The following is a 115343-nucleotide window of genomic DNA, read 5'->3' on the forward strand; positions in this document are numbered from 1 at the left end:
ACTCCGCGCCAAGGAAATCTTGGCCGAGAAGTACAACATCGGCGCGAACATCTTCTCCGTCACCTCTTGGGTTGAGCTAGCCCGCGAGGGCCGCGCCAAGGAGCTGCAGAAGCTGCGTACTCCAGGTGAGCAGGTTGACGAGGCTTTCGCCACGAAGCAGTTGAAGAAGGGATCTGGCCCATACGTTGCAGTGTCCGATTTCGCTTCTGACCTGCAGGAGCAGATCCGCCGTTTCGTTCCGGGAGACTACACCACTCTTGGTGCAGACGGCTTCGGATTCTCCGACACCCGCCCAGCAGCACGCCGCTACTTCAATATCGATGCTGAATCCGTTGTTGTAGCTGCGCTCAATGCACTGGTCCGTGAGGGCAAGATTGACAGCTTCGTTGCAGAACAAGCAGCAGCTGAATTGAATATCACTGACCCCACCAAGGCTTAAACCTTAAAGCCCACTAAGTGGTCTCTTTCCCGTCATGATTGGGAAAGAGACCACTTTTTTAAACCCGTGTCTCACTCTCCCGTTTTCCGTCACCCGGACGGTGGCTATCCTGAATTCACTCAAGAAACCTAGGTCGCTCCCACACACCTCAAACTGACGCTGCCTCAGACTGGCATTGTCAGCACCCCTACTTCTTACCTGTAATCGGATGAGGGACTATGTTTCCTAGGGCCAGCGCACACGCATGAAGCACTCAAGGGCAATTAAAGAGCGTAGAACTCGGTGACATTAAGCCGCCCCAAGGGGCCAAGATATTTAGCCGGTGTACCCAGAAACTACTCTGGGTACACCGGCTGCTTCCATTTGCGATCCTACTGCCCGGTCTTTACACCAAAGGCGTCACGTGGAGATCGATCGTTCATAGCCACTGCGCGCGGTTCCCCTGCCATCGGCGTAGCTACTCCCACGGGATTTGTGCCTGATTGCTGAGCAGCCTCAGTGGAATTCTTGCAATCTCCGCCGATGCTACGGGCGATGAGTTCGTCCACTGCCTTATCAATTATCCAAGGAGTTTCAAGCGGGACCATATGGTCAGCGCCTGGAACAACTTGCAGGCCGGCGTCCTCCCAGATGCTGACAATTCGTTCTGATTGTTCTAACGGAGTTACTTTGTCACCATCACCCACAATCACAACTCCAGGAATTCCTATGAGTGCCTTGACGCCATCGTGCTCGTTGTGGTGCTGGAGATCGTCCAAGTATCCCATCAAAGTCTTCAACGGAGTTTTGTTGATGAGCTCTGCGTGGAACTCGACGATTTGTTTGGGAGTGCCAAAGCGGAACATTGTTGTCGCAAGAAATGGGGCGACAATGTTAGCCAAAGATTGCTTGAAGTTAGCGGCACCTTCAGGTGAGGCCTCCACCAATTCGTAGACCTTATTGACTATTGGAGAGGCTAGGATTTGTGGCATGCCTTGGGTGGTAAAGGAATCCACAGCGGTGGAAACAACCACCACCCCCTTGAGATCTTTCTTCAGCTCAGGGTAGCGGCGTACTAGGTTGAACGTCACCATTCCGCCTAGCGAGTGCCCTACCAAGATAATCGGGCCGCTGACTTTCGCGTCTTGGATAACCGCCCATACATCATCCGCAGCTCCGTCAATAGAGCATTCCTCAGAGCGGAAGTCACTAGCGTTTCCGTGGCCACGATAATCCATCATGATGCATCGGGCATGCTCATGAATGTGCCCAACCTGCATATGCCACGCTTTAGCGGCCAAGGTGTATCCATGAATAAAGATGACAGTGATGGGCGCATCGACGGGACCATCAACGTAGTAACAAATCTTGCCCACATGATGAACTTCGTCGAAGTAATCATTCTCAGATTGTTCGAAACGCTGCGCCATTCGGTGCGCATACTTTCTACTGGATTTGAGGGTGAAACTTGGGCGTTGCATGGAAACAGAATACGCTGAATCTAAGGCATACGAAAAACTTGAAAATCAAACGCTAAAGTACTGCCAGCAGAAGGAGAAGTAAACATGTCCAGTTTGCAGGAACAGCTGGCTAAGCTACAGGCCCCCGTAGAAGATCCCGCCACGGAAAACGATGACAGCGTCTTTTCACGAGTGAAAGAAATCCTCGTCAAAGTAACCGCCGCGGATCCAGAATCCATTAGCCCGTCGACGTCGTTGCGCGACGAACTTTCCGTCTCATCGCTCGACGTTATCGAGATCGCAGTCCGCACTGAGACTACCTTTGGAATTCGAGTGGATCATACCTCTGGTTTTCAGGACTTTTCCACAGTGGCAGACATCGTTAAATTCGTTGAAGATGGTGGCACCAACAGCCGTTAACGCACGACATCCACACACGCTTCACACTCGTTAGCTTCAGCAATCATCTGTAGCTGACTACGCAAAAGCTCAAGTTCATCGTCCGATCCATTAATGACTTCGCGACAATCTATGCGGCCGGATCTGTCGCTCGATTTGCGCCATCGCGTACAAGCAGCAAGATCAAACACGTCAGTGCCCTCGATAGCCATAAAAGGCTCCGACTTCACTACTGCAACGAGCAAACTCTCTACCTTGGCACGCAGGCGTGCCGGGAGCCCGCAAACACGCATCACAGCAATGCGTTGGTTTTCCATGTGCTTCCTCCAGCAAAGCATCAGCACCGCCCAAGCATGGCGATACAAGACGAGAGGTTCGTCTTCCCCAACGTGCCTCTGCGGAGACGGCTCAACGAGTGTTACGTCTCTTCTTTTCTGAAAGGAATCCTCACCTACTGGGGACAAGGCATCGCGACATGCCTTCAACCCCACGTTTCAGTTGCCTTTAGCCCGCCCTACTACCGCGACGTAGTAGGTCATTGCTAGCGGTGAGTCACTGGTGGTGACACTGCATGAGTTGGGAAAGTGTCACCCCATCACTTACGGATTCTCATGCAACACTGTTCACTGCTTCAACTCTCAATAACTGCTTTATCCCCCATTTACTCAAGCTCTACCTGAACTTGAGGGCAACGGTAGAACCTGCTTTGTGGCGGGGCCAGTGAGACAGCTCTTTTCGCGGATAACGTCCCATGGGGTCGCTACATGTAGCAGCTACACCGCAACGAGCAGTGCACACCGTGTGGCGGAGCTGTCGGATGGCAGCGGAAACGAGTACACATGAACGAACGGAGCAATAGAAGCCTATGTGCCTACCCCGCCCCGCTCGGCAGTGACACCGCAGTGCTGAGAGCAGGTCGTCGAGCCGCAGACGCACGCGTATAGGGATCGTTTTGGCGCCTTCTAGGTAAAAGCGCGGTGAGCAGGTGTAGGCAAAGGGTTACTAAGGGATGTGGGGCGGGGCCCAAAAGAAGCGGCGATTCTCGCGCTCCACAATGTCACCGCGAACACCTAGCCGAGGAGCCGGGCACCCTACGTGTCAGCGCCTGCTCCTGACACAATCGGGTTTTAAAACGACGCAACCAAAGGCGCTCTACCAACACAGTAGATGCGTCGAAGAAACGTTACGTTGTGAGCCGATCAAAGATCGCCTCGTTGGATTCTGCCCACAACGGCTTTGCCCAGTCCCCAAAAGGTTCGTCCGTAAGAGCAATTACTGCAGTTTTAGTTGCAGGGTGCAGCCACAGATACGTCCCAGATTGTCCAAAGTGCCCTACCGTATCCTGAGGCATATTAGCCCCTGTCCAGTGAGGGGATTTATCGCCCTTGATCTCGAAACCTAATCCCCACGGGCATGGTTTTTGGTTGCCATACCCTGGAACGATGCCGTTCAGTTCAGGGAATTGGACAGTAAAGGCTTCCTCCAATGTGGATGGGTGAAGAAGCTGTGGATTCATGAGTTCGCGCACAAAGGCTACGAGGTCCTTCACGGTGGATCGAGCCTCATGCCCAGGAGAGCCCCACAATATGGTGTCTCCCATTCCCAACGGGGCGAACACAGCTTCCTTGAGATACTGGCCAAAACCCATTCCAGTCTCGGCCTCGACCGCTTCCGCCAAGATTTCGAAACCGTAAGACGAGTACACCCGCTTTTCTTCTACAGCCTTGTGCTTATCACCCTGCTTGAATCCCACACCAGATGCGTGGGCTAGCAAGTGCCGAACGGTTGATTCCTCGGGTCCGCATGGGGAATCAAGCTCAAAAACTCCCTCTTCTACAGCTACCAAGAAGCCGTACGCCGCCAGCAGCTTTGTCACACTAGCCAACTCATACACATAGGCATCGTCGCCCACGAATTCAACATCCTCAGATGTGATGACCGCTGCCGATACGTTGCTTACGGGCCAGGATTCAAAGATAGAAGAAAAAGCCATGACACCCATACTAGATGCCATGGCTTAACCCGTGCGCTGATTGTTGCTAGAACTCACCTTCCAGAGGCTCGACGGACTTTCGTCCTTCCTTCCAGCCCTTGCGTTCCGACCTCCTAATGACGGCACGCAGCTGCGCTGCCGTCATATTGATCGGGGCCCAGTTTGCTGGGCGGAACAAAACCCAGCCGCGCCAGTACGCCACTATGGCGAAACCTGCGCCGACAATAGGCGCCACAATCATGCCGATGGCGTCGTGCCCAACCATATGGAAGATAACCATCATCGTGGCTGCGGTGAAGGCTGGGATGGCGTAGAGAGTGCCACCACCGAAGATGGCCGGTATCTGCCCCATCGCAATATCGCGAATCATACCGCCGCCCACAGCGGTGAGGACTCCCATCAATACCGCCGACGGTAGCGGCATGTCGTAAGTCAACGCCTTCACACACCCGGTCACTGCCCACACACCAAGAATCACAGCATCGCCATGGACCTTGAAAAGCTCCCACGCCTTACCTTTGAGGTCAATCAACAGAGCAATGAGCGCTCCAGCCACGGCAAGCAACAAGTACGTAGGGTTGGCGATCGCAGCCGCCGTTCCCCTTTGCATGAGGACGTCACGAAGCATGCCTCCACCTAGCGCGGAGAAGAGCGCAAGGAAAGCAAAACCTACGAAGTCGAAGTTTCGTTGCCGAGCAATGGTGCCCCCAATAATTCCGTTGAGAACGACACCAATGAGGTCAAATACCGTGTACAGGGTCAAAATTGTTGGATCAACATCAGCCACGAGCCACATCTTAACGGGCGATCGCCCCAGAAGAACTCACTTTCACATCTTGTCTAGTTATTCGAGCATTCCGCTTACGTTAAGCGAGCTGAAAAACACCCACTGACCTGCCGACTTTTGTTCTTGCAATGTTTCCATGTATAGTTTTCATCGCACCAAGGGAACGCGGTCCTCACGGAAAGCAGAAACCTTGATGTTGATAATCCGCCATAGCTCAGTTGGCAGAGCATTCGACTGTTAATCGAAGGGTCACTGGTTCGAGCCCAGTTGGCGGAGCAGATAATACCCAGTCCTTAACGGACTGGGTTTTTTCGTTTTTTGTAAAAACCACCGGTGTTCAAATTTCGTCTACAGTGGGACACGATAGATGTCCCCGTAATGAGGTTTAGGTTCCAGTGATTCAATTTGTTGTAGGCGCAGCAGCAGGCTACGTGTTTGGCACTAAGGCAGGCAGAAAGCGCTACGATCAAATCAAAAAGGGCTACCAGGCAGTTAAGGGATCCCCTGTTACCAAGCAAGTAGTCAACACCACTCGTCGTACCATCGCGAACAAGCTTGACCCGCAGCCGCGCATGAAGGAAGTTAAGAACGTTAAGCAGGCTGATGGCTCCATCGTTCTCGAACCTGATCACGACTAAACCACAGCCAGCGTTAGCAAAAATAGCTGAATTGCCCCTATAACTAGGAACTTTGTCGCTATTTGCCGTATGCTCTTTTGAGAAGGAATGAAAAATTTCACGAAAAGGAACATGCCTTATGATGCTTCGTAAGCCACTCGCAGCTACCGCAATCGCAGCTCTCGCCGGCCTAGCACTGGCTGGTTGCACTCCTCCAAACCAGAAGGACTCTGACCTGAAGGTAGACACCGCTACCTCCGTAGAGGCACCAGCACCTGCTACCTCTTCTGCAGCTACAGAGGCCCCAGTTGAGACCGCGGTGGCTCCAGCAGAAGCACCAGCTTCCTAAACAATCTTTATAAGAGAAACTGGGCACTCACCTTTCGAGGTGTGTGCCCAGTTTTTTAAAATTCTGGTGTAACCCTGAACGCTCGATTAAGCAGTTCACGCCGAGATTGCTCCAGAGCCACCAAATCTGCGAACAAAGCGTTATACGTGCGCTCATCGTCTGACGGGCGCATTCGCTGCAGCTTGGACTTCAGCACCGCAATCTGGTTACCCACCTGCTGCTCTTGCAGGCGTGACAGAGTTGAGTCAGCGTAGGCTGATAGTTTCCCTTCCGGAGCCAGGATGTCCTCCACTGCGAGCTCAGATACCAAGGACTTGCCTACTAAGTCCTGCACCTTGTCCGTAACAGCAGATAGCCAGTCCACGCCCTCACTGTGCGAAGCGACGCCTCCCACAGCCTCAATGGCATCTCGGATGGCTCGGTACGCTTCATGAGAAAAGGATTCCGCCTGCAAGCCATCGAAGTAGTCAGCCACTACCCCGGGGTGTTGAAGGGCGAGCTTCAAACTCTCGCGCTCCGGCCACAAGCGGGGGTCCTTGCGGTTAGGCATGGGCAGCATGGCCTGCGGAGCGTTGACGGGCACCGCCTTGTAGTCGTCGGCACGCCTTGCGGGCCGACGTTGCTGAGGGCGCGAGGGGTTGCGGGCCTCCTCGCGCACCTGCTGAAGGACTTCGGCTGGGTTGGGCCATCCAATCCAGCCCGCCAAAAGGCGGGCGTACTCGCTTTGGAGCGCCTTGTCATGGATCCCCGCCACCACCGGAACGGTTCGGCGCAGCGCCTGCAGGCGCCCCTCCACGGAGTCCAACGCGTAATCGGCGATCATTGTGCGGATCACGAACTCGAACATCGGCATGCGATCAGCCACCAGATCACGCACCGCCGCATCGCCCTTGTGCAGGCGCAAATCGCACGGATCCATGCCATCTGGCGCCACGGATACAAAACTCTGCCCCGTGAACTTCTGATCGCCCTCAAAGGCCTTCAACGCTGCCTTCTGCCCCGCCTCGTCACCGTCGAAGGTATAAATCAGCTCACCGCGGAAATAGCTATCGTCCAGCATCAGACGACGGATCATTTGGAGGTGCTCCTCACCGAATGCCGTACCACAGGAGGCAACGGCCGTATCCACGCCTGCGGCGTGCATGGCCATCACATCTGTGTAGCCCTCCACGACCACTGTCTGGTGCTTGCGGGCAATATTGCGCTTAGCCATGTCAAGGCCGAAAAGCACCTTGGACTTCTTGTACAACATGGTTTCCGGCGTATTCATGTACTTGCCCAAGTTGTCATCATCAAATAGCTTGCGGGCGCCAAAACCAATCACGTCACCGGAAAGATTCTTAATAGGCCACAGCAAGCGGCGATGGAAACGGTCAATCGGGCCACGCCGACCCATTGTGGATAAGCCTGCGCCCTCCAGCTCCTTGAAATCGAAACCCTTGCGCAACAAATGCTTGGTCATCGTATCCCAACCATCTGGGGCATAACCGCACTCAAATTTCATGATGATTTCTTTAGAAAAGCCACGTTCAAGCAGGAAATTGCGTGCCGGAGCTGCCTCCGCCGTCAACAGCTGCTCTTGATAAAACTGGTGCGCGGCACGGTTAGCCTCGATCAAGCGTTTACGCGTGCCAGGCTCATGAGTCCTACCACCAGTGGTGCCACCCTGGTAGTTGATGTGGTAACCGATTTTCTCCGCGCAGTATTCAACCGCCTCCGGAAAGCTTAAGTGCTCAACCTCCATGAGGAACTTAAACACGTCACCGCCCACGCCGGTGGAAAAGCAGTGGAAGTAACCATGGTTTGGGCGCACATGAAATGACGGTGTCTTCTCATCCTTGAAGGGGCTCAAACCCTTGAGGGAATCAACACCCGCAGGCTTAAGCTGGACATATTCACCAATGATCTCTTCAATCGCCGTACGTTCGCGAATTGCCTCGATATCTTGCTTGGGAATGATGCCTTTTGCCATGGAACTTAGACTACCGCAAAGCTCCCCGCGCACGCGCACCCCAAGTAGCCTCAGCGCACAGTGGATAACGGCCACGTAAACAAAAGCACCTCATCCTCGCAGCGGGAGCGAGCATGAGGTGCTTAAGCGGTAACGCCGCCTACTACTCTACGGTGACGGACTTAGCTAGGTTGCGAGGCTGGTCAACGTCATAGCCCTTCGCAGTGGCTACGGCGCACGCGAAGATCTGCAGCGGAACAGTAGCAACCAGCGGCTGCAGGAGGGTTGGGCATTGTGGAATCCGGATCACATGGTTTGCGAACTGCTCCACGGCCTCGTCACCGTCTTCCGCAATAACGATGGTAACCGCACCGCGGGCGCGGATTTCCTGAATGTTGGACACGACCTTGGAGTGCAGGGAATCACGGCCGCGAGGAGAAGGAACAATCACGAAGACCGGCTGTCCCTCCTCTACAAGAGCGATCGGGCCATGCTTAAGCTCACCAGCTGCAAAGCCTTCAGCATGCAGATACGCAATCTCCTTTAGCTTCAGCGCACCCTCGAGAGCAACGGGGAAGCCAACGTGACGCCCCAAGAACAGAACGCTCTTAGCGTCCTTCATGTCAGCGCCCAGTTTCTTGGTCTGCTCCTCGTGATCAATGACGGCCTGAATCTTGTCCGGCATGGCGTTGAGCTCTTTGATAATCATCCCGATCTCATCAGCAAACATGTTGCCGCGCAACTGAGCCAGGTACAGTCCAAGCAGGTAAGACGCGGTGATCTGCGCCAAGAAGGCCTTAGTCGATGCCACGGAGATTTCTGGACCGGCATGAGTGTAGAGGTTAGCGTCCGCCTCACGAGGAATAGACGACCCCTGGGTGTTACAGATAGCAACAACCTTGGCACCCTGCTCGCGTGCATGGCGAACAGCCATCAACGTATCCATGGTCTCACCGGACTGAGACAATGCAACCACGAGTGTCTTCTCGTCCACAATCGGATCGCGGTAACGGAACTCGTGAGCCAGTTCCACCTCAGTAGGGATACGGCACCAGTGTTCAATTGCGTAACGGGCAACCTGACCCGCGTACGCAGCAGTTCCACATGCGATGACGATGATCTTGTCTACGGTGCGCAGAACAGTCTCATCAATGTTTACCTCATCCAAGGTCAAACGGCCGTTTTCGTCAAAGCGACTCATCAAGGTGTCACGTACAGCAGCAGGCTGGTCGTGGATTTCTTTGTCCATGAAGGACTCAAAACCACCCTTTTCCGCGGCAGCAGCATCCCACTCAATTGGGAACGGCTTACCCTGAGCCTCATTGCCCTCGAAATCGATGATCTCGTACCCATCAGCAGTCAAAGTAATGATCTGCTTGTCACCAATCTCAACAGCATTACGGGTGTGGTTAATAAAGCCCGCAACGTCAGAGGAAAGGAAGTTCTCATCCTCCCCCACACCCAAGACCAGTGGTGAGTTGCAGCGGGCCGCAACAATACGATCCGGCGCCTCAGGAGTAATTGCCAGCAATGCGAACGCGCCCTCCATCCGGTTAGCCGCGATCTGCATTGCCTTGGTTAAATCACCTTCAGCTTCAGTGGTCAGAATGTCGAACAGCAGGGTGCCCGCAACCTCGGTGTCCGTCTCAGACACGAAGTGGTAGCCCTTGCCCACAAGAGCCTTCTTCAGATCAGAAAAATTCTCAATGATGCCATTGTGTACAACAGCCAGCTTGCCGCCACCGACCACGTGCGGGTGCGCATTCACATCAGTAGGTCCGCCATGGGTTGCCCATCGGGAATGCCCAATTCCTACTACGGACTCCGGCAATGGCGCATCTTCAATAGCATCCACTACTGCCTGTACTTTGCCCGCCTTCTTGCGATGGTGGATTGCACCATCCGCAACAACGGCGACACCAGCGGAGTCATATCCGCGGTACTCGAGGCGACGAAGGCCTTCGATCACGACATCGGTGGCGTCATGATCGCGGCCAGCAACCCCGAGAGTTCCTACATATCCAACGATTCCACACATGCTTGCATCGTACCTTAACGACCTTTGCGGTTTGCGTATTGGCCGGTCACAGCGTTGCACCTAGCGCGGCGGTTGCGGTAAAAACGGCTATTCCGGTGGCTGGAGTGCCATTTGTGTGCCATCGAATTGCAGAGGCGGGTTTTATCAGGTGATCCACACCACCGCATTTTATGCACCTATTGACAATAATTCCCGAAGGAACAGCATCTATCTCGAGCCGACCGCCCGACGGCGAATAAATCGTTTTTCCGACTTGACACTATGCAGCGTTACGAGTGCCGTAGCAGAAAGGAGGTGAAACAATGAACGATATAATCAAGTGATCACGCAATCACCGGCCTACTCCTCGCAATCAGCAAGATTGGGCTCGACTGGAAGCAAGAACTAACCCCCAAGAAAATGAAATAGGAAAGTTCCCCGCTACACCAACTGGCGGGGAACTCCCCTCCCCATAGTATCCAAGGAACAATCATGGAAAAAACAATGACCTACGCCTTCGCTGGAATGTTCGCAGCATTCATCCTCAGCGCGCCAATCATCCCAAACTGGCTACTCGTAATCCCAGCAGGCGTTGTAATCTCCGAAATCGCACTCGCTTCTCGACAAAACAAACAATCATGACAACCCCACTCACCGTCCTCCACACCGCAACTGGAGAAGAACTATGGGCAGCATCCGCCGTCACCGAATATTTAGGTATCGGCAAGTCCACGTTCACAAGCTGCGTCTCAAAAGGAATCGCACCCACTCCCAAATGCAGCATCGAACGCACGAAACTCTGGGACGCAAGCGAAATCCGACATTGGCACTCAAACCGCCCAGGCTCACCCGTCACCAACCACCCCACCGCCAAAAAGGCATAGATAAAACCCGAATTCTTTAGATAATCCAAAGAGTTAGGGCGTCTTGTCACAATGTTTTCAAGTCATCCTCGATCTCCGGTGCGACAGTTACGGGACTATCAGGATGCGCTTCACGAAACCGATGCACCGTGTTCAACGCAGCTGGGTACTTCACATTCTTAATCGGCAGGATCTCCGCTAACTACTTCTTCAGCGACTCCACCTCATAGGCGAGCAGAGCTACCGCAGGACCCAAATTCACCGAGGCACGCACCGCGCCCTCCACCGTCTGGGACTTCAATAAACCGCAGCCAAGGCAGGGTGTTCTTGCTCATTTGGTGTTCTCCTTTTCAGCGGTTTTCCACCCATTTCAGGCATGACAAACCCCCACCGAAAACAACGTCCCTGTGGGGTTCGTCCGGCCGCCTGGACCCGAACCAGAATTCCTACCGACTAGGCGGCGCTAAAATCACCTACCAAAATGGAGGTGACGGCATTGATTCATTTCATCGTTTCATCAGGCCTTATCCGAGTAAGCCATCGAGTCGGCGAACCTGAAGCTTCAACAGCCCAATTGGTTCGTTGTCTCTTAGCCACTCTTCCACTGCCGCTCGCTGCTCCGCCTTAGGTTTGCCTTTCACTCCTAGATCGTCAAGTAGTGCGGGCAGGTTGGTTGGATGCCCTCCCAGCTTGCGAATTCCCAAATTATCCCAGAGTCGTTCCTGGTAAACCCTGAAAGCTGATTGCTGCTCTGGTTTATTCATAAAACAACTCCACATGGACGATGGGCAGGTTGCCCTTTTCTACACCCATTACCTTCCTGCTTGCATCGTACCTTAACGACCTTTGTGGTTTGCGTATTGGCCGGTCACCGCTCTACGGCAATTTCGGCGCCTGCAGCTAATTAGGTCAATTCGGTGGCTAGTGCGATATCCACGTGAGACGGAGAACAGAAATCTAGGAAACCGCTTCTTCCGATGCCTCTGCCTCACAAAACATACCCCCAAACGCCGAGCTAGTTTAGCTCTCGAGTCGAGCTCATTTCTGGTTTGGTGGTTAATCGGGCACATGGGATCATTGAAAACATGAGCTCTAAGGGAACCCGCAAATCATGGCCCACGGCAATTGGTGGTGCCATTGTTGCCATCGTCGCAGCGTACTTTGGTTTGGATTTAGGTGGAGGAGATTCCGGCACCGGCAACGGATCTGGCACCGACACCACGACGCAGGCTGAGCAACAGCGGGACGAATCCACGAGTAGCAGTGGGCTACCGACATGCGAGGTAGCTTCCCTCCCCGACCAAGCGGACATGGTGGTCGATGACATTCTGGCAGGTGGCCCCTTCGAATATCCTGATCGCGACGGCACACGGTTTGGAAACTACGAGGGCATACTGCCCCAAGAATCTGGCAATTACTACCGCGAATACACGGTGGAAACGCCAGGTCTAAACCATCGCGGTGAGCGCCGCATTGTGACGGGCGGTGGTTCCAAAACTGATCCGGATGTGTGGTTCTACACCGATGACCATTATGAGAGCTTCTGCGAAATCCCAGATGCAGAAAACTAAGATCTTTGACTCAAGGCACAATTATCAATGACTACTCCACAGCCGAACATTTCTCTGGGACGTGTAGAAACCCTATCCGACTTCTATTCCCAAATCTCGTCACAGCTCTTTGACGGCAGCCGAAAAATTGGCAATGCCGATGCGCTGGCTGACCTGTTGCAGGAAGCCAAAATTGAGAAAGTAAGCGTCTCACAGTGGGACATTCCGCTGGAGAATTCGCTCATCATCTTCCGTATCTTTGCGGACCTTAAGATCACACTAGAGATTGCGCCTTAGCACACTAGTCCATGAATCCGGAGAGATCTGAGATCTCCTTAGCCAACCTCTCCAGCCGGGATTCTGTCATGGAAGCAATCTGGTCAATGATCACTCGTTCGCGCTCGTGATCCGTATTCGCCTGTTCCCACCACAGTAGAAACATGGGATCCAACGATCCCGGCGCGCCAGCTTTGAGATAGTCATAGACGCGGTAGATGCGTTCACGCTGGCGATCTTGGCGTGCCAGGTGGCCTGGCAGGTCCATGACGTATAGGACAGCAATGGCTTTGAGGAGGGTGACCTCCGCCCAGACTTGATCTGGGATGATGAGATTACCTGTGGTTCGCCCCAGTTTGCCTGATGCGTGCAGCGCTGCGTTATCTGGGTGTGACTTGGTCGCTTGGGTTACTGCACCGACGTAGCGGCCCACCAGATGCGAGGTCATGGCTTTGAGGTTGGTGTATCCGCGGAGGGAACCATCAAAGTCTGCGGCAGCGGAGACTACGTCGAGTTCTCTTAGTCCATCGGCAGCGGCGATGAGCTGGTCTGGCGTACCTCCAAACGCGCGAGAGCCCTTCTCTGCCAGAGCTGCCAGTTCCACAAAGTCCCACAGCACGCCTAAGTTGATGCGGCCCGAGATAATGCCGTCTTCCACATCATGAACGGAGTAGGCGATGTCATCAGAAAAGTCCATGGTTTGGGCTTCCATGGACGGCCTGCCATCTGTGTGCCCCTGCCGAATCCAGTGCAGGATCGCCGCGTCTTCGTCATAACAGCCGTACTTGCGGTTGGTACTGCCGTCGGGATTGGTTTTCGTTGTGGGGTATTTGCACGCCGCGTCTAGGGCGGCACGGGTGAGATTGAGCCCATAAGACTGGCCACTGCTGGCGAGGACCTTTGGCTCAAGCCGAGTGAGGATTCGAAGTGTTTGGGCATTACCCTCAAACCCTCCACAGCCTGCGGCAACCTTGTCCAGCGCAACCTCCCCGTTATGCCCATAAGGCGGGTGGCCGATGTCATGGGTCAAGCCCGCCATCTCGCACAGGTCTGGGTTCAACCCCAGCCCGCCCCCTATCCCACGAGCGATTTGGGCGACCTCAAGGGAGTGGGTCAGTCTAGTGCGAGGCGTGTCACCATCACGAGGACCAACCACTTGGGTTTTGTCTGCCAGCCGGCGGAGGCCGGCTGAGTGCAGCACGCGGGCGCGATCGCGGGCAAACGGCCCGCGATCATCTTCGTAGGCGACCAGCTGACTGCCTTTGGTGCCTTCGTCGAAAAGCCGCGAAGCGTCAGCCTCTGAGTAGACGTACCGTCCCATGAATTTTATGATGCTTCTTTCTGTTCCTTGAGCACATCGTGGCGGGCCTTGCGGGATGGAATGAAAGTGGACTGGACGTCACGCAAAGAGCCCTCCAGAGCATTTGCTACCTGCGATCCTGCCACCATTCTGGTCAGCACCACGAGCAACCCGCCGGTTTCATGTACCAGAGCGCGCCACCACTTCCGCGACGGGAACGATGTTGGACTATGCGGCGTACCAGATGCCCACGCCTTGAACCCCACGTGACGGGCAATCAGTTCTGCCCTCAACACATGATTTGGGTCCGTGATCACAAGAAACGGCTCTTTTACCCGCAACTGACCGGACTCAATGGCCCTCTTCATCGCCTTAAAAGAGCTAAGGGTGTCATTTCCTTCCGCCACCTCGTGGAGGAGGTCCGTATCAATGTGCGTGGTCAGCAAGTAATCTCGGCCGACCTCTGCCTCTGTGTAGCGATCGCCGGGGAGCTTACCACCAAGCGTGACCACATCCTGCTGACGATTATCCGCCCACAGATGTGCTGCCCACTGCAGTCGCGCAGCGAACTGCCTCGACGGAACCCCGTCATACTGCGCGGTTCCCAACACCACAATGGTGGGGAATTTGAGGCGCCCTTTGGACCTTCCGTTACTCGGCCGGACACCGCCCCTCACGGCCACTGCGAGCGGCGGGATGAGAGCTGCGGCAGCTGCCATCGCCGAGATTTTCATTAATCGTGCGCTGGTATTTTCAGGCTGAGCTTGCTGTTTCATGTTTCCAGTCTGCCAGAAGTTACACATAGGAGGTCTGACGTTAACGCAAAATTAAACGATGGTTACCCCATGGGGTGTGCAGTGCTGCACCCCACATGATGAAGATAGCGCAGTTCAACGCGTGGATAACCGATCACAGCCCAAAAGGCCTAGCCACTATCCACCACCAGCTAACCAAGGACAACACGGCGGAGTTTCACCCCAATAGTGAGCACCATGGACGGGCATTGACGGCTATTGTGGTGTACATGAAAAAGCCAGCTCCTAATTCAACTCTCTCCAAGACTGTGCGCCTACGCAAGCCGCTCGCCATCGCACTAGCAGCAGGCGCCACCGCGATGATGCCATTCGCAGCATCTGCTTCTTTAGGACTCACCGCTCCCGCACTCGCTGCAGAAACGCACGTGCTCGCAGAAGCTCCCGAGCTGTACACCTCACCTGTAACGGACACCTCAGGTGCGCTCAGCAATAACGAGATTAGAGAGATTGAATCAGCTGTGCGTCAAGCAGAGCAGGCTCACCGGACCAAGCTTTACATAGTTCTCGTAGATACTTTTGATGGACAGTCCTCAGATGTATGGTCATCCCAAGCGTTAGACGCAAACGGCGGCAGTGCATCAAACGCCGGCATCTACGCAATGGCAATAGAAGACCGCTTGTTTGCGGTACAGTTGGGCGACCAGTGGCCTGCGGGCGCACTGGACGAAATGTACAACGCCGCTTACGACAAGCTTTCTTCTGGTTCCGAGCCTGACTGGGCTGGCTCCGCCCTCGCATTAGCGGAGGCAGCCTCTCAGTCGAGCTTCTCCGGTGGTTCTAACTCCGGCGGCCTGACAACCTCTACCGACGGAGAATCCGCCGCCTGGTTGGGAGCTGGTGCAGGTGCAGTTGCCCTAGCCGGCGGTGGCGTATGGGCGTACTCGCGACGCAAAAAGAAGAACGAAACTCAGGCATCACTCGAATCCGCGCGTGCCATCGAGCCATCCAACACCTCCGACCTTATGAATCAGCCGATGGAAGTTTTGGAGCGCCTGGCGGAGGAAGAACTGGTCTCCACAGACGAGGCCATCCGTAACTCGCGCGAAGAACTAGACATCGCAGTAGCCGAATTCGGTGCCGAACGCACTCGCAGCTTCACCCGCGCGATGAACCACTCCACCACCACGTTGCAGAAAGCCTTCGCCACCAATCAACGCCTCAACTCCGGCGCCGTGCGCGATGAGTATGAAAAGCGCGCCCTGCTTGTCGAAATCATCTCATCCTGTGGTGTCGCTGACGACGCACTCGAAGCTGAAGCCCAGAACTTTGCCGAGATGCGCTCCCTGCTTTTGAACGCAGGACCCGCGCTGGACAACGTCACCCAATCCACCATCGATTTGCGAGCGCGCATCCCAGAGGCAGAATCCCAGCTGGAGCACCTGAAAACTCAATACTCCAGTGCGATGTTGTCCTCCATCGTGGACAACATTTCCATGGCCAAAGTCAGCCTCGAGGAGGCAGAGCGCAACCTGAATCTCGGCCGCACGATCTCCACCAAACCTGCAGGCCAGCAGGGTGGCCTAGTAGACGCCGTGCGCCAGGCAGAAGAAGCCGCAGTAAACGCTGACAAGCTACTCAAGGGCATTGAAAACGCGCAATCCGACATCACTGCCGCCAAAGCAGGCCTCCCATCCCTCATCAAGGAAATCCAAGACGAGATTGAAGAAGCAACCCAGCTACGTTCCCAAGGCCAGTCCCAAGGAACTCACGCTGACTGGCAAGGACTTGATGCAGTAGTAGCCAAGGCTAAAACTCAACTCGCGGAGGCGCACACCGTAGCCCAGACAAACCCACTGGGAACCTGGCACCTGCTCACCGAAGTGGACTCAAAACTCGACGCACAGCTCGACGCAGTACGAACCACCACAGCAGACCACAACCGCCAGCTTCAAATCTTTGACAAGCAAATGGCAGCCGCCCAAGCAGCGATCACTGCCGCCGAGGACTTCATCAAAACCCGCGGACGCCTTGTGAAGTCAGATGCCCGCACCCACCTGGCAAACGCCCAACGCCTGTTCGCCGAGGCACACCAAGGGCGGAACTCAAACACCCGGCAGGCAACTGAACTAGCACGCCAAGCAGCGCGCGCCGCAAAGATGGCGTCACAGTCTGCGCAGCACGACGTGGACGACTACAACCGCAGGCAACAGCGCTACAATTCATCCAACACCGGTGGCATCATCGCAGGCATGGTGATCAACGAAATCCTCAACGGATCCTCCCGCGGTGGCGGATTCGGCGGCGGATTTGGTGGCGGTTTCGGCGGCGGATTTGGTGGCGGATTCGGCGGCGGAGGCTTTAGCGGCGGTGGAGGCGGTGGCTTCCGCGGCGGCCGATTCTAAATAAGCTGATGAGACAAAAGACCGACTCTGAGCAAAACTTGTAATTTTGCTCAGAGTCGGCTTTGTTTTTGCGCGAGGTAAAAGGGACAAGTACAAAAAACTAAACTTTGCGCCGTTTTTCACGAGAAAACACCGGAAATTCCCCACAAAGTTTAGAAAATTGGTCCCCCGCTCCCCTGCTGGCCTTAATAACGCATGTTGCGCGTAGGAACATCCACAAGAAGCAACCCGAAAGCCATGAAAACGAAATCTTCAGTAGGAATGTCCTCTATCAGATCCAGAACAAGGCGACCACCAACAAGTGAACGCGAGGTAGCAACCTCCCTACCCGAAGCATCCCTAATGGACCGGCGCTTACGCCACGGATTCATACGATCGAGCGCGTACTTTCGCCCCTGACAGTCCGCCTCAATCTTAGCCACCGTCATCGACGCCTTACGCATAGTAAAGACACTGCCATCGGCCCCTGTCGCCCGAACACGAAAGCTCAGGGCAGTACCCAAAGAAGACTCCACCAGCAATCGTTGATCACCAAACTCCAGGATGTCGGCGCTGACCTCGGCAAGAACGATCTTCCCATTAGTGGTCATGAGCTGATCCCCCACCCACGTCAACGTGATCGGCTTCTTCATGCTCTAGGCCCCTTTCGTGTGCAGTGATAGATCCAAGAGTACTTACTTCAAACCAAAAAGCCGCTGCAGACGACACAAGGTCATCGCAGCGGCTTTAAAGCAACGTTGCGTTGCTTTAAGCAAATCCGATTCCCAAGAGCACTAGGATCGGCGCCAAAATTAGCAAGCTGAGTGTTAGAACCCACATGCCTGAGCTCATCTTGGCCTCTAGCTGCTGGCGGGTCACGAATGACAGGAAGATCTTGTCATCTTCAGTCAGGGTGTTGCCTGGTTCGAATTCAGTGATGGAACGGCGCACTCCGTTGTTACCGCCGGAGAACTGGCCGAGCTTGTCTTCAGCCTCGTCAGCTGTGACGTACACCCAGTCGCTCTTTGATTCGTTGATCGCACGAATTTGGCTGTCGGCGGTGATGGTCAGAAGCTTGGATCGGCCAAACTTTTTCTCTCCTGCATCACAGACGAACTTTTTGCCGGTGTCGGTTTTCGCCTCCACGGTGGTGTCAGTGCGACGCACGCTCCACGTGGACCCGTGCACATCAACGGTGGTGTCTTCTTCTTGGAAATCCACTGGAGTGGTTGCGATGACGTCACCGGAATCGTTGAGTAGATCAACGTGCATATCGCCGTTTATTTTTCGGCGGTTGTCCCAACTCGTGTACTTCATTGTTAGCAGCCCAACAGACGGGTAGCTAGGTAGTCGCGCAGATCCTCGATCTTGACGCGCTCCTGCTCCATGGTGTCACGTTCGCGGACAGTTACTGCGCCGTCTTCCAAGGTGTCGAAGTCTACCGTGACGCAGAACGGAGTACCGATCTCATCTTGGCGACGGTAACGACGGCCGATTGCACCGGAGGTGTCGTAGTCTACGTTCCAGAACTGGCGCAGCTCATCTGCCAGCTCCTGTGCCTTAGACGCCAGTGGCTCCTTCTTGGACAGTGGAAGTACAGCTACCTTTACTGGCGCCAAGCGGCGATCCAGCTTCAGAACTACACGCTTGTCCACGCCACCCTTGGCATTAGGTGCCTCGTCCTCAGTGTAGGCATCCACGAGGAATGCCATCATGGAGCGACCAAGTCCTGCTGCAGGTTCGATAACGTAAGGGATCCAGCGCTCGCCGGTCTCCTGATCGAAGTAAGAGAGGTCTTCGCCGGAGCCTTCAGAGTGAACGCGCAAATCGTAATCAGTACGGTTTGCAACGCCTTCCAGCTCGCCCCACTTGGAGCCGGTAAAACCGAATGCGTACTCCACGTCAACGGTGCGCTTGGAGTAGTGGGAAAGCTTCTCCTTAGGGTGCTCGTACAGACGCAGGTTGTCTGGGTTGACGCCCAAGTCTACGTACCACTGGTAGCGAGCATCAATCCAGTACTGGTGCCACTCTTCGTCCTCACCTGGCTTAACGAAGAATTCCATCTCCATCTGCTCGAACTCGCGAGTACGGAAGATGAAGTTACCTGGGGTGATCTCGTTACGGAAAGACTTACCAATGTTCGCGATACCGAATGGTGGCTTCATACGAGCGGAAGTCATCACATTCTTGAAGTTAACGAAGATGCCCTGTGCAGTCTCAGGACGCAGGTAGTGCAGGCCTTCCTCGTCATCAACGGGGCCGAGGAAGGTCTTGAGCAGACCGGAAAAGGCCTTTGGCTCAGTCCATTTACCAGGCTGGCCGGTTTCAGGATCGTTAATATCAGCCAAGCCGTTTTCTGGCTCGTGGCCGTGCTTTTCTTCGTATGCCTCGATGAGGTGGTCAGCGCGGTAGCGCTTACCGGTGTGCAGGGACTGCACCAGAGGGTCAGTGAACACCTCAACGTGACCGGAGGATACCCATGTTTGACGTGGGAGAATGACGGAGGTGTCAACACCAACGACATCTGGACGCGAGGTCACCATGGAACGCCACCACTGGCGCTTAATGTTTTCCTTCAACTCGACGCCCAGCGGACCGTAGTCCCATGCGGAGCGAGTACCACCGTAGATCTCGCCACATGGGTAAACCAAGCCGCGGCGCTTACATAGATTTACGACAGCATCGATGACGTTGTTCGAAGCCATAAGGTTAGGACAACTCCTTAAATATTTTCTGTGTCTGACGTACCGCTGGTTGCGGCACCCAAAGGCCAAGAGCATGCACCACCCCATCCCTGAACTGCTAGCAAACCTAGACAGTAGATACGGGTAAACGCTAAGCGCACGCTTGCTACCCATTGTCGCGGACTTGGATCCAAGAGCACACGAGTGTGGGGCAGCCCCAAGGGACTCAGCCTTTCGTGTCAGTCTAGCTGGCAAACACCCCACCTTCCATTTTGGCCAGTCCCGAGTCAAGAAAGAATGCCCCTGCAGCTCTCATGACGCATCGCTTGCGTACTATTTTGTGCGATTAATCGGCGCTCTTTAATGAAAGAACTTCATCTTTAGATTGCGCGCATCCCCCAGTGAGCTGGAGTGATTTAAGTCACTTTTGGGAGTCGAGCATAAATGCGTCACGATGAGCGCGTCTGCATGAGAGTTCATGACCGAAAAGAACCTAGTTTTGTAGACCTAAAAGTTAGGCGACCGCAAATTCCTCGCCACAGATTGACCAGCTCAAGCAACAATTTTACGGTCACGCTACGCGAATAAAAGCACCCCTGGCAAGGCTTTTCCAAAGCCGTGACACCTAGGCGTCACGCATAACGCAATTTGCGGATAATCATATGATTAGTAAACTATTGATTGATCAATCTAACGAAAGTTCCTAGCTTTCCATAGGATTCGCCAGTTCATGGCACACTCACCCATTTTCTCTACGCCGACCGTGGCCATCACTGACTAGGAATCCATTGCCCACAAGGCAGTCGGTAGAGCGCAATGTAAATTTAAGCCCTCCAGGGCCGCAACTAACCACGCCCTGATGAGGACCAAAAGGAGAACACCCATAATGGATAACAAAGCCTCTGAGAGCAAGGCATACAGCTTTTACGATCTCGAGCGTGACTACCGCGAGCCTGCTTACGTTTTCCGCGCCCTCAACTCCCCGCTCCGTCTGAAGATCCTGAGCCTACTCAATGAGCGCGATCACTACGTATTCGAGCTCGTGGATGAGCTCAAGTCCAGCCAGCCCCTCATTAGCCAGCACCTTCGCGTTCTAAAGCAGTCTGACCTTATCGATTGCGAACGTGTAGGCCGTCAGATGATCTACCGCCTGACCGAGCCACGAGTACTCGAGCTGATGAAGATTGGCTTCGACATCGTAGACGAGTAGGACCAGCCCAACTACGCCGCTTTCATCCCGCCGCGCCCCACGGCGGGATACTTTCTTTTCACCCAACCTCCCCTGCCTGACCGGTAATCGAGACCATTTTTTGGTCCGGCTTCACCCCAGCTACCGCATGGGATGTTAGCGGCCTCCAGCCTAGACTTTGCACACTGGATTGCATTATCATTAAGGACGTTGTTGACACATCAATAGAATGTCAGATCATGGTGATTGCCGGCATCGTCTTTGATTATTGACCGAGGCCAAACGGTGCAGCGACTGGGAAAATGAGGCGGAATTGTTGTAATTCGCCTCCGCTGGAACACCGTGGCTACAGTTCACATTCACGCGATAGTAAAAGACTAGATCCAAAATCATTATGTAATAGAAAGCTTTCTTCTCTATCGAGTTGCTTTCCACCTTCTTTCAGAAAGGACCATCCTCATGGCTACTGCGGCTGACAATAAGATGCCAAAGCTCGGTGTTCGTAACACTCGACAGCGCTCTGCAGTTGTAGGAGTATTGCGTGACCTCGATAACTTCGCTTCCGCCAAGACCATCCACGCGGAGCTCACCAAGCGCGACCTTCGAGTTGGTCTTACCACTGTGTACCGCACTCTCCAGTCCTTGTCTGAAATCGACGCCGTAGACGCCCTCCACATGCCCAATGGTGAGACTCTCTACCGCCACTGCCTCAGCGACGAGCATCACCACCACCTGGTATGCACCATGTGCGGAAAGACAGTTGAGATCGATGGAGGCCCAGTTGAGAAGTGGGCACAGGAAGTAGCTTCCAAGAACGGATTCTCTATTACAGGCCACGACGCTGAAATCTATGGCTTGTGTGCACAGTGCTCCAAGTAACGCTGTAAAAGCGGACGGGTGTATCAGAAAAAGCTGATACACCCGCCCGCTTTCGTATGAAAGATAGCCCGCCCTACGCCATCAGGCGGCCACCCCAAACAGCGCTCCCAGCGCGTAGGTAATACCGGCAGCGCCAATGCCAATTGCTAACTGGCGCAAAGCTCGTTTCATGGGTGCTTTGCCTGAGAGAACACCGGTGATTCCTCCCGTGATCATGAGCGCTCCACCGACCAACACTAGAGCAATGATTCCGGCGAGCGAGGTACTGATGGGGAAGATGAACGGCACGATCGGGATGAGAGCACCAGTTGCGAAACAGAAGAAGCTGAAAATAGCGGCGCTCCACGCACCACCCAGGCCAGCTACCTCTCCATGATGAACCATGCCGACGACGTGGGCATCCTCGCCTTTTTCGTGCGCGGCCTTGGCCGCGGTGATATTTGCGGCGGCCTTTGCCTCGGCCGCCGCCTCATCCATGCCCCGGGCACGGTACACCAAGGCCAGCTCGTTCTCGTCGACGTCGAGAAGAGGCACCGCAGCATGGGCTTTCTCATCAGGGCGGGAAGCCTCTAACAACTCATTTTGGCTCTTGACCGAAATATACTCTCCGGCCCCCATGCTCAGCGCACCTGCAAGCAGGCCAGAAACACCCGTGATCAACACAATGCGAGGATCCACACCGGATGCCATAACGCCTAACACCAGCGCGAGGTTAGACACTAGGCCGTCATTCATGCCGAAAACTGCAGCGCGGAAATTGCCCGATATTTTCTCCCGCCCGCGAGCCGCAAGCCCCCGAACAACCTCCGCGTGAATAGCCTCGTCTGCTTTCATCTGCTCCGTGGCGTCTTCATCGTCCTCGTAGGGAGAACGAGTTTCTGCAGTCTGCATCATCGCCAACGCAAAAACGCTGCCAAAGCGCCGGGCAAGGAACCCCATCAAGCGGGTATTGAAATCCGGGGTGCGAGGCATTCCAACGTGATCTCCTAAAAGGGCACGCCAATGCTGCTCATGACGAGCCTCCGCGTCAGCGACGGCGAGGAGAATCTCGCGCTCTTCACCCTCTTTTCGGCGAGCTAGCTCGCGATAGACTGCTGCCTCTGCGCGCTCATTTGCAAGGTGCTGCTGCCAACGACGAATCTGCTTAGGCGTTGGAGCAGGACGTGCGTCCCGGAAATCCTGGATAGCGTTCATCGCAGGTTGCCTCTTTCAAAAGTGGGGAATGAAACTGATTGATCGTAGACCGTGCTACTTCGTTCCACCAAAACGGCGGTCGCGACGGGCGTACTCCTCGACCGCGTCGAAAAGATCCTGTGGAGTGTAGTCAGGGAACAACTTGTTCTGATACACCATCTCCGCGTAAGCCGACTGCCAGAGCAAGAAGTTAGAGGTGCGCTGCTCACCGGAAGGACGCAAGAAGAGGTCCACGTCCGGCATGCGCGGATCATACAAGAAGCTGGAGAAGTTCTTTTCCGTGATATCTTCCGGGTTCAGTTCACCACGCTGAATCTTCTTGCCTATTTCGCGCACCGAGTCAACGATCTCTGCACGCCCACCGTAATTAACGCACATGACCAGAGTCATCTTGGTGTTGTTCTTGGTCAGCTCCTCGGTTTCCTTCAGCTCCCTGATGACGCTGCGCCACAGGCGCGGGCGACGGCCCGCCCAGACCACGCGGACTCCCCATTTGTGCAGCGTGTCACGCTGACGGTGGATGACGTCGCGGTTGAAGCCCATGAGGAAACGGACCTCTTCGGCGCTTCGGCGCCAATTCTCCGTAGAAAATGCATACGCCGACAGGTACGGAACCCCCATGGCCAGGCAGGCCTGGACCATGTCGAGAAGCACTGCCTCACCAACCTTGTGGCCTTCGGTGCGCTTGAGGCCGCGCTGCTGTGCCCAGCGGCCATTGCCGTCCATGACCAGCGCAATGTGCTTAGGGAGAAATTCTGCGGGAATGTTCGGTGGAGTCAAGTTCGTCACAAACACCAATTCTGCCACGGGCACACGAAAACGTGCACTTCCCTGTGATCATTTTCTTTTTGACGTCAGGCACTAGAGCTCAACCACATCCTGCACATCCCAGTCTTCCTATGCCTGATCCAAGACGTTGAGGCTGGCCAGCGATTTCTCCAAATGCCACTGAAGGTGATTCCGAGTGAGCTTATGCACCGCGTTGGCACGCGAGTCATTGAGCAATTCATAGGCCTTATTCTGGTAGCCCTGGCTCAGCAGCCACATGATGTGCAGGACCTCTTCCTCAACTTCCACCGACCCCTGCGGGCGGCACAACACGCACACCGCCCCGCCAGGCGACGGATGGAAAGCGTGGTGCGGGCCAGCCGCACCGCACTGGGCGCACGCAAACAACGACGGTGACCAGCCGGCGATTTCCATGCCTTGCAGCAGGAAGGCGTCCAGCTCTACCATCGGATGCTCACAATGCTGGAGGTTGCTAATGGTACGAGCCGTGAGATCAAAGAGGACCTCCTCCTCGCCGTAGCTGGCCAGCGACAGCCGCTCCACGGCCTCCAACACGGTAGACGCCGCCGTGTAGCGGGCGAAGTCCTCGATAATGCCAGAGGCGTAATAATTCACCGTATCCGCGCCGGTGATGGAGGCCAGGTTCCTGCCTTCATACAACTGAACATCCAGTTCCACAAACGGCTGCAGCCGAGACCCAAAACGGGACTTAGACCTGCGAACACCCTTGGCTACTCCACGTACCAGCCCGCGCGTTTTGGTCAGCAGAACGATGATGCGATCCGCCTCGCCAAAATCGTACGTACGCACCACGAAAGCGCGCTCACGGAAGGATTCCCTACGCATGGTATACGTGCCTTCTTAACGCCCTGTGTCGAACGACCCAGCGCCAGGCTAGAAGCCTAGACGGCCCAAGCTCTTAGGATCAGACTGCCAGTTCTTGAGCACCTTAATTCGCAGGTCAAGGTAGACATTCTTACCTAGCAGCTCAATGATGCCGGGGCGAGAGTTGTGGATAATGCGCCCTAAACGACGACCATCCTTGCCAATGATGATGTCTTTCTGTCCCGGGCGCTCCACATACAACACGGCATGGACGTCCAACACATTGTCGCGCTCCTGATTAGGCAGGATCTCATCGACCTCAACGGCCACCGAGTGCGGTAGCTCGTCCTTCAGACCCTTGAGAGCGGCCTCGCGGATGAGCTCAGAAATTCGCTTGTTGGTGTCATCATCAGTGATGTGATCATCCGGGTAGAACTTAGGCCCCTCCGGCAGAAGGGATGTGATCACGTCAAGAAGAACCTCACGCTGCTCCCCCGTCACTGCTGATACAGGGACAACCTCGCTCTTTCCTCCCAAGAGCTCGTGCAGCGCTACCAACTGCTCGGCCACTCGATCGCGGGATACCTTATCTACCTTTGTGACGATGCCCAAGACCGGGGTTTTCGGCGCAACCTTCTTCACCGCATCCAAAATCCAGCGATCGCCAGGGCCGATCTTCTCATCAGCAGGAATGGTGATACCAATCAGATCCATATCCGCGTAGGTATCTTTGACGACCTCGTTCAGGCGCTCGCCCAACAACGTACGCGGCCGGTGCAGGCCCGGCGTGTCCACCACGATAATCTGGGCATCATCACGGTGCACAATGCCACGGATGGGGTGGCGCGTAGTTTCCGGCTGGTCAGCCGTAATGGCAATCTTCTCCCCCACCAGCGCGTTAGTCAGAGTGGACTTGCCAGTATTGGGACGACCCACAAAAGAGATGAAGCCCGAGCGGAAACCATCAGGCGTATCGGTGTAAGACAAAAAGTCTCCTAAGAAAAATCGAGGGCAGTCACGTAATAGCCCCTGTGCGGCGCCCCTGCCCTACCTTGATACGACACCGCCAGAAACACTTACTCAGTGTAATGCACACCCGCAGCCAGCACACCCCAGCGCCTTCGAGGCTTCCTACTACACGCCAACGTTGCTTACTGGTAGTTCTGCTTTTGGTACCCGTTTGTACGAAAAGGGGTGAGAAGCTGAACAGACTGCCGTAGTGAGCAACTCTTAGGGTGCGCGGGTGGTGCAGCGACACTTTACCCAGCTGGCCTCGCAGACCGCCCAGCACTGTTTCCAACCCTTGTTTTACACACCCCAAAAGAGGGCAAGGAACCTTCATTTGGGCATCTTTGCCAATTTATTCAGGGATGACATCATTCATCATACAATTGCCCGCTCAGAAGCAATTTTTTCCGGCTGCAAATGTATACAAAGTGTGTTCGAAATCGTTTGCATTAGCCTTTTAGTGCCCTTGACATGTTGTTTTAGGCACCGTAGCTTCGGCAATAGTAGCCAAAAAGAAAAATCCGGCTACACCGGCCATGCCTGAGAACGTTGGAAAAGCGCACGGAGCGCAGGATTGTTGACCATCTGGTTCAGGCTTCGACCCGACAGAAACGGTAACAATGAGCGCCCTGCACATCAACGAGGCTGAGGTACTGACCATCGCTCACGGCGACTACAGCGCCGAGATCGCCACCTTCGGTGGAGGCATCAAAGCACTGACCTACCAAGGCCGGGCACTGGTAGAAACATACGGTGACAAGCAATTCCCGCCGCTGGCGGCGGGAGTCATCTTAGCGCCATGGCCAAACCGCACCGAAGACGGCCTGTTCACCGTCGACGGGATCGAACACCAACTAGCAATTACAGAACCCGAGCGAAATCACGCCATCCACGGACTCGTTCATGAGAGCGTGTGGGATGTCCTCACCCACGAGGCATCCCACTGCATACTCACCACAACCATCCATCCACAGCAAGGCTGGCCGTGGGAAATCACCATTCAAGCGCACTACCAGCTGGGCGACAACGGTCTTAGCGCCCAATTCAAAGCGCACACTGACAGCAGTGCATCAACCGTCCCCTTTGGTTTTGGATGGCACACCTACCTCAGTGCCCAAGGCGCCGACGTAGATACCACCACCCTGACCGTCAACGTTGACAAGCAGCAACAGCTATCAGCCGACCGCCTCATTCCCATCGGTGAACCTGAACAAACCACCACCTCCCGCCAACTCAGCGAGGGTTTACCCATGGCCGATGTCCAGCTCGATGACTGCTTCCTCAGCAGCTCAGCACACCCCATGGTCACAACCTTGGTGAATAACACGGGCACCGGCGTAAAGATGGTCTGCGACGAGACATTGAAGTGGCACCAAATCTTTACCCCAGACCCAGCAACGGGAACTGGATACCCCGGCCGAGGGCGCACCGTGGCAGTCGAACCGATGACCTGCCCGCCAAACGCATTGCGCACTGGGACCGACATCATCAATTTGTCCCCGATGGAAGGGGAAGGACTAACTCTCTCAGTCCTGATCCACGCTATCGGCACCACAACTTCATAACCCACTGCCTCGGTTCACAACACGGCCACTGAGGTAGCACACCTAACAGAGCCATCCGAACTGCGGCGACAGATTCTTTCCACAATTACAACCAATTGGAGTTCTCATGGAATCCGCTCTGAGACTCGATGCGAGCTTTGTAGACTACGCTCTCATCGCCCTGTACTTCGTATTCGTCCTAGGAATTGGCTGGGCTGCAAAGGCCAAAGTCTCATCCTCTATTGACTTCTTCCTATCCGGCCGCGGTCTACCAGCATGGGTAACCGGCCTAGCATTCGTCTCCGCCAACCTCGGCGCCGTTGAAATCATCGGTATGTCCGCCAACGGCGTGCAGTACGGTTTCCAAACCATGCACTACTTCTGGATCGGCGCCGTACCTGCCATGGTGTTCTTGGGCATTGTCATGATGCCGTTCTACTACGGCTCCAAGGTTCGATCCGTTCCAGAGTTCATGCGCCGCCGATTCGGCACCGGCGCACACCTAGTCAACGCTATCTCCTTTGCCCTAGCACAGCTCCTCATTGCAGGTGTCAACCTCCTGCTTCTGGCCAAGATCGTCAACGCACTCCTCGGATGGCCTCTCTGGGTCACCCTGCTCGTCGCCGCCATCATCGTCCTCTCCTACATCACCTTGGGCGGTCTATCCGCAGCCATCTACAACGAGGTACTGCAGTTCTTCGTCATCCTCGCTGCACTCCTCCCACTGACCCTGATCGGCCTCAACCGCGTTGGTGGCTGGAACGGACTCAAGGAACAAGTCTCTAACGCATCCCACTTCCACACCTGGCCAGGCGTAGAAATCTCCGGATTCGACAACCCAATCGTCTCCGCCATCGGCATCACCTTCGGCCTAGGCTTCGTCCTCTCCTTCGGCTACTGGACCACCAACTTCGTCGAGGTTCAGCGCGCCATGGCATCCGAATCCCTATCAGCGGCCCGGAAGACACCAATCATCGGCGCATTCCCAAAGATGTTCATTCCATTCCTGGTTGTTGTACCAGGCATGATCGCATCCGTGCTCGTAGCTGAACTCATGGGCCCAGAGCCAACCGCACAGCCAAACGACGCAGTCCTGCTGCTCATGCGCGACCTGCTGCCAAACGGCCTCCTCGGCGTCGCAATCGCAGGTCTACTCGCATCCTTCATGGCAGGCATGGCAGCCAACATCTCCGCATTCAACACCGTCATTTCCTACGACATCTGGCAAACCTACGTAGTCAAGGACCGCGAAGACAGCTACTACCTAAAGTTCGGCCGAATCGCGACCGTAGTTGCAACACTGATCGCAGTATTCACCGCACTGCTGGCAACCAACTTCGGCAACGTCATGGACTACCTCCAGACACTATTCGGCTTCTTCAACGCACCACTGTTCGCAACCTTCATCCTCGGTATGTTCTGGAAGCGCATGACCCCAACCGCCGGCTGGGTAGGCCTCATCACCGGTACCGTATCCGCAGTCATCTACTGGTACATCTCCACCTTCACCGACGCAGCAGCAGGCATCTTCAACCTGCCAGGCCAAGGCACCGCATTCGTCGCCGCAGGCATCGCATTCGTCATGGACATCGTGGTATCCATCATCGTCTCCCTCGCCACCACACCAAAGCCAGACCACGAACTGGTTGGCTTCGTCAAATCGGTCACACCAAAGGAAAACCTCGTGGACGCATCCGAAGAAACGCTTCCTTGGTACCGCCGGACCGTGCCGCTGGGCATGCTCTGCATGATCCTCGTCATCGCACTGAATGTGATATTTGCTTAAAGTAACGCAACGTTGCTTTAAAGTCAGCCAAAACCTGTAAGGAAAGACCGCAATGAGTAATCAACCTCAAGCAAGTAGCCAGCACTTCGCCGGCGCATTCGATATCCGCAACGTGATCGGCGCGCTGATAGGTATCTACGGCATCGTCCTCATCATCTGCAGCTTCGTCCTAGATCCTGGCGTTAACCCTGACACCGGTATAGCTAAGGAGTCTGCAGACAACCTCTGGGCAGGCATTGCCATGCTCGTAGTGGGCGTTGCTTTTGCTGCGTGGGCAAAGATTCGACCAATCGTTGTCGAAGAGCACAACGAGTAGGAGCGCACACCCATGACGTCAAAGATCACTGTCACTGCGTCCACATTGGCAGACGGTCGCGAAATCATCTACTTCGATGACTCTGAACACCCCGATCGCGTACTCGAGGACTCCCGCGACCTGCCTCAAGCACACAGCCTGAGCGAAATTAGGTTGGATCCTCTCACGAACACGTGGACCGCCTTTGCCGCACACCGCATGAATCGCACGTTCATGCCGCCTGCTAATGAGAATCCGCTGGCGCCAACCACGCCTGGTAACTTGCCAACGGAGATTCCTAGCCCCAGCTACGACGTAGTTGTCTTTGAAAACCGGTTCCCGAGCTTCGCCATGTCGGCCGCCGACTTGGTACAAGATCCTCACTGGACCGACTACGTCGATGGGATAGAACTCTACCCGCGTAAACCCGCAGCAGCTCGCTGTGAAGTAGTCTGCTTCACCGAACATGTAGACCAGTCCTTTAAGGACCTAGCGGTCTCTCGAATTCGTACTGTTATTGAAGCGTGGTCCCACCGAACTGCTGCGCTGTCAGCGCTTCCAGGGATTAAGCAGGTATTTCCGTTCGAGAATCGTGGTGAGGAAATTGGCGTAACCCTCCAACACCCGCATGGTCAGATTTACTCCTACCCGTTCCTGTCCCCTCGAGCTCAAGCAATTGTGGACGCTTGTAAAGCCTACGAGTCTAACAAGGGTAAAGGCGCTGATCTGTTTGCGGATTTGTTGGACGCCGAGGTTTCTGCGGGCACCCGCGTTATCGAGCAAACCGATTATTTCACCGTGTTCGTACCAGCTGCGGCAAAGTGGCCCTTGGAAGTCATGGTCTGGCCAAACCGTAAGGTTGCAGACTTCAGCGAGCTCACCGACGACGAAAAGGATGATCTCGCCATTGTGCTCAAGCAACTCTACACCGCAGTAGATAAGTTCTTTGAAGGCGTAGAAAAAACACCGTACATTGCCGGATGGAACCAAGCACCTGTCGAGGAAGATCTGCGACCATATGGCCGTCTTCATCTCCAGTTGTTTAGCCTGATGCGCTCCCCCAACCGCATGAAGTACCTAGCTGGCTCTGAATCTTCTCAAGCCGTCTGGATCAATGACACAACCCCTGAGAAGATCGCCCAGCGCATGAAAGAGATCTGGTGAACGACATGACTACATGGATTCACACCCGAACGCCAGAACAGCTTGCTGCCGACGCCATAAATCTGTTCAAGGCAACCTTCAATGGAACGCCCTCCGGTGTGTGGGGAGCCCCTGGTCGCGTGAATGTCATAGGTGACCACGTTGATTATGCCGGCGGCGTCTCAATACCCTTCGCACTGCAGCAACTCACGGCAGTAGCCATGTCTCCGCGCAGGGACGGAATCTACTCCGTCACATCTATAGCGCCGGGCAAGTCTGCCGAGGAAGCAATGCAATTCCGGATCCCAGTAACGCAAGTGGGACCGCTTAGCCCCAACAACTGGGCTGGGTACATTGTGGGAACAATTTGGGCAATGGAAGAAGCTGGGATCATCAACCACGTCCAAGGTTTCGATATCGCAGTTGTGTCCGACGTTCCTCTAGGCTCTGGACTTAGTTCTTCCGCCGCACTGGAATGCTCAACGGCCGTGGGTGCGTTTGAGATCTTGAACAAGCGTGCGCCATCTGAGGACGAGCTTGCTGGCATCGTTGAAGCGTGCATGCGGGCGGAAAATGATGTCGTAGGGGCAAGCACTGGCGGTCTCGATCAGCGCGCAAGCATCTACGGTAAGTCGGGCCAGGCTCTCGTTATTGACTTCCACGCCGATACTTGTACCCACGTGCCATTTGATCTAGCGAAGGAAAAGCTTGCCCTTCTGATTGCCGACACCAACGCACCACACGCACTCAACGACGGCCAGTACGCATCTCGCAGGGGTCTTATTGATGAAGTCACCAAGGCACTAGGCGGTGAAGACTCAACTCTTCGTGATATTGATGACGCGGTGCGCAAGACGAATCAGTGGGCCAAAGACACTCACCATGATGTTGATGAAGCCACTAAGCGAGTAAAGCATGTGGTGGAAGAAACCAACCGTACTCTTAGCGCAGCTCACAGCCTCGAGCAAGGCGACTTCCACGCTTTCTCACAGTTCATGGCTGACTCCCACGAGTCCCTGCGCGATCAGTATGAAGTAGTAACTCCTGAGCTGGAATCTGCGTTCCAAGCTGCTGGTGCCTTTGGTGCTCGCATGACTGGCGGTGGATTCGGTGGCAGCGTCATCACGCTCGTGCCAGAAGACAAGGTCGAGGAAACTGCTCGACGTATCGATACCGCGGCATCAGAAAAGGGATTCCCAAGCCCAACTTTCCTTGTTGCTACACCTGGCGATGGCGCACGACGCCTTGCGTAAATAGAGCCTGCGTCAGCTGGTGAGGGGTCGACTCCTCATCTGTATCTCACGTCCTGTTGGTAGGACAAGTGGAAAGAAAAGCCTTTCCTCCGTCGTGGTTATAAGCCACGACGGAGGAAAGGTTTAGCTGATTCTGGTGTACTTATCCCAAGAAATGGGCTCCCTATCAGTGTCGCGCGATGCCAATAAGTTGCCAGTTCTGCTGCAGTAGAGAATTCAGCTCCAGCACGCGAAGCCTAGAGTCCCGTACATTTGAATGCCGCTGCAAGGCAAATCTTGCCGCTGCTGCCGGTGTCTCACGCGACTGATTGGTTAGGTGCTGCCCCAGAGCTTCGAATTCCAAAGATCTGGACTAAGCGCCTTCAAAGAACAAGATTCGCCTCAGCTTGCAGGTCCGCGGTTTCTAGAAAAATGACCTTACTGGGCCTTAATAGATCTGGGGTATGCCGTCATCAAAGATGGCATACCCCAGAGCGTTCATCACAGACCGCTTATCTAAGCGATCTTCTCAACGTCAAACTCAAGCCGTGGATGAGCGTAAGCCTCTTGTGCTTCAATGACGCACAGTTCACGTGAATCAGCGCGGAAAGTCGTCTCAATGAGCTGGAATACGCTGCTGGCAGTTTTGGCCAGAGAGTCCCCCGCATCATGGCTTCGAATGTAGTGCCCGGTGAACAGCGCCGCGGTGACATCACCCGAACCATTACGTTTGAAATCAATGAAAGGTGTCTGAACCTTCCAAGCACCTTCGTCATTGACCGCAATCATTTCAATGGTGTCTTCGCGGCGATCAGGACGCAGAACTGACGTTACAAGAATGGTACTTGGACCCATGGCACGGGCAGCCTCGCAAGCTTTGAGAGTTGACGATATATCCGAGGCCTCGATACCGGTGAGATAGCCCAATTCGAACTGATTAGGCGTAATGATGTCTGCTACAGGCACCACCTTGTCCCTCAACAACGGTGGAATTAAATCTGATACGTGGCATCCAGACTTAGCATTACCCATTACTGGGTCACATGCATAGAGAGCCTTGGGGTTTGCATCCTTTACTTGAGCTACCGTTTCAATGATCACATCAGCAATATCTGATCCGCCTTGATATCCGGACAACACAGCATCAACCTCGGGGAATGCTCCACGAGCCTTGATTCCGGAAATGACATCGCGTACTTGATCCGCGGGAATGAGCTCTCCCCCGAACTCGCCGTACCCTGTGTGATTGGAAAAGTTAACCGTATGAACTGGCCATACTTCGTGACCAATGCGCTGCAGAGGAAAGACGGCGGCAGAATTGCCTACGTGGCCGTAACTCACGTGTGACTGAATTGAAAGAATGCTCATGCGACAATCATGCTCCCCTGCTTCTGCGAATTCCAAGGTATTAGGCAAACAATTTAGCTGGGTGCCCAAAAGGTAAGGTGAAAACCATCTTTAGATGAATTAAATTGAATACAACCGCACATGTCTTATTGAAAAAATGTGGTCCTGCCACCAGTGAGCAGCAGGACCACATCTAAAACTACCCAGCGGGTTGTGAATCTTCCTCATCGAAGTTGTAGTCCGGTTCTTGAAGTCTTACGACAACCGAAGTCACCCGAATACGACCACGACGGTCTTGCCCGCCTTCAGCCCTCAATCGAAGCCCGGAACTTGAGACTTCCGTACCAGGAAGAGGGACTCGCCCAACCTCGTAAGCAAGCAAACCGCCTACGGTTTCCACTTGATCCAGAATTTCTTCGGAGAATTCCAAGTCCACATCGTGGTCTTCCTTCACCTGATCGGCCAAGTCCTCCAGCGTCAAGCGCGCAAGCACGCGGTAAGAACGACGGTCATCTTCGAACTGTTCAATCGGAGCTACCTCGCGATCATCGTACTCATCGGCAATTTCACCGACTACTTCCTCGATGATGTCTTCGATTGTGAGCAAGCCCGCCACACCACCATATTCATCAACCAGAATTGCCATGTGGTTTCGTTCCGCCTGCATCTCGTTCAAGAGTGCATCGAGGTTCTTGGTATCGGGAACGAACGCTACTGGGCGCATAACCTCATCAACGGTGACGCTACGCCCGCCGTCAGTAGAGTAATAGGTTCGTTGGACCAGATCCTTGAGGTAAACAATTCCGATAACGTCATCGACGCTGTCACCAATTACCGGGATACGCGACAGTCCGCTCCTCACGCACAGGCTCGTAGCTTGGCCGGCTGATTTTCCGGACTCGATCCACACCATCTCAGTTCGCGGAACCATCACGGAACGGGCGGTGGATGACGCCAGATCAAAAACAGATTGGATCATACGCCGTTCTTCGACCTCAACGACGCCGTGTTCCTGAGCTATATCGACCATCTCAAGGAGTTCAACTTCGGTGCTGTATGGGCCGTCTCTGAACCCTGGTCCCGGAGCAACGATGTTACCTACCCAAATCAGCAACCTAGCGAACGGGCCGAGAATCTTTACCGTTGCAAACATGAATGGGGCCGTTGCCAATGAAATACTGTAAGGGTTCTTTTTACCCGATGTCCGGGCAAAGACGCCGATGATAGCGAAGCTAATGATCGCGGTTCCCGCAATGGCAGCTACCAACGCCCAAACATCATTTGAAATGTAGTTCATTGCAACAACTGCTGCGAAAGCAGCGGCTGTAGCATCAAGCAACGTCCGCACAAGGACGAGCAGATTGATGTGGTCTGCTTTACGTTCAGCAACCCGCAGCAGCGTTCTGGCAGAAGGATGCGTCTCCTCCTTGACCATGGCCTCAACTCGAGCACGCGAGACGGAGGAAAGAGCTGCTTCCATCGTTCCCGTCAGGCCAGACAGAAACAGTGCTGCGAGAACGACGATACTCGCGATTATTGGGCTCACTAGCGGACATCCCTTTCCGTACTGCTGTCCGCATGTGGATCGCGCTGGATATACGTGGTTTGAATATCATCTTGGGGTTCCGCGATAACTGGAATCCGGTTCTCCACCGGTGTTCCGCCTCCAGGAACCAGCTTGTCTAGTTCTGCACGGTCTGCAGCAGATGGGAATGCCCCTGCCCCAGTGGGCTTCGGTTGGTACTCAATTCCACGCCGCTTAGTGTCTTCATACCAGTCACGCAAAAGCTCGTTCTGCAGGGAGAACATCTCTTTTTCCTCTGCAGGAGTTTGATGGTCGTAACCCAACAGATGAAGACATCCGTGTGTGGTGAGCAACGCAAGCTCGTGCCCTAAATCGTGCCCGGCCTTTTCTGCTTGACGCTTGGCAAACTCGGGACACAAGATGATGTCGCCTAGAATTGCGGGTCCTTGAGGCGCCGCATCAGGACGGCCCATCCCCGGTGTCAATTCATCCATGGGGAAACTCATGACGTCAGTTGGGCCTTCCAAGTCCATCCACCTGACGTGCAGATCGCTCATCGTATCTAGGTCCACAATGGAAATAGTGGCTTCCGCACCGGGATTAATATCCATCTCGCCTAAAACGAAAGTAGCTACGTCAATTAGCGACTCTTCGTTTACCCCTGGATAACCAGATTCATTGACTACTTCAATGCTCACACTATTGCCCTCAAACTAAACGGAATGATAAAAGCTGAATTACAGGAAGATCCTAGTTGTTTTCCTGCTCGTTAGGAATCGTCTCTCGCTTGGCTTTGCGTTCGGCAGCGCGGGCTTCCTCGCGCTCCTCAAAATCGTCATAAGCCTCGACAATTCTTCCCACCAATTGGTGACGCACCACATCGTGGCTTGATAGCTCGGAGAAATGAACCCCCTCAACTCCACGGAGAATGTGTCGTACTAAGCGGAGTCCAGATTTCTGGCCGCCGGGAAGATCAACCTGAGTAATGTCACCCGTCACAACCATTTTTGATCCAAACCCTAATCGGGTCAGGAACATCTTCATCTGAGCCGCGGTGGTGTTCTGTGCTTCATCCAAAATCACAAAAGCATCATTGAGCGTACGCCCGCGCATATAGGCCAGAGGCGCAACCTCCACGATTCCCGCCTCCATGAGCTTTGGAATTACTTCCGGTTCGACCATATCGCGCAAGGCATCGTGGAGTGGACGCAAGTACGGATCAATCTTGTCATTCAAGGTTCCTGGCAGAAATCCCAGTTTCTCACCAGCCTCGACCGCCGGCCGGGTCAGAATAATCCTGTGTACTTGCTTTGACTGGAGCGCTTGAACCGCCTTGGCCATGGCTAAGTAGGTTTTACCGGAACCGGCAGGCCCAAGACCAAATGTGATTGTGTTTTCATCAATTGCGTCAACGTACTCTTTTTGGCCGTACGTTTTCGGTCGCACTGCTTTTCCACGGCGCACGACGATATCGCTTGCCAAAGCTTTGGACACACTCATCGGTGCTTCCACAGTCACGATCGAGACAGCATGCTTTACCGAATCAGGACTAATTATGTGTCCTCGCCGAGCAAGTGATTGCAGCTCTTTCAGCACCTTTACTGCGCGAGCTACTTCGTATTCGTCACCCTTAATCGTGATTTGGTCACCACGAACAAAAAGGTCCGCGTCGAGCTGGTTCTCAAGCACCTTTAAGTTCTCATCATTGATGCCAAGAATAGTTTGCGAATGTGCCGGATCCAGCTCAATGATACGAGTGGTTGGTACAGGAGCGTTGTTTATTTTTCTTCACTACTTTCAACAAAGCACACGGTACGAAATCCGTGCTTCCGGAATGTCATTCTTCGAGTTTAACAGCGTTTTTCGCTCAAACTACCAGCGCCCGGTAGAAATTCCGATCGCTGCGAGGGCGGCTAGCCCGGCGCTTGCGGTGCGCAGCACCTCCGGACCTAGTTTCACTGCCAAGGCACCGGCTTCGCGGAACTGCCGTGCCTCGTCGTCGGAAATGCCGCCCTCAGGGCCAATAATGAGCAGGATCTTTTGAGCGGAGGCAATCCCAGCCTGCTCCATAGCGTCCTTGAAAGGGGATGCAGCGGCTTCATGCAGTACAAAGACAGAGTCAAATTCGTTAACGAGCTCAACTAGCTCAGCTGTCCCATGTGGATTACGGATCGCAGGGATCGTTGCTCGGCGTGACTGCTTTGCAGCAGCAGTTGCTGCTTGGCGCCATTTTTGCACGCCTTTTGAACGCTTGCTGCCCTGCCACTTGGATACGCACCGTGCGGCTTCCCACGGAATGATGCAGTCCGCTCCGCCTTGTGTGAGCAGATCGACCGCGAGCTCACTGCGCTCTGACTTTGGGATTGCCTGGGCAACCGTAACGGTCGGTTGCGGTTCTTGCGCTACGACGACTTCATCTACGGTGCCGGTCAGCGTGTCTTTGCCCGCCACTGAGGTGACTGTGACGAGGGCCTTGGCCCCTCGTGTATCCATGAGCTCAATTTGTTCCCCCACGCCAATGCGTTTAACGCTCACAGCATGGCGGCCCTCAGGACCACGAAGGGTCACGTTTTCGCCTTCACGAGGAAGAACTACTGCTTGTCCTTCTAAGTAGGATTCAAGGTCATAAACGAACACCGGCAAAGACACAGCTGATCAACCTTTAGCGACGGAAGCGATTACGGATTCGGCCGAACAGGGACTCATCGGCAGCAGCACCTTCGTGCACCTTCGTCTTGTCACCTACGTACCCGCCGAACTCCTCCAGCAACGTGCGCTGCTTGTCGTTCAAGTCCGTCGGCACCTTGACCTCTACGTGGGCGAACAGGTTACCAAAGCCCTGCTTCCTCAGATGAGGCATACCCTTGCCTTCAACGGTAACGATCTCATTTGGCTGAGTTCCAGCTGGAATGGAGACACTGAGTTCCTCACCATCTAACGTGCTTACGCTGAAATCAACGCCCAGTGCGGCTTCTACCATAGGAACGGAAACAGCTAGATGGAGGTCATCGCCTTCGCGAGTGAAGATCGGATGCGGATCAACACTCACCTCTACGTAAAGATCGCCTGCAGGGCCACCTCCGTGGCCTACTTCACCCTGGCCAGCCATACGGATTCGCATGCCGTCGCCGATGCCGGCGGGGATGTTAACTACCAGGTCACGGCGCTTAGCTACACGACCATCGCCGCCACAATTGCCACACGGATCTGGGATAACTTCACCTGTTCCGTCACAGGTTGGGCACGGCATTGTCGTCATCACGTTGCCGAGGAAAGATCGCTGCATCTGCTGGATTCCACCAGTACCGTGGCACTGGCCGCATATATTTGGCTTCGACTTAGTTTTGGAACCCGTGCCCTCGCACTGATCACACAACACAGCGGTATCGATGGTGACCTCTTTTTTAGCACCTTTAAACGCATCTTCGAGCGAAATGCGGGTTCGCAATAAAGCGTCATTACCCTGCTGCACGCGCGAACGCGGTCCCGCTCCCCCGGAACCACCGCCGAAGAAGGCTTCAAAGAAGTCACCAAAACCACCAGAAGCGCCAAATCCGCTAGCACCTCCGCCACCCTGTTCCATAGGGTCGCCGCCGGCGTCGACGATCTGTCGCTTTTGCGGATCGAGAAGAACCTCTTGCGCCAGTGAGATTTCGCTAAACTTCTCCGCAGCTTCAGCGGTATCGTTCACATCTGGGTGATACTTACGCGCAAGTTTGCGGTATGCCTTCTTGATCTCATTGTCGCTAGCGCCACGCTCGACGCCGAGGATTCCATAGTAATCACGAGCCACGGTTTTAAGTCAGCCTTCTTTTTCTTTTAAATTTGTCTATTCTTTGGTTAAAGCTACATAGCCACTAACGCTAAGTGAACCGCTAATGTTCCGCGGTTCACGGCGAATCGAACAAGCGATTATCTTACTCATTATCGTTTATTTAGTCTTATTGACATCGATTAGCATCACAGGCAGCGGTTCACACCCCACACGGCACACAAAAGTGGCCACTACGAAACGCTTATCGTAGTGGCCACTTTTAAGGCTGCCTGAAGTGACTAAATCTCTTCCGGCACCATGCTAATTGCGCCGCACGGGCATTCCTCCGCGCATACGCCGCAACCTTTGCAGTAATCCAAGTTGATGTCATACTTTCCGGATTCAATCTTGATAACCGCATTGTCTGGGCAAACGCCGAAGCAGTTGTCACAACCGAAACAGTTACCGCACGACATGCATCGCCGAGCTTCTAGCAAAGCAGACTCTTCATCCAGGCCAACTACGACCTCGTCGAACGTGGACGACCGGCGCGCACCCTCGAGTTTTGCACGTACTTGATGCGGCGCATCTGAGTAATACCACGTCTCCATGCGGTCGAGGGTGGCATCTCCATGCTTGGGCGCAGGCTGGTACCTACTGGAGTTCAACCACGCGTCGATGTTGCGTGCTGCTTTCTTACCGTGGCCAATGGCTACCGTTACATTCTTCTCGGATGGAACCATATCTCCACCTGCAAAAATGCCATCGCGGCCGGTCATCATTTGATCGTCTACGCCAACTACGCCATCTCGAATCTCTACGCCTTGGACGTTTTCCAATAGTCCGAGGTCAGATTCTTGGCCCAGCGCCATGACCAAGGAATCGGCTTCCAGATCCTCAAACTCACCAGTAGGCTGAGGGAATCCATTCTCATCCAGAACCATTTTCTCAATCTTGATGGTTCCACCATCAACGTGGTTGACCGTTGACAACCAGCGCATGGTGATGCCCTCTTCCTCTGCCTCAATGATCTCAGAGTCGTGCGCTGGCGCACGATCGCGTGTTCGGCGATAAAGGATGACTGATTCCGTAGCTCCCAGCCTCTTTGCAGTTCGAGCAGCATCCACAGCTGTGTTTCCGCCACCGTAGACAACAACTCGTCGGCCAAGCAATGGGGCGTCACCCAGTCCGTCCGACGCATCCTCAACCTGGCGAAGCACATCGACTGCATTTTTAATATTCGCAGCTTCACCAGCAGGAACATTGACTTGGCGCCCAATCTGGGCACCTACCGCAGTGAACACTGCATCAAACTCTTGGAGCGCATCCTCCACTGATTCAACCTTGGTGTTCTGTTCGAAACGGACACCCAGCTTGGCAATACGGTCAATTTCCGCATCCAGAATGTGCCGTGGCAAGCGGTAGGCGGGGATACCGTAACGCATCATGCCACCTGGCTTAGCGCCTTGATCGCGCACAGTTACTTGGTGGCCAGCAAGTGCGAGATGATAGGCCGCAGATAGACCCGAGGGGCCTGATCCAATAATAAGAACTGTTTTGCCACTAGGTTCATTGAGTGGCTCTACGCTCCACCCTTCCTCAATAGCTTTGTCACCAAGGAATCGCTCAATTGCGTTGATACCTACAGCTTCATCTACCTGGGCACGGTTACATGCTGTCTGACAGTTGTGGTAGCAAACTCGCCCCATGACCGCTGGAAGAGGATTGTTTCGCATGATCTCACGCCACGCGCTTTCATAGTCACCCTCCTCCGCGTGGAAAAGCCACTGTTGGATATTCTCGCCCGCAGGGCAAGCCTTGTTGCACGGCGGGAGCATATTCACATACTGAGGTCGCTCAGTACGCCACGATCCAGTCTTGTTAGCTGCCGACGATCCTACGTTCAGAGTAATTGCAAAAGGCAACTGGGTGCGATTGCCCACTGCATGCGGATCATTATCGATGTTTGCCATGATCAATTCTCCTCAAGCTTTGGGTTATCAGACTTAATAAACTCATCAAGCCCTTCAGCATCAATAAGGTTGTAACGGGCGATATTTCTATCCGCCAGCGCCTGAAGGCGAGTAATAACTTCCGGATCCGCTCCCTTTTTGAATAGATGCGCGAACCGGCGTTGTGGCCTGAGATAGTTCTCTACAGGCTGCGGCCGTCTGATCTTAGCCACAGAGGTGACGTCTCCATATTCCGCCTCGAATACTGGGAACAAACCAGTTTGCGTAGCCAAGCGTGCCATCTTGATGGTTTGGTTGGAAACAGTTCCCCAACCCAATGGGCACGGAACTAGTACGTGAATGTACCGTGCCCCTCTGAATTGCATTGCCTTGGTGACTTTGTACTCCAAGTCACGAAGATCGGCTACCGTTGCGGTTGCCACGTAAGGGATCTCGTGTGCCATAGCAATGCGAGGCAAGAACTTGCCCTGACCAAAGGTGTTACCAGGTTTTTCACCTACCGGCTGTGTTGTTGCTGTACGAGCAGCCGGTGGGGTCGCACCGGAGCGTTGAACACCCGTGTTCATGTACGCCTCATTGTCGTAGCAAATATAGAGCACATCATCGTTACGCTCGAACATTCCGGAGAGGGCTCCGAATCCGATGTCAACGGTGCCTCCATCACCACCTTGAGCCACTACCCTGATGTCTTCGCGACCCTTCGCTTTCATCGCTGCGGCAACGCCTGTAGCAACTGCCGGAGCATTGCCAAACAGAGAGTGAATCCAGGGCAGATTCCACGAGGTTTCAGGATACGGCGTGGAGAACACTTCCAGACATCCAGTTGCATTACAAGCAATAAGCTTGTTGTCACTGGCAGCCACGGCGGCATCGAGTGCGTACCGTGCACCCAACGCTTCACCACACCCTTGGCAAGCTCTATGCCCGGAGGTCAACGAGTTAAATCGCTCATTTCCAGACTGCACGGAACGCAGTTTCTCATCAACGAGCCTGTTACCGACAGCGAAGCTACCAACTTGATAAAACTTTGCTTCCTCGCGGCCAGGGATCTCGGTTGCGGGGAACTGCGGGTTTGGTAGTGGAACTGTAGTCATTATCCTTTACCTTCCTGCTTCCGCTGGATTAGAGGGTGCGCGTAGATCATGGCGATTTACTCGTGCTTGGATATCTCGGAGAAGATTTTCCGGCACAGCGCCAGAATTCCTGTTTTGTTCCTCACGACTCAGCTCAGCGTTAACCAAGTCTTCGTCGAGATCAAGGAACGTAGTGTCTGCAACTTGATCTTGGATAGCCTTATCCAGATAGTCATGCAGCGATGCCTTCGTGATGTCGCGACCACCAAGGCCGGCAATCAATTCATGGCAGATGAATTTCCTACCGCGCATGGCAGCGCGGATATGGGAAGACACAATTCCACCGATTCCAACGGAAAAGGCCTTCTCAAGCACAATGAAACGCTTGCAGTTTTTGAGCGCTTCGCGCACGGCAACGGTTGGGAAAGGCCTGAAGGCTACTAATGAAAGAACACCAATCTTTTCGCCCTTTTCACGCCGCTCATCAATGACATCCCGCAACGTACCCGTTACTGATCCCAAGCAGACGACAATCGTTTCTGCATCTTCGGTCCGATACTCATGGAGTAAGCCACCGGATTCTCGCCCAAAGACCTCCTGAAATTCTTTCTGCACTCTAGGGATAACATCTAGAGCCTGCAGTTGCTTGTGATGCGCCAAGTAGCGAACTTCCGTAAAGGCCTCTGGACCGACCATTGCGCCGATGGAAATAGGATTGGCAGGGTCTAGGACCTGCCTAGGCTCATACGGTGGCAAGAATGCATCAACGTCTTCTTTGTCCGGTACATCAACCTGCTCCATGGCATGGGTCAAGATAAAGCCGTCCATGCACACCATGACCGGAAGGGAAAGTTCCTCGGCAATTTTGAAAGCTTGCACGTGGAGGTCGGCAGCTTCTTGATTGTCTACCGCATAAAGCTGCAACCACCCAGAATCTCGCTGACTCATTGAGTCTGATTGGTCGTTCCAAATGTTGATTGGTGAGCCAAGTGCACGGTTAGCCACGGTCATCACAATTGGCAATCCCAATCCTGAGGCGTTGTAGACGGCTTCCACCATGTACAACAATCCTTGGGACGCCGTTGCAGTATATGCTCGAGCGCCCGCCGCGGAAGCACCAATACAGGCGCTCATCGCAGAGAATTCACTCTCCACATTCACGTATTCACCATTGTCTAGTTCGCCTTTCTTGTACATCTGGGAAAGAGCTTCGACAATGTGGGTCTGCGGTGAGATTGGGTAAGCGCAAACGACGTCAGGACGGCAAGCCGCGACGGCTTGGGCAATCGCTTGTGAGCCTTCGATTTGCTTCAGCATTAGTGGGCAGCCTCCCTTTTCTTGGTATTTACTAGGTCAAAAGCAGCTTGTGCTGCGGCTACATTCATTTGCCCCACCTTGCCTGGGAAACGCTGCATGATGGCTTCTTCAACGGATTTCATTTGGTAGAGACCCGTGAGCGCAGCGACACCACCTAGAAGCACTGCGTTAGGAACAGTGCGCCCCGTGTGCTGGCGAGCAATATCTGTAGCCGGAATAGTCATGAAGTGCCCCGCGGGCTGCTTGCTCTGGAGTTCCGCGAGGCCAAGCTCAGCGCTTCTCTTCGACGAGTTGATCAGGGCGTATCCGCTGTCCGACAAGCCTGAGAACACATCTAGGATCGGGAGCAAAGTGGGGTCCTGAACAATCACCAGATCAGGAAGCAGAACAGGTTCGCGAGATCGAATCTGCTTATCGGATATTCGGCAATAAGCAACAACTGGGGCTCCCGTTCTTTCGGAGCCAAAGGAAGGGAATGCCTGAGCATGCTTGCCTTCCGCGAATGCGGCCATTGCAATCAGATCGGAAGCGGTGACAACACCTTGGCCACCACGTCCGTGAATTCGGACTTCAACCATGTTCTCAGATTATCCGTCATTCACATGATATTGGGCGCTTCGAGGCATCATTTCCCCATCCCCACTAAAGTCTGACGTCAGAACTCCAGAAAAATGGCCCTCTACCTTTGCTTTTAGCTACTTTTTCACCACATGTTCCAAGTGAGTATTTGGTCACCAATAGGCAAAAACTGCATAATAACCCACGCCAGCCGCCGCTGTGACTACCCATCAATGGATGTGCGGCAATAAATGCCCAAGCCCCACCATCGTCTCTGCCCACGCAGGAGCGAAAAAGCTAGTAGTGGAGGAAATGGACAAGGAGTCAGTGAAGCTTATGGAGCTAAAAAGCACCAACTAACTGAAGCAAAGATAACGCCCTGCGGCATTCAAGATGTGGCCGCTGAAGTTAAAACTCTGATCTCTACTGCCCACTAAGGACGCGAGAAACATATTGCGCTACTGCGTGTACTTTGCTCATGGTTCCTGAGTAGTCCATGAACGTTGGGCCAACAACACCCAAACCGCCCAAGGTCTCTCCTTGCGCCCCATAACCCGTTGCCACTACCGAGGCCTGGCGAAGTTGATCATCTTCATTCTCATCTCCGATAAGAACACTGACATGATCCAAGTCAGTTACGTTCGCGAGGAGTTTAAGGACGACAACCTGTTCTTCCAAGGCTTCCAGAATCGGTGGCAGTCCCTTTGGGAAGTCCCGAGCAACCCTAGACAGGTTGGACGCGCCAGCTAGAATTAGTCGATCGTTTGGTTGCTGCACCAACGTCTCAATCAGGACGGTGGCAGCACGCAATACATGGCTCTGGATTTCAGGATCTACAGGACGTACCGAGTTCGTAGGATCCGCGAGCTCAGCCAATGCTACAGAAGCGTCCGTCAAGGTCTTGTTATCTAAGACCGAATTCAAAACGTCTCGGAGTTTGTGCACATGCTCTGGTTCACAAATCTCATTGAGTTCGACGTTTCTCTGGTCAACACGCCCAGAGTCAGTAATCAAAACGAGGAGGAGACGGACAGGAGAAAGCGCAACCACCTCAACGTGTTTGACGCGCGTGACATTGAGATTTGGCATCTGCACTACCGCCGCCTGTCTCGTGATTTGAGAAAGCAGCTGAACGCTACGCCTTAATACATCCTCTAGGTCCACGCCGCCTTCCAGAAATCGGAGTATTCCCGTTCGCTCAGCTTTCGAAAGCGGTTTGACCTCATTAAGGGAATCCACCATGGCTCGGTAAGCCTTGTGTGTAGGGATTCGCCCAGAACTAGCGTGCTGGGAAACAATGTATCCCTCTTTTTCCAGCGCCGCCATGTCATTGCGGATCGTAGCTGATGAAACGTTGAGATTGTGACGCTCTAGTAGTGCCTTGGAGCCAACTGGTTCTTGGGAGGCAATGTAGTCTGCGACGATAGCGCGCAAAACCTCTTGACGCCTTCGATCAGTCGAGTTAGCCATTGGGCTGTCACCTTCCTTCGTCAAAATCCCTTGTGCTCTAGATTAGCCATTTCAGCCGAACAGGATGTCAGCGATCATGCCGTCAGCCAGTAAGCGCCCCTTGTCTGTCAGCAGAATACGGTCTCCAACGTCCATGAGCCCCTTTTGTTCAAATTTCCTTGCTCTTTCTACTTCACCAGGGCGTAGTTGAGAAGTTCGGAGCCCCTCTTTAAGCCTTAGCCCCAACATTAGGAGTTCCTCATGCCTTTCCTGATCCGTGAGAGTCTCAGTTTCCTTGATCGGCAATTCTTGACGCCCGAGGATGTTGGCGTAAGTAGAAGGGTGCTTGACATTGAAAAAGCGTCGGTTTCCAATATGGGAATGAGCCCCCGGGCCTGCACCCCACCAATCACCGTCTCTCCAGTAGCCGAGGTTGTGCAAGCATTCTCCGCCTGGCTTAGACCAGTTGGAGACCTCATACCATTCGTAACCATTTTCACGGAGAGCCTTGTCAATCATCCAATAACGGTCGGCGTAAACATCTTCTTCCGGCTCGGGCAGTTCTCCCTTGCGGACTTTTCGTGCCATGCGAGTCCCGTCTTCCACGATGAGGGAGTAGGCGGAGACGTGATCGACACCGGTTTCAAGAACGCTGTCCAAAGTTAGCAACACATCTGCGTCAGTCTCAGTTGGGGTTCCGTAAATCATGTCTAGGTTCACATGATCAAAGCCGGATGCTTTTGCTTCTCTTGCCGCATCGAACGCGCGTCCAGGCGTGTGGGCCCTTTCTAGGATCCTCAAAACTGCGGACGAGGCTGACTGCATTCCCAGTGAAACTCGGTTGAATCCGCCGGAGAGGAGTTCATCAAAGAATTCTGGACTCGTAGATTCCGGATTGGATTCCGTGGTGATTTCTGCCCCATCTTTGATTCCGATGGTGTTGCGGATAGCGCGCAAGATTCGATTCAGGCCTGCAGCACCAAGCATTGATGGTGTACCACCGCCAATAAAAACAGTGTTCGCAGGTCGGGTGTCGCCGGTCGCTGCAGCAAGTTCGAGTTCCACCTCTAGCGCGTCTAGGTAGGTTGCCGGTGAGGCTGAGGTTCCTAGTTCGCCAGGCGTGTAGGTGTTGAAGTCACAGTAACCGCAACGCGAAGAACAAAATGGGACATGGATGTAGACGCCAAAAACGTCAGCGTTGGGTTTGAAAGACATGACACAAAGCTTAAAACACGAGCTTGGTACCAAGCTAATAATTAGGATGCGTCAGCTGCCTCGCGCTGTTCGCGTTTCTTAGCCGCAACCCGGGCCACGATCTCATCGATACGAGCTCGTTCATTGAGAAAGGTAGGAGGATTAGTTCCGCGCATCATGCGCGCGTACGCTGGGTGCTCTGTCGCTACTGATTCGATCCATGCGTTAGCTGCCGCCACCACAGCATCAGAGGTACGACTGTACAGAAGCGGCAGATTAACGGCATCAGTGTCTCTTGCCCCACGCTCCGTTTCTGCGAGTTCCCACTCGACAATGTGGGCCAGATACTGACCTACCAAGTCTGTGCGCGCATCCAATGCTTGGGTGAGCTCGCCCACCATGACAGGAGAGCGCTGGATAGGAAAACGTTCGTCAAGATCGGCGCATGAGATAACTACCGGACGGGCAACTTCTTTACACCTCGGTGCAACAATGGAAACAGTTCCCGAGCGCAGACCTGACGTTAGCGCTTGCCGTACGCCAATGAGCTCTGCAACTACCGCGCGCGAATCGGCTTTCGCATCCGCGATGATTTCTTCAAACTCAGCGAGGCAGTCTTCTACCAGCTCAGCATCCCAATCGGCTACAGCCTCAGCAATATTCTCAATGTAGGAAGCCACTTCATCACCTATGTTGAAGATTTCTTGGGTAAGTTCACGGTGACGCATGGTTGCATCTTGAAACTGCATCGCTTCCCGTCCCATCTTCAATCGTGGTTAAAGTGTCCTTACGAGCGAAACCAACATGGTTTCTTTGTCACGAGTCAAAACTCTAAATGAGTTATTGAAACTTGTCGCGTTGGCTCGCCGTAAGCGGCGGAAGCAATCCCATAAAGCTCCCCCGCTACACCGGCCCTAGAGACCCAAGCAGCATTTCCCCAGCAGTTTGCTGTGCCAAGAAAGCCCCTTGCTATCCCCCTTACCCCCGCCCCGTCCCACTGGAGATAGAAGAAGGAGCACTCCGCCTTGGCGAAGTGCTCCTTACTAACCTTTTCTACTTACGCTTGTAAATATGGTCGATAGCGTCGGCGTAGCGACGTGTAACAACGTTTCGCTTCACCTTCATCGTAGGCGTCAGCTCGTCCGCCTCCTCGGTGAGATCCTGATCGAGAATGTAGAACTTCTTGATGCCCTCAGCGGAGGAAACCGTCGAGTTCACTTCGTTGATCGCATCCTGAATCTCCGCGCGGAGCACTGGATCGTGCGCCAATTCCTTCACATCTCGAGACTCTGGGATGTTGCGGTTGAGCTTCCAACGCGTCAGTGCCTCATCATCGAGCGTGATGAGAACGCCAACGAATGGCTTGCCGTCGCCAACAACCATCGCCTGCGAAATCATTGGGTGTCCACGCAGCATGTCTTCCATTGGGCCAGGCGATACATTCTTGCCACCGGCGGTAACGATGAGATCCTTCTTACGGCCGGTAATCACCAAGTGACCGGAGTCCAAGATTTCGCCCAAGTCGCCGGTGTTGAACCAACCGTCCTCGTCGAATGCCTCGGCAGTGGCTTCAGGGTTGTTCCAGTAACCGTCGAACACGGTGAGGCCCTTCACCATAATTTCGCCGTCTTCGTTAATCCGAACAGCATCTCCACCAACTGGGCGACCAACGGTACCAATACGCTGATCTTCGAAGTCAACGGTGCACGCCGCAGCAGTTTCGGTCAGGCCATAGCCCTCGTAGACCGGTGCGCCGATGCCACGGTAGAAGTGAAGTAGATCGTGGCCAATTGCAGATCCACCAGAGATTGCGTACTTAACTGCATCTCCCATTCCGGCGCGAATCTTTGAGTAAACCAGCTTGTCAAAGGTAGCGTGCTTGAGCTTCAGTGCACGTGAAGGACCTTCCGCAGTATCCAATGCGCGTGAGTATTCCTGCGCCACTTTTTCTGCCTGAAGGAACAGCTTTTCCTTAATTGGCGAGCCTTCGGAGGCGCTGGCTGCCGCGGAGTTGCGCACCTTTTCAAATACTCGTGGGACGCCCAAAATCACGTTTGGCCTAGTTCGCTGGAATTCAATTCCCAAAGATGAGAAGTCAGCCCAGTGCGACTGGGTTGCTCCACCGATAGCAACAGCCAAGGAAACTGCGCGTGCGAGAACGTGCGCCAATGGCAGGAAGGTCAGTACTCGTGCTCCAGGTACCGCAAAGGAACCAATTGGGTTTGTCAGAAGGCCACGCACCTCTGCGAGCCAATTCGCATGGGTAAGGCGGCAGCCCTTTGGCCGACCCGTGGTACCGGAGGTGTAAACCAGGGATGCGAGATCCGATGACTTGGTTGCCTTAATTCGCTCTTCAACTGCAGAATCTGGGATTCCGCGACCCTCGAACTCGAGGGTTTCAATTGCAGAAGAGTTGAGCTCCAGAATTCGGCGAAGCTTGGAAGGCGAGCCGTGAATACCAGGCTGACCATCTTCACCGATGACGAGGTGCTTCATCAGATCGGTGTGATCGCGGGTTTCAGTAATAGCGAAGACAGCACCGGAATCCTCAATAATCCACTCAATCTGGCGAATGGAGGAAGAACCGTAAATCGGCACGGACACCGCACCGGCCGCCATGATTGCGAAGTCAAGCAAAGACCATTCGTAACGCGTTTCAGATAGCAGAACAACGCGGTCGCCCTGTTCCACTCCTGCATTGATTAATCCCTTAGCCACCGCGAAAACTTCATCAATGAACTCTTTCGCGGTGACGTTTACCCATTCGTAGTTCTTTGGGCGAGTGTAGAGAACGCCATATGGGCGTGCATGAACAGTGGCCAGCAGTGCAGTGAGGCACGTGTCATTTTCACCAATCGTGTACAGCGGCTCAGCGGATACTTCTTGCATTGCGATGCAACTCCTTAAGCTAGTGTGCTTTTGTAATCACCCTGATTCAGCGGGTGTATGCGCTGTAGTTAAGACTGCCACAAAATGTGATCTAATGCGCAAAGTCGCGCCATTTTAGTAACCAGTTCTTGCAAAGCTAACCCTTAAACAAGTGCACTTAATTAGCGCTGAACTGCATATATTAGATAAATAGTCTTATTTTTACCCTTAAAATAAAATTAACATTTTTTAACCCCATTTCCCCCTAAAAGCACTCGAATGCAAGTGACCTGTGTCATAAAAATACGAATTTTGGATCCATTTCACTTCACATCGTGGCTCTAAGGGTAAGGCCCCAGCAACCCCCGCGCTCAGTTACCCTGACCCAGGGTGAGGTGCGAAGCCACGGATCTCTAGGTCTCATTTCTGATGACGAACTCCCATTCGCTCCCATGGCACAAGCCTCTCAATCAAATAAACGCAGAATTCGCCTCCAATCGAGACCGCGGTTACTTTTCCACACCCCGGCCTCGCCCTGATTCTCATCCACCCGACCGTTTTGCCTCCGTTAGGTACCGGAGCCACGTCATGCACCGCGCGAGATACAGTACGTTTTCCTCTTTATATTTTCCCACCTATGTTTTAAGCCCTGACGTGTCGCCAGACGCTAGAAAATATGAAGCCCTGACCACTAGGCCTCCCCTTTCATTGTCCTTCCCTTTCTAACTTTGGCACAATGGCCACGTGGGTTATTCAGATACATTGCGTGAGCTTGCCTCCGCACACTCAATTTCAACTGGTTACAACGGCTTCGGCGGCGAATACGTCAATGTCTCCGATGACACGTTGGTGAAGATTCTGCGCGCGTACGGTGTTTACCTAGGGCAGGAAGACATGCCGGATGAGGAGCTGATCCGGCAGAAGATCCAGCAGCGCCAAGACGAGCTGTTTTCTCGCCCTCTTCCTGCCACGATCGTTGCTACTGAAGGTGACCCGTACGTTTTTAATGTTCACGTGCACGATGGGCTGCCAGCTGATGTTCAAATCACGCTCGAAGATGGCTCGGTACGCGTACCTGAGCAGATCGAAAACTGGACACCACCTCGGACAATTGATGGCGTTGCATGGGGAGAAGCCAGCTTCCGTCTACCAACAGACCTTCCACAGGGCTGGCATACGATTACTCTGAGGTCTGATGATCTACAGTCATCAGCTTTCCTGATCGTCACCCCGCAGCGTCTTTCCACCACTAACGCGCTGATTGAAAAGCCTACTCATGGCGTCATGGCGCAGTTGTACTCTGTTCGGAGCGAAAAGTCCTGGGGTATGGGCGACTTCCACGATTTGGGCGAAGTCGCTGAAACACTGGCTCGTGAGGCCGGCGCAGACTTCTTGCTGATTAACCCTCTCCACGCAGCTGAGCCTCTTCCTCCAGTTGAAGATTCACCTTATCTTCCAACCACCCGCCGGTTCATTAACCCGATTTACATCCACGTCGAGGACATTCCTGAGCTACTTGATCTGCCTGAAGATATTCAGGAGGAAGTAAAGGAGATCGCCTCCGAGTTCCGCTCACTCAATTTCTCTTCTGAGATCATCGAGCGCTCTCCTATTTATTTTGCCAAGCTCCAGGTCTTGCGCGAGATTTTCAACTCCGGTCGTCATGCCGCCCGCGAGCAAGAATTCCAAGAGTACATCAACCGCGAGGGCCAGGGCCTCTATGACTTCGCACGATGGTGCGCTAAGCAAGAGATTAAGGAAACCGCCAACGAGCGCCCCGCCCACTCCACCCCTATCGATGAAGATGAGGTGGCCTTGTTCTACATGTGGTTGCAGTGGATCTGCGATCAGCAGCTAGCAACCGCACAGTCCAAAGCAATCGAAGCTGGTATGAGCATTGGCATCATGGCTGACTTGGCCGTGGGCGTGCACCCTGGAGGAGCCGACGCGGAAAACTTGGCGGATGTGCTGGCACCCAAAGCCTCAGTGGGAGCTCCGCCTGATAATTACAATCAGCAGGGCCAGGACTGGTCCCAGCCGCCATGGCACCCTGAGCGCATGGCCGAACAAGGTTACATCGCGTGGCGTGACTTGCTGCGTACCGTGCTGCGTCACTCTGGTGGCATTCGTGTCGACCACATCCTCGGTTTGTTCCGTTTGTTCTGGATTCCGCGCATGCAGGCACCAACCACTGGCACCTATGTCAACTACGATTTCAATGCTTTTGTTGGCATTTTGGCCCTAGAGGCTGAACGCGCGGGCGCTGTGGTTATCGGTGAAGACTTGGGCACTTTTGAGCCTTGGGTTCAGGAGGTGCTGGCCACCCGTGGCATCATGGGTACCTCTATTCTGTGGTTCGAGTCCCAGCCCGAAGGCGGGCCACGGTATAAGGAAGGTTACCGTCAGGCAGCGCTTTCCAGTGTAGGTACTCATGATTTGCCACCTACCGCTGGCTACCTTGAGGGCGAGCACATCAAGTTGCGAGAGCAGCTAGGAATTCTGGTCACGGACGTTGATCAGGAGGAACGCGAAGACCTCTCGTGGCAGGGACAAATCCTCAACCGTGTGAAGGAACAGGGTTGCTTCCATGGTTTGGACGTCAATCTCAGTGATTTCACAACCCGCCAGCGTGATGAACGCGGAGACACAGTGGATCTCCTGGTTGCCCTTCACCGTTTCATTGCCTCTACCCCGTCTGCATTAACATGCACCTCCTTGGTAGATATGGTTGCGGATAAGCGCGCGCAGAATCAGCCTGGAACGGTAAGGGAGCAATACCCTAACTGGTGTGTACCGCTGTGTGACAGCGATGGCGAAGCCGTGACCATCGAGCAGTTGGCAGAAAACACAACGTTTAAGCGGGTGGCAGAGGCCTCGAAGCGCCACCACCGTTAAGCACTTCACACCCCACCAGCACAGCGTGCAAAATGGGTGGGTGCTCAGGAGCATTCCTGCGCACCCACCCATTTTTGGTTTTTAGAACAGCGATACCAGCCACGCCACGGCTACAAGGATGAGAAGAAAATATAGCGCTTGGGTAACTCGCGATTGCGGATACTTGCGCTTTTGCCTTGGCAGTTGCTGATCAAGCTTGCGCAATTCTTCTGGATTTGCCATGTTGTTGCTTGCTTTCTAGTCAAATTCGCCAGTTATAACCCGCTGACGTGGATGATCTTTTGACGCGTGGTGAGTTTTGGGACCGTGAGTGGTCTTCGGTCTGCGGTTTCGAGATACCAAAGCTCCGAAGAAGTCAATGATTCTCAGCCAGATCACAGCCAATACCGCACACAAGGGTATCACTACTGCCATCACGAGTGGAGCTTGGATCCACAACGGTGCCGTTGATAGGAACTGGCTTAAGGAATCACCAAGGGAGGTTACCCAGCCAGCGAAAGCGGTCATGGTGTGCCTCCCTTAAGTGTGAAACGGTTGTATCGGATCCTTATACCCTACTCCTTAGTGGCTGTTATGCGGCACCCGCAAGGCCTCGGCGGCGCAGGAGTGGGGCAACGTCTTTTGCACGACCGCGCAGAGTCTCAAATGCCTGGGTGTAGTCATCTGCACCACCGCGAGAGAGGATGAGGTCTCGGAATCGCTGGCCTGCTTCTCGCGCCTTGTCGTCTGATTCATCAGCGCCGGCTGCGCCGACCTCCTCAAACCAGTCAAAACCGTCGGCGTCCAGTGCTTCTGCCCACAGGTAGGAGTAGTATCCCGCGGAGTAGCCACCTGCGAAGATGTGGTTGAAGTAGGTGGAGCGGTAGCGCGGTGCCAAGCCGTGCACGTCAATGCCCGCCTCTTCTAGGGCCTTTGCCTCGAATGCGTCAATCTGATCTGGGGTGATCTCTGCTGCTTGTTCAGGGGTAAGAGAGTGCCATGCGAGGTCAATGATCGATGATGCTAGGTATTCGGTGGTTCCGAAGCCCTGCCCGAACTGGCTAGCCGCTTGCACTGCCTTGAGCATGTCATCTGGGATGAGTTCACCAGTGTCCACGTGGCGGGCGTAATTGCTCACCACCGCAGGATCGAATGCCCAGTTCTCATTGATTTGGGAAGGAAACTCCACGTAGTCGCGCGGAACGTTGGTGCCGGAGAAGCTTGGGTACCGTACCTTGGACAGCAGGCCGTGGAGGCCATGTCCGAATTCGTGGAAGATCGTGCGCAGGGAGTCTATGGACAATAGTGCATCGGAGCCGTCTGCCGGCTTGGTGATTCCCATGACGTTCACGATGACTGGCTTTGTACCCAGCAGTTCAGACTGGTTAACAAAGGAGCTCATCCACGCTCCACCACGCTTGGAGGGACGGCCGTAGTAGTCAGTGATGAACAGGCCAATTCCTTCGCCGTTTTCATCTTTGACCTCCCATACGTCTACGCCGTCTGCGTAACCGTTAAGATCATCACGCTTTTCTACGTCAATACCGTAGAGGCGCTTGGCGGCGAAAAATACGCCGTCCTCTAGCACCTGGGTTAGTGGGAAGTACTTGGAAAGTTCACCCTCATCAAGGCTGTAGTCGCGTACCCGCACCTTGGATTCCCAGTAAGGCCAGTCTGCACCGCTGATCTCACCATCCGCGGCTTCTGCAAGGAGCTTTCGCTCGTGGTGCGCGTTGGTTGCTGCGGCTGGCGCTAGATCGAACAGGAGGTCCCTGGCAGCTTGGGCGCTGCCGGCCGTCTCTTCTGCGATGACGTACTCAGCGTGGTTGTCGTAGCCCAACAGCTGTGCTTTGCGTGCACGCAGTTGGACGGATTCAATCACCAGCGGCGCGTTGGCCTCGGCGCCGCGCTGCAACGACGCCTGGTAGAGCTTTTCGCGCGCCTCTGCGCGCTCCAGGTTGGCCTGCTCTGCCTGGACGCTCGGTAGCTCCAGCGGAATGACGTACTTTTCTTCCCGTCCCAGCGCCTGGGCGTCCGCGGCAGCGGACGCGAGGCGCTTCTCGCTGAAGCCTTCGAGCTCTTCAGCGGAGTTGAAGCCCACCGCGAGGCGCTTGGTATCGGCGAGCAAGTTGCGCCCGAATTCGTCGGAAAGCACGGACAAGCGAGCGTTAATCTGCTTGAGCTCTTCCATCTGGGCGTCATCCAACCCAGCGCCCTTGCGTTTGAACCTGCGGGTCAAGTGCTCGAGGAGGCGCTGGGACTCAGGATCGTCCGGCGCTTCAACTGCGCTGATACGGCCGAACAGGACGGGGTTGAGGTAAATGGAATCCTCATGAGCCGCCAGCTTAGGCGCAACCGAAGATGCGATGGCGTTCATGTCATCGTCTGCATCCGTGTTGTACAGGTTGAAGAAAACGCTGGCTACGCGCTCGAGATCTTGGCCGGATCGTTCGAAGGCCTCCACCGTATTTTCCCACGTTGGGGGCTGCTCATTACTGCAGATTTCTTCGATTTCCGCCTGGTGGCGCCTGAAGGCCTCCTCGAATGCCGGCTCGTAGTGCTCAGTTGTGATGGCCTCAAAATCCGGCAGTTGATACGGGAGGGTGGACGTGATCAGCAATGGGTTTTCTCGAGTCATAACGCCCCATAATAACGCCTCGGGTGCACCAGTGTGGCGCACGCAACTATCCGCTGCTGTTAGAGTTTTGGTATGTCTACGCCCGATCACAATTCTTCCCACCGCGCGGATCATGAATTTTCGCGTTCGGCAACCAGCGCCAGCGGCAACTTCATTGGACAGTTTGTGCCGTTTCCGCCCACGGCAACGGTGGCAGCTACCGTAGCCGCCGATGCGGCCGCCCAGTCCTCAACGAAGCGAACCTTAGCTACCGGAATGGTTCACTTCCCTTTTGTGACCTACGCTCGCTTTGAAACGCCTCTAGCCCCTAGTTATAAGGTGATTCGTGGCCACCGCGAGGTAGTAGACACCACTGTCGAGCCAGAGGGCGACGAGGCAGACACCACGGTGCAGCTGTCCATCACGGTGCCCAATACCGCGAAGGCTAATTCCGATCTTCCCGTGGTTGTCATGATTCACGGCGGCGCCTACCAGTTCGGTAGCCGCACTGAGCCGTGGTTTTCTGGTTCAGGTTTTGCTCGACATGACATTATTACCGTCACCGTGAGCTACCGTCTCGGAATCCAGGGATTCGTGCCCTTTGCTAATGAAGATCCGCATCACTACAGGGGTATTGATGACTGCCAGAATGCGCTGGAGTGGATCCAAAAACACATTGAGGAATTTGGTGGTGACCCCACCAACGTCACCTTGATGGGCCAGTCTGCCGGGGCAGGCATCGCACTGTGGTTGGCACGCCGGGACCACTATCGTGGCACGTTCAGGCGTGTATGGGCCATGTCACCGGGATTCCCGCGCAAGAGCTTTTCCCAGCGTCGCGGGCGTTTGCGGTCCATTCTTTCCACCCCTATTACCAAGTCCCGCTTGGAAGCGCTTAGTCCATCAAAGCTGAAGAAGGGCGAGAAGAAGTACGCGAAGACGATATGGAACGACCTTGCCTTTGGCCCCGCGCCGTATGACGCTACTGAGCTGACCGCAGTGCCCATTGTTATTTCCGCAACGCGGGAGGAATTCTTCAATTTCGGCCCCGCCGTGAAGCTGGATTCGGCCTCGTGGTCTGGGCCGTTGCGCAGGAGTTTCCTGCGGACCCTGGGCGGCAAGAAGTATGAACCCGTAGGGGCTGAGGATTCCTCCGGTGAGCGTTATTTTGGCCAGCTCATTACGGATAACTTCTTCCGCCGCTTGGTGGAGCAGACCGCTCGGTTGTCCGATGGGCGTGTGTGGGTCATTGAATACGCCGGCACTGTGCATAGGCCCGTCTATCACTGCGCCGATATTCCGTGGGTTATGGGGTGCACGGAGGAAATTGCGGGGACTTCGTGGGAGGTATTCAAGGATGCGAGTGAAGCAGTGCGGGCTGAGGTCCATTCCCATGCCGTGAACTTCGCTCGTGGCGCCAAGCCGACGTGGAAAAATTACGCTCAACAGCAATCTGTGCTCACGCTCTTTCCTGCGGGTGAGGTTACAAGCGCTGTGCGAAACGGCGATGGTTCTGAACCCGAAAAACTCAGTGAACATGCCTTGCTTGTCCACGATCCGTTCAAGAATGTTCGCGAGGCGTTCCCTATCAAGAAATACTAGGAGGCGTGCCGACGTCCACAGCGTGCGCATCACTCCAGGCTCCGCGCACGCTGTGAGGCCACACGCGGTGTGGCCTCCCGCTTCCGCGGGCGCTTTAGGCTGATCGTTCGCGGAGAATATCCTTCAACTCGGAGTGGCTGAGCTGTTCCCGCATCCAATCTGAGAACGCGTAGGGCGCTGCCTCCACTGCGGAAATCAATTCATCAGCGGTGGTCCAGGCCAGCTGCTCGACTTCATCGTCGCGGGGATTGATCTCAACACCCGGTTTGAGCGTGGCCACAAATACCGGGCAAATCTCCCACTCCACGATTCCGCGGGAGTCCACAGCGCGGTAGCTGAAGTCCGGCAAAGCACAAACGATGTTGTCCAATGCCCCTTGCGGGACACCAATCTCATAGGGAACTCGGCGCTCCACGGCTTCGCGGGCAGACTCCCCCGGCGCCAGGTGCCCACAGGCAGAATTTGTCCAGATTCCGGGCCACGTCTTCTTGCTCAGTGCACGGCGGGTGACGAGGAATTCTCCCTTTTGGTTAAACACGTAGCAAGAGAAAGCCAGGTGGAGAGGGGTCTCGGTGGTGTGCACTTCTGACTTGAGGGCGGTGCCCACTGGGGTGCCGTCTTCGCTGCAAAGCACAACCATCTCGTGTGAAATCATGCCCTCCACCCTACTTGGTTTGAGCGCAACCTTTAAGTTGGGGCTGTAGGTGGCGATCGCAGGCACACCAACGCACAGGCTGCCAGGCTCAATGAGCCTGGCAGCCTGGGTGCTTTAGGTAATTAGGAGTTGTTGATGTCACCCTTGAACGTGACGTTACCGATGGTGAATTCGCCGGCGTAGAAGTTGTCATAGGCGGCGTTGAAGGCGAAGGCCAGATTGGTTGACGCCCCGGCACCTAGGTCATAGTCGAGTTTGATGGAGCCTTCTTCCACGAATTCAAACTCTGTACCGTTGGACGTAAACTGTGGCGTTCCCAGCGCATCCTTGGGCAGTGGCACGTCATTCAGGTTCTTGACAAGTACGAAGACCACGGTGCCCGGACCCAACGTGTTAGAAGCAGTGGACTGCAGCTCGTAGGAGACGTTGTACTTGTTATCCACTACGGTCTCAGACACGAGCTGATCACGCTGCGGTTCTGCGTCTTTTTCTTCGAAGGCAGGCGCAGCCTCGGTGGTAGGTGAGACGGTGAGGTCATCAACGACGGTGGCGTCACCCTCAGCGCTATCATCACCGCAGGCAGTCAGCAACAGCGTCGAGGTGGAAAGCGCAACAATGCTCGCTGCAATCTTTCTAGTAATGGTGAAGCCAGAAACCGCCATTGATATCCCTTTGGTGAAGTAGTGATGTGGCCTTTATCGCTCAGGCCAGCCCGTACAAGTAACGGCTAAATTCTACCCCGCTTGCACTAAAAGTCACGCTAAGGCGCTCGCCTTAGGCGGAGGTTGAGGCTTTGTGTCCTCTACGTGCTACTACTAAGCTGCTTGCGTGCGATCCATTGCTAAGATTTTGTCCTCTGCTTCCAGTTTGTGGCCTTACTACTTGGGTGTGATCATCCAAGCCATTGTGTTGAGCTTGCTTGCACTGGCCACACCGTTCATTTTGAAGGATGCGACTGACACCATCGTGAACGTTGTCTCCGGAGACGGAGACCTTGGCGCCGCTACTACCCGGATCATGTGGCTTGCGGCGATCGTCCTGGTTGCCCAGCTGGCCAACACTATCCTGCGCAATATCGGCGGATACGTTGGTGACGTACTTGCTGCACGCCTGCGCCAGATCCTTTCCACCCGCTACTACGCCCAGCTACTGGGCATGCCTCAGCGCTACTTTGATAATCAAGTCACCGGCGCCATCATCGCGCGCCTTGATCGCTCGATCACCTCCATTACTCAGACGCTGCAGTCCATGAGTAATAATTTCTTCCCCATGATCATCACGTTGCTCGCGGTTTTGGGCATCTCTGCGTGGTACTACTGGCCGCTTGCGGTGTTGTTGGCCGTGGTGATCCCTATTTATATGTGGCTGACAGCGCTGACCAGTAAGAAGTGGCAGAAGATCGAGGCTGCAAAGAATGAGCAGATTGACTTGGCCGGTGGCCGCTTCGCGGAGGTTGTTTCCCAGGTCAAGGTAGTGAAGTCTTTTGTCACTGAGCTGCGAGAGCTGGCTATGTTTAGCCGTCGCTTTGGCAAGACCATTGACCACACTCGAGATCAGTCCAAGTGGTGGCACCTGATGGACACGCTCCGCGGCGGTGTGATGGACGTGGTGTTCTTTGGAATCTACCTACTGTTGTTCTATCGGACGCTGCACGGTCACTTCTCCTTGGGCGATATGGTGTTGCTGCTTCAGTTGGTGAACATGGCTCGGCAGCCGATGACCATGATGAGCTGGCTGGTGGACCAACTCCAGCGCGCGATTGCCGGTTCCAAGGACTACTTCGAGGTCATGGAGAAGCCTCTCGAGGCAACCGTAAACAAGCAAATTGTGGCAGCAACCACGTCGACCGATGTCCCGGACTTGGATGAGGACGCCGTCTTGCCATTGGAGGTCCCTTCCCACGCCGAGGGCTCTCGCGTGCCGATGATTCGATTCAACAACGTGGACTTCTCTTACGAAGCCGGCGAACCGGTGCTGAAGAACTTGAGCTTCGACGCCTTTGCTGGGCAGAAAGTGGCTCTGGTGAGTGAATCGGGTGGCGGAAAATCTACCATTGTTAATCTCCTGCTCGGCCTCTACGCCCCGCAGTCGGGATCGCTCACAGTGGCTGGCCACGAGGTGGCCGAGCTCAGTGCGGAGAAACTGCGCGCTTCCGTGGGCGTCGTGTTCCAGGAGCCTGCGCTGTTCTCCGGCACCATCCGGGAAAACATTGCCTACGCTCGCCCTGATGCGTCTGACGAGGAGATCATTGCGGTAACGAAGAGGGCGAATGCGCATGACTTCATCATGGCCTTCCCCGATGGCTACGACACCATCATTGGTGAGAAGGGACTGAGGCTATCTGGCGGACAGAAACAGCGTGTTGCCGTAGCCCGCGCCATGCTCAAGGACGCCCCGGTTCTAATTTTGGATGAAGCTACCTCCGCATTGGACACCAAGAGTGAGATAGCCGTGCAGTCCGGTTTGGAGCAGCTCATGGTTGGCCGTACGACGTTGATCATCGCGCACCGTCTGTCCACCATCGCGGACGTGGACACCATTGTCACGCTGAAGAACGGCGAAGTTGATGAGATTGGCTCACCCGCGCAGCTGGCCCATTCGGGCGGCATCTATGATGAGCTGCTGTCCCTCACACGCACGTGGAATGAAGCCGATCCGGATTCTGTAGAAGCCCACAAGGAGCAGCTGAAGAAGTACGGATTCTCCTCCATTTAAAAAGTAGACCCCTCGGTCTAGTGCGCGCCTAAGGGCGCGCATTTTTATTCACCAACCCCCTGCCCGCACCGAGGCCGAAAAAGGCGCAGGTAGCGTTGGGATCGGTGGGGCGTCGGAAAGCATGATCAATCCATTGCCTTCGGCGCCGGAAACTCACGGTAGTAGTGTCTTAATCCATGAGCCTAACTTTCCCTTCTTACGAACAACTACAAGCACGTCACACCATGAAATGGACGCGCTACCCGCAGGACGTTATCCCGCTGTGGGTGGCGGAATCAGACTTTGCTACCTGTCCGCCGGTGAAAGAGGCACTTGCCAAAGCCGTTGAAAACGAAACCTTTGGTTACCAGCCGGATAACCCCGGCTTGCCTTCCGCCACCGCGGATTTTTACCAGTCTAGGTATGGCTTCGACGCGAACCCAGAGTGGATCTTCGCCGTGCCGGATGTGGTACGCGCCCTCGAACTGGCCGTCACCTGGTTTACCAAGCCTGACTCCAAGGTCATTGTCCCCATCCCCGCCTACCCACCATTTGTGAACCTTTTGGCCGCAACCCGGCGCGAAGGAATCTTCATCGACGCCACCGGCGGCTTAGATTTGGACGCCGTGGAGCAGGGATTCAAGGACGGCGCTGGGTCCATCATCCTGTGTAACCCGTTCAACCCGTTGGGTTACACCTTTGACGAGGACTTCCTGGTGCAGCTGTGTGACCTCGCAGCTCGATACGATGCCCGCGTGCTTGTCGACGAGATCCACGCACCGCTGGTGTACTCCGGCAAGCACACCGTCACCGCCGGTGTCTCCGACACCGCCGCCAAGGTCTGCATCACAGCAACCGCCACCTCCAAAGCATGGAACACCGCCGGATTGAAGTGCGCGCAGATTATTTTCTCTAACGAAACCGATGTCAAGCACTGGAAGTCACTGTCCCCCGTGGCTAAAGATGGCGTATCCACCATCGGCCTTATCGCTGCGGAGACCGCCTACCGCGAAGGCGTAGAGTTCCTGGAGGAAGAGATCGCGTATCTCAAGTCCAACTACGAGTACCTAGCCAAGGCCCTGCCGGAAGCTCTGCCAGGAATCAAGGTTCCGCCCATGGACGCCACCTACCTGCTGTGGCTGGATTGCCGCGAGGTGGCGCTGCCGGGTGGTGCTACCAACCCAAGCCAGTTCTTCCTCGACAACGCCAAGGTCATGATGAATGATGGCGCGTGGTTTGGCGAGCAGTTCGCTGGTTTCGTTCGCTTGAACTTTGCCACCAGCCGCGAGATCCTCGAACGCGCCGTCTCCCAGCTTGCTGAATCTATTAAGTAACGAAGCCTTTTACCGCCCGTAGCGTGAACTGCCTGCTTGGCTGGAGCAGCGACGGGCGGTTTCTTCATTTTTATTACAAAAGCACCTGCTCACAACCATTTTTAGCGGTGCATACATTTGTGGCACAATGACCCTCATCGAGCTTGGTGAACTTCTCCCATGCGCACACCGAACGCGCGGCCTAGGGCTTCACTGAGTAGAACCCACAACTTACGTTCACAAGGAATTATGAAAACCACATACACCCGTGGCACGCGTATCACTAAGACAGCGATAGTCCCCGCGAGCGCCATCGTCGCGATCTCGCTGATGCTGTTCTCCATGTTCTTCGGCGCCGGCAACCTCATCTTCCCACCAGTAGTAGCAGCGTTGGCCGGAAGCCACTTCCCACAAGCGATTACCGGTTTCCTATTGGGCGCCGTAATTTTGCCCGTGGTATCCATCATTGCCGTTGCGCTCTCTGGCCGCGATGCGCGTTCGCTAGGTAGCCGCGGCGGCACGATTTTTGCTGTCGGCTTTCCCGTTGCCATCTACCTTGCCATTGGCGCAATGTACGCCATTCCGCGCACGGGCGCGGTAAGCTTCTCCACCGCCGTTTCCCCTGTGTTCGGGTGGGAGTCTACCTTTGCCTCCATCGTCTTCAACGTACTGTTCTTTGGCCTATCCATGGCTTTGGCGCTTAACCCCTCCAACCTGATTAATAACCTAGGCAAGGTTCTCACCCCAGCGCTGCTCGTCCTCTTGGCGCTGATGATTACGTTGGCTATCTTCATGCTCTCCGGTGCTGAGATGACCCCCATGGAGCCATACACTGAGTCCCCTCTGGTCTTCGGCCTGCTTGATGGCTACATGACCATGGACTCTCTGGCCGCCCTAGCATTTGGCACCCTGGTGATCTCATCGCTTCGCCATGAGGCTGTTTCCTACGCGATCAGCAACGGCATGAACGAGAACGAGGCACGGCAGCTGAAGATTCCTTCCGGCACCGTGATCAAGATGACCACCGCGTCTGCACTTATTGCCGGCGGCCTTCTCGCCGTCATCTACGTTGGTCTGGGCTACATCGGCTACACCATTGAGGGCGGCCAGAACTTCCCTGACGGCGCCGCACTGCTATCGACCGCAGCCCAAGACATGATGGGCAAGCCGGGGCAGGTTGCCTTCGGCCTCATCGTGCTCCTTGCCTGCCTAACCACCTCAGTTGGTTTGCTCGCTGCCTGCAGTGAGTTCTTCAACCGCCTCATGCCTAAGGTCCCCTACAAGATCTGGCTCGTTGTGTTCACCGTTGTTTCCTTCGGTGTAGCCAGCCTTGGCCTGCAGACGGTCCTGGACATTGCCAGCCCAATCATTGGCTTCCTGTACCCGATCGCCATCACCGTGGTGGCAGCCACCTTGGTGGATGTTCTCATTCAGAAGATCACCGGCAACGAATCCTTCGTCATCTACGGCTTCCGCCTAGCAGCGTGGGTGTCCGTAATCTTCTCTGCACTGATGGTGATCGCGCCATCTGTGGTGGAGTGGGCACCGCTGTCCGGCTTTGACCTCGGATGGACACTGCCTGTCGCCGTGGCCTACGTCATCGGCCTGATCATTGACGTCACCGCGTCCAAAAAAGACGCCACCGTGCGCGAGATATAAGAGCTTCACCAGTTCTACCTCCCCGTGAGACCAGTCTTCGGGGAGGTTTTTCGTTGTTGGAATTTACGCCTGTGCTTGTTTGTTGAAGCAACCAGAATCTATTAGCTATGTAAGGAACCCATGTCGAAACTACCGCTTTCAGTTCTTGACTTTGCCACCATCTACAAAGGGGAAGACGCAGCCACCAGTTTCAAACGCAGCGTCCAGCTTGCGCAACAGGCTGAGGCACGAGGTTACCTGCGCATGTGGTACGCCGAGCACCACAACATGCCTACCATCTCCTCGTCCTCACCAGCTGTGCTCATCTCCCATGTGGGTGCCCACACCAAGCACATCCGCCTTGGCGCTGGCGGCATCATGTTGCCCAACCACTCCCCTTACGTGATCGCAGAGCAGTTTGGTACCCTGGCCCACCTCTACCCTGGCCGCATTGACTTGGGCCTAGGCCGCGCTCCCGGAACTGACCAAATGACTCTTGGGCGTGCGCTTCGCCGCAGCCCACACGCCGCAGCTTCCTTCCCCGATGATGTAGTGGAGCTGGAGCACTACCTCGCGCAGGACGATTCGCTTATCGACGGCGTCCAGGCCGTACCCGGCAACGGCACCTTCGTGCCGCTGTACATCTTGGGCTCATCCATGTTCGGCGCTGAGCTGGCGGCAAAGCTGGGCCTTCCTTACGCCTTTGCATCACACTTTGCGCCGCAGATGCTCACGCAGGCAGTGTCGTACTACCGCGAGAACTTCCAACCAAGCGCGGCCCACCCAGAGCCATACGTTATTGCGGCGGTCAACGTCACCGGAGCTCACACCCAGCAGGAGGCGCACGACCGCTTCGCGGAAGTAGGCCGCGAGTGGGTTCGCCGCATGGCAAGCCGCGGACAGGATCTAACCGAGGAGCAGCTGGACCAGGTCATGGCATCCGCCGCCGGTGCACAGTTGTTGGACATGATGCGCTACACCGCGGTAGGAACGGGGACTGAAATCAAGGAGTACCTAGATAAGTTCGCGGCGCACGCACAAGCTGATGAGCTTATGATCTCCTTCCGCACTCCTACCTTCGACCAGACCTTGGAAACCATGGACATCCTGGCTGATGCGTGGGACCTGGAAGCCACGGACCAGTAGAAGATAAAAAAATTCCACCATCTCCTGCGGATTTCGCCGTAGGTGATGGTGGATTTTTTCTACCAACTAGCTTCTATTAGCTAGTTCCAGGAGTCACGATCCTTTGGTGCAGACTGTTCGATGACTTTGTGGCCTTGCTGAGCATGAGGTTCCTCAGGGTCATCTACTACGTCACCTTCAACGGAGATGTCGCCCGCGATGACGACGTTGCCAGGAATGACAATGTTGCCATCCTCATCGTGCTCGAGGGTGACCAGTGGCAACGCATTGCCGTCCTCGTCATAACCCGGCGCGGCCTTGGCCTCGTGCTTCTCCAGCTTCTCTGCAGTGTCCGTCTTCTTCCACTGCCTGGTAACCACTCGTTGCTCAGCGGCGGAGTCATCACTCATGCCCTTCAGCAAGGAGTACATCATGATGAACTGGATGAGGAAGAACGGGAACGCCACGATGATGACGGTTTCTTGGAGCGTAGCAATGCCGGTGTCTGGGGAGATCAGCAGCAGCGCGCCAGCAACCAAGCCAATGGAAACGGCCCACATGATGCGGTAGATCACTGGGGTCTTGTCTTCTTCGCCGGAAGCGAACATGTCATTGACCATGCCGGCGGAGTCAATCGAGGTAACAAAGAACAGGACCACGATGATCAGCGCCAGGATGGAGGTTGCCAGCGTCCATGGGAAGTACTCCAGGAAGCCAAACAGTGAGAATGGCACGTTACCGTCGCGAACGACCGGATCGGACAACACGCCTGGGTTATTGCTCTCGATCTCAATGCCTGCGCGTCCCAAGATGGAGTACCAGATGACGCAGAACAGGGTAGGCAGGAGAAGAACGCCACCAATGTATTCGCGAACGGTGCGACCACGCGAGATTCGGGCAACGAACATACCTACATACGGAGACCAGCAGACGGTCCATGCCCAGTAGAAGACTGTCCACTTGCCCTGCCAGCCAGGGTTGTTATTGAAGGAGTCCGCCCAGAACATCATCTCTGGCAGCGCACCCGCATAAATGCCGAAAGCCTCAGTGGTGAAGCGCAGAAGCGTCAGGGTTGGGCCAGTAAGCAAGATGAAGATCATCAGTACAACCGCGAGGCCAATGTTGAGGTTGGAGAGGAACTTAACGCCCTTTTCCAAGCCCGTTGCCACGGATACTGCCGCAACTGCGGTGATCAGGGTGATGATGATCAGCTGCGCCCAAGAGATTTCTGGAACGCCCCACAGGTGTTTCAGGCCTGCGTTGATCTGCAGGACGCCGAGGCCGACAGAAACGGCGATACCAAAGGTGGTTGCCAAGATGGACAGAACGTCAATCAGCTTGCCGGGTGTTCCGTAGATCTTGGCACCGAGGATGGGCGCGAAGATGGACGACACACGTGGCGGCATCTTGCGCTTGTAAATGAAGTAGCCGAGGGCCAAACCTGGCATGGCAATGATGGCCCACATGTGGAGGCCGAAGTGGTAGAAGGTGAACGCGAATGCCTGATGAATGGCATCTTCGCTCATGGATTCCGCATTAGCCATGGGGACATTTACTGCGTGGTTGAGTGGTTCAGCCACACCCCAGAACATGAGCACGGCGCCTACGCCACCGGCGAAGAGCATGCAGAACCATGCAATCAGGGAGTGCTCCGGTTCGTCGTCATCATCACCCAGACGAATCCGGCCGTACTTAGACATGAAAATGCCGATCAGGAACAGGAAGATGACGGAGGCACCACCGATGTAGAGCCAGCCAAAGTTCTCCAGAAGCCAGCCGGCAACTGAGGTAAAGGACTCGGTCGCGGAATCACCGGCAATGATGGTGATGACAACGAAGGCAAGGATGAAGCCGAGCGCGCCGAAAAAGATGAATGGATCGGACTTGGCGCTCTTGGAGCGCTCCGAACGCGACGTGGACTCACCGCGCGACTGCGGTTCCACATCAATACGATTGATCTTTGAGGACATTTTGTTCTTTCACGTAGAAATAGACAACCCTTGAGAGGTTATTGGAATTCACGTAGCACCAAAGTCATTTTCGTGAGGGGCAGATACCCCACTGGCGGGCCAGTTATACGGTGTAACCTCGGAAAACTTGTGACACGTCTAGTAGGGCGCGCGGGCATAGTTACAAAGACGAGTCCTAACCGTAATATTGGGGAGACATGTTCGTTACCATTTTGTAACACGAAAGTATTAGTATTTGCGCACTACTTCCGCCATGCTCAGCCCACTCATCACTGCGCTGGCAGGCTACTGAGGCATCTCATTGTTAAGAGTTTTTAGGCAGTGCTTCCAGTCACAGGGCAGCAAAGGCCACACCCACGCGTTCCATACCCCGTGGCAACCCCACCCAGTGTGCATACCTGGCCACCGGCGAAGCGCATCAACCCCAAGCCCCCACCCGCTCCATTCATGAAGTGCGCCCTGAGTTTCCTAATGCCGAACTTTGGTCTTACCATTTGTGACTATGTTGAATTCAGGGGTTGGATCCCGAGCGACTCAAGGTTTCACGAGCCGCCGCATTGTCGCTACCGCATTGGCAGTGGTAGGCCTAACACTTACTGCATGTTCCGCGGGCCACACCGCTGTGGGCAGTTTTGAAGATGAAACCGTCACGGACGGTTCCCAAAGCACGAACACCTTGATCGTGGGCGCCACATCACCCCCAGCCAGCCTCGACTTCACCACCACCTCGGGCGCAGCAATCCCGCAAGCGATGATGGGCAACATCTACGAGGGCTTGGTACGCATCAACCAGGATGGCGAAATAGAACCGCTCTTGGCCACAAGCTGGGACCAAAGTGCAGACGGAAAGGAATACGTCTTCCATCTCCGAGAGAACGTGACCTTCTCCAACGGGGAGCCTTTTAACGCTGAAAGCGCCAAGTTCTCCATCGAACGCGTTCAGTCCGATGCGTGGACCAACGGGCTCAAAGCCCCCATGAGCAAGGTGACGGACGTTGAAGCGGTGGATGAATACACCCTGAAAGTAACCTTGGCGGAGCGATCCAACACGTGGCTGTGGAACATGGGCACGCTCATCGGCGCGATGATGACGCCAGGTGGCGTGGATGAACTCGCCACAAACCCAGTGGGCACTGGCCCCTACGTTCTGGACAAGTGGGCTGTGGGCACGGCACTGAGCTTTAAGGCGAACACCAACTACTGGGGTGAGGCGCCGAAAAATGCTAAAGCAATGCTGCGTTACTTTAACGACGCCATCTCTCTCACGAATGCTGTCCGCACTGGTGATGTGGATGCTGCGATTGGTCTGCAGAACCCTGAGCTCATTGACGTCCTCAACGCCCAGGATGACCTCACCACTGAGGTGGGCACCACCAACGGTGAGGTGGTGCTGAGCATGAACAACAACCGTGCCCCGTTTGATGACGTGCGGGTGCGCCAAGCGGTGATGTACGGCGTGGACCGCCAGGCGATCATCGACGCCGCCTGGGACGGCTACGGCACGGACACCGGCGGCGAGCCGGTGCCACCGACCGACCCGTGGTACACCGGTGCGTCCCAGTACGATTTTGACCCAGACAAGGCGCGAGCCCTGATGGAGGAGGCAGGCGCCGTGGGTAAGCACATCACGATCTCCGTGCCGAGCCTGCCCTACGCGCAAGCCTCGAGCGAGATGCTGTATTCCCAGCTCACGGAGATCGGATTCGAAGTAGCAATCGAATCGAACGAGTTCCCCGCCGTGTGGCTGGCAAAGGTGATGCAGGGCAAGGACTATGACATGTCCTTGATCGCCCACGTTGAGGCCCGCGACATCCCGGCCTTGTTTGGCAACCCTGACTACTACTTGGGCTTCGACTCCGAGCGCGTTCGCGCGTTGCTTGCTGACGCCGACAGGGCCCCAGAAGATCAGTACCCAACTTTGATGAAGGAGGCGGTGGCCGAGATCATGGACGAGGCCGCAGCCAACACCCTGTTCAACTTCCCCAACATTGTGGTCACGCGCCGCGGTGTAGAGGGCATGCCGGTCAACACCGTCACTGACGAGCTCAGGCTCGCTGGCATCTCGAAAGGCGGCAACTAAATGAGCGCCAACACAGCTACCCATAAAGCCCCCAGCTTCGCCGCGGTGGTGGCGAGACAACTAGGGCGCTACCTGCTTACGTTGTTCATTGCCTCCGTAGTCATCTTCATCGCATTGCGCATTGTGCCAGGTAATCCAGCCGAAATTGCGCTGGGTGTCAATGCCACGGATGAGGCCATCGCGGATCTGGAATCCAGCATGGGTATCGACCGGCCGCTGCACGAGCAGTACCTTTCCTGGATCGGTGGCCTTGTCACCGGGAACTTCGGTACGTCGCTGACGTCCGGCACAGACATCTCCCCCATGGTTACTGACCGGTTGCAGGTAAGCCTGATCTTGGTGGGCACAGGCATGGCGCTCGCACTGCTGGTGGCACTGCCACTGGGCATGTGGGCAGCCCGGCGCGCCAAGTTCGCCGATGGCGTAGCCATTACGGCTCTCTCCCAGGTGGGTATTGCGATCCCGAGCTTCCTCGCCGGCATTTTGTTGGTGGCACTGTTTGCTATTCAGCTTGGTTGGCTGCCCTCCGGCGGCTGGGTGGTACCCGAGGATGATGTCCTGGGCTTCGTGTCCCGGTTGATTCTTCCGGCCTGTGCGTTGGGGTTGGTGCAGGGCGCCATCATGACCCGCTACGTTCGTTCCGCCGTGCTCGATGTGATGAATGAGGACTTTATGCGCACCGCCCGCGCGAAGGGCCTGAGCGTATGGGGCGCATTGAAGAACCATGGTCTGCGCAACGCAGCGCTACCCGTGCTGACGGTGACCGGTTTGCAGCTGACCTCCCTGCTTGTCGGCGCCGTTGTCATTGAGAAGGTTTTTGTCATTCCAGGGTTGGGCTCCATGTTGCTGACAGCTGTCACTACACGAGACCTACCCACTGTTCAGACGATCGTGATGGTGTTGGTTCTGTTTGCCGTGATCGTCAATGCGATTGTGGACCTAAGCTACCAGATTGTTGACCCACGTACTCGAGGAGAGGCACGCTAATGAGTACCCAAATTTCTCAGCCCTCGAAGCTGCGTGGCGCCCTTGCCGGCATGGGAGCAACCGGTGTGATTGGGCTGGTCATCGTTGCTGCCGTGTCCATCATGGCACTCGTATCTATGGTGTGGACACCCCACGACCCGCTATTTACTGACGCTGCAATTCGCCTGCAGGGACCGAGCTTAGAGCACCTCATGGGCACGGACCGGTACGGCCGCGATGTGTTCAGCCAGATCATGGTGGGTGCCCGTATCACGTTGCTCGTGGGTGTGGTTGCCGTGGCAGTGGCCGCACTGATTGGCACGCCACTGGGCATGTGGGCTGGTATGAAGCGTGGCTTCGCGGAGACCCTCACCATGCGTGGCGCTGACTTGCTGCTGGCCTTCCCCGCACTGCTGATGGCTATTGTTTTTACCGCAATCTTTGGCGCCACAACGCTGACCGCCATGGTGGCCATTGGTGTAGCCAGCGTGCCAGCGTTTGCCCGTGTGGCGCGCGCCGCTACCCTATCGATCATGGCGCGCGACTACATCGACGCGGCACGCCTGTCCGGCAAGTCCCCGTGGTTCATTGCGATGAAGCACGTCCTACCCAACATTGCCACCGTCATCATCGTGCAGGCTTCCGTATCCTTCGCGCTCGCGATTCTGGCGGAGGCTGGGCTGTCCTTCTTGGGTCTTGGCACCCCGCCTCCTGATCCAAGCTGGGGTCGCATGTTGCAGTCTGCTCAGTCCTCGCTGGCCACAGCACCGCAGCTAGCACTGTGGCCGGGCTTGGCTATCGCCATCACGGTATTGGGATTTAACTTGCTGGGCGACGGCCTGCGCGATCTGGGCGATCCCCGCATGCGCGGCATTACCCAGCGCGTTGAGACCGGCACGGATGCTTAAGGAGTACATCTCATGAACACTGTTACCCTGTCCGGCGTCAACGTTGCTGGGGTGGTCAAGGACGTCTCCTTCTCCATCGCCCCCGGTGAGCGCGTAGGACTTATTGGCGAATCCGGCTCCGGCAAGACGCTAACAGCGCTGTCGATCATGCAGCTCATTAACTCAACTGGTGACATCACCCTGGGTGACGTTAACTTGGCGACAGCCAGCGAGAAACAGCTGTGTCGGATCCGCGGAAAACGCATTGCCATGGTCTTCCAAGAACCCATGACGGCGCTGGACCCGCTGATGACCGCTGGCAAACAAATAGTGGAAGCTATCCGCATCCATGCCAAGGTCTCGCGCGCGGCTGCAAAAAAGCAGGCTTTCCAGCTACTTGCCAAGGTGGAGCTCCCTGAGGATGTGGCCGCGCGGTATCCCCACGAGCTGTCCGGCGGCCAGCGCCAGCGCGTCATCATTGCCATGGCGCTCGCTCACTCCCCGGAACTACTCATCTGCGATGAGCCCACCACCGCGCTCGACGTCACCAGCCAAAAGGCAATCGTGGAGCTGATCCTCAAGCTGGTCCGCGAGGAAAACATGGGGCTATTGTTTATCACTCACGACTTAGGCTTGGTGGCCCGCACCTGTGAGCGCGTCATGGTGATGAAGCAAGGCCGCATTGTGGAGTCCGGATCCATCATGGACGTTCTCAGCTCGCCCGAGCACGAGTACACCGCCTCACTGATCGAGGCCGCACGACTTCCCGAACCGCAACCATCCACGCGCTCCGATGAGATTGCCGTGCGCGTAACAAATGTGCACAAGCAGTTCAAGAAGGTGGTGGCAGTGGATGACGTCACTCTCACTGTGCACAAGGGGCAGCGTCTCGGCATTGTGGGCGGGTCTGGTTCCGGTAAGACCACCGTATTGAAGATGATCGCAGGACTTGAGCACCCCACGTCCGGTGAGATCACCGCTAACGGTCGGATGCAGATGGTATTCCAAGACCCAATGGGCTCCTTGAATCCCCGCATGACTATTGAGGACATCATCGCGGAAGCCCTGCCCTCCGGCCTACCAGAATCCGAGGCCAGCCAACGCATTGATGAAGTTTTGACCGACGTAGGTCTGGAACCGTCCATGCGCCACCGTCTGCCGCACGAATTCTCCGGCGGCCAGCGTCAGCGCATCTCCATTGCCCGCGCGCTGGCACCGCGGCCAGAAATCCTGCTCGCCGACGAACCCGTGTCCGCACTGGACGTCAGCGTGCGCAAGAAGGTGCTGGCACTGCTGGACCGGCTGGTAGCAGAGAACAATCTCACCCTGCTCTTTGTCTCCCATGACATCGCCGTAGTCAGAAGCGTGTGTACGGACGTGGTGGTCATGAACCAGGGCCGCATCGTGGAATCTGGCCCCGTAGCCACAGTATTGTCCACTCCTGAAAATGACTACACCAAGACTTTGGTCGATGCCGTTCCTACGCTGGACCAGGCCATTGCGGCTGGGCAGCAACACCTCAATACCGGCGAAGGCCGTTAGGAATAGCCCCACCACGCCCTGATCCGCCCATGACCAATACGCTGATCAGGGCTTTTAAAATTTTTTAGATATTTTTTCACTAATCAGGAACTTTTCATTGGTCAGTTCCGACTACTATTCGTCCGCTTGTTAGAAACTCCTTTCACGCGGACAGGGTTTTCCTATCCAAGCCCACCACCTATATGGACGCCAAGGAAAACAGACTAAGGTGCGCGCCTTAAAGATCCCTTTTCTACGTTCTTTTTCATCTTTTCCCACTATGGGGAGAAGTCTGTCCTACTGGAGAAAATCCATGAACATCTCTTTCCGTACCGGCGCTATCATTGCCTCCCTCGCACTCACTACAAGCCTCGTGGCCTGCTCCTCCGATTCCGGTACCACGGAACCTGCACCAGCAACGCAAAGTGCCCAAGAGTCCACGGCCCCTGCCCAAGCACAGGAAGAAGGTGTGACCTTCACCGAAGGATTCATGAAGGCAAAGCCTGCAGCGGGTGAGGAAAACGGCCGCAACAAGACCGGCATCTTCGGCATCTTCACCAACAACACGGACGAGGACATCCAGATCACCTCGTTCAAGGCCACCATTGAGGGCAACGATAAGCAGCCAACACGCTTCGAACTCCACGAAGTAGTGGACGGCAAGATGCAGGAAAAGAAAGACGGCTACACCGTTCCCACGGGCGGCACCCATGAGCTCAAGCCGGGCCACGATCACATGATGATCATGGACTACGATGATCCCATCCTGCCTGGCGTCAACACCGTGGACCTAGAGATCTCACTGTCTACCGGGGATACCCTCACCATCGACGAGCTTCCGGTTCGCGACTTAAACGCCGGCAACGAATCCTACGCCCCAGCACCGTCTAACTAACCCTTTGAGTACAACAAAACCGGTTTATAGGTCATAAATTGTGTACAGGATCTAGATAACCACCCCCGTGGTCTAGGTCCTGTTTGTATTATCTTTCTTTATCGTATAGCTGGGATGATTTTGGGGCTATTTCATCTGTCCTTTCCTGATTCCAACTGAGTGTGTGTAGCCGGAGTCGATATGGTTGTCATAGAGGGCTGGTCGTCCGGTTTCCTGATCGGCGAGGTTCTCGTCTGGGGTGTGAGTGCATGCTTGGCGGTAGGCGGTCGCACCCCAGTTTTGCTTCTTGGCTATAGCAACAGGATCGTCAGGATCATGGGTATTCAGATGCAGATACCAATCAGCTAAGGCTCTTTGATGCTCAGCAGGCATCCCTTTATGCCTGCGTAGAAAGGTTTTGATTCCACTGTTGCGACCTTCAACGATGTTAGTCATTGATTTCAGCGACTGCAGCGTCTGCTTGTTGAGTTCGGGATCAAGATAGGCAAACAAATGCCCCTGTTGCGGGGGCCTCTCTAGGAGCTTGTACGCACTGCGATACCGATAATGGGTGTACCACCACAGCTTGTTGTTTCTCGCAAAGCTCGGTATCTCACCTGCACCAACATCCTTCCTGTAGGTTCGTTCATTGAGCCACGTGCCGTAAAGCTGATGGAACTTGTGGAGCTGTTTTTGCCATTCAATAGCTTGCTCAATGGTCTTGATCCTAGTGAGGTTCTCAGCCAGCTTGTTCAGCAGACAACCTTGGCTGTATCTGGGGTTCCTGGTCACATAGGCCTGCACATTGCGTCGAATATGGAACGTACAGCGCTGGATCTTGGTAGTCGGCCATAATGCCTTAACTGCAGCAATACTTCCACGATGCCCGTCGATGATCACCATCTTCGGCGGTGCCATCTGCGACAACAGTTGCATGTAGGCGTGCTTGTTTTCGCGTCTGCACCAGTGCCAGGTAATGACGTGATCGTCACATACTGCGATGAGGAGGCATCCGCTGGCGAAGTACGTGCCATCGATGTAGATCTGGTCGTAGATCCTGTACGGATCTGGTTGCGGATGGACTTGGACAAACCAGAACTGTTTCCATGCTCGGTTGATCGTGCTGGGAGAAACACCGGCCAGTTAAGCAGCGTGTGCAATAGTAAGCCCTTCGGTGAGCCACCGGATGAAGAATCGGAAGAAGTGCTTGTTCCTTACGCCTTCGTACCGTTGAAGGCCACTAGTTCCACACTTCTTGCATCGCCATCGTTGGCGTCTAGTTCCTGGCATGAATCCGTTCTTGACCATCACACCGTCACACATGCCGCAGCGGGGTCGTTTTGAATGTCTTGACATCCCACTAGCGAACCAAACCCCGTCCCAGAAACTGGAACGGGGGTAGAAAAATACCGATCTGAAATCCCAACCGAAATTCAAAACAGCACAAAACAAAAGGTCAAACCATAAAAACAAGGACCTCTGTACACAATTTATGACCTATAAACCACAAAACCTCGCCGGATACATACTGGCGAGGTTTTTTGGTTTAGGAATCATGGATCATCAGCAGCAGCGACGAATCTAAAACATGCTCCTCATCTAGTTCGAACATGGAGTTATGGTGCGCGTTGATCTCATCAAAGGCCAAGACTTCATCAGCAGTAAGAGCACGATGCTTATCCATGCTCACATATTGTACTCACGGATCAGGTTCCGAGACAGGCCAGAGGCGGCAACCTCATCCAAGCACGGAACTTTTGAAAAATATCACCAGAACGTTTGTAATATTTTGGGCGTATCCGGTCCACGTGCTCGGTAGAATAACGGATGAATCAATGCCCCATCCGCCAAAGCTAAGGAAGTACTACCGCTCATGACTGTAAAGACTCCCCACATTAACCCGCAGGGCGTCGACATCGCCGAGACCGTCCTACTACCAGGTGACCCGCTGCGCGCCAAGTTCATTGCAGAGACATACCTGGATAATGTCAAGCAGTTCAACGCTGTGCGCAACATGCTGGGATTCACTGGCGAGTTCGAAGGAGCCCCAGTCTCCGTCATGGGATCCGGAATGGGCATCCCATCCATCTCCTTGTACTCTTACGAGCTCATCCACTTCTTTGGCGCCAAGAAGCTCATCCGCGTAGGATCCTGCGGCGGAATGCAGAAAGACCTCGATCTTTATGACATCGTCATTGCCCAGTCCGCATCCACGGATTCCCGCTTCCTTGAGCAGTACGACCTGCCAGGCACTTACGCCCCTACCGGATCTTTCCGCCTCATCGAGGACACCTACCGCCGCGCCAAGGAGCAGGATCTGAAGGTTCACGTGGGCAACATCCTGTCCGCTGATGCTTTCTACAACTTTGACAAGGACGCCATCCACCGCTGGGCTCACATGGGCTGCCTGGCTGTGGAGATGGAATCCGCTGGCATGTACGCCGTAGCAGCAGACGCCAAGGTGGAGGCCATGGGCATCTTCACCGTATCGGACAACATCGTCACCGGCGCTGAGACAACCTCCGAGGAACGCGAAAAGGCGTTCACCAAGATGATGGAACTCGCTCTGCCGCTGGCAAAGATTTAACCATCCGCACCTCAACAGCTCCCGTATGCGCCCAGCGACGGGAGCTTTTACACTGCAATGACCCTTTCCTTTTCGTTTTGCAGTAGACGCCACAACCGTGCTGGATTTGGGCGACGGTAGCCTTAGCTGAGTATTCCTCAAAGAATATCCACCCCGTTGCATCGACGAGCCATCTTCGTTTTGCACCAGCCGTAAGCAGCGCCAAAAATCTCACAGTGCGCACGGCAGAAAACTTGATCAAAAGCTGAATGATATTTGACGAACATTTGGAAATTGTGTCCTGCACTTTAGTAGATTAAAGGGGTGGAACAACGCGATGAGATGGCACTTTCAGCAGTAAAGCTGTACTACGAACAAGGCCTTAGTCAACAGGAAGTTGCCAATGAATTAGGCATCTCTCGCCCCACCGTTTCCAAGATGATTCAGCACGGCAAGGACCGCGGTTTCGTCACCATTCAGATCAATGACCCGCGCGAACGATCCTCCGCGATAGCAGATCAGTTGGCTGAACGATTCAATCTCGCCGAGGTACGTATCGCGCACCCCACCAGCTCCGGATCCGAGGAAGTGCTGCACGAGCTCGGCCTGACGGGAGCCTCACTGGTGGAGTCGCTTGTAGATGACCACATGTCCGTAGGCGTGTCGTGGGGCTCTACCATGAACGCGGTCGCGCACGCGCTCCGCGTCAAGCGTGTCAGCGACGTCAAAATTGTCCAGCTCAAGGGCGGTCACTCTCACTCAGAGCGCACAACCAATGACATGGACACCCTGAACCGCTTCTGCCACGCCTTCAATGGCAGCCCCGAGTACTTGCCCCTTCCGGTGATCTTTGACTCGCCGGAAGCAAAGCAGATTGTGGAGCGGGACCGCCACATTGCGAACGTACTGAAAATGGGTGCTACCACAGACATGTGCGTATTCACCGCTGGTGACGTCAGCCGCGAAAACCTGCTTTTAAATCTCGGTTACCTCAGTGACACGGAAATTGACGAGCTGCTCGAAAAAGCAGTGGGCGATGTATGCTCCCGTTTCTTTACCGCGGATGGCGAGATCGCCCTCCCCAGCGTGGACAACCGCACCGTGGGTATCACTCTGGAACAGTTGCGTACCCGCCCCATTCGCGTCCTCATCGCCGGAGAGACCACCAAGGCCCAAGCCATAGCCACGGCACTGACCATGGGTCTTGTTACCCACCTCGTTACGGACGACGCCACCGGACAAAAGATCCTGGCTCTTTCTCAGGCAGACTGAGCACGTCGCGCATAAAACTCATCGATAATGCCAAGCGATTCCTCAGTGAGAATGAGTCGAGTAAGCGCATTGTAGGGGCTCCGGTTAGCGAGGAGGCTAACCACTGCGTTACCGTCCTCGTACCAAGTGACAAAGCAGTCTAGGTACCAGTCATCCTGTTCACTGGCAATCTTCCCGAGGAACGCGTCCATGGCCGCCATTTTCTCGTTGCCTGGCTCGAGGCCCAAGGTGGCGCCTGTGAGCTGTCGGATCTCCTCACATCCTTCCGCGCAGAAGATGTGCTCGCCGTCTTCCCATTGTTCCGGTTCATAGCAGAAGCCAAACCGGTGCAAAGTATTCTCCAGCAGGCACAGAGTGTCTTGGTCAATGGGAGCGGCCATATACGTGCTATCCAGTTTCTTTGTTTTACTCATGCACTCCACGCTATGGAGCACAGCAAGCCTGAACAATGCACTCGCCTTTGCCCTGTGGATAAGCCCAAAAATCAGGCGAATCCTAAGGACGTTATCCACAGAAAATCTAAACGCTTAAGACCGCGCTTGACATGGAACGCAAAAAGGCGGGGCCAGAAGACCCCGCCTCGATTCCTAACTCATTAGGAGAATGCGATCACGCCAACAATTGCAGCGTTGAGCATGTTGGTTGCGAAACCAGTGCACAGTGCCAGTGGTGCGAGCTTAGCTACCTCACCGCGGCGCTCAGGTGCAACGCCGCCCAGGGCGCCGATCTGAATTGCGATAGAGGAGATGTTAGCGAAGCCAGCGAGAGCGAAGGTAGAGATCATCAGAGACTTCTCAGACAGGTTCTCAAGGTTTGCACCCATGGAAGTGTAACCAACGAACTCGTTGATGATGGTCTTCTCACCGATGAACGAACCAACCAGCGGTGCCTCAGACCATGGAACACCAATCAGCCATGCTACCGGGGAGAAGATCCAGCCGAACAGACCCTCAAGGGACCAGCCCTCTTGGCCGAACCAGCCGCCAACGCCAGCCAGGATTGCAGACAGCATCGCGATGATTGCGATGAAAGCGATCAGCATGCAGCCAACGGCGATTGCGATCTGGCCACCAGCCATAGCACCGTGGCCGATTGCGTCAACAACGTTCTTGGACTCGGTGTCGCGGACGTTGCGAACGTTCGCATCGAGCTCGGACTTCTCGGTCTCAGGAATCAGGGCCTTAGCAACCAAGATGGAACCAGGAGCGTTCATGATGGATGCTGCAAGCAGGTACTCAAGCGGAGCACCCAGCAGGGAGTAACCGATCAGGGTGGAGCCTGCTACGGATGCGAAACCACCGGTCATGCACGCGAACAGCTCAGAGCGGGTGAGCTTTGGTACGTATGGCTTAATAACCAGCGGAGCCTCAGACTGACCCAAGAAGATAACGGTTGCTGCCCACACGGACTCAACTTTGGAGGTACCGAGCAGCTTGCCCAGTGCGCCACCAACAATGTCAACGAAGATCTGGATGACGCGGAAGTAGTACAGTGCACCAATCAGTGCACCCAGAACAATAATCACTGGGAGAACGCTGAACGCGAATACGAAGCTGTTGTCTGGATCGAACAGATCACCGAAGACGAACTCCACGCCCTCATTGGTGAACGCAGTCAGCTTCTCCAGTGCGCCAGCAACGGCCTTCATGGCTTCGAAGCCTGGCTCCCACTTCAGGACCAACAGGGCGAGGACAGCCTGCAGCGCGAGGCCGACACCGAGGGTGCGCCACTTGATCTGGCCGCGGGCGCGGGAGAACATAATCAGAATGCCCAAGATGGCGATGATGCCGAGCAGGCCTTGGAGTCTTTCCATTTTTCTTTAACCTTTACAACAAGATTCTTTCTAGCTTCAGCCCTTATAGGGAATCAGGGCCGAAGGAATGAGGCAGGAGTTCTTCAAAGTCGAGAGACAATGGTTCGCCGCCGCGATCAACAATAACTGTCTTGCAGTTGAATTCGCGAAGCACCTGACGGCAAGCGCCGCATGGCCAGCATGGCTCGCCCTCCTTGCCAACAATTGCCACAGCTTCAATGTGGAATCCGGCGTCGTCGATGTCACGTTCCGTCTGGCTCAACGCTGTACCTACGCCGTTGCGCTCAGCACAGATAGCAAGGCCGTAGCTCGCATTCTCAAAGTTGCAGCCCTCAACAATGCGCCCATCGGACAGCAGCAGTGCTGCGCCTACGCGAAACTGCGAGTATGGCGCGTAGGAACTCTTCTGTGCGTGGGTTGCACGTTCGAGCAGCTCTTGCTCGGTGTGTCCACCTGAAAGTGCCATGATCCTCTCCTATTTACATTTGTTCTTGGAGTCCTTGACAATTGTTCTGATCTTGATCATAATCGGAATCAACGGGTTACACAATGGCACTACCCACATTGGGGAATGCTAAGTGATCCAGACCACATTGAGGCGTTAAGCTAATAGGTTCCAAACCCAATAACGGACCAAAAACGCTGCTAGGGCACTAGATAGCTACAGACGCCGCGATGATAACCGCTTGAAGTCAGCACCACACAAAAGAGGGTGCTGGGAAGGAAGTTAGAACAATGGCTGAGAAGTTTGACGTAGTAGATGTCATCCGCACCAAGCGTGACAAGAACCGTCTAGAAAAGGACCAGATCGACTGGGTCATTGATGCCTACACCCGCGGCGTAGTCGGTGACGAGCAGATGGCCGCCCTCAACATGGCTATCTTCCTCAACGGTATGGACCGTGACGAGATCGCTCAGTGGACCCAGGCCATGATCAATTCCGGCGAGACCATGAGCTTCGCTTCCCTGTCCCGCGTCACCTCTGACAAGCACTCCACCGGCGGCGTTGGCGACAAGATCACCCTGCCACTGGCCCCACTGGTAGCAGCCTACGGCGTAGCTGTCCCACAGCTGTCCGGACGCGGCCTCGGCCACACCGGTGGCACCCTGGACAAGCTGGAATCCATCCCAGGCTGGCAGGCGGAGATCTCCAACCAGCGCATGATGGAGATCCTCGAGGACCCAGGCTGCGTCATCTGCGCAGCTGGTGCAGGCCTTGCCCCAGCAGACAAGAAGATCTACGCCCTGCGCGACATCACCTCCACCGTGGATTGCATCCCACTGATCGCTTCCTCGATCATGAGCAAGAAGATCGCAGAAGGCACCGCTAACCTGGTCCTTGACGTCAAGGTGGGCTCTGGTGCATTCATGAAGGACATCAACATGGCACGCGAACTGGCCAAGACCATGGTTGACCTTGGCACCGATGCCGGAACCAACACCGTAGCCCTGCTCACCGATATGTCTGTCCCACTGGGCCGCAAGATCGGTAACGCACTCGAGGTCGAGGAGTCCGTTGAGGTTCTCCAGGGTGGCGGACCTAAGGACGTTGTTGAGCTCACCAAGGCTCTGGCCTTTGAGATGCTGGAGATGGCCGGCGTGAAGGACCCAGATCTGGATGAGGCCCTCAAGGACGGCCGCGCCATGGACTGCTGGAACAAGATGATCGAGGCCCAGGGTGGCGATCCACGCGCCGAGCTGCCTAAGGCTAAGCACACCCACGAGGTTGTTGCTGAGGCTGACGGCTACCTCTCCGAGATGGACGCACTGGCCGTAGGCGTTGCTTCCTGGCGCCTGGGTGCTGGCCGCGCTCGCAAGGAGGATCCAGTACAGGCTGGCGCTGGTATCGAGATCCACGCAGGCTTGGGCGAGAAGGTCACCAAGGGCCAGAAGCTGTTCACCCTGCACACTGATGAAGAAGACCGTTTCGAGCGCGCACTGGATTCCCTGACCCCAGGCATCAAGATTTCTGATACCGCACCTGAGGTTCGCGAGTCCGTCATCTTCGAACGCATCGACTCCACCCACAAGTAAAACTTTCACCGGCGGCCAACCTTTTTCGGTTCTCCCTTTCATCGGTCGCCGGTGATCCCACACTCTTCACTTAACTCCAAAGGACACTACAGATGACTTCCCTATCCCGCGCGGATGTAGCACAACTGATCGACCATACCCTGCTCGCACCTGAAGCAACCCCAGAGCAGGTCAAGGCGCTGGCTCAGGAGGCCGGCGAGCTGCACACCTTCTCCATCTGCGTTTCCCCATCCCAGCTTCCAGTTGAAACCCCTGAAGGCGTAGCGGTTGCCACCGTGGTGGGCTTCCCTTCCGGCGCAGTCAAGGCAGAGGTTAAGGCTTTCGAAACCGCACAGGCTGTGAAGGACGGCGCGGACGAGATCGACATGGTCATCAACCTCTCCTTTGCCAAGGAAGGCAAGTTCGACCTCGTTCAGGACGAAATCGCACAGGTCCGCAAGGCATGCGAAGGCAAGCTGCTGAAGGTCATTATCGAATCCGCTGCGCTTACCGACGAAGAGATCGTCGCATGCTGCAAGGCCTCCGAGGCCGCTGGTGCTGACTTTGTCAAGACCTCCACCGGCTTCCACAAGGCTGGCGGCGCTTCCGCGCACGCCGTGAAGCTCATGAGCGACACTGTTGCCCCACGCCTGGGCGTCAAGGCATCCGGCGGCATCCGCGATGCCGCTGCAGCTGCGGAAATGATTGAGGCTGGCGCCACCCGCCTGGGTCTGTCTGCTTCCAAGGCCGTGCTTGAGGGATTCGAGGCGTAAATCATGTCAGAAGAACTCCTGATTAAAGCACAGCAGTGGGCAGACCACGATCCTGACCCGATCACCAAGAAGGAGATCGAGGACGCGATCGCAGCCAATGATATCGATGCCCTCAAGGCCGCATTCAATGGGCCGCTAGAGTTCGGCACCGCAGGCCTACGCGGTGAAATCGGCGCTGGCGAGTCCCGCATGAACCGCGCCGTAGTTCTCCGTGCCACCTACGGCCTCGTCCAGTGGCTGAAGAAGAACGTCACCGAGACCCCTCGCGTAGTACTTGGCTGCGATGCACGCTACGGCTCCGCCCAGTTCCACCGCGACGCCGCAGCAGTGGTCAAGGCTCTTGGCGGCACCGCCCTGGTGTTGGACGCCAAGCAGCCAACCCCTGTTACCGCGTTCGCCGTACGCTCTCTGGACGCGGACGCCGGTGTCATGGTCACCGCGTCCCATAACCCACCTCGCGACAATGGCTACAAGGTCTACCTTGGCGGCGAGTCCGGTGGATCTCAGATTATTGCCCCTGTCGACGCCGGCATCGCAGCCGAAATTGCGGCAGCTCCGTTCGCTGATGAAATCGCCCAAGCTACGGGTGATGGATCCATCGAATACATCGACACCGATTACGTATCGAAGGTTGTTGACGCAGTAATCCGCAAGTCAGCCAACCCAAGCAATCTCAAGGTCGTAGCAACCGCTATGCACGGCGTGGGTGGCGGCCACCTGATCAGGGTTCTCTCCGCCGCAGGCTTCGATGACGTCACCTTGGTAACCAAGCAGGCATTCCCTGATCCTGACTTCCCTACCGTCACCTTCCCTAATCCGGAAGAACCCGGCGCACTCGATTTGGCGCTGGCGAAGGCAGATGAGATTGGCGCGGACATCATTGTCGCGCTGGATCCAGACGCGGACCGCTGCGCTGCAGCTGTTCGCCATGACGGTGAAATGCGCCAGCTCTCCGGCGATGAAACCGGTGCGCTGCTGGGCGAGTGGATTGCACGCGATACCAAGACCGGCACCCTGGCAAATTCCATTGTGTCTGGACGCCTGCTGGGCAAGATCGCTGCCGCACACGGCCTTGATTACGAGGCAACGCTGACTGGCTTTAAGTGGATCTCTCGCGCCAAGAACCTCGTTTTCGGCTACGAAGAAGCAATCGGATTCTGCTGCCAGCCGGAGCTCGTGCGCGACAAGGATGGCGTCTCCGCAACCCTGACGTTGCTGCACATGGCTTCCGCACTGAAGGATGAAGGCAAGACCTTGGTGGACGTGCTGGAAGAACTGGCCCGCACGCACGGCTTGCACCACACGGCACCACTAACTTTCCGCGTTCAGGATCTATCCATCCTGGGCAAGGCAATGGATCGCCTGCGTGCTACCCCACCGGCAGAGATCGCCGGCGCCAAGGTTGTTGAATCCCATGACCTATCCAAGCCGGAAGGCGACCTTCCTGCTACTAACTGCCTGATCTTCATCACGGACCGCAACGATCGCGTGATCGTTCGCCCATCCGGCACCGAGCCTAAGGTGAAGTGCTACCTGGAGGTAGTTGAGGAAGTAACTGGCAACGATATCCCTTGGGACAAAGCCAACGCCCGCATCGCCGAGCTCAAGACCCACATGGCTGAGGAAATCGGAATCTAAAGCCTGAAGTCTCCTTCACCCCATGGTCACCCGCACACCGCGGGTGACCATGGGGTGAAGGCGTTGGTGAGCGTCGATAAGCTAAGCCAACACCGGCTTTTGCTGGAATGAAATTTTTGTCCACAACGTACTAAAACCCCGCGTGTTGCCCTTTTTGGTGGAAGGATCCTCGCGGGGTTTTGTGCACCATGGTGTGTGCTACAGATCACCATAGCGTGTCGTACGCCACAGTTCTAGTCAGACGTCTGACAGAGGTGTCATCTCACCCCAAGGTTGGGGAGAAAACTATCACCGAACAGGTTATAAATAGCGCCTTATCTGCGGTTTAGTGATCAGCGATCTTGGCGCGCAAGGTGGCCAGTATGTCTGCGCCGGCATGCCTGATGCCATCGTGCTGGAATTGATTGGTTACATGCACCCGGCAGTCGCGATAGGTGCGCGCCGTAGCCATGGACTCCTCAAATGGCACGAAAATATCATCGAGATAGACGCACGCCGCTGCGGTGACGCTTTCTGAGCCACCGCTAGCTAGAACATTCGCGTCATATGGAGAGCGCTGCCACTCGTGTGCCGCCAAATCATTGGCAAGCTTCTTGAACGGGACAAGCGCTGGATCCTCGTCAAACTGCCATGGGAAGATGTGCTCGCCGGTGAGGTAGTACCGCTCGGAAGTACGCGGATCAATGGCCTCGCCGAAGCCGTCGAATTCTTCGCGGATGCGATGCGCTGCCCAATTGGTGGCACCGGCACCTCCCACGCCGCCATAAATGGACTCATGAATCACGCCATACAGCGGACCAGACTCGTAGCTGAGCGCCGACCCAGCGGTGGCCAGGAAGTCGGTCTTCAGGCGCTTCTCCCCCTTCACGCTATGGAACGGATCCTCTAGTAGGTAGGCAAGATTGTGGTAACCCGCGCCGCGGCCTAGATCGATGCCGAGCATGCGGAATCGCCGCGAGGACAGCCGTTCACCCGTAGGCAACACCTCCTGGGAGTTATCAAGGTGATGAGCGATCTCACGGATTCGATCCTGCGCCCATGGGTACTCCCGGTAGAACTCATCGTGGCGGTGACGCAACTTGGTGAAGGTGGAGCGGTAGACATCATCTGCAGACTTGTCGATCGTGGGCAAGCCACCAGTGAGGAAAGCATGCTCCACAGATTCGGGGTGCTGGGACAGATAGGACGTGATGCAAAAACCACCGAAGCTTTGCCCATACAGACTCCACTTTTCAATACCCATCCCGCGGCGCAGCGCCTCGCAGTCCTCAACAATGTATTCCTGACGCAGCATCGACAGTTTCTCTGCAGTCAGTTCAGCAATATCTGAGATGCGGTCAATGCGACACGAGCGCCCAGTGCCGCGCTGGTCAATCAGGATCAGGCGGTAGTGCTTGAGGGCTTCGCCCACCAGCCCGGACTCATCCATAGGCCGTGGTGCGGGAAAACCCGGACCGCCCTGCAGGTAGACCAAGGCCGGCGCCTCCTCCATACCCGGCGCGAACACCTCACGGGCAAAGATGGTGAGCTTTTCACCGTCGGTGGAAGAAAACGGATCCCATGGCATGTCAAAGGTGTGCTCGATGAGTCGGTGACCGAAATGAGTGACGGGTTTTGTGGACGTAAGCGTTGGGGTAAAACTCATGTGCTCCATTCTAGGGAGTTCGGCGCAGAGCAATGCCTCAGATTTTCTTCGCTTAAAATGCGGAATTTCGAATACATGCTTACCATGGTGGCGAACATCACTATCCAAAAGAAAGGGTGAGCAGCCTATGCCAGGACTAAGGGTGCAGGGGCTGAGTAAGAGGTTTGGGCAGGTACAAGCTCTCTCAGACATGTCCTTGAGTGTGGCACCGGGTGAGATCTACGGTTTCGTGGGCTCAAACGGTGCAGGTAAGTCCACCACCATGCGCATCACGCTTGGCGTTTTATCAGCGGATGAGGGTGAAGTCTTTGTGGATGACAAGCCAATTGATGATGATTTGCGTCGCCGCATTGGTTACATGCCGGAGGAGCGCGGACTCTATGACAAGGAAAAGATCGCCGACCAGCTTTCTTTCATTGGAAGGCTGTATGGAATGGACTCCAAAGCAGCAGCGTCCAGCGCGGGTGAGTTGCTAGAGCGGCTGGGTCTGGGCGATCGCAAGGATGACAAACTGGAGGCTCTCTCCTTGGGTAACCAGCAGCGCGTCCAGCTTGCAGCTTCGCTCATTCATGATCCGGACATTCTGGTTCTGGATGAACCCTTCTCCGGTCTTGATCCGGTGGCAGTATCCGTCATGAGTGAAATGCTGGAGGAAAAAGCCGCCCAAGGCGCAGCGGTGTTGTTCTCCTCCCACCAGTTGGATCTTGTACAGCGCCTGTGTGACCGCGTGGGCATTGTGCACAAGGGTCGTATGAAGGCCGAGGGCACAGTTCACGAACTTCGTACCGCTGGCCCAGTGGTATATGAAGTGGACTCTGCTGAACCGGCGGACCGCTGGCTACCGCAGGGCGCGCAGGTGCTAGGCACAGAAGGCTCCTCAGTATTCATCGGTGTGGACCAGGATTCCCCTCTGGATGATCAAGCTATTCTGCGCGCAGCATTGGCTGCGGGGCCTGTCCATTCCTTCGGCCGCAAGGTGCCGGACCTGACCGAACTCTTCAAAGAGGTTGTGACCCATGAGTAACCGTAATCAGACTAAATACTCCTCGTGGCAGGCTGTGTGGACCATCGCGCAGCGCGAGATCGCCGTGTTGATGCGAACCAAATCCGTCATTGTCTCTTTGATCATTGTTCTTCTGCTGATTGTGGGCGGATCATTCCTCGCAGCTTATTTCAAGAATAAGGACGATAGCGATGGCGCAAAGGTCCTAGCTGTCTACAATGTGGACGCAGGTGCCCTCCAGCTGGAGGATTATGATGTCCGGCCCGTGGATTCCCGTGAGCGGGCTGAGGCCGCCGTGATGGGGGAAGATTCAGCTCCGTTCGACGCAGACGTAGCCTTGGCAGGAACTGATCGAGGCTTCGATATCATCGACGATTCCTCCGTGTCCGCCTCCGATAGCGCCGCCCTGGGCGCTGCGATCGCATCGCTCGACACTATCCGTGGATTGAATGAACTGGGCGTGGATCCACAAGACTTTGCACGCGCTATGACTCCGTCCGAGATCACCGAGGTGGACTTGTCCGCCACGGGTGACCAGCAGCAAGATGAAAGCTACTGGGCAGCAGTAACCACCACGCTGCTGGGTATCTCTGTGCTCATGTACTTCATCATCTTGTTCTCCGCGAACGTCGGCGGCCGCATCACCAGTGAGAAATCCTCCCGAATCGTTGAGATCATCCTGTCCACGGTGCGCCCGATGGATCTGTTCGCTGGCAAGATTCTAGGCAACCTGATCTTCGGCTTTGTGGGTTCTGCCGTAGTCGTTGCAGTGGGCACCGCTGCGATGGCCGCCTCCGGTTTGGTCAGGGACGTAGAAATCGACTACTCAGTATTTCCGCTGCTGTTGATCATGTTCATCTTGGGTATGTTCTTCTTCGGCACCCTCTACGCAGCTTCTGGCTCACTTGTATCCCGTTCTGAAGATCTGCAGAGCGCACAAATGCCAGTGTTGCTACTCATTTTTGCCTGCATTTACGCGCCAGCGTTCGGAACGAACAATCTGGACTCCACATTCATGACTGTGCTGGGCTGGGTACCACCAACCTCTCTGACCATGGCACCGCTGCACTATGCCGCCGGCAACTTCGGCTTGTTTGAGCTGATGGCTTCATGGGCAATCTTTGCCGTGGTTACGCTGATTCTTCTGTTCGCTTGCGCTCGTATCTTCCGCAACTCTATTTTGAGTGCCGGAACTAAGAAGTCTTGGATGAAGGCATTCAAGGGACAGCCTGCTTAACCCAGCTGCTTTTCTCACACGAGCTGATCGCTGCTGGTGGCTCCTGTGTGCGCTTCCCACCGGTTCGGGCGTAGAGTACTGACTTATGCACCCCACTACGCCCGAGCAATTTCGTGAAAACTACGACGCCGTCCTAGAGCGCATTGCCACCGCCGCACGTAACGCGGGACGCGCACCTGAAGATGTACGCCTCATTGCGGTATCAAAAACATACCCCACTGAGGTAGTGCAAAAGGCAGTGGACGCTGGCATAACGCTACTGGGTGAAAACCGCCCACAGGAGCTCGCCGAGAAAGCTGAGAACATATCCGGCGACGTCACGTGGGCTGCGATCGGGCACCTGCAGCGCAACAAGGCGCGTGAGGTCGCACGCTACGCCCACGAGTTCCACGCGCTAGACTCCCTGCGCTTGGCCAACGCACTCAACTCACGCCTCGACAACGAGGACGGCAAGACTCTGGACGTGTTCATCCAGGTCAACACCTCCGGCGAGGAACAAAAAGGTGGCTTTCAGATCGACCAAGTCGAGTCATTCCTCCCCGAGCTTGCCCAACTTACGAACCTGCGCCTACGCGGCCTCATGACCATGGCCGCATTCTCCAACGACGAGACCGTAGTGCGCCCGTCCTTCGAAAAACTCCGTACCCTCCGCGATGCGCTGGTGCCGAACCTTCCAGACGGCATGACCTGCAACGAACTGTCAATGGGCATGAGCGGTGACTTTGAGTGGGCGGTGGCCGAAGGCGCCACCACCGTGCGCGTGGGCACCGCCATCTTTGGTCATCGTGCAAACTCTGCTTACTTAAAGTAACGCTGCGTTACTTATGAAAGGACTCGCTCACTCGTGTTCGGTGTTATTACTGCATTCGCTATCATCTTCACCGTCATCGCGGCAGGCTACGTGTTGGCTCGCATGCGCATCCTTTCTACAGATGAGCAGCGACTGACTCTCAACCGCGTGGCCTTCTTTGCGGCTACGCCGGCGCTGGTGTTTAAGGTAATCGCAGAATCAGAACCCGAGAAGCTGTTTACGCCGGTTATCGCGGTGTCCACTACCGCGGCTATCCTTTCCGCACTTCTGTATGTGCTGCTTTCTCGGATGTTCTTCAAGCAGGACAGGGCAACCACCACCATGGGTGCCACCGCCACCGGGTACGTGAATTCCAACAATATTGGCCTGCCCGTGGGCATGTACGCACTGGGCAACGCCGCGTATGTGGCGCCGCTGATCATGGTGCAGGTGGTGTTCCTCTCCCCGATTGTCTTGGCGCTGATCACAGAGGCTCATGCCGCCAGCCGCACGCGACAGGTACTCAAGGCCATCATGGGTGCGGTGCTGTCCCCCATGGTCATTGCCGCCGCGGCCGGCGTGGTCATCACGCTGACCGAAACTACCGTCCCAGACGTGATCTGGGAGCCTGTCTCCATCTTGGGCGGCGCATCCATCCCACTAGTATTGCTGGCTTTTGGCGCTTCGCTGTCCAGTGCTAGCCCCCTATCCATTCCGGATCAGCGCAAGGCCACGCTGGTGGCAACGGCTATCAAGACCCTAGGCATGCCAGTGATCGCGTTCCTCGTGGGCGTGGCCATGGGCCTTACCCCGGAGCACCTGTACGCCGCGGTTGTTCTGGCCACCCTCCCCACGGCACAGAACGTGTACAACTACGCCGCCACCTACCGCAAGGGTGAGGTCATCGCCCGCGACACCATCTTGCTGTCCACGTTCTTGGCGCTACCGGCCATGCTGGTCGTGGCATTCCTGTTTGGCAAGTAGCTGATCTGCAAGCCCCGCTAGGTCAGTTGGCCAGTACTCTTGCGGGCGCGGCCTGAGCGTGCCTGGGCCTGGGCGGCAGTTGTCTACCACGTCACGCCAGCGCTGCGGGATGCCCTCCACTCCTAAGACTCCTCCCAGGAATGCGCCGCAGATTGCCGCGTTGGTATCGGTATCGCCACCACGGCCCACGGTGGCGACTAAGGCTTCCTCAAAGGTAAGCGAAGAATCCACCATATCGCAGAGGTTGTTAAATGCGAGTTTTACCCAACCCATGGACTGCGAGTAGTCCGCAATGTGTTCGCGCTCAAAGCCTAAGGTGAGAAGTTCCAGTGCCTGCACCCGGTCGAGGCCTTCTGCAATGGTGGTACCCAGTGCCACGGCAAACTTCTGATTGAGCACGCCCACGTACCGGTTGGTATGAGTAAGCCGGGCGTCCGCCAGTGAATAGCGCGCAAGTGCCTGCCTATCGCCGGCGTAGCGAATGGCTAGGGGCGAGATTCGCATCAGGGCCCCATTAGCCTCACTGGCTTCATTGAACTGCCCATGCAGGAGGGCCCTAGAGCAGGTGATACCGATGTCCGCTGGTTTTGTGGAAGCCCAGCGTGTGTAGGATGCGCGGACGCAGGCGGCGTCAAAGCCGCCGCAGCCGATGAGGCTGCGGGCCAGTGCCAGGGCCATCTCGGAATCGTCGGTGGGCTGGCCCGCCGAAAGGTTAAACGGACCGCCGTCGGCAAGCTCCCGAACCCCGCCGGGATACAGCGAGGCGATATCAGGTGCGGACGTGAACTCCACCTGGGAACCCAGGCTATCGCCGATGACCTGGCCGTACATGACTCCGCGGGCACGCGATTTCATGGAAGGTGCATTCATAGTTCCCCACCCTACAAACCTCGTGCACCATGGCACAGAAAAAGGCACCGCCCAGGTATGCGACGGTGCCTAGTGACGTAGGTTGTTAGCCCTTGACGATGGTGATCTTCCAGGATGCGTCATCGAGCGCGCGGAAGTCAGTGACCTCGTGGCCGTTGTCGGCGGCCCAGCGTGGAATGGTCTCGGTGCCCTGGGTGCAGTCGAAATCGATCTCCAGTGCGTCACCGGACTCCAGCTGGTTGATAGCATCCTTGGCCTCAATCAGTGGGAATGGGCACACGGCACCCATCTGGTCAAGGTAGTACTTGCGCTCAGAGATCTGGCGCAGACCAGGCTTGGACACCTTGGTCTTCAGTGCCACTCCGGCAGGCGCGACGGCGAAGGAGAAGTCACGATTGACGCGTGCCTCGTGATCAACACCGGAGGCAGTGACGCTCTGATCCACGGACTGCTCGGTGGAGTAGGTCTCATCAGCAGCGGTAGCCTTGGCGCCAGCAGTAGATGGCTTGAGCCAGATCTTTGCGGCGAAGCCCACACCCAGCGCGATGAACAGGAGTGCAATCCAGCCCTGGTAGGAGAACAAGGAGGTCTCCACCATACCGTTGCCCACGGTGCAGCCGCCGGCCAGCGCAGCGCCCACGCCCATGAGAGCGCCACCAAAAATGGAACGAACTGCGGTGGTTGCGTCTGGGACACGGAGGCGGAACTCGCCGGTTGCCTTGGCCGCGATGAAGGAGCCGATCAAGATGCCCAGCACCAGCATGACTCCCCAGTCAATCTTCTCAGCGTTGCCGGTGATGGTGTAGTTGGCAATGTTGGCGGAAGGAGTGGTGATGCCCAGGCCGCTGTTACGGCCGGTAGCAGCAGACAGTGGCCATGCGATAACACCGAGGATGCCCACGAGTGCGCCAGCGGTGTACACGTGCAGTGGCTTCTTCCAACCTTGCTGATTGGACAGGGTGGCCACCTTGGTCTCACGCTTGAGGAAGTACCAGGTCAGGTACGCGGTGAGCGCGGACAGACCAAGAGCGAAGTACCAGGTGCTGATGCCAAAGGTCTCCGGCAGGGTGGTGGCGTTGATGGTGCGCTCACGCAGGCCGTCATTGAGCCACTGCAGCGAGCCGGTCTTCATAGCGCCCGCAAAGATGCAGTAGAACAGCAGCGCGAACCAGGAGCCGATTAGGCCCTCACCCGAGCGGTACCAGGTGCCCGAGGCGCAACCGCCCGCAAGGACGATGCCGATACCAAAGATAAAGCCACCCGCTACAACGGCGATAGGCGCGAAGTTGTCCACTGGGGTCTCAATGACGCCCAGGGTGCGCAGCGCGGACAGGCCAACGGCGTGGACGGAGATGACAATGAGAAGCGCGGTAAAGGTGCGCCAGCTCTTCAGGAGGAAGATGTCGCGCAGCATGCCCGTGACGCAGAAACGGCCACGCTGCATGACGATGCCCAAGACGGCACCGAGGATCAAACCAGAAACGATCATGGAACTAGACAGGTCTTTCTATTATCAACTATGTTACGCGCCACAGAAAACATAGCGGATAAGTTATCCCACCAGCTTAAAATGTTTATATACACGTTTTCTGCGGACTGATTGCTAAAGCAAGCGAAACTTTAGACCGTTTGGTCTAGATATACAAGTCCCTAGTAGACCACATTGTTCAGAATTGTCCTCCAGCGCTCTTTATTAGCAGATCCGCAGCGCCTCACGCTCAGCTGGCGCATGCAGCTAGCCAAGCATTCAGCTGGCCTTAATCACGAAGCGGTTACAAATCCTTTCCACGAGACATTCGAATCCCACTCATGGGTACCGTGGTAGATAGGTTACTGAATTAAATGCAGCGCTCAATCCAGCACGGCGCCTATACAAGGGAGAGCACAATGGCACAGGCACGCGTTACCGCTTCCACATCTGACGAGGCGACACCATCCCGACCACCAGCCGCTGTGAGCGCCTATTCCTCTGGGCACGTGCCCACCATTCTCGCTTTGGACTTTGGTACCTCTGGCGCGAAAGCTGCCCTGATTGCCACCACCGGCGACACGGTGGCCACAGCATTGACTAGCTACGAAACCCACACCATCAAAGGTGGTGGCGTGGAGCAGGACCCACATGAGTGGATCGCCGCCGCTAGGAATTCTATTGCCCAGTTAATGGAACTGAATCCCCACGCCAGCATCGGCGCGGTATCCATGACCGGACAGATGCAGGACCTGATCCGCATCGACGCCAACAACGAAGCAATAGACAACGCCATCTTGTACTCCGATACCCGCGCCCGCGCGGAAGCAGCGGAGATCAAAGCTGCCCTGCCCGAGTGGGATGACATCACGGGAAACATCCAGGTGGGCACGTCCTCGGCCGCAAGCTGGCTCCGACTTTCCAGGGAGCTCGCCAATAAGGGCGAGTCCTCCAAAACCGCTCATCTACTCTTCTCCCCCACCGGCTACGTTGCCGCCCAGCTGGGATGCGGCACACTCTGCGACGAGACTACTGCCAGCACCACCGGCCTGCTCGATATCGCCACGGGCACATGGTCGCAGCGCATTTGTGATGTGGCTGGCGTGGATATGTCCAAGCTCCCCACCATTCGCTCCGGCCGTATTGGGACCACGCATGACAACAATGTACTGGGCGTGCCTGCTGGCATACCCGTGATCCTGTCACCTGGCGACGCCGCCACCACAACCTGCGGCATGGTGGGTCTTTCCGCTGGTGATGACTACGTTTCCTTTGGCACTTCCGGCTGGCACGCGCAAGTGATGGACCGTCTCGGTGACGTGTCTGAAGTGCAGCAGCTCCTGCTCCCGGGTGGGAAGATTTTATCCATTGCCGCCGTGTTGTCCGTGGGCGGTGTGGCGGACTGGGCGCGCAAGCGCTTCCTTGGTGACACCACCGCCCAGGACGCTGACCGCATCATGCTCAAGGGCAACCGCGGCCCTACCGGCATGATCGCAACACCCTCCATCCATGGCGAGCGCTTCCCCATTCGCGACGACGACATGGGCGCCGCCATCATCGACATCCACCCAAACGCCGCCAACGAGGATCTATTTGCAGCCGTGCTTGAGGGTGTGTGCCTGTCCCTGTCGCACAACATCACCGGCGACGCCGTCTTGGCCGCCACCGGTGGTGGCTCCCGCAGCCTTGCCTGGATGCGCATGCTTGCCGACATCACCGGCCGCACCATTCGCATCACGTCCGCAACAGACGCTAGTCTCCACGGGGCCGCGTGCTTTGCAGCACGCGAACTGGGGTGGGCAATCATAGAACCTCTCCGCGAGCGCGCGATCATTGAGGTGGAACCCGAACCAGAGAACACCACCGCCTACGCACCGATCAAGATCCGCCACCGCAAGCTTTTTGAAGCGCTCTCCACCCTGCCTACCGTCTAGGAAAATCGACATCACCACCGAACACGACACCTCGGCAGGAGCTTTTAAAAGTTAGCTGCGCCACATAAATGCGCCGTTGATGCAACGTGATGGTTTCACTTAGAACACGATTAGCTAACAAGTTGCACCAAAGGTTTACCAGCGCCCCACCACGGCCGCTGGTTTATGTACAAAGGAAACCAAGGCATCACCAGTGACCGTTAGCGCGGGATTAAGAGTTTCCCCTTAACGGTTGAAGGGTGATGAAACGAAAAAATTAGCAGAAAAGGATTTAGCAATTATGACTACCCCAAACTCTGGCAAGAACAACATTGACGTTGACAAGGTCAAAGAGACCGTAGTTTCCACCCTTAACACCGTTAAGGGCAAGGTAGACGAGTTCCTTCACGATGAGACCAAGACCGGCCCAATCTTGGACAAGGTAGAAAAGCTTGCTACGGACAAGCTCGGCCCAGAAAAGGCTGACAAGGTTAAGCAGGCTCGCAACTTCATCGACAGCAAGCTGGGCAACACCTCCCGCGATACCGTGGACGGCGAAGTAGTAGCCGAGGAGAATCCAGCGATGAACCCTGATGCTCCTGAGATCCCAACGGATGTCAATCCAGGCGAGAACCCAACCCCTAACCTGTAACAGGTAGCCATCACGGATGGGGCGCCCTGCAGGAGTGTAGGGCGCCCTCGCTTGCACATAAGGTGCAGGTTTTTCACTACACTAGTGACCTGAATTTACTGACGTTTCTGGAAGGAAAAAATATGTCTCTCTTCGATTCCCTTAAAGGCAAGGCTAAGGAAGCTATGAAGAACGAGAACCTGACCGACAAGGTTCTGGACAAGGCGGAGCAGGCTGCCACCACCAAGATGGGCGAGGACAAGGCTGACAAGATTAGCAAGGCTCGCGAGGCCGTAGATAACAAGGTTGGCGACAACACCCCAGCCCAGGAAGAGAACCAGGCCCCTAACCCGGAGGCCTAAAGCTCCAAGGCACACGCCCCTAGCTGACTGCGTAAGGTAAACGCTTCAGCTAGGGGCTTTTTCTCCTGAGTTGCACAGCTCAGGGATACGAAAGAGGAGCTATCGGATATCCTGTCGAGGATCCGAAAGGCGACGAGGGATTCAAGATAACTCAAAATTTCCAAAGAGGAAGCCTTCACGGGTACGAATCGCCATACCTGAAATCGCAGAAATTCTGGGGTTAAAAGAGAATCAGATAGACGGCCTGTACGCACAACTCAGTGAAGATTTCAAGGCTCATCGGATTCCCCTACGAGACGGGTTCGAAGAGTCTTACCGACGAGCCAAAGAATCTCTTGAATTTACAACGTCCCTGTACAACCCAGCTCAAAACAGTATCAATACCTATGCACTAAATGACGCATCTACCCCTGGGGCCAGCTGTGATCAATCTGAATTTGCCCCTCCGGGGAACGAACGAACTAATCGAGGTGACGTTTTCTATTCAAAAGCTGTCCGAGCAAGAATCATCAACCACGGACATAACGGCATTTTCGTAAGCCAAGGAAATGCGGATCCGAGGAAGATATCTACCGTTGAAGCAGTAGAAGCTGATTCTGGAGTTCAGTTACTACGAGGTAGTGAGCGCCTAGGTGTATGCCAGCCAACTTACCTTTCTGTCAATACAGATAACTCAACGCGAGAGCAAGCCGCCAGCTGGGCAGAAAGCAAAGTGGGAAAGGGATATGAAAGCAATTTTGCAACCACAAGAATAGGGAACATCGATAGAGATTCCTACAATTGTTCTCAACTAGTCTGGGCAGCTTATAAGCATGCTTCCGGTGGCGGCCTTGATATTGGCGAAAGGTACCCTTATGAACCATACCAACCCGCGGTATACCCATTGGACATCCTTCTATCACATAACACAACTGCGTTCAATTAATGAATAAAAGAACTACCACCGCGATTCTGCTGACACTATTGTTGCTGGCAGCAGGATCAATTTTTCTATGGAAACACTTCCCATCTACACCAAAAACCACAGGCGCTGGAACTGAAAATTCCGACTTTATAGGCATCTCAACTGAAACCAGTGGTAGCCTGACCTCGAGCGATCGAAACAACCTTTTCTGGACTTCCAAATCCGGTTCAGGCGGGGTCGCCTTTTCTGTGGCTCCAACATATTTCCCCTCACTCCTTAGGATAGGAGGAGGATTCGCTACTCCTGATGAGAATTCAATTCTTCTAGTCGATCAAGATCTCCAGAAAAAGAAACTCCTTCCTGTGCCTGACCTGAAAGTAGGAACTCAAAGCGCTTCGACCAACTCACTCGATCAAAGTCAAGGAGCCTTCCTCTTTAACATCGGTGATTCAAATAACTCAGATGCGGGGAAAGTGGTCGCGGTAAGTTCAAACAGTGTACGGAGCATTGACCGGGAAAAACACGTTAGCGCACTCACCGCCTGCAATGACGGCACAATAAAGTGGATTGAATTCTCCCCTCAAGACAGTGAAAAGGTAGGAAGCAATGGAACTGCAAAAATAGTCACCTGGAGTAACAGTGGAGAAATTAAGACTTCAGATATAATCTGGAATTTTCCCTATGAACTAGGGCATGAAAACCATTTGTCATGCAATTCCCCCTCAAGTGCAATTGTCAGCGAAGACAAAATCGGAAACCCCTTATCGCTCATTTTAGAGGATCGCGGAGAAAAGACTTTCGTGAAGAAAACTATAGCGCTTCCTACTACCTCCCCTCCAGCGATGGCAAGATTCTCTACCGTTTTTCGAGATACCCTTTACTCGCTAGATAAAGAGAGGAGATTAACTGCCGTAAATATCAAGACCGGAACTCTTGAATACAGTGAGCAACTAAACGTTGATGGGCCATCACCAATATCCATAACTTTCGAAAATGATAAGGCATTCTTAGTTATTCGCCCAGATAAATTTAAAAATAAACAAGCTGTACTTCCCGTTAACCTAAAGAACCCCCGATGCATTGGAGAAGCAGTTCGCCTTTACGGTTATGATGAAACTTCTCAAAAATCAAAAATAGAACGTTTAGGAGATTCTTTTATGGCCACAACTACCGTACTCCCCAAATCTCCTGATTATCGATTCACGTGTAGGTAGATTTCACAACTCAACGTTAGCGATAATTATTTCTATTCAAACAAAATCCGTACTCCTTTGCTCGGGCAGTTCCTTCCACCTAGCGCTCTCGAGTGACGAACCATTCAAGCTCCACGATCAAGCCAACAGCCCCAGCATCAACTTGGCAATCGGAGCGAAGTCCCTTTAAGTGGATCCACCCCTCTCTAAGCAACTTCACCCGTTACCTTGTGAGTATCTCCGATAATAGGGATAGTCGCTGGTCTCGGTATGGCTTACTTGCCCTGTAGTTTCCATGATCCGGGGGTGTTGCCGCCGGGTGCCAGGACGTTCGATGACAGCTGATAGGGACACGGCCGGAATCTATATCCAAGTCTCTTTGTAACGTGGGTGCTCGCAACGAATGTCATGACGCCAGCGACTGGAACAACGACACATTCATCTCGTTTTCTAGGAGCTCACCATGTCGCAGGAACATTCCATCGACATATTCCTCGGCCTAGACGTAGGAAAATCCCGACACCATGCCTGCGCTCTAGACCGCGACGGCAACAAGGTCTTCGACAAACCATTGCCGCAACTCGAATCTGAGCTAGCAGGTCTTTTCCGCCAACTTCAGGAGCATGGCACCGTGCTCGTGGTCGTCGACCAACCCAACACTATCGGCGCACTACCTATCGCTGTAGCCCATGCCTGCGGATGCGAAGTCGGATACCTACCCGGCCTAGCCATGCGCAAAGCCGCAGATCTCTATCCAGGCCGTGCGAAAACAGACAAACGCAACGCCTTCATCATCGCCAACACTGCCCGCACGATGCCCCACACACTTCGTGCAGTCGATCGAAACAGCGAGGTGCTTTCCGCGCTAAAGATGCTCTCCGGCTTCGATGACGACATCGCCCGCGATTGCACCCGCACCATCAACCGACTACGTAGCATCCTCACCCAGATCCACCCAAACCTAGAACAAGTTCTTCCGGGTAGCAGCCTAACTCGCACCCCAATCCTGGATATGCTGATCCACTACAAGGGGCCCAGGGTCTGAAAACGAGCGAGCCGGGTACCACCGAGTACTGAACTGGATGATCAAACATACACGCAAAGACCCCACCCCGCTGGTAGACGAGATTTTTGCAGCACTGAAAGCGCAAACAGTTATTGTGCCTGGAAGCGATGCCGCCGAGCTTGTCATTCCCCAACTAGCTGCAAACATCAAAGCCTTAAAAGAGCAGCGCGACACCATTGCTGAACAGGTTGAGGGGATGCTTGATGATTTCCCTCTTTGTGAGGTCTTGATGAGTATGCCCTAAGTCGGCATCACAACCGCAGCGCAGATCCTCCTCGCGATCGGTGACGGCTCCGACTTCGACAGCGCCGGCCACCTAGCCGCCTACGCGGGCATCGCACCAGTGACACGACGATCAGGGTCATCAATCAGAGGCGAATTCCCAGCACGATCAGGAAACAAACGACTAAAAAACGCTTTGTTCTATTCAGCGTTCGCGGCTATTCGCAACCAGGAACCCTCAAAGCGGTACTACGAACGAAAACGCGCCGAAGGTAAACGCCATAACGCAGCAGTTATCTGCCTGGCACGACGCCGATGCAACGTCATCTACGCAATGCTGAAAAACAAAGAGTTCTTCCGAGAAATCCCACCACACCCAGTCGCCGCATAACGATAAAAGACAAAGCCGACCAGCACACGCTGGCCGGTTCCAAAGCACGCCTAGAAGTTACCCCCACATCTGTATTCGTCAGCGGCAACCTAACACTTGACAAAAACATAGGGACACCCCCGCACACAAACTATCGGACGCTCTCGTGGTCGAAGCCTTTGAACGGTGCTGCTGCAAAGTTGGGCCAGGGTCGAAAAGCCCAACCTGAAGACATTAGTTGTCCTTGCTCCGGGGTGCTTAAACTGTCTCGGATATCCGGCTGACGATCACCGCGTCTGGGTTCAGGTGCCCGTAGGCAAACATCGTGCCCTGGCCTTTCCGTAATGAATGCATCGCTTCCATCCCTTTCAACCTCCGGTAGGCGGAAATTCGGTTTTTGAACGCTCCCTTCGGCCCCAGGATTCTTTTAAGTCGGCCATGATCTCCCTCGAGAACGCTGTTCAGGTATTTCACCTTCCGGTGCTCCACCGTCTGAGGGCAGATTCCCTCCGCCTTCAGCTCGGATATTGTCTTGGCCAGAGCTAGTGCTTTGTCGGTGTTGATGACCCGCGGGGACCCGGCTGTCGTATTCGATCGCAGCTTCTTGGCCATGAAACGCTTGGCCGCCGCGACATTGCGCTTCGGAGAAAGATAAAAGTCCAAGGTCTGCCCACCGGCGGTAATAGCCCAGTAGAGATAGCACCACGTGCCGCCGACCCGAATATAGGTCTCATCCACCCGCCAGAACCGGGCCTGCCAGTCGGGTACCTGCCGGTACCACCGAGTGTGCTTATCCAGCTCAGGGGCGTATTCCTGCACCCAGCGGTAGATCGTGGTGTGATCGACTGGCACACCCCGCTCGGTCATCATTTCTTCGAGATCGCGGTAGCTCACCCCGTAGCGGCAGTACCACCGCACCGCCCACAGGATGATGTCACGGGGAAATGCCGACCGGAGAAGATGCCCATGGCTCTGATTATTTCACGCCGATTTTTTCTACTGTCCCAACTTTGCAACAGCACCCTGGAACTGGTGACGTTAGTGTTGGCTCCCGATTAAGATAAGCTTTGTATTTAGCGTGCGCATCCGCCCCAGTCTTTACCGTCACCGCTAGTGAAAGCTGTAGTTATTGTTTCTCTAAATGGATCGAAAATGATATTGCCCCATACATTACTCTTCTTATTTTTCCATGATTTATGTTTCTCTAAAGGGTTTTTTGCATCTTGTAATCCACCCTTTGAATTTACGTTTGAAAGGCAAATTAGGAAGTGTTCTTTGTCGGCATTGGCGTTGTGTCTATCGTTGATATGTCGGTAAGCGCCACATGTCATAAAGAGTCGTGGCCCCATGGGGGATCCGATCACGTCGTTAGGTGAAATGCTGCCGTTAATGCATTGGTCCATTCGAGTTCGGATATCTCCGTTAGTAGGACCACATCTTCCCGACTTAGCATCTTCTGGCGTGCAGCTATAAGGTGCAATTTTGAAGGAGCTGCTTAGGGTAGAGTTATCCACCGATCCTGAAGGTGAGGGAAGGCTGGGGGAAGCTGAAGCGGGGGCTGTGGCAGAGTGGCCTATGAGTAACGTAGCGAATATCGATACTGAAACCCGGCGGTAATTAATTTTCATCTTTCCTTCTTATAGTCTAAAAATTTTTTTTCTATAGTAACTGATGGATCTTCTTCAATCATTTTTTCAGTAATTTTAATACCTTCCTTTATCCACCCGTCCACATCTGCCTCCGGGGTCCAACCTTGAGTGAAAGTGTCATCTATTTGCCTGAAAGGCAGGTAATTATCATCCCAGTACTTTGTCCACCGCAATATTCTCTCTATGAGCGCTTTGCTAAATGGGTAGATGTGAATGTTGGTTCCATTGTCGTTTTTCGACCATAATGGATGGGCTCGGCCAAATTCAGGGTCGATTGTTATATGCACGGGTTTTGTGGCTCCTAGAATCATGTGACTTATTGATAACGTCTATTTGATTTTAATATGAGTCAAGGGGTGAGTTTCGATAACTGTCAGTGACGGTTGAAAAGTAGCCCAAAAACGACGGTCGAAAAGTAGCCCATCCGAGAACAATTGGATGGGTGATTTCCATGGATGATTGGGCGCAGATCAGAATCTTGCGCAATGAAGGTATGTCGATTCGTAAGATTGCCAGCACCGTTGGCTGCGCGAAGAAAACCGTCGAGCGGGCTTTAGCTTCGAATACTCCGCCTTCGTATAAGCAGCGTGCTCCTCAAAAAACAGCGTTTGATGAGTTTGAACTTGATGTACGCGCTTTGCTTGATGATGTACCGGATCTACCGGCTACGGTGCTAGCTCAACGAGTCGGCTGGACAGGGTCTATGTCTTGGTTTAGGGAAAATGTTCGCCGTATCCGGCCTGAATACATGCCAAAAGACCCGGTTGATGTGTTGGGCCATAAGGCTGGTCAGCAGATTCAATGCGATCTCATGTTCCCGGATGACGGAATCACCAATGATATGGCGTGCCAGCAAAGTTTCCGGTATTGGTGATGGTCTCGTCGTATTCACGGTTTATGGCCGCATGCGTGCTGCCGACTAAGACCACGGGCGATTTGGTATCTGGGATGTGGATGCTGCTCCACGATCGCTTCCAAGTCGTGCCCCAGCACCTTTTATGGGATCACGAGTCGGGTATTGGGAACAAAAGGCTGGTGGATCAAGTCGTTGGATTTTCTGGCACGTTAGGACTTAAAATCCGCCAAGCACCGCCACGAGATCCCGAAACCAAGGGCATTGTTGAACGCCATAACGAGTACCTGCAGACTTCATTCTTTCCGGGACGGCGGTTTACCGATCCCATCGATGCCCAAGCTCAGTTGGATTCCTGGATTGATAGCATTGCTAATAAGCGTATCCACGCCACGTTGAAACAACGCCCAGTAGATCGGTGGGCAGCCGATAAGGAAGCGATGTCTGCCCTGCCGCCCTATGCGCCGCAGACTGGGCTTCGGCGCCAAGTGCGCTTGCCAAGGAACTACTATGTGTCTGTTGACTCCAACCGTTATTCGGTATCACCTGCAGCAATCGGAAAAATTGTGACTATTTTCGTTGAGCTTCATAGGGTCGTCATCACCGATAGCGCTGGAGTTATTGTTGCCGATCACCGGCGGGTGTGGGGTAAAAACGTCACAGTAACCGATCCTGACCATCAATACTTGGCTAAACAGATGCGTCAAAGCTTGGCAGCGCCGAAACCACGAGCGTGCGATATTGCTGTTGAAGCTGCTGACTTGAGTATCTACGACAAGATCGCAGGATGGGAGCAGTCAGCATGACGACTAAAAATCATCGCCAGATTGATTCTGAGTTAGCCCACATTTCCAAGGTGTTAAAAGCTCCTCGTATTCGCGCTACCTATTTCGAAACCGCCGAACAAGCTCGTGAAGATGGGTGGAGCTTTGAAGAGTACTTAGCTGCGGTGTTATCTGTTGAAGCTTCTGCCCGACAAGAATCCGGAGCCAATGCACGAATCAAGCGAGCAGGGTTTGCTCAGGTGAAGACGATTGAAGAATTCGATTTCACCATCCAGCCCAGCATCGACCGGGCAAAAATTGCGCGCCTAGAAACCTCAGCATGGATAAGCCAGGCAAGCAATGTCATCTTCCCCGGCCCACCTGGTACCGGCAAGACCCACTTAGCAATTGGACTAGGAGTAATCGCTGCCAGGCAGGGCTGAAGGGTTTTGTTTGACACCGCTGCTGGCTGGGTGCAGAAACTTACCCAGGCGCATGACCGGGGGGAACTGCCAAAACTGCTGACCAAGCTGGGGCGCTACGCTCTTCTTGTCGTCGATGAAGTCGGATACATTCCCATCGAGGCTGAAGCGGCCAACCTGTTTTTTCAATTGGTATCAACCAGGTATGAGAAAGCGTCGCTGATTATGACTTCGAATCTGCTGTTTTCGCGATGGGGTGAATGCTTCGGTGAGCAAACAATCGCCGCAGCCATGATTGACCGCGTAGTTCACCACGCAGAGATTCTCACACACAAGGTAACCAGTTACCGCGTCAACGGTCACGAAGATATCCTGCCTTCCGTAAACGCAGAACGCGGCAAAGCACTAAAGTAAACCACAAGCACAATTGGGCTACTTTTCCACCGTCAGAAGTGGGCTACTTTTCGACCGTCGCTGACACTCTGCAACAGGTGGTAATAAGAAAAGGGCACTTGCGCTTTATCGGTGCGAGAGTGGTTCAATAAAGCGCTCGCACCAAGCGGGGAGAAACTTGGACGCGTGCCAAAATTGACTGGTGTGCCGGGGTTCGATTTAACGTTTTGCGCCCCCGAAAAGCGTGTCTGTTTTGTGGGGGTTCGGAAGCGAAAATGTGCGCCAGGTAGTCGACGCCGCGCACGCGCAAGCGGTGTCGGAGGCGCTTTCGTATCTTTCCGAGCACGCCGGATACACACGCCGCGCCGATGATTTCGACCGCGATCTGATGGTGATTGATCGCGTTGAAGCGCTCTCCGGCGTGAAGTATGAGCACCGGACAAGTCGCGCTGGCGATCCGCATGTTCACTCACATGTTCTATTTGGCAAATAAGCAACTGTGTGCCGATGGAAAGTGGCGCACGCTTGATGGAGTGAGCCTGTATCACGAGGCGCGCCCGGCAGGAACGATCTATCAAGCGACGCTGCGTGAAACGCTTGCGAAGCAGTTCGGTGTTGCGTGGTCTGACGTGACGAATGGCTGTGTTGAGATTGCAGGCCTTGACGATACGAAGATGCTCAAGGTGTTTTCTACTTGAGCAAATGAAATCGAGAAGTGGCGCGAAGAAAACAGTCTCGATGATCAGGCCGCGTTTGAGCGCATCGGGCAGAAGAAAACTCGCCAGACCAAAGACCTCGACGTCTCTTTAGACGAGTTGGAGCGCCGCTGGCGCGCGCTTCCTGAAACCGAGATAGTCAGGGTGCGGCGGTCGACACCACCACAGCCCAGGGCAAGTTGGTGTTCGGGTTCTTCGCCGCACTGGCCGAATTTGAGGGGGAGTTGATCTCCGAGCGGACGAAGGCCGGCCTGGAATCCGCCCGGGCCCGCGGGCGCAAGGGGGGTCGGCCGTTTAAGATGACCCCGGCGAAGGTACGCCTAGCCATGGCCTCGATGGGCCAACCCGAGACCAACGTTGCAGCCTTGTGCAAGGAACTCGGGGTCACCCGCCAGACCCTTTACCCGCATGTCTCTCCCACTGGGGAGCTGCGCAAGGATGGGCAGAAACTGCTTGCTGGCAGCTGAAGCTCTGCTCTCATGCGAGGGCACTGCGGTATTTCCGAGGTCGCTTCGAGCGATATCAGCGGATAAAACCACAGACCAACCGGAGACTACCCCCAATTTTGGGCGCTAAAGGGACATTTCCACTTTATCGATGGAGGAAATTCGCAAGCCATGTCACGATAAACGAGGTGGCTTTCACGTTCGTTTCCCTCGCCCATTAAGGGGTAGATCCCAGCCACCTAGGCACATTGCCTGGCTTGAGTTTCGGTACATCTAACAGGACGGTTCAGAATATGTTTAAGAAAACGTTAGTTGCCTGCACTACTGCACTTGTGGCTATGTTCTCGTTTTCCCCGGCCACATTTGCTAATGAATCGCGCGCTATGGAGCTAGTGGCGGTGAAATGCAACGTTCATAAGATATGGTCCGTTTCTTCGCCGGACAACTATGATGGAGCGACGGTAGTTGGTCATGGGTATGGGGAGCTTTCTGCCGAGAGGCGCGCAGGTGAGTTTGTGCCCTTAGGTCATTATTACCGACACTGTAAGGCGTGGCCCGCTTCTAAATATCCCACAGAGGGCCTTTTCATGGCTGCACGATAGTTTGCACCTTATGGGACATAAAGCTGTTTTTCTTACCTATTTCGTCGTAGAGCCGGAAAAAATATCCAGCGCATATGAGAACTTCGCAGAGCGAGTGATGAGGCTGAAGTCTCTCACGGGAGTGGAGATATTTTCATCCTCAAAGCAGCCTGCACCGCACGAAAACGATGGCTTACGGGAGATGCTCCTATCCCAGTACGAGGTGGAACAAGAAGGAAACAGGAACGATAGCCTACGCTTGTGGTTATTAGTGACAGTGGTAGAAGTCGATGATATTGCAATGCTTGAAGAGGTGTCCGAGCTCTTACTAATGGATGACTCTGACGCGCTCGTGGATCAATACCCAAGTTTTGTCACCTACATTGAGCAAGTGGATTCTAACCCCCATTTCTCACAGGGCATCTAGCTAGGAAGAAGAACCTGCCGGTTTCGCCCAAGGTCTCTGAGTCATGGCAGGAGCAGCCCTACTGCTGGCGCATCGTTCACGAATGGACGCTGTGGTGTGGGCCCTGACGACCACTGCTGTCCTACGTGTGTTGGGACTGCCGTAAAACATAACGGCCCCACGCCACCTGCTCGAATCAGGAAGCCGTATGGAGCCTGGGGAGTGTCGCAGGGCCTTGCCCGAGGCGTTGGGAACCCCGCGGGCAGAACCTGTGCAGACGACTTCTGAAATTTGTGTAATCGTCTTCTGACTTCGACAATTGCCCAAGGGCGCAGGAACGAAAATTGTCACTCAACCCGTTATTTTACCTGTGTCACGTAAACGGAACCAAAAATAATTAATGTGACAGTTTTCGATGTATACCGGTCATTGAGCGGGGCATCTCGCCATACCCGGGGTACGGTCCTTCTCGGGATGGCAAGGAATGTGGGTCAGTGCAGAGGCTTCTGGAAAAGACAGACAATGCAGACGGGTACTGAAAACAAAATTTCAGAAGTCGTCCCCCAGGTTGCCGGGTAATGATGGGGTAGAGGGAGAGGGCTTCTGAAACTGAGACTGTCTCATTAGGGTACACCCCAACCGAACACATTGTGAACTACAGAAACACCTGTTCGCTAGGGTGGGTTTATGGATAAATGAACAGATGTGTCGCTGCCTCTAGATATTTCCGAACAGCCTGAGGTTGTGTCTGGCGAAAAGGTTGCCTACGCCCGTGTGAGTTCCAAGGATCAAAACCTGGAGCGGCAGACTGAACTGTTGCGCAAAGAGGGTGTCTTTTCTCTGTTTGAAGATCGGATGACTGGTGCGACGCGGCAGCGTCCAGGACTGGAAGAAGTCCTACGGTATGTCTGAACTGCTTACCATCAGTAGATATCTGATTTCTCAGTCCAACTAATGGGGAGCAGTTCAAACTCAGGAGCTATGGGCTTTTTCGTGCCCGCCCAAGCACACACCAGCATAGCCTCGCCTGCACGCCGCCGGCGTAAGCTTGACCTACCATTGCGCTCAGTACAAAGGGCCAGGAAGATGACTTTCTTCCTGGCCCTTTCAAGGTGCGCCTAGTCTTCGTCAGTAGACAGCGCTGCAACGAACGCTTCCTGAGGAACCGACACAGAACCCAAGGTCTTCATGCGCTTCTTACCGGCCTTCTGCTTCTCCAGCAGCTTGCGCTTACGGGAAATATCGCCGCCGTAGCACTTTGCCAGAACGTCCTTACGCATGGCGCGGATGTTCTCACGGGCAATGATCTTGGAGCCGATCGCAGCCTGGATAGGCACCTCGAACTGCTGGCGAGGGATGAGCTCTTTAAGCTTCTTCGTCATCTTATTGCCGTACCAGTGAGCGGAGTCGCGGTGAACGATCGCGGAGAAGGCGTCCACCGGATCACCGTTGAGCAGGATATCAACCTTGACCAGATCCGCTTCCTGCTCGCCCGCCTCTTCATAGTTCAGGGACGCATAACCCTTGGTGCGAGACTTCAGCTGATCGAAGAAGTCGAAGATGATCTCACCCAATGGCATGGTGTAGCGCAACTCCACGCGATCCTCAGATAGGTAGTCCATGCCACCCATCTGACCGCGCTTAGACTGGCACAGCTCCATGGTGGTACCCACGAACTCAGAAGGCACGATAATGGTGGTCTTCACAATCGGCTCCCACACCTCGCGGAGCTTGCCACCAGGCCAATCAGAAGGATTATGAACGTGGGTCTCTGATCCGTCCTCAGCTACCACGTGGTAGTTCACGGACGGCGCGGTGGAGATCAGATCCAAATCAAACTCGCGCTCTAGGCGGTCACGGGTGATCTCCATGTGCAGCAGGCCAAGGAATCCGCAGCGGAAGCCGAAGCCCAATGCCACGGAGGTTTCTGGCTCGAAGGTCAGGGAGGCATCATTAAGCTGCAGCTTTTCCAGTGCATCGCGTAGATCCGGGAAGTCCGCCTGAGAGATCGGGAACAGGCCGGAGTACACCATCGGCTTAGGCTCCTCGTAGCCCTGCAAAGGCTCCGTTGCACCGTTGCTTGCCCACGTGACGGTATCGCCCACCTTGGACTGGCGCACGTCCTTCACGCCGGTGATGAGGTAACCCACTTCACCAGGGCCCAGGCCCTCGCACTTCTTTGGTGTGGGCGACACGATGCCGATTTCCAGCAGCTCGTGTACCGCGCCGGTGGACATCATCTGCAGCTTCTGGCGCGGAGTGAGCTTGCCGTCGATCATACGAATGTAGGTAACAACACCACGGTAGGTGTCATAGACAGAGTCGAAGATCATCGCACGCGCTGGCGCGTCCTCTGAGTAATCAGTGGTTGGTGGCGGAACCTGCTCAGCAACCTTGTCCAGGAGAGCCTCCACGCCCTCACCGGTCTTGCCTGAGACACGAAGAACGTCCTCTGGCTCACAACCGATGATGTTTGCGATCTCCAGCGAGTACTTATCTGGATCTGCCGCAGGCAGATCGATCTTGTTGAGGACTGGAATGATCTCCAGATCATTCTCCATGGCCAAGTACAGGTTTGCGAGCGTCTGTGCTTCGATGCCCTGGGCGGCGTCGACAAGCAAGATCGCGCCCTCACAGGCCTCCAGCGCGCGGGAGACCTCATAGGTGAAGTCCACGTGGCCCGGCGTATCAATCATCTGCATGACGATCTCTTCGCCCTCGTGCGGACCGGAGCGAGGAACCCATGGCAGGCGCACATTCTGCGCCTTGATGGTGATGCCACGCTCACGCTCGATGTCCATATTGTCCAAGTACTGGTCACGCATATCGCGCGCATCCACGACCTGGGACAGCTGCAAAATGCGGTCCGCGAGCGTGGACTTGCCGTGGTCAATATGAGCAATGATGCAGAAATTACGGATCTGCTTAGTATCCGTAAACGTCTTTTCCGCGAAGTTCTTGGCCATGAAAGTCCCTAAAATACCTTTCTATACGTATCCCGTACACCCTACCGCAAAACCCCAGCACAATAATCATCGGGACAAACCGCTTTTACCCCACAGCGCCTTTTGCGTCATCGCACCGCTTGACATTGCCCACCCCACCCCAGAATGAGGGCACACCACCACCTCACACTGGGCGATCGGCTAAGCCTTAAAAACCCCTAAACTTTTGTTATTTACACAGCTCACACGGCCGCGTGTAACGAAAATGAGCGAACTGCCGTTAGTACTGGATGAAGGACACCGCGGATTGGTGGGGCCGTACAGATTCTTGGTTGCAACCCAGTGCAATCAAAAACAGCACGGACTAGGGTAGTAACTCAAGGCTTAGAGCAATCCCACCTGATGTTTGAGTCCACCCCGTTCCACACAGTTAAACACCATTTGTTCACCTACGGCAGGAAGATCTCATGGCAGCCAGCGCAGGCAAACGAGGACTAAAGTCCAAGATTGCATCTCTGCTGTCTAAAAAAGACAAACGCTCCGATGCGCTCACTGAGGGCTTGGAAAGGCTCAACAACCGCCTTGGCTTCCACACTGAGCAAGAACCTGATCAGAACAAGCCACACCCGCTGGAGTTCACCGTAGAGCCAACCATCCGCAACCCGCGGGGCATCTTCTACGCCCCCGACATGGACGGCCAAGTAGATCCCGGCGAAGTGGTCTGGTTCTGGGCACCTACCTGCACCAATGCCACCCGCGCAGCAAACACCCCAGAAACCGAGCGCGCCCTGGTAGTGATTGCCCGCCACCACGATGAGATCCTGGGGCTTTTGACCTCTCCTAACAACGAGCACTCTGATGACGTGCACTGGCTCGACATTGGCGCGGGGCCGTGGGAGGAATCCGGCGAGCAAGCATGGGTACGCCTAGATCGCCTCATCCGTATCCCTGAGCACGCAATTCGCCGCCAGGGCGCGGTGATTCCTCAAGGCCGATTTGAGCGCATTGCCATCCGCCTGCGCAAGGACTACGGCTGGGTCTAGGCCCACCCCCTTTCACCTGAGGAAACTATTTGTTTTCCCGTGCGTGACCTGCTAAGATTTCCTCTCGTTGTCAATTCGCGTTCATTGCGGATGGATGCTGCTGCCAGGCGGTCAGGACCTTGGGTCCGCTTTTTGCGCAGTGGCCAGCACAATCACCACATTCAAACCCTGCAGATCAGGGCGCGATGGATCGTGCATGAGAAGTCCTCCCAGTGACATACACGTTTACTAGATAAGAGGTATTTGACATGGCAAACATCAAGTCCAAGAAGAAGCGCATCATCACCAACGAGAAGGCACGCGTTCGCAACCAGCACGTTCGCTCCGCTGTTCGTACCGAGATCCGCAAGTTCCGCAACCTAGTTGCAGAGGGCAACAAGGATGCAGCTGCTGAGCAGCTTCGCGTTGCTTCCCGCGCACTGGACAAGTCCGTTTCCAAGGGCGTTCTGCACCGCAACAACGCTGCTAACAAGAAGTCCAAGATGGCTTCCGCTCTGAACAAGCTCTCCTAATCTAGAGGATCTTTTCATAGCTTGCAGCTTAAAAGCCTGTGGCCCCACACAATCACGTGTGGGGCCACAGGCTTTTGTATGCCTCTTAGCCAGTGATTCCGGTCAGGTCCAATGCACCGGCGATGATAAGGCCGCAGCCGGCAATGAGGAAGAAGATTCCTGCCACGAAATCAATGTAGGGGCCAGCTTTAAGGAACTTGCTGCGCAGGCGGTTGGTGGAGATCAGCGTGGCTAGAGCCCCGAATCCGACGATCGCGCTCATCACGATGGCCACAACGATGGCGATGACGGTGCCTAGGCTTGGCTCGCGCGGCATGAGCGGGACGATGATCGCCGCGAAGTAGAGGACCACCTTGGGGTTTGAGAGGTTGGTGATCAGTCCTTGGCGGTAGCAGTTCCACGCTGTACCAAAGAGCTCATCCGGCTCCTCCGCGAGCACGCCGGGGTACTTAAACTGATGCAGAGCACTGCGCAGCATCTTGTACCCCATCCACAGGATCCAGGCGCCACCGATGAGCTGGACGAGCCCAAGGATTTGCGGGTATGCAGACAGCAGGGCCGCCGCGCCGAGTACGGTGAGCGTAACCCACACGATGAGGCCGGTGGCGATGCCCAAAACGGAGGCTCAAGCGTGGCGCCGGGAGCGGGTGGCTAGGCGCGTGATGAGGAAGATATCGGGCCCGGGTGTGGCCATTCCTACGAAGTTGAGCACCATGACGGTGCCGAGTTGGCTTAGTGTCACGAGGACATATTGTCCCCGTAAGGTGTGGACTTAAGCAAGTTGCGACAGACGCTCTGCAAGCTCTGATTGGCCGAACAAGGTGGCCGTATCAACCGCGGACGGGGTTCCGGCCGTAGGGCTGGCACCTGCCTCAATCAGGGCCTCAATGACTGCTTCTTCCTTCTTGAAGATCGCACCGGCCAGTGGCGACTGCCCACGATCATTGAGCTTGTTCACGTCTGCACCGCGCGCGGCAAGCATAGCCACCGTCTCTGCGTGGCCCTTGTATGCTGCCAGCATGACGAAGGTGTCTCCGTTCTGGTTCGCCAGATCCACGGGCACGCCATGATCGAGGTACTGCGCTAACTGGGCCGTCTGGCCTGTGCGTGCGAAATCAAATAGCTTGCCGGCCAGTTCTTGTAATTCTTGCTCCATCTTCTTCCTCCTATTGTCACGGGGTGCTGAGTGCTGGTTACCCAGCCATGAGTGCGATGCGACGAACGGCGTCCTCGATAGCGAACTCCGGATCGCCACCACCTTGGCCTTTCACTGCGGCATCGAGCTCCGCCATGAGGATCACCGCATTGGACACGTTCTCTCCTGACCAGCGGCGCGCCACCTTGGCTGCTTTCTCCACTGCGAAAGGTGGCATGCCTAATTGCCCGGCAAGGGCGTTGGCGTTAATGCGCCCGCGGGTGGAATACAGCCGGGCAATGCTGGCCACCTTCATTTCCAAGGCGGTAGCCAGTGCCACTGGGGAAATTCCCAACTGCAAAGCCCGGCGCGTGGATGCCACCGCGCGTTGGACGTTGCCGGAGCACGCTAGGTCTGCGATGTCGAAGCCGGATACCTCGGCGACTCCCTGGTAGTAGCGGCGGACTGCGTTGGTGTCTACTCTGCCACCGGTGTCAGCTACGAGCTGGGCGACGGCCGACGCGAGTTCGCGTAGATCCGATCCCACGCCTTCCAGCAGCGCTGTGGTGACGTCTGGGGTGACGCTTACGCCATGGGCGCGGAATTCGTTGGTGACCCAGCGTGGACGTTCGTTGGCCTTTAGCTTTGCTACCTCGTGGACCTGGCTGATCTTTTTGAACTTGTCCACCATGGCTTTGGTGCGGCCACCACCCTTGTGCAGGATGATGAGGTAGATGCCTGGGCCTGGGTCCATGGCGGCCTGCAGTAGGTGCTGGATAGGCTCTTTGCCTGCGTCTTCGGCGTTGTTGAAGACAACGATGCGGTCTTCGCCGAACAGTGACGGGGAGAGCAGGTCAACGAGCTCTGCTTCCGTTACTTCGCCTGCCTTGAGGGAGGAGACCACAATGTTGTCGCCTTCGGGCGAGGATTGTTTGATCTGCGCGATGATGTTGAGGCGTGTTCGCTCGGCGAGGAATTCTTCCTCACCGAGGATCAAATGCACGGCAGGTGTTGGGCTAGTAGTCACGTTCACCATCGTGCCACAGAGTTGGCTGTGCGCTAAAACATTCCATTCGCTGCCTTCTGTGTGCCGTCTGAGTAGATGAGTACTTCCCCGTCGCGGTTGGGAAACAGAATGGGAATGCCGGTGGACGTCTGATTCGGCCGTGTTGATGGTGCGCCTGAAGGGTCCGTGACAATGATCAGTTGCGTGCCGGCAGGTGCCTGGTCGATCTCATCCACTGTTCCTACCTCATAGGTTGCTAACGTTGACTGGTCCACCACGTGGTGCGGGTTGGTTACACCCGTGAGCACTCCCCACACTGTTGGTCCCAGCATGAGGGTGGCCAGCGCGCTGAGCACCCAGGTCATACGCTGGATGAGTGCGAGGCCTACAACCCACGCGCAGCATAGGCTCACCCACGCGATCCCTAGCCAGCCTTCGGGTACGTTGATGGTGGCGCCTGGGGTGGCAGCACCAAGGCGGGCGACGAGCGCAACCCACTCCGTAAGCGGTAAGCACAGATACAGTAGGGGGATCTCAAGCCCGAAGGGCAGCAGCGAGAAGATCACCGCGGCCATGCCCAGAATGGTGATGGGCGCTACCACTGCCGCTGCCAGCAGGTTGGCCACCACGCTCACCGTGGAGACGTGGCCTGCCATTGCTGCCACGAGGGGCATGGTGAGGATCTGAGCGGACAGTGTCAAGGCTATGGCGCGGGCAAGAACCTCCGGCATGTTCAGCGGCATGAATGCCTTGAACACCAGTGGGAACAGCGCAATGATGCCTGCGGTAGCGCCCACAGACAGCGCGAAACCATAGTTGGTTGCTAGGGAGGAATCCCACATGAGTCCGAGTACCACCGCGAGGCACAGCGCGTGCATGGGCGGCGTGCGCGTGGAGTACACTACGGCGATCAGCCCCACCATCCCTGTGATCATGGCCCGCAGAACAGAAGGCTCCAGCCCCACCACTGCCACGAACACTATCAGCGCAACCATGGCCCCTATGGCCTGTGCCACCGGGCGCGCACCCAGCAGCGCCAGAACCACCACTGCCGCGGACGTCAATATGGCAATGTTGCCGCCACTGACTGCGGACAGGTGAGCCAAACCGGTGTTCACGTATGCCTGCTGCGCTTCAGCCGACTGCAGGGAGGTATCGCCCAGCACCATCGCCGGCATGAGTCCGGCGCCGTCGCCGGATAGCTTCCCGCCCATCACCGCCTGTATGGACTGCTCAAAGGTGTCGCGGACATGCACCACCCATGCGCGCAATCCCTCAGGTGGGCCCACCACCTCCACGTCATGTGCGATGAACAACCACGGTGACACCGTTGCACTTTCAGTATCCGTTGCCTCACCAGCGATGCGAACCTGCTCACCATAGGATCCCTGCGGGGCACGATCACTATCGGACACCCGGACGAAGACGGGCAGCTGGCCATACACACCCGGCACGTCGAGTCGCATCACGAATCCCTGGCCCGTGGGCTGGGCTTCGTGCACCACGGTTCCCACCAGCTCATCTGGAATAGCCACATTTCCATGGGCCCGCACCCGCAGGAAGGCCACCATCGCGGCAGCACCACCTATCACCCCAGACAACCACGCCTGCCCGCGCAGAACACCACGGAGGCTGCCTATTCGGTTCACGCCCCACAGGAGTGCACACACCGCACCGACGATGCCAAGAGACCACCACAGGCCACGGGTAACCAGTACGGCCACAACCATGGCCCACGCTGTGACCGCCGGCGGCATAAGCCGCAGCTCGCTCACACGGTCACCTGCTCTTTCATGGACTCAAACTTTGCCGGGCCTATGCCCTTGACCTCCATCAGCTGCTCAACAGAGTTAAACCCGCCCGTTTCTTCCCGGTGAGCAATGATTGCCTGAGCAGTCTTTGCCCCCACCCCGTCCAAGGTCTCCAGCTCGCTTGCCGACGCCGTGTTCACGTTCACCTTCCCCACCGCACCGGCAGATCCAGCGACACCAGGGCCCCCGGCGCCCGCCTGCGGCGGCGCCTCCCCTTGAGCAGGCACATACACCTGCTGCGCATCAGCCAGCCTCTCCGCCAGATTCACCCCGGCGCGCGCCGCATGGGCTTGTGGCTCCGCCCCGTGCGATCCAGCAGCATCCAAGGCGTCCGCCACCCGCGCGCCGGGTTCGAAGGTGTACAACCCGGGTCTAGCCACGTCACCAACCACAGACACCACGATGTCACCGCTCGGCGCCACGCTCTGACTGGTAGGCCCTACAGCGTGGGGGATCTGAGCGGGCGCAGGCCCGGATGCACCGCGCGCGAACACAACAAGGGCGAAGACTACCGTGCCGATGACGGCCACCACTGTGACCATGAGCAGTGCGCGCGTTGTTACTTCCACGCGTGGGGCGGGATAGTCCACCCGCAGCACGTCGTCCTCGCTAGTAGGGCGGGTGAGATCTTTGAGTCGCTGTTTTACGGTCTCCATAGCACCCAACGCTATTGAGCCCGATGAGCCGACTGAAGGCCCTATTTCCGTTTGCCCAGCTTGGCCGAAAAATCTGTGGATAACTCCACTACGCCACGCGCGTCGTGCTGTGGATAACTCACCAATGCGAGCGCAGCAACCTAAGAATAGGCGCTACCACGATATCCCCCTCGAGCTAGTCCTCGTGATCTTCTGGGGCTTCTGACGTGTCTGAGAACACCGCGGAGATACCGATGGCGCCGGCGCCGCAGTGGACGGCCAAGGCTTTCTCCATCGTTGTGATCATGATGCTGGAGCCTGGGGCGAGCTCTTCATGCAGTAAGGCTTCTAGAATGTGGGCTGCTTCCTTCGCCCCGTTTTGCTGGATTGCCACGAACGCCGGTTCCCCCGCCGCTCGGTGGGCAATGATGTCCACGAGTTTGGTGAACGCCTTGGTCTGGGTGCGGGTTTTGGCAGCCAGCTCGATCTTGCCACCGGCCAAGTGCAAAATCGGTTTCGTGGCCAGCACCGTGGACACCACGGTGGTGGTAGTGGAAATACGGCCTGACTTGGCCATGTCATCAATACGGTGCAGGTAGATCCAGGTCTCGGCACGGGCTAGGGTGTCCTCAGCCATGGCAGCGCACTCGTCCAGGCTGGCGCCATCGGCAGCAAGACGGGCGGCCGCCATCGCCGCCGCCCCCACGGCCATGCCCACGTTGGAGGTATCAATCACGCGCACCAACTCGTCCTCAAACACGGCAGCCGCAGAGATACCCGCGGTCCACGTAGAGGACAGCTCCTTGCTCAGGTGCAGGGCTACCACGCCGTCATCACCGCCGCGTTCCAGCTGACGGGCATACGCAGCGGCGAGCTCCAAGGCACTGAGACCGGAGGTGGAGCGCTGTTCACCGTCCTGCATGACATGCAGGTCAATGACGGCGATGTCGAGTTCATCTACAACCTCCTGCGGCAAACCTGCCGAGGAGTCCGTCACAATCCGCACTGCCATTACTAATCCTACTTGCTGCTGATTCCGCGATCCGATTGCACAATTTCTGGGTGCGCCACGCTCATGCCCAGCTCCACACCCATGTTCCAGCCGTCCAAGTACCACTGGGCGCCGTCGATAGTCTCTGGAGTAAACCGCGCTGACGCCGGAGTGTACTCAGCCGGATCCAAAGCGTCATCAGAACCGCGGACGAACTTCGGCCGCGCGGTCAGCTGGGACCAACAGGTATTCCCCAACCCAGAGAACATCGGGTACTGAGACACATCCAAGTTCAACAACGCCGACGTGGCCGCGGAAATGGATCCACCATGGGCCACCACCAACACGGTGGTGTCATCCCAGTCAGTGAACGAGTGCATCAGCTCATCAATCACCGCTTTAGTTCGCTGGGCGACGTCCACCCGGGATTCGCCACCCGGTGGCGCCCAGGTGGCGTCATGCCGCCACATAGCACGCGCGCCGGGGTACTTGGCGTCCACCTCGTCGTGGCTCAAGCCCATCCACTCGCCCAGATTGGTCTCCCGCAGGCGGGAGTCGACCGTCAGGTCGACGTGGAGGTTCTCCGCGATGATTTCCGCGGTGACGCGGGCACGGCGGAGGTCACTGGCCACTACGTGGCCGATTTTTAGGGTCTCTACATAACGAGCAGCCGCCTGAGCCTGCTTGATGCCGACGTCGGAAAGCTCGGTGTCGAGCTGCCCCTGCATGCGTCGGGTCGCATTGTAGGTAGTCTGCCCATGGCGGAGCATCATCAGGCGGCGGGTCATGTTAGAAGTCTTCCTCTTCAGGCTCCGGATCAGCCAACGGGATATCATCCAGGGACTCGACGGTGCGGACATCTACATCGTCATTCCAGTCCTCTGGGCGGGTCATCGTCTCAATGCCCTCCACTTCAAGCAGTGGGCAGTCACGGTACAGGCGGTCAAGGCCGTAGAAATCGCGCTCGGTGTTGCGCTGAATGTGGATCACCAGCATGCCGTAATCAAGCAGCACCCAACGGTTCTCACGGTTGCCCTCGCGGCGCTTTGGCTCCTCGCCCAGCTTGGTGAGCTCGTCCTCAACCTCCTCCACGATCGCGCGCACCTGGCGCTCGTTGTCAGCGGATGCCAGCACGAACACCTCGGAGATAGCCATCACGTCAGAGACGTCCAGAACGGCAATGTTGGTTGCCATCTTCTCGTCTGCTGCCTTTGCGGCGACCTCAGCAAGCTGGATCGTATCTTTAGATGCAGTCACAAAAATCCTCGTTAAAAATGTGTCTTATCGTCTTTTTCTCACACGCCCGCCACACGCCGGCGCGCCATAAAATATGCACTGTGCACAGTTTAAAACCCATTTTCCCACGAAACGGGCCGGAGGCGTAATTTCACCCCAGCACAGTGCTACTTTAATCCGCTAGTCCTCATACAAGTGGTGCTTGTGGATGTATTGCACTACTCCATCAGGAACCAAGTACCACACCGGCATACCCTCCTTGCGGCGGTTGCGGCAACCGGTGGATGAGATCGCCATCGCAGGAATCTCGATGAGCTTCACCCGAGCCTTTTCCTCATCCGGCATGAAATCATCGCTGAGCTCATAGCCCGGCCGAGTCACTCCCACGAAGGTGGCCAGATCAAACATCTTGTCCCAATCACGCCAGCTCATGATATCGCCCAGCGCATCCGCGCCAGTGATGAAGAACAGCTCCGCGTCAGGGTATTCCTCACGCAGATCATTGAGCGTATCAATGGTATAGGTTGGGCCGTCACGGTCAATGTCCACGCGGGAGACCGTGAAACGCGGATTGGATGCGGTGGCAATCACCGTCATCAAGTAGCGGTCCTCCGCGTCAGAAACCTTCTTATCCGCCTTCTGCCACGGCTGGCCGGTGGGAACAAAGATGACCTCTTCCAGGTCAAACTTAGCAGCCACCTCACTGGCCGCCACCAAGTGACCATGGTGAATCGGGTCGAACGTGCCACCCATAATGCCAATGCGTTGCGGGTTCTTTGTTGCATCATGCGGGTGCGGATGCACAGGCGCCACGGCACCTGCGTTTACGGAACTGGTCATGGAAATAAACAGTACCGAACCACGCCCGATTTTCCCTAAGAAATTCGCCACGTAGCACCCAGCTGCGCGCTCCCCCTGAGCATGAGAACGGGGACGCGATCATAGCGCGCCATCCCCGCAGCAGGCTCGCCACAACGTCAAAGACCGCCAGCAATGGCGGTCCATGCCACTTAAAAGATGTGCCGCCTACAGCCAGGGCGCCGCCCCGTTGTGCACCTATGGGCGGGTCTGGCCGGTGCCCTGCAGGATCCACTTGGTGGTGGTCAACTCCGGAAGCGCCATCGGGCCGCGGGCGTGGAGCTTTTGGGTGGAGATGCCAATCTCCGCTCCCATGCCGTACTGCTCGCCGTCGGTAAAAGCGGTGGATGCGTTGATCATCACGGCCGCGGAGTCCACCTCATCAGCGAACTTCTGGGCGGTCTCAATGTTGGTGGTGGAGATGCCCTCGGTGTGGCCGGTGGAGAACTCGCGGATGTGGGCGCACGCGCCCTCTACCCCATCAACCACCTTGGCAGCGATGTCCATGGAGAGGTACTCGTACTTCCAGTCATCCTCGTCTGCCTGGACAATGTCTGTGGCGCCGAAGGCCTCCAGCTCAGCGACGTCACCGTGGATGGTGACGCCCGCGCGCTGGAGCGCGGTGATGATTTTGGCCTTGTTATCGGCAG

101 protein-coding genes, 1 tRNA gene and 6 pseudogenes (2 of these 108 running past the window's edge) are annotated in these 115343 nt (G+C 55.4%); 51 read left to right on the forward strand and 57 right to left on the reverse strand.

Going from position 1 to position 115343, the window contains the following annotated elements; all coding sequences use genetic code 11:
* Nucleotides 1–439 carry the end of a pyruvate dehydrogenase (acetyl-transferring), homodimeric type gene (gene aceE / locus ACXM2N_RS08375; RefSeq protein WP_458487735.1) on the forward strand. It extends 2297 nt beyond the left edge of the window, so 439 of the gene's 2736 nt are visible here — the last part of the coding sequence; its start codon lies beyond the left edge, outside the window; the stop codon is at nt 437–439.
* Between the two features lie 371 nt (nt 440–810).
* Here aceE and ACXM2N_RS08380 read toward each other — a convergent pair whose 3' ends face one another.
* Nucleotides 811–1899 carry an alpha/beta fold hydrolase gene (locus tag ACXM2N_RS08380; protein WP_458487737.1) on the reverse strand — a complete coding sequence of 363 codons (1089 nt, stop codon included), beginning with the start codon at nt 1897–1899 and terminating at the stop codon, nt 811–813.
* Between the two features lie 84 nt (nt 1900–1983).
* Here ACXM2N_RS08380 and ACXM2N_RS08385 point away from each other — a divergent pair, with 84 nt between their 5' ends.
* Nucleotides 1984–2298, forward strand: coding sequence for an acyl carrier protein (locus ACXM2N_RS08385; RefSeq protein WP_458487739.1), 315 nt, complete (start codon nt 1984–1986; stop codon nt 2296–2298).
* Here ACXM2N_RS08385 and ACXM2N_RS08390 read toward each other — a convergent pair.
* From ACXM2N_RS08390 to ACXM2N_RS08400, 3 genes are all read right to left on the reverse strand, one after another.
* On the reverse strand, nt 2295–2594 hold the full coding sequence (locus ACXM2N_RS08390; RefSeq protein WP_458487741.1) for a hypothetical protein: 300 nt from the start codon (nt 2592–2594) through the stop codon (nt 2295–2297). The genes ACXM2N_RS08385 and ACXM2N_RS08390 overlap by 4 nt on opposite strands.
* 866 nt (nt 2595–3460) lie before the next feature.
* On the reverse strand, nt 3461–4270 hold the full coding sequence (locus ACXM2N_RS08395; RefSeq protein ID WP_458487743.1) for a serine hydrolase domain-containing protein: 810 nt from the start codon (nt 4268–4270) through the stop codon (nt 3461–3463).
* Nucleotides 4271–4316: 46 nt separating this feature from the next.
* Nucleotides 4317–5066 (reverse strand): trimeric intracellular cation channel family protein, encoded by a 750-nt coding sequence (locus ACXM2N_RS08400; RefSeq protein ID WP_458487745.1) that lies wholly within the window; start codon nt 5064–5066, stop codon nt 4317–4319.
* A 194-nt stretch (nt 5067–5260) separates the two neighbouring features.
* On the opposite strand from ACXM2N_RS08400, the gene ACXM2N_RS08405 reads away from it, so the two are divergent.
* The 3 genes from ACXM2N_RS08405 to ACXM2N_RS08415 all read left to right on the forward strand — a co-directional run bounded on the left by ACXM2N_RS08405 (nt 5261) and on the right by ACXM2N_RS08415 (nt 6023).
* Nucleotides 5261–5333: transfer RNA gene (locus ACXM2N_RS08405), tRNA-Asn, on the forward strand.
* A gap of 119 nt (nt 5334–5452) precedes the next feature.
* On the forward strand, nt 5453–5695 hold the full coding sequence (locus ACXM2N_RS08410) for a hypothetical protein (protein ID WP_458487747.1): 243 nt from the start codon (nt 5453–5455) through the stop codon (nt 5693–5695).
* Nucleotides 5696–5813: 118 nt separating this feature from the next.
* Nucleotides 5814–6023, forward strand: a complete 210-nt coding sequence (locus ACXM2N_RS08415) for a hypothetical protein (protein WP_458487749.1) — start codon at nt 5814–5816, stop codon at nt 6021–6023.
* A 55-nt stretch (nt 6024–6078) separates the two neighbouring features.
* Here ACXM2N_RS08415 and dnaG read toward each other — a convergent pair whose 3' ends face one another.
* Both dnaG and glmS read right to left on the reverse strand, forming a co-directional pair.
* Nucleotides 6079–7995 carry a DNA primase gene (dnaG, locus tag ACXM2N_RS08420; RefSeq protein WP_458487751.1) on the reverse strand — a complete coding sequence of 639 codons (1917 nt, stop codon included), beginning with the start codon at nt 7993–7995 and terminating at the stop codon, nt 6079–6081.
* Between the two features lie 142 nt (nt 7996–8137).
* Nucleotides 8138–10012: a glutamine--fructose-6-phosphate transaminase (isomerizing) gene (gene glmS / locus ACXM2N_RS08425; RefSeq protein ID WP_458487753.1), complete on the reverse strand. Its 1875-nt coding sequence runs from the start codon at nt 10010–10012 to the stop codon at nt 8138–8140.
* A 471-nt stretch (nt 10013–10483) separates the two neighbouring features.
* Between glmS and ACXM2N_RS08430 the strand changes: the two genes are divergently transcribed.
* On the forward strand, nt 10484–10633 hold the full coding sequence (locus tag ACXM2N_RS08430; RefSeq protein ID WP_458487755.1) for a hypothetical protein: 150 nt from the start codon (nt 10484–10486) through the stop codon (nt 10631–10633).
* A gap of 745 nt (nt 10634–11378) precedes the next feature.
* Here the strand turns inward: ACXM2N_RS08430 and ACXM2N_RS08435 are convergent.
* Complete coding sequence (locus ACXM2N_RS08435; protein ID WP_458487757.1) at nt 11379–11618, reverse strand: hypothetical protein; 240 nt, start codon at nt 11616–11618, stop codon at nt 11379–11381.
* 321 nt (nt 11619–11939) lie between these two features.
* Here ACXM2N_RS08435 and ACXM2N_RS08440 point away from each other — a divergent pair, with 321 nt between their 5' ends.
* Both ACXM2N_RS08440 and ACXM2N_RS08445 read left to right on the forward strand, forming a co-directional pair.
* A complete protein-coding gene (locus tag ACXM2N_RS08440; protein WP_458487759.1) occupies nt 11940–12425 on the forward strand; it encodes a ribonuclease domain-containing protein in 486 nt (161 codons plus the stop codon).
* 27 nt (nt 12426–12452) lie between these two features.
* Nucleotides 12453–12701, forward strand: a complete 249-nt coding sequence (locus tag ACXM2N_RS08445) for a hypothetical protein (RefSeq protein WP_458487761.1) — start codon at nt 12453–12455, stop codon at nt 12699–12701.
* 4 nt (nt 12702–12705) lie between these two features.
* Here the strand turns inward: ACXM2N_RS08445 and ACXM2N_RS08450 are convergent, their stop codons facing one another.
* Both ACXM2N_RS08450 and ACXM2N_RS08455 read right to left on the reverse strand, forming a co-directional pair.
* Nucleotides 12706–14001: a deoxyguanosinetriphosphate triphosphohydrolase gene (locus tag ACXM2N_RS08450; RefSeq protein ID WP_458487763.1), complete on the reverse strand. Its 1296-nt coding sequence runs from the start codon at nt 13999–14001 to the stop codon at nt 12706–12708.
* Between the two features lie 5 nt (nt 14002–14006).
* Nucleotides 14007–14756 (reverse strand): YdcF family protein, encoded by a 750-nt coding sequence (locus ACXM2N_RS08455; protein WP_458487765.1) that lies wholly within the window; start codon nt 14754–14756, stop codon nt 14007–14009.
* A 248-nt stretch (nt 14757–15004) separates the two neighbouring features.
* On the opposite strand from ACXM2N_RS08455, the gene ACXM2N_RS08460 reads away from it, so the two are divergent.
* Nucleotides 15005–17137 carry a TPM domain-containing protein gene (locus ACXM2N_RS08460; RefSeq protein ID WP_458487767.1) on the forward strand — a complete coding sequence of 711 codons (2133 nt, stop codon included), beginning with the start codon at nt 15005–15007 and terminating at the stop codon, nt 17135–17137.
* Nucleotides 17138–17322: 185 nt separating this feature from the next.
* On the opposite strand, the gene ACXM2N_RS08465 is transcribed toward ACXM2N_RS08460, so the two are convergent.
* The 3 genes from ACXM2N_RS08465 to ACXM2N_RS08475 all read right to left on the reverse strand — a co-directional run bounded on the left by ACXM2N_RS08465 (nt 17323) and on the right by ACXM2N_RS08475 (nt 19821).
* Nucleotides 17323–17769 (reverse strand): hypothetical protein, encoded by a 447-nt coding sequence (locus tag ACXM2N_RS08465; protein ID WP_458487769.1) that lies wholly within the window; start codon nt 17767–17769, stop codon nt 17323–17325.
* 115 nt (nt 17770–17884) lie between these two features.
* Entirely contained in the window at nt 17885–18433 is a 549-nt protein-coding gene (locus ACXM2N_RS08470) for a hypothetical protein (RefSeq protein WP_458487771.1), read from the reverse strand.
* A 2-nt stretch (nt 18434–18435) separates the two neighbouring features.
* On the reverse strand, nt 18436–19821 hold the full coding sequence (locus ACXM2N_RS08475) for a glycine--tRNA ligase (RefSeq protein ID WP_458487773.1): 1386 nt from the start codon (nt 19819–19821) through the stop codon (nt 18436–18438).
* An 865-nt stretch (nt 19822–20686) separates the two neighbouring features.
* Between ACXM2N_RS08475 and ACXM2N_RS08480 the strand changes: the two genes are divergently transcribed.
* Nucleotides 20687–21010, forward strand: a complete 324-nt coding sequence (locus tag ACXM2N_RS08480) for an ArsR/SmtB family transcription factor (RefSeq protein WP_458487775.1) — start codon at nt 20687–20689, stop codon at nt 21008–21010.
* 438 nt (nt 21011–21448) lie between these two features.
* The gene (locus tag ACXM2N_RS08485; RefSeq protein WP_458487777.1) at nt 21449–21868 is read left to right on the forward strand and encodes a Fur family transcriptional regulator; all 420 of its coding nucleotides are present in this window, start codon (nt 21449–21451) and stop codon (nt 21866–21868) included.
* An 81-nt stretch (nt 21869–21949) separates the two neighbouring features.
* On the opposite strand, the gene ACXM2N_RS08490 is transcribed toward ACXM2N_RS08485, so the two are convergent.
* From ACXM2N_RS08490 to era, 4 genes are all read right to left on the reverse strand, one after another.
* On the reverse strand, nt 21950–23062 hold the full coding sequence (locus ACXM2N_RS08490) for a VIT1/CCC1 transporter family protein (protein WP_458487779.1): 1113 nt from the start codon (nt 23060–23062) through the stop codon (nt 21950–21952).
* 54 nt (nt 23063–23116) lie between these two features.
* A complete protein-coding gene (locus ACXM2N_RS08495; protein ID WP_458487781.1) occupies nt 23117–23851 on the reverse strand; it encodes an isoprenyl transferase in 735 nt (244 codons plus the stop codon).
* Nucleotides 23852–23959: 108 nt separating this feature from the next.
* A complete protein-coding gene (recO, locus tag ACXM2N_RS08500) occupies nt 23960–24697 on the reverse strand; it encodes a DNA repair protein RecO (protein ID WP_458487783.1) in 738 nt (245 codons plus the stop codon).
* Nucleotides 24698–24745: 48 nt separating this feature from the next.
* Nucleotides 24746–25663 carry a GTPase Era gene (gene era, locus ACXM2N_RS08505; protein WP_458487785.1) on the reverse strand — a complete coding sequence of 306 codons (918 nt, stop codon included), beginning with the start codon at nt 25661–25663 and terminating at the stop codon, nt 24746–24748.
* A 641-nt stretch (nt 25664–26304) separates the two neighbouring features.
* On the opposite strand from era, the gene ACXM2N_RS08510 reads away from it, so the two are divergent.
* The 5 genes from ACXM2N_RS08510 to galK all read left to right on the forward strand — a co-directional run bounded on the left by ACXM2N_RS08510 (nt 26305) and on the right by galK (nt 31705).
* Nucleotides 26305–27249, forward strand: a complete 945-nt coding sequence (locus ACXM2N_RS08510; RefSeq protein WP_458487787.1) for an aldose 1-epimerase family protein — start codon at nt 26305–26307, stop codon at nt 27247–27249.
* A 106-nt stretch (nt 27250–27355) separates the two neighbouring features.
* On the forward strand, nt 27356–29014 hold the full coding sequence (locus ACXM2N_RS08515; RefSeq protein ID WP_458487789.1) for a sodium:solute symporter family protein: 1659 nt from the start codon (nt 27356–27358) through the stop codon (nt 29012–29014).
* A gap of 52 nt (nt 29015–29066) precedes the next feature.
* A complete protein-coding gene (locus ACXM2N_RS08520; protein ID WP_458487791.1) occupies nt 29067–29330 on the forward strand; it encodes a hypothetical protein in 264 nt (87 codons plus the stop codon).
* Nucleotides 29331–29354: 24 nt separating this feature from the next.
* Nucleotides 29355–30473, forward strand: coding sequence for a galactose-1-phosphate uridylyltransferase (gene galT, locus ACXM2N_RS08525; protein WP_458491092.1), 1119 nt, complete (start codon nt 29355–29357; stop codon nt 30471–30473).
* Nucleotides 30474–30478: 5 nt separating this feature from the next.
* Entirely contained in the window at nt 30479–31705 is a 1227-nt protein-coding gene (gene galK, locus ACXM2N_RS08530; RefSeq protein WP_458487793.1) for a galactokinase, read from the forward strand.
* A gap of 495 nt (nt 31706–32200) precedes the next feature.
* Here galK and pdxY read toward each other — a convergent pair whose 3' ends face one another.
* The 14 genes from pdxY to ACXM2N_RS08600 all read right to left on the reverse strand — a co-directional run bounded on the left by pdxY (nt 32201) and on the right by ACXM2N_RS08600 (nt 48763).
* Nucleotides 32201–33052 (reverse strand): pyridoxal kinase PdxY, encoded by an 852-nt coding sequence (gene pdxY / locus ACXM2N_RS08535; protein WP_458487795.1) that lies wholly within the window; start codon nt 33050–33052, stop codon nt 32201–32203.
* Nucleotides 33053–33230: 178 nt separating this feature from the next.
* Complete coding sequence (locus tag ACXM2N_RS08540; protein ID WP_458487797.1) at nt 33231–34577, reverse strand: hemolysin family protein; 1347 nt, start codon at nt 34575–34577, stop codon at nt 33231–33233.
* Nucleotides 34577–35254 carry an rRNA maturation RNase YbeY gene (gene ybeY, locus ACXM2N_RS08545; RefSeq protein ID WP_458487799.1) on the reverse strand — a complete coding sequence of 226 codons (678 nt, stop codon included), beginning with the start codon at nt 35252–35254 and terminating at the stop codon, nt 34577–34579. Before ybeY ends, ACXM2N_RS08540 begins: the two co-directional genes overlap by 1 nt.
* A gap of 52 nt (nt 35255–35306) precedes the next feature.
* The gene (locus ACXM2N_RS08550; RefSeq protein WP_458491094.1) at nt 35307–36338 is read right to left on the reverse strand and encodes a PhoH family protein; all 1032 of its coding nucleotides are present in this window, start codon (nt 36336–36338) and stop codon (nt 35307–35309) included.
* Between the two features lie 90 nt (nt 36339–36428).
* Nucleotides 36429–37205, reverse strand: coding sequence for a 16S rRNA (uracil(1498)-N(3))-methyltransferase (locus ACXM2N_RS08555; protein ID WP_458487801.1), 777 nt, complete (start codon nt 37203–37205; stop codon nt 36429–36431).
* 13 nt (nt 37206–37218) lie between these two features.
* Entirely contained in the window at nt 37219–38349 is a 1131-nt protein-coding gene (gene dnaJ, locus ACXM2N_RS08560; protein ID WP_458487803.1) for a molecular chaperone DnaJ, read from the reverse strand.
* A 260-nt stretch (nt 38350–38609) separates the two neighbouring features.
* Complete coding sequence (locus ACXM2N_RS08565; RefSeq protein WP_458487805.1) at nt 38610–40283, reverse strand: NAD(P)-binding protein; 1674 nt, start codon at nt 40281–40283, stop codon at nt 38610–38612.
* A gap of 2 nt (nt 40284–40285) precedes the next feature.
* Nucleotides 40286–41377, reverse strand: coding sequence for a thiamine pyrophosphate-dependent enzyme (locus tag ACXM2N_RS08570; RefSeq protein WP_458487807.1), 1092 nt, complete (start codon nt 41375–41377; stop codon nt 40286–40288).
* 6 nt (nt 41378–41383) lie between these two features.
* Nucleotides 41384–42673: a hypothetical protein gene (locus ACXM2N_RS08575; RefSeq protein WP_458487809.1), complete on the reverse strand. Its 1290-nt coding sequence runs from the start codon at nt 42671–42673 to the stop codon at nt 41384–41386.
* Nucleotides 42673–43251, reverse strand: a complete 579-nt coding sequence (locus ACXM2N_RS08580) for a 2-oxoacid:acceptor oxidoreductase family protein (RefSeq protein WP_458487811.1) — start codon at nt 43249–43251, stop codon at nt 42673–42675. Before ACXM2N_RS08580 ends, ACXM2N_RS08575 begins: the two co-directional genes overlap by 1 nt.
* 403 nt (nt 43252–43654) lie before the next feature.
* The gene (hrcA, locus tag ACXM2N_RS08585) at nt 43655–44701 is read right to left on the reverse strand and encodes a heat-inducible transcriptional repressor HrcA (RefSeq protein WP_458487813.1); all 1047 of its coding nucleotides are present in this window, start codon (nt 44699–44701) and stop codon (nt 43655–43657) included.
* 51 nt (nt 44702–44752) lie between these two features.
* The gene (hemW, locus tag ACXM2N_RS08590) at nt 44753–45895 is read right to left on the reverse strand and encodes a radical SAM family heme chaperone HemW (protein WP_458487815.1); all 1143 of its coding nucleotides are present in this window, start codon (nt 45893–45895) and stop codon (nt 44753–44755) included.
* A gap of 41 nt (nt 45896–45936) precedes the next feature.
* Nucleotides 45937–46623, reverse strand: coding sequence for a hypothetical protein (locus tag ACXM2N_RS08595; RefSeq protein WP_458487817.1), 687 nt, complete (start codon nt 46621–46623; stop codon nt 45937–45939).
* Between the two features lie 304 nt (nt 46624–46927).
* Nucleotides 46928–48763 carry an AMP-dependent synthetase/ligase gene (locus ACXM2N_RS08600; protein WP_458487819.1) on the reverse strand — a complete coding sequence of 612 codons (1836 nt, stop codon included), beginning with the start codon at nt 48761–48763 and terminating at the stop codon, nt 46928–46930.
* Nucleotides 48764–49486: 723 nt separating this feature from the next.
* On the opposite strand from ACXM2N_RS08600, the gene malQ reads away from it, so the two are divergent.
* Entirely contained in the window at nt 49487–51637 is a 2151-nt protein-coding gene (malQ, locus tag ACXM2N_RS08605; protein ID WP_458487821.1) for a 4-alpha-glucanotransferase, read from the forward strand.
* 81 nt (nt 51638–51718) lie between these two features.
* Here malQ and ACXM2N_RS08610 read toward each other — a convergent pair whose 3' ends face one another.
* The 3 genes from ACXM2N_RS08610 to ACXM2N_RS08620 all read right to left on the reverse strand — a co-directional run bounded on the left by ACXM2N_RS08610 (nt 51719) and on the right by ACXM2N_RS08620 (nt 54254).
* Nucleotides 51719–51859 carry a hypothetical protein gene (locus ACXM2N_RS08610; RefSeq protein ID WP_458487823.1) on the reverse strand — a complete coding sequence of 47 codons (141 nt, stop codon included), beginning with the start codon at nt 51857–51859 and terminating at the stop codon, nt 51719–51721.
* Nucleotides 51860–51874: 15 nt separating this feature from the next.
* Nucleotides 51875–52144, reverse strand: a complete 270-nt coding sequence (locus ACXM2N_RS08615) for a hypothetical protein (RefSeq protein ID WP_458487825.1) — start codon at nt 52142–52144, stop codon at nt 51875–51877.
* Between the two features lie 64 nt (nt 52145–52208).
* Nucleotides 52209–54254, reverse strand: coding sequence for a M3 family metallopeptidase (locus ACXM2N_RS08620; RefSeq protein ID WP_458487827.1), 2046 nt, complete (start codon nt 54252–54254; stop codon nt 52209–52211).
* Between the two features lie 72 nt (nt 54255–54326).
* On the opposite strand from ACXM2N_RS08620, the gene ACXM2N_RS08625 reads away from it, so the two are divergent.
* On the forward strand, nt 54327–55835 hold the full coding sequence (locus ACXM2N_RS08625; RefSeq protein ID WP_458487829.1) for a carboxylesterase family protein: 1509 nt from the start codon (nt 54327–54329) through the stop codon (nt 55833–55835).
* A gap of 94 nt (nt 55836–55929) precedes the next feature.
* On the opposite strand, the gene idi is transcribed toward ACXM2N_RS08625, so the two are convergent.
* Complete coding sequence (gene idi, locus ACXM2N_RS08630; protein WP_458487831.1) at nt 55930–56490, reverse strand: isopentenyl-diphosphate Delta-isomerase; 561 nt, start codon at nt 56488–56490, stop codon at nt 55930–55932.
* Nucleotides 56491–56612: 122 nt separating this feature from the next.
* Nucleotides 56613–57152 (reverse strand): hypothetical protein, encoded by a 540-nt coding sequence (locus tag ACXM2N_RS08635; protein ID WP_458487833.1) that lies wholly within the window; start codon nt 57150–57152, stop codon nt 56613–56615.
* A gap of 166 nt (nt 57153–57318) precedes the next feature.
* Here ACXM2N_RS08635 and ACXM2N_RS08640 point away from each other — a divergent pair, with 166 nt between their 5' ends.
* From ACXM2N_RS08640 to ACXM2N_RS08655, 4 genes are all read left to right on the forward strand, one after another.
* Nucleotides 57319–59205 (forward strand): ABC transporter ATP-binding protein, encoded by a 1887-nt coding sequence (locus ACXM2N_RS08640; protein ID WP_458487835.1) that lies wholly within the window; start codon nt 57319–57321, stop codon nt 59203–59205.
* Between the two features lie 176 nt (nt 59206–59381).
* Complete coding sequence (locus ACXM2N_RS08645; RefSeq protein WP_458487837.1) at nt 59382–60518, forward strand: MalY/PatB family protein; 1137 nt, start codon at nt 59382–59384, stop codon at nt 60516–60518.
* 228 nt (nt 60519–60746) lie between these two features.
* Nucleotides 60747–62156 carry a branched-chain amino acid transport system II carrier protein gene (gene brnQ / locus ACXM2N_RS08650; protein ID WP_458487839.1) on the forward strand — a complete coding sequence of 470 codons (1410 nt, stop codon included), beginning with the start codon at nt 60747–60749 and terminating at the stop codon, nt 62154–62156.
* A 120-nt stretch (nt 62157–62276) separates the two neighbouring features.
* Nucleotides 62277–63281: an LLM class flavin-dependent oxidoreductase gene (locus ACXM2N_RS08655; RefSeq protein WP_458487841.1), complete on the forward strand. Its 1005-nt coding sequence runs from the start codon at nt 62277–62279 to the stop codon at nt 63279–63281.
* An 80-nt stretch (nt 63282–63361) separates the two neighbouring features.
* Here the strand turns inward: ACXM2N_RS08655 and ACXM2N_RS08660 are convergent, their stop codons facing one another.
* Nucleotides 63362–65230, reverse strand: coding sequence for a BCCT family transporter (locus tag ACXM2N_RS08660; protein ID WP_458487843.1), 1869 nt, complete (start codon nt 65228–65230; stop codon nt 63362–63364).
* Between the two features lie 502 nt (nt 65231–65732).
* Between ACXM2N_RS08660 and ACXM2N_RS08665 the strand changes: the two genes are divergently transcribed.
* From ACXM2N_RS08665 to ACXM2N_RS08685, 5 genes are all read left to right on the forward strand, one after another.
* Entirely contained in the window at nt 65733–67310 is a 1578-nt protein-coding gene (locus ACXM2N_RS08665) for an ABC transporter substrate-binding protein (protein WP_458487845.1), read from the forward strand.
* On the forward strand, nt 67311–68297 hold the full coding sequence (locus ACXM2N_RS08670) for an ABC transporter permease (RefSeq protein ID WP_458487847.1): 987 nt from the start codon (nt 67311–67313) through the stop codon (nt 68295–68297). It begins immediately after the preceding gene.
* A gap of 50 nt (nt 68298–68347) precedes the next feature.
* Nucleotides 68348–69184: an ABC transporter permease gene (locus ACXM2N_RS08675; RefSeq protein WP_458491096.1), complete on the forward strand. Its 837-nt coding sequence runs from the start codon at nt 68348–68350 to the stop codon at nt 69182–69184.
* 12 nt (nt 69185–69196) lie between these two features.
* Complete coding sequence (locus ACXM2N_RS08680) at nt 69197–70705, forward strand: ATP-binding cassette domain-containing protein (protein ID WP_458487849.1); 1509 nt, start codon at nt 69197–69199, stop codon at nt 70703–70705.
* A 292-nt stretch (nt 70706–70997) separates the two neighbouring features.
* Nucleotides 70998–71579 carry a copper chaperone PCu(A)C gene (locus ACXM2N_RS08685; protein ID WP_458487851.1) on the forward strand — a complete coding sequence of 194 codons (582 nt, stop codon included), beginning with the start codon at nt 70998–71000 and terminating at the stop codon, nt 71577–71579.
* 126 nt (nt 71580–71705) lie between these two features.
* Here the strand turns inward: ACXM2N_RS08685 and ACXM2N_RS08690 are convergent, their stop codons facing one another.
* Complete coding sequence (locus ACXM2N_RS08690; protein ID WP_458491098.1) at nt 71706–72701, reverse strand: IS1249 family transposase; 996 nt, start codon at nt 72699–72701, stop codon at nt 71706–71708.
* A 403-nt stretch (nt 72702–73104) separates the two neighbouring features.
* Nucleotides 73105–73242 (reverse strand): hypothetical protein, encoded by a 138-nt coding sequence (locus ACXM2N_RS08695; RefSeq protein WP_458487853.1) that lies wholly within the window; start codon nt 73240–73242, stop codon nt 73105–73107.
* A gap of 189 nt (nt 73243–73431) precedes the next feature.
* Between ACXM2N_RS08695 and deoD the strand changes: the two genes are divergently transcribed.
* Entirely contained in the window at nt 73432–74145 is a 714-nt protein-coding gene (gene deoD, locus ACXM2N_RS08700; RefSeq protein ID WP_458487855.1) for a purine-nucleoside phosphorylase, read from the forward strand.
* Between the two features lie 321 nt (nt 74146–74466).
* Nucleotides 74467–75396, forward strand: a complete 930-nt coding sequence (locus ACXM2N_RS08705) for a sugar-binding transcriptional regulator (RefSeq protein ID WP_458487857.1) — start codon at nt 74467–74469, stop codon at nt 75394–75396.
* Here the strand turns inward: ACXM2N_RS08705 and ACXM2N_RS08710 are convergent.
* The 3 genes from ACXM2N_RS08710 to ACXM2N_RS08720 form a co-directional block, all read right to left on the reverse strand.
* Entirely contained in the window at nt 75384–75809 is a 426-nt protein-coding gene (locus ACXM2N_RS08710) for a hypothetical protein (RefSeq protein ID WP_458487859.1), read from the reverse strand. The two genes, ACXM2N_RS08705 and ACXM2N_RS08710, sit on opposite strands and share 13 nt — an antisense overlap.
* Nucleotides 75810–75991: 182 nt before the next feature.
* Nucleotides 75992–77209: a NupC/NupG family nucleoside CNT transporter gene (locus tag ACXM2N_RS08715; protein WP_458487861.1), complete on the reverse strand. Its 1218-nt coding sequence runs from the start codon at nt 77207–77209 to the stop codon at nt 75992–75994.
* 43 nt (nt 77210–77252) lie between these two features.
* Nucleotides 77253–77675 carry a cytidine deaminase gene (locus ACXM2N_RS08720; RefSeq protein WP_458487863.1) on the reverse strand — a complete coding sequence of 141 codons (423 nt, stop codon included), beginning with the start codon at nt 77673–77675 and terminating at the stop codon, nt 77253–77255.
* A gap of 269 nt (nt 77676–77944) precedes the next feature.
* Between ACXM2N_RS08720 and ACXM2N_RS08725 the strand changes: the two genes are divergently transcribed.
* The 3 genes from ACXM2N_RS08725 to ACXM2N_RS08735 all read left to right on the forward strand — a co-directional run bounded on the left by ACXM2N_RS08725 (nt 77945) and on the right by ACXM2N_RS08735 (nt 81633).
* The gene (locus ACXM2N_RS08725; protein ID WP_458487865.1) at nt 77945–79243 is read left to right on the forward strand and encodes a thymidine phosphorylase; all 1299 of its coding nucleotides are present in this window, start codon (nt 77945–77947) and stop codon (nt 79241–79243) included.
* A gap of 92 nt (nt 79244–79335) precedes the next feature.
* Nucleotides 79336–79995 carry a deoxyribose-phosphate aldolase gene (gene deoC, locus ACXM2N_RS08730; protein WP_458487867.1) on the forward strand — a complete coding sequence of 220 codons (660 nt, stop codon included), beginning with the start codon at nt 79336–79338 and terminating at the stop codon, nt 79993–79995.
* 3 nt (nt 79996–79998) lie between these two features.
* Complete coding sequence (locus tag ACXM2N_RS08735) at nt 79999–81633, forward strand: phospho-sugar mutase (protein WP_458487869.1); 1635 nt, start codon at nt 79999–80001, stop codon at nt 81631–81633.
* A gap of 325 nt (nt 81634–81958) precedes the next feature.
* Here ACXM2N_RS08735 and ACXM2N_RS08740 read toward each other — a convergent pair whose 3' ends face one another.
* Nucleotides 81959–83200: an alpha/beta fold hydrolase gene (locus ACXM2N_RS08740; RefSeq protein ID WP_458491100.1), complete on the reverse strand. Its 1242-nt coding sequence runs from the start codon at nt 83198–83200 to the stop codon at nt 81959–81961.
* A 205-nt stretch (nt 83201–83405) separates the two neighbouring features.
* Here ACXM2N_RS08740 and ACXM2N_RS08745 point away from each other — a divergent pair, with 205 nt between their 5' ends.
* The 4 genes from ACXM2N_RS08745 (at nt 83406) to ACXM2N_RS08760 (ending at nt 87292) form a co-directional block, all read left to right on the forward strand.
* Nucleotides 83406–84302 carry an ABC transporter ATP-binding protein gene (locus ACXM2N_RS08745; RefSeq protein WP_458487871.1) on the forward strand — a complete coding sequence of 299 codons (897 nt, stop codon included), beginning with the start codon at nt 83406–83408 and terminating at the stop codon, nt 84300–84302.
* Entirely contained in the window at nt 84295–85518 is a 1224-nt protein-coding gene (locus ACXM2N_RS08750) for an ABC transporter permease (protein ID WP_458487873.1), read from the forward strand. The genes ACXM2N_RS08745 and ACXM2N_RS08750 overlap by 8 nt, the downstream gene beginning before the upstream one ends.
* Nucleotides 85519–85603: 85 nt before the next feature.
* Complete coding sequence (locus ACXM2N_RS08755; RefSeq protein WP_458487875.1) at nt 85604–86329, forward strand: YggS family pyridoxal phosphate-dependent enzyme; 726 nt, start codon at nt 85604–85606, stop codon at nt 86327–86329.
* A 33-nt stretch (nt 86330–86362) separates the two neighbouring features.
* On the forward strand, nt 86363–87292 hold the full coding sequence (locus ACXM2N_RS08760) for an AEC family transporter (RefSeq protein ID WP_458487877.1): 930 nt from the start codon (nt 86363–86365) through the stop codon (nt 87290–87292).
* Here the strand turns inward: ACXM2N_RS08760 and ACXM2N_RS08765 are convergent.
* Entirely contained in the window at nt 87251–88162 is a 912-nt protein-coding gene (locus ACXM2N_RS08765) for an ADP-ribosylglycohydrolase family protein (protein WP_458487879.1), read from the reverse strand. The genes ACXM2N_RS08760 and ACXM2N_RS08765 overlap by 42 nt on opposite strands.
* 85 nt (nt 88163–88247) lie before the next feature.
* Nucleotides 88248–89651, reverse strand: a complete 1404-nt coding sequence (locus ACXM2N_RS08770; RefSeq protein ID WP_458487881.1) for a YeeE/YedE thiosulfate transporter family protein — start codon at nt 89649–89651, stop codon at nt 88248–88250.
* Nucleotides 89652–90049: 398 nt separating this feature from the next.
* Between ACXM2N_RS08770 and ACXM2N_RS08775 the strand changes: the two genes are divergently transcribed.
* From ACXM2N_RS08775 to ACXM2N_RS08800, 6 genes and pseudogenes are all read left to right on the forward strand, one after another.
* Nucleotides 90050–91564 carry an FGGY family carbohydrate kinase gene (locus ACXM2N_RS08775; RefSeq protein ID WP_458487883.1) on the forward strand — a complete coding sequence of 505 codons (1515 nt, stop codon included), beginning with the start codon at nt 90050–90052 and terminating at the stop codon, nt 91562–91564.
* 280 nt (nt 91565–91844) lie between these two features.
* Nucleotides 91845–92195: a hypothetical protein gene (locus ACXM2N_RS08780; RefSeq protein WP_458487885.1), complete on the forward strand. Its 351-nt coding sequence runs from the start codon at nt 91845–91847 to the stop codon at nt 92193–92195.
* 122 nt (nt 92196–92317) lie between these two features.
* Nucleotides 92318–92536: an antitoxin gene (locus tag ACXM2N_RS08785; RefSeq protein ID WP_458487887.1), complete on the forward strand. Its 219-nt coding sequence runs from the start codon at nt 92318–92320 to the stop codon at nt 92534–92536.
* Between the two features lie 70 nt (nt 92537–92606).
* Nucleotides 92607–93461, forward strand: a complete 855-nt coding sequence (locus ACXM2N_RS08790) for a YiiX/YebB-like N1pC/P60 family cysteine hydrolase (protein ID WP_458487889.1) — start codon at nt 92607–92609, stop codon at nt 93459–93461.
* A complete protein-coding gene (locus ACXM2N_RS08795) occupies nt 93461–94654 on the forward strand; it encodes a hypothetical protein (protein WP_458487891.1) in 1194 nt (397 codons plus the stop codon). Before ACXM2N_RS08790 ends, ACXM2N_RS08795 begins: the two co-directional genes overlap by 1 nt.
* Before the next feature lie 442 nt (nt 94655–95096).
* A pseudogene (locus tag ACXM2N_RS08800) lies at nt 95097–96312 on the forward strand (IS110 family RNA-guided transposase).
* Nucleotides 96313–96549: 237 nt separating this feature from the next.
* On the opposite strand, the pseudogene ACXM2N_RS08805 reads toward ACXM2N_RS08800, so the two are convergent.
* Together ACXM2N_RS08805 and ACXM2N_RS08810 are read right to left on the reverse strand one after the other, a co-directional pair.
* Nucleotides 96550–97259, reverse strand: a pseudogene (locus ACXM2N_RS08805) (IS6 family transposase).
* A 656-nt stretch (nt 97260–97915) separates the two neighbouring features.
* Entirely contained in the window at nt 97916–98227 is a 312-nt protein-coding gene (locus tag ACXM2N_RS08810) for a hypothetical protein (protein WP_458487893.1), read from the reverse strand.
* Between the two features lie 164 nt (nt 98228–98391).
* Here ACXM2N_RS08810 and ACXM2N_RS08815 point away from each other — a divergent pair, with 164 nt between their 5' ends.
* From ACXM2N_RS08815 to ACXM2N_RS08845, 7 genes and pseudogenes are all read left to right on the forward strand, one after another.
* The gene (locus tag ACXM2N_RS08815; protein ID WP_458491102.1) at nt 98392–98814 is read left to right on the forward strand and encodes a helix-turn-helix domain-containing protein; all 423 of its coding nucleotides are present in this window, start codon (nt 98392–98394) and stop codon (nt 98812–98814) included.
* Nucleotides 98787–99599: a Mu transposase domain-containing protein gene (locus ACXM2N_RS08820; protein ID WP_458487895.1), complete on the forward strand. Its 813-nt coding sequence runs from the start codon at nt 98787–98789 to the stop codon at nt 99597–99599. Before ACXM2N_RS08815 ends, ACXM2N_RS08820 begins: the two co-directional genes overlap by 28 nt.
* A pseudogene (gene istB / locus ACXM2N_RS08825) lies at nt 99596–100393 on the forward strand (IS21-like element helper ATPase IstB). Before ACXM2N_RS08820 ends, istB begins: the two are co-directional and overlap by 4 nt.
* A 256-nt stretch (nt 100394–100649) precedes the next feature.
* Nucleotides 100650–101070, forward strand: a pseudogene (mobF, locus tag ACXM2N_RS08830) (MobF family relaxase).
* Nucleotides 101071–101228: 158 nt separating this feature from the next.
* Nucleotides 101229–101555 (forward strand): annotated as a pseudogene (locus tag ACXM2N_RS08835) (recombinase family protein); the annotation flags it as partial.
* Nucleotides 101556–102146: 591 nt separating this feature from the next.
* Entirely contained in the window at nt 102147–102542 is a 396-nt protein-coding gene (locus ACXM2N_RS08840; RefSeq protein WP_458487897.1) for a hypothetical protein, read from the forward strand.
* 723 nt (nt 102543–103265) lie between these two features.
* A complete protein-coding gene (locus ACXM2N_RS08845) occupies nt 103266–103433 on the forward strand; it encodes a recombinase family protein (protein WP_458491104.1) in 168 nt (55 codons plus the stop codon).
* Between the two features lie 206 nt (nt 103434–103639).
* Here ACXM2N_RS08845 and lepA read toward each other — a convergent pair whose 3' ends face one another.
* Nucleotides 103640–105487, reverse strand: a complete 1848-nt coding sequence (gene lepA / locus ACXM2N_RS08850) for a translation elongation factor 4 (protein WP_458487899.1) — start codon at nt 105485–105487, stop codon at nt 103640–103642.
* Nucleotides 105488–105933: 446 nt separating this feature from the next.
* Between lepA and ACXM2N_RS08855 the strand changes: the two genes are divergently transcribed.
* Both ACXM2N_RS08855 and rpsT read left to right on the forward strand, forming a co-directional pair.
* Complete coding sequence (locus ACXM2N_RS08855; RefSeq protein WP_458487901.1) at nt 105934–106509, forward strand: hypothetical protein; 576 nt, start codon at nt 105934–105936, stop codon at nt 106507–106509.
* A 248-nt stretch (nt 106510–106757) separates the two neighbouring features.
* Nucleotides 106758–107021, forward strand: a complete 264-nt coding sequence (gene rpsT / locus ACXM2N_RS08860; protein WP_458487903.1) for a 30S ribosomal protein S20 — start codon at nt 106758–106760, stop codon at nt 107019–107021.
* An 85-nt stretch (nt 107022–107106) separates the two neighbouring features.
* Here rpsT and ACXM2N_RS08865 read toward each other — a convergent pair.
* From ACXM2N_RS08865 to ACXM2N_RS08910, 10 genes and pseudogenes are all read right to left on the reverse strand, one after another.
* Nucleotides 107107–107763: pseudogene (locus ACXM2N_RS08865) on the reverse strand (LysE family translocator).
* Nucleotides 107764–107793: 30 nt separating this feature from the next.
* Nucleotides 107794–108177 carry an ankyrin repeat domain-containing protein gene (locus ACXM2N_RS08870; protein WP_458487905.1) on the reverse strand — a complete coding sequence of 128 codons (384 nt, stop codon included), beginning with the start codon at nt 108175–108177 and terminating at the stop codon, nt 107794–107796.
* A gap of 37 nt (nt 108178–108214) precedes the next feature.
* Complete coding sequence (holA, locus tag ACXM2N_RS08875; protein ID WP_458487907.1) at nt 108215–109192, reverse strand: DNA polymerase III subunit delta; 978 nt, start codon at nt 109190–109192, stop codon at nt 108215–108217.
* Between the two features lie 23 nt (nt 109193–109215).
* Entirely contained in the window at nt 109216–110937 is a 1722-nt protein-coding gene (locus ACXM2N_RS08880) for a ComEC/Rec2 family competence protein (protein WP_458487909.1), read from the reverse strand.
* On the reverse strand, nt 110934–111629 hold the full coding sequence (locus ACXM2N_RS08885) for a helix-hairpin-helix domain-containing protein (protein ID WP_458487911.1): 696 nt from the start codon (nt 111627–111629) through the stop codon (nt 110934–110936). The genes ACXM2N_RS08880 and ACXM2N_RS08885 overlap by 4 nt, the downstream gene beginning before the upstream one ends.
* A gap of 175 nt (nt 111630–111804) precedes the next feature.
* Nucleotides 111805–112620 carry a DegV family protein gene (locus ACXM2N_RS08890; protein ID WP_458487913.1) on the reverse strand — a complete coding sequence of 272 codons (816 nt, stop codon included), beginning with the start codon at nt 112618–112620 and terminating at the stop codon, nt 111805–111807.
* Nucleotides 112621–112628: 8 nt separating this feature from the next.
* Entirely contained in the window at nt 112629–113387 is a 759-nt protein-coding gene (locus ACXM2N_RS08895) for a histidine phosphatase family protein (protein WP_458487915.1), read from the reverse strand.
* A 1-nt stretch (nt 113388) separates the two neighbouring features.
* Nucleotides 113389–113856, reverse strand: a complete 468-nt coding sequence (rsfS, locus tag ACXM2N_RS08900) for a ribosome silencing factor (RefSeq protein ID WP_458487917.1) — start codon at nt 113854–113856, stop codon at nt 113389–113391.
* A 159-nt stretch (nt 113857–114015) separates the two neighbouring features.
* Nucleotides 114016–114675, reverse strand: a complete 660-nt coding sequence (gene nadD, locus ACXM2N_RS08905; protein WP_458487919.1) for a nicotinate-nucleotide adenylyltransferase — start codon at nt 114673–114675, stop codon at nt 114016–114018.
* A 216-nt stretch (nt 114676–114891) separates the two neighbouring features.
* Nucleotides 114892–115343, reverse strand: the end of a protein-coding gene (locus ACXM2N_RS08910) for a glutamate-5-semialdehyde dehydrogenase (RefSeq protein ID WP_458487921.1). It continues 835 nt past the right edge of the window; the window shows 452 of its 1287 coding nt (coding positions 836–1287); its start codon lies off the right edge, out of view; its stop codon occupies nt 114892–114894.

Source organism: Corynebacterium sp. ZY180755 (assembly GCF_054331495.1).

Excerpts from the sequence above, each read along its gene's own strand:
- ACXM2N_RS08380 (WP_458487737.1), bottom strand. The coding sequence starts at position 1,899 with ATGCAACGCCCAAGTTTCACCCTCAAATCCAGTAGAAAGTATGCGCAC.
- ACXM2N_RS08385 (WP_458487739.1), top strand. The coding sequence starts at position 1,984 with ATGTCCAGTTTGCAGGAACAGCTGGCTAAGCTACAGGCCCCCGTAGAA.
- ACXM2N_RS08390 (WP_458487741.1), bottom strand. The coding sequence starts at position 2,594 with ATGGAAAACCAACGCATTGCTGTGATGCGTGTTTGCGGGCTCCCGGCA.
- ACXM2N_RS08395 (WP_458487743.1), bottom strand. The coding sequence starts at position 4,270 with ATGGCTTTTTCTTCTATCTTTGAATCCTGGCCCGTAAGCAACGTATCG.
- ACXM2N_RS08400 (WP_458487745.1), bottom strand. The coding sequence starts at position 5,066 with ATGTGGCTCGTGGCTGATGTTGATCCAACAATTTTGACCCTGTACACG.
- ACXM2N_RS08415 (WP_458487749.1), top strand. The coding sequence starts at position 5,814 with ATGATGCTTCGTAAGCCACTCGCAGCTACCGCAATCGCAGCTCTCGCC.
- dnaG (WP_458487751.1), bottom strand. The coding sequence starts at position 7,995 with ATGGCAAAAGGCATCATTCCCAAGCAAGATATCGAGGCAATTCGCGAA.
- glmS (WP_458487753.1), bottom strand. The coding sequence starts at position 10,012 with ATGTGTGGAATCGTTGGATATGTAGGAACTCTCGGGGTTGCTGGCCGC.
- ACXM2N_RS08430 (WP_458487755.1), top strand. The coding sequence starts at position 10,484 with ATGGAAAAAACAATGACCTACGCCTTCGCTGGAATGTTCGCAGCATTC.
- ACXM2N_RS08435 (WP_458487757.1), bottom strand. The coding sequence starts at position 11,618 with ATGAATAAACCAGAGCAGCAATCAGCTTTCAGGGTTTACCAGGAACGA.
- ACXM2N_RS08440 (WP_458487759.1), top strand. The coding sequence starts at position 11,940 with ATGAGCTCTAAGGGAACCCGCAAATCATGGCCCACGGCAATTGGTGGT.
- ACXM2N_RS08445 (WP_458487761.1), top strand. The coding sequence starts at position 12,453 with ATGACTACTCCACAGCCGAACATTTCTCTGGGACGTGTAGAAACCCTA.
- ACXM2N_RS08450 (WP_458487763.1), bottom strand. The coding sequence starts at position 14,001 with ATGGGACGGTACGTCTACTCAGAGGCTGACGCTTCGCGGCTTTTCGAC.
- ACXM2N_RS08455 (WP_458487765.1), bottom strand. The coding sequence starts at position 14,756 with ATGAAACAGCAAGCTCAGCCTGAAAATACCAGCGCACGATTAATGAAA.
- ACXM2N_RS08460 (WP_458487767.1), top strand. The coding sequence starts at position 15,005 with ATGAAAAAGCCAGCTCCTAATTCAACTCTCTCCAAGACTGTGCGCCTA.
- ACXM2N_RS08465 (WP_458487769.1), bottom strand. The coding sequence starts at position 17,769 with ATGAAGAAGCCGATCACGTTGACGTGGGTGGGGGATCAGCTCATGACC.
- ACXM2N_RS08470 (WP_458487771.1), bottom strand. The coding sequence starts at position 18,433 with ATGAAGTACACGAGTTGGGACAACCGCCGAAAAATAAACGGCGATATG.
- ACXM2N_RS08475 (WP_458487773.1), bottom strand. The coding sequence starts at position 19,821 with ATGGCTTCGAACAACGTCATCGATGCTGTCGTAAATCTATGTAAGCGC.
- ACXM2N_RS08480 (WP_458487775.1), top strand. The coding sequence starts at position 20,687 with ATGGATAACAAAGCCTCTGAGAGCAAGGCATACAGCTTTTACGATCTC.
- ACXM2N_RS08485 (WP_458487777.1), top strand. The coding sequence starts at position 21,449 with ATGGCTACTGCGGCTGACAATAAGATGCCAAAGCTCGGTGTTCGTAAC.
- ACXM2N_RS08490 (WP_458487779.1), bottom strand. The coding sequence starts at position 23,062 with ATGAACGCTATCCAGGATTTCCGGGACGCACGTCCTGCTCCAACGCCT.
- recO (WP_458487783.1), bottom strand. The coding sequence starts at position 24,697 with ATGCGTAGGGAATCCTTCCGTGAGCGCGCTTTCGTGGTGCGTACGTAC.
- ACXM2N_RS08510 (WP_458487787.1), top strand. The coding sequence starts at position 26,305 with ATGAGCGCCCTGCACATCAACGAGGCTGAGGTACTGACCATCGCTCAC.
- ACXM2N_RS08515 (WP_458487789.1), top strand. The coding sequence starts at position 27,356 with ATGGAATCCGCTCTGAGACTCGATGCGAGCTTTGTAGACTACGCTCTC.
- ACXM2N_RS08520 (WP_458487791.1), top strand. The coding sequence starts at position 29,067 with ATGAGTAATCAACCTCAAGCAAGTAGCCAGCACTTCGCCGGCGCATTC.
- galK (WP_458487793.1), top strand. The coding sequence starts at position 30,479 with ATGACTACATGGATTCACACCCGAACGCCAGAACAGCTTGCTGCCGAC.
- pdxY (WP_458487795.1), bottom strand. The coding sequence starts at position 33,052 with ATGAGCATTCTTTCAATTCAGTCACACGTGAGTTACGGCCACGTAGGC.
- ACXM2N_RS08565 (WP_458487805.1), bottom strand. The coding sequence starts at position 40,283 with ATGGCAAACATCGATAATGATCCGCATGCAGTGGGCAATCGCACCCAG.
- ACXM2N_RS08570 (WP_458487807.1), bottom strand. The coding sequence starts at position 41,377 with ATGACTACAGTTCCACTACCAAACCCGCAGTTCCCCGCAACCGAGATC.
- ACXM2N_RS08575 (WP_458487809.1), bottom strand. The coding sequence starts at position 42,673 with ATGCTGAAGCAAATCGAAGGCTCACAAGCGATTGCCCAAGCCGTCGCG.
- ACXM2N_RS08580 (WP_458487811.1), bottom strand. The coding sequence starts at position 43,251 with ATGGTTGAAGTCCGAATTCACGGACGTGGTGGCCAAGGTGTTGTCACC.
- hrcA (WP_458487813.1), bottom strand. The coding sequence starts at position 44,701 with ATGGCTAACTCGACTGATCGAAGGCGTCAAGAGGTTTTGCGCGCTATC.
- hemW (WP_458487815.1), bottom strand. The coding sequence starts at position 45,895 with ATGTCTTTCAAACCCAACGCTGACGTTTTTGGCGTCTACATCCATGTC.
- ACXM2N_RS08595 (WP_458487817.1), bottom strand. The coding sequence starts at position 46,623 with ATGCAGTTTCAAGATGCAACCATGCGTCACCGTGAACTTACCCAAGAA.
- ACXM2N_RS08600 (WP_458487819.1), bottom strand. The coding sequence starts at position 48,763 with ATGCAAGAAGTATCCGCTGAGCCGCTGTACACGATTGGTGAAAATGAC.
- ACXM2N_RS08610 (WP_458487823.1), bottom strand. The coding sequence starts at position 51,859 with ATGGCAAATCCAGAAGAATTGCGCAAGCTTGATCAGCAACTGCCAAGG.
- ACXM2N_RS08615 (WP_458487825.1), bottom strand. The coding sequence starts at position 52,144 with ATGACCGCTTTCGCTGGCTGGGTAACCTCCCTTGGTGATTCCTTAAGC.
- ACXM2N_RS08620 (WP_458487827.1), bottom strand. The coding sequence starts at position 54,254 with ATGACTCGAGAAAACCCATTGCTGATCACGTCCACCCTCCCGTATCAA.
- ACXM2N_RS08625 (WP_458487829.1), top strand. The coding sequence starts at position 54,327 with ATGTCTACGCCCGATCACAATTCTTCCCACCGCGCGGATCATGAATTT.
- idi (WP_458487831.1), bottom strand. The coding sequence starts at position 56,490 with ATGATTTCACACGAGATGGTTGTGCTTTGCAGCGAAGACGGCACCCCA.
- ACXM2N_RS08635 (WP_458487833.1), bottom strand. The coding sequence starts at position 57,152 with ATGGCGGTTTCTGGCTTCACCATTACTAGAAAGATTGCAGCGAGCATT.
- ACXM2N_RS08645 (WP_458487837.1), top strand. The coding sequence starts at position 59,382 with ATGAGCCTAACTTTCCCTTCTTACGAACAACTACAAGCACGTCACACC.
- brnQ (WP_458487839.1), top strand. The coding sequence starts at position 60,747 with ATGAAAACCACATACACCCGTGGCACGCGTATCACTAAGACAGCGATA.
- ACXM2N_RS08655 (WP_458487841.1), top strand. The coding sequence starts at position 62,277 with ATGTCGAAACTACCGCTTTCAGTTCTTGACTTTGCCACCATCTACAAA.
- ACXM2N_RS08660 (WP_458487843.1), bottom strand. The coding sequence starts at position 65,230 with ATGTCCTCAAAGATCAATCGTATTGATGTGGAACCGCAGTCGCGCGGT.
- ACXM2N_RS08665 (WP_458487845.1), top strand. The coding sequence starts at position 65,733 with ATGTTGAATTCAGGGGTTGGATCCCGAGCGACTCAAGGTTTCACGAGC.
- ACXM2N_RS08670 (WP_458487847.1), top strand. The coding sequence starts at position 67,311 with ATGAGCGCCAACACAGCTACCCATAAAGCCCCCAGCTTCGCCGCGGTG.
- ACXM2N_RS08675 (WP_458491096.1), top strand. The coding sequence starts at position 68,348 with ATGGGAGCAACCGGTGTGATTGGGCTGGTCATCGTTGCTGCCGTGTCC.
- ACXM2N_RS08680 (WP_458487849.1), top strand. The coding sequence starts at position 69,197 with ATGAACACTGTTACCCTGTCCGGCGTCAACGTTGCTGGGGTGGTCAAG.
- ACXM2N_RS08685 (WP_458487851.1), top strand. The coding sequence starts at position 70,998 with ATGAACATCTCTTTCCGTACCGGCGCTATCATTGCCTCCCTCGCACTC.
- ACXM2N_RS08695 (WP_458487853.1), bottom strand. The coding sequence starts at position 73,242 with ATGGATAAGCATCGTGCTCTTACTGCTGATGAAGTCTTGGCCTTTGAT.
- deoD (WP_458487855.1), top strand. The coding sequence starts at position 73,432 with ATGACTGTAAAGACTCCCCACATTAACCCGCAGGGCGTCGACATCGCC.
- ACXM2N_RS08705 (WP_458487857.1), top strand. The coding sequence starts at position 74,467 with ATGGCACTTTCAGCAGTAAAGCTGTACTACGAACAAGGCCTTAGTCAA.
- ACXM2N_RS08710 (WP_458487859.1), bottom strand. The coding sequence starts at position 75,809 with ATGAGTAAAACAAAGAAACTGGATAGCACGTATATGGCCGCTCCCATT.
- ACXM2N_RS08715 (WP_458487861.1), bottom strand. The coding sequence starts at position 77,209 with ATGGAAAGACTCCAAGGCCTGCTCGGCATCATCGCCATCTTGGGCATT.
- ACXM2N_RS08720 (WP_458487863.1), bottom strand. The coding sequence starts at position 77,675 with ATGGCACTTTCAGGTGGACACACCGAGCAAGAGCTGCTCGAACGTGCA.
- ACXM2N_RS08725 (WP_458487865.1), top strand. The coding sequence starts at position 77,945 with ATGGCTGAGAAGTTTGACGTAGTAGATGTCATCCGCACCAAGCGTGAC.
- deoC (WP_458487867.1), top strand. The coding sequence starts at position 79,336 with ATGACTTCCCTATCCCGCGCGGATGTAGCACAACTGATCGACCATACC.
- ACXM2N_RS08735 (WP_458487869.1), top strand. The coding sequence starts at position 79,999 with ATGTCAGAAGAACTCCTGATTAAAGCACAGCAGTGGGCAGACCACGAT.
- ACXM2N_RS08740 (WP_458491100.1), bottom strand. The coding sequence starts at position 83,200 with ATGCCATGGGATCCGTTTTCTTCCACCGACGGTGAAAAGCTCACCATC.
- ACXM2N_RS08745 (WP_458487871.1), top strand. The coding sequence starts at position 83,406 with ATGCCAGGACTAAGGGTGCAGGGGCTGAGTAAGAGGTTTGGGCAGGTA.
- ACXM2N_RS08750 (WP_458487873.1), top strand. The coding sequence starts at position 84,295 with ATGAGTAACCGTAATCAGACTAAATACTCCTCGTGGCAGGCTGTGTGG.
- ACXM2N_RS08755 (WP_458487875.1), top strand. The coding sequence starts at position 85,604 with ATGCACCCCACTACGCCCGAGCAATTTCGTGAAAACTACGACGCCGTC.
- ACXM2N_RS08765 (WP_458487879.1), bottom strand. The coding sequence starts at position 88,162 with ATGAATGCACCTTCCATGAAATCGCGTGCCCGCGGAGTCATGTACGGC.
- ACXM2N_RS08770 (WP_458487881.1), bottom strand. The coding sequence starts at position 89,651 with ATGATCGTTTCTGGTTTGATCCTCGGTGCCGTCTTGGGCATCGTCATG.
- ACXM2N_RS08775 (WP_458487883.1), top strand. The coding sequence starts at position 90,050 with ATGGCACAGGCACGCGTTACCGCTTCCACATCTGACGAGGCGACACCA.
- ACXM2N_RS08780 (WP_458487885.1), top strand. The coding sequence starts at position 91,845 with ATGACTACCCCAAACTCTGGCAAGAACAACATTGACGTTGACAAGGTC.
- ACXM2N_RS08785 (WP_458487887.1), top strand. The coding sequence starts at position 92,318 with ATGTCTCTCTTCGATTCCCTTAAAGGCAAGGCTAAGGAAGCTATGAAG.
- ACXM2N_RS08795 (WP_458487891.1), top strand. The coding sequence starts at position 93,461 with ATGAATAAAAGAACTACCACCGCGATTCTGCTGACACTATTGTTGCTG.
- ACXM2N_RS08815 (WP_458491102.1), top strand. The coding sequence starts at position 98,392 with ATGGATGATTGGGCGCAGATCAGAATCTTGCGCAATGAAGGTATGTCG.
- ACXM2N_RS08840 (WP_458487897.1), top strand. The coding sequence starts at position 102,147 with ATGGGACATAAAGCTGTTTTTCTTACCTATTTCGTCGTAGAGCCGGAA.
- lepA (WP_458487899.1), bottom strand. The coding sequence starts at position 105,487 with ATGGCCAAGAACTTCGCGGAAAAGACGTTTACGGATACTAAGCAGATC.
- ACXM2N_RS08855 (WP_458487901.1), top strand. The coding sequence starts at position 105,934 with ATGGCAGCCAGCGCAGGCAAACGAGGACTAAAGTCCAAGATTGCATCT.
- rpsT (WP_458487903.1), top strand. The coding sequence starts at position 106,758 with ATGGCAAACATCAAGTCCAAGAAGAAGCGCATCATCACCAACGAGAAG.
- ACXM2N_RS08870 (WP_458487905.1), bottom strand. The coding sequence starts at position 108,177 with ATGGAGCAAGAATTACAAGAACTGGCCGGCAAGCTATTTGATTTCGCA.
- holA (WP_458487907.1), bottom strand. The coding sequence starts at position 109,192 with ATGGTGAACGTGACTACTAGCCCAACACCTGCCGTGCATTTGATCCTC.
- ACXM2N_RS08885 (WP_458487911.1), bottom strand. The coding sequence starts at position 111,629 with ATGGAGACCGTAAAACAGCGACTCAAAGATCTCACCCGCCCTACTAGC.
- ACXM2N_RS08890 (WP_458487913.1), bottom strand. The coding sequence starts at position 112,620 with ATGGCAGTGCGGATTGTGACGGACTCCTCGGCAGGTTTGCCGCAGGAG.
- ACXM2N_RS08895 (WP_458487915.1), bottom strand. The coding sequence starts at position 113,387 with ATGACCCGCCGCCTGATGATGCTCCGCCATGGGCAGACTACCTACAAT.
- nadD (WP_458487919.1), bottom strand. The coding sequence starts at position 114,675 with ATGACCAGTTCCGTAAACGCAGGTGCCGTGGCGCCTGTGCATCCGCAC.